Annotated in this window: 90 protein-coding genes and 4 pseudogenes; 10 read left to right on the top strand and 84 right to left on the bottom strand. The window is 54.5% G+C overall.

Going from position 1 to position 87,871, the window contains the following annotated elements; all coding sequences use genetic code 11:
* Positions 1–303 precede the first annotated feature (303 nt).
* The gene (locus U8U01_RS10040) at positions 304–654 is read left to right on the top strand and encodes a helix-turn-helix domain-containing protein (protein ID WP_322173852.1); all 351 of its coding nucleotides are present in this window, start codon (positions 304–306) and stop codon (positions 652–654) included.
* Between the two features lie 192 nt (positions 655–846).
* Here the strand turns inward: U8U01_RS10040 and U8U01_RS10045 are convergent, their stop codons facing one another.
* The 14 genes from U8U01_RS10045 to U8U01_RS10110 all read right to left on the bottom strand — a co-directional run bounded on the left by U8U01_RS10045 (position 847) and on the right by U8U01_RS10110 (position 10,419).
* The gene (locus U8U01_RS10045) at positions 847–2,292 is read right to left on the bottom strand and encodes an FGGY-family carbohydrate kinase (RefSeq protein ID WP_322173854.1); all 1,446 of its coding nucleotides are present in this window, start codon (positions 2,290–2,292) and stop codon (positions 847–849) included.
* Positions 2,289–3,071, bottom strand: a complete 783-nt coding sequence (locus tag U8U01_RS10050; protein WP_367575615.1) for a transketolase family protein — start codon at positions 3,069–3,071, stop codon at positions 2,289–2,291. Before U8U01_RS10050 ends, U8U01_RS10045 begins: the two co-directional genes overlap by 4 nt.
* A 2-nt stretch (positions 3,072–3,073) precedes the next feature.
* Complete coding sequence (locus tag U8U01_RS10055) at positions 3,074–4,033, bottom strand: type 2 periplasmic-binding domain-containing protein (protein ID WP_322173855.1); 960 nt, start codon at positions 4,031–4,033, stop codon at positions 3,074–3,076.
* Positions 4,018–4,251 (bottom strand): hypothetical protein, encoded by a 234-nt coding sequence (locus tag U8U01_RS10060; RefSeq protein WP_322173857.1) that lies wholly within the window; start codon positions 4,249–4,251, stop codon positions 4,018–4,020. Before U8U01_RS10060 ends, U8U01_RS10055 begins: the two co-directional genes overlap by 16 nt.
* Positions 4,235–5,596, bottom strand: a complete 1,362-nt coding sequence (locus U8U01_RS10065; RefSeq protein WP_322173858.1) for an MSCRAMM family protein — start codon at positions 5,594–5,596, stop codon at positions 4,235–4,237. The genes U8U01_RS10060 and U8U01_RS10065 overlap by 17 nt, the downstream gene beginning before the upstream one ends.
* 171 nt (positions 5,597–5,767) lie before the next feature.
* Positions 5,768–6,982, bottom strand: coding sequence for an S-layer homology domain-containing protein (locus U8U01_RS10070; protein ID WP_322173860.1), 1,215 nt, complete (start codon positions 6,980–6,982; stop codon positions 5,768–5,770).
* A gap of 1 nt (position 6,983) precedes the next feature.
* The gene (locus tag U8U01_RS10075; protein WP_322173862.1) at positions 6,984–7,640 is read right to left on the bottom strand and encodes a DUF4240 domain-containing protein; all 657 of its coding nucleotides are present in this window, start codon (positions 7,638–7,640) and stop codon (positions 6,984–6,986) included.
* A gap of 22 nt (positions 7,641–7,662) precedes the next feature.
* Positions 7,663–7,824 (bottom strand): hypothetical protein, encoded by a 162-nt coding sequence (locus U8U01_RS10080; protein WP_322173864.1) that lies wholly within the window; start codon positions 7,822–7,824, stop codon positions 7,663–7,665.
* A 345-nt stretch (positions 7,825–8,169) separates the two neighbouring features.
* Positions 8,170–8,541, bottom strand: a complete 372-nt coding sequence (locus U8U01_RS10085) for a PH domain-containing protein (RefSeq protein WP_322173866.1) — start codon at positions 8,539–8,541, stop codon at positions 8,170–8,172.
* Positions 8,534–8,806, bottom strand: coding sequence for a hypothetical protein (locus U8U01_RS10090; protein ID WP_322173868.1), 273 nt, complete (start codon positions 8,804–8,806; stop codon positions 8,534–8,536). Before U8U01_RS10090 ends, U8U01_RS10085 begins: the two co-directional genes overlap by 8 nt.
* Positions 8,790–9,020: a hypothetical protein gene (locus U8U01_RS10095; RefSeq protein WP_322173869.1), complete on the bottom strand. Its 231-nt coding sequence runs from the start codon at positions 9,018–9,020 to the stop codon at positions 8,790–8,792. The genes U8U01_RS10090 and U8U01_RS10095 overlap by 17 nt, the downstream gene beginning before the upstream one ends.
* A gap of 297 nt (positions 9,021–9,317) precedes the next feature.
* Positions 9,318–9,551: a hypothetical protein gene (locus U8U01_RS10100; RefSeq protein WP_322173871.1), complete on the bottom strand. Its 234-nt coding sequence runs from the start codon at positions 9,549–9,551 to the stop codon at positions 9,318–9,320.
* Between the two features lie 311 nt (positions 9,552–9,862).
* Positions 9,863–10,075: a hypothetical protein gene (locus tag U8U01_RS10105; RefSeq protein ID WP_322173873.1), complete on the bottom strand. Its 213-nt coding sequence runs from the start codon at positions 10,073–10,075 to the stop codon at positions 9,863–9,865.
* Positions 10,076–10,167: 92 nt separating this feature from the next.
* Positions 10,168–10,419, bottom strand: coding sequence for a cyclin family protein (locus U8U01_RS10110; protein WP_322173875.1), 252 nt, complete (start codon positions 10,417–10,419; stop codon positions 10,168–10,170).
* A 144-nt stretch (positions 10,420–10,563) separates the two neighbouring features.
* Between U8U01_RS10110 and U8U01_RS10115 the strand changes: the two genes are divergently transcribed.
* Positions 10,564–10,863, top strand: a complete 300-nt coding sequence (locus U8U01_RS10115) for a helix-turn-helix domain-containing protein (RefSeq protein ID WP_322173877.1) — start codon at positions 10,564–10,566, stop codon at positions 10,861–10,863.
* 47 nt (positions 10,864–10,910) lie between these two features.
* Here the strand turns inward: U8U01_RS10115 and U8U01_RS10120 are convergent, their stop codons facing one another.
* The 55 genes and pseudogenes from U8U01_RS10120 to U8U01_RS10390 form a co-directional block, all read right to left on the bottom strand.
* Entirely contained in the window at positions 10,911–12,464 is a 1,554-nt protein-coding gene (locus U8U01_RS10120; protein ID WP_322173879.1) for a recombinase family protein, read from the bottom strand.
* Positions 12,394–13,260 (bottom strand): hypothetical protein, encoded by an 867-nt coding sequence (locus tag U8U01_RS10125; protein WP_322173881.1) that lies wholly within the window; start codon positions 13,258–13,260, stop codon positions 12,394–12,396. Before U8U01_RS10125 ends, U8U01_RS10120 begins: the two co-directional genes overlap by 71 nt.
* A gap of 3 nt (positions 13,261–13,263) precedes the next feature.
* Positions 13,264–16,104: a phage tail tape measure protein gene (locus U8U01_RS10130; protein ID WP_322173883.1), complete on the bottom strand. Its 2,841-nt coding sequence runs from the start codon at positions 16,102–16,104 to the stop codon at positions 13,264–13,266.
* Positions 16,105–16,310: 206 nt separating this feature from the next.
* Positions 16,311–16,694 carry a hypothetical protein gene (locus U8U01_RS10135; RefSeq protein WP_322173884.1) on the bottom strand — a complete coding sequence of 128 codons (384 nt, stop codon included), beginning with the start codon at positions 16,692–16,694 and terminating at the stop codon, positions 16,311–16,313.
* A gap of 3 nt (positions 16,695–16,697) precedes the next feature.
* Positions 16,698–17,300, bottom strand: a complete 603-nt coding sequence (locus tag U8U01_RS10140; RefSeq protein WP_322173886.1) for a major tail protein — start codon at positions 17,298–17,300, stop codon at positions 16,698–16,700.
* An 11-nt stretch (positions 17,301–17,311) separates the two neighbouring features.
* Positions 17,312–17,647: a hypothetical protein gene (locus U8U01_RS10145; RefSeq protein ID WP_322173888.1), complete on the bottom strand. Its 336-nt coding sequence runs from the start codon at positions 17,645–17,647 to the stop codon at positions 17,312–17,314.
* Entirely contained in the window at positions 17,644–18,075 is a 432-nt protein-coding gene (locus tag U8U01_RS10150) for an HK97-gp10 family putative phage morphogenesis protein (protein WP_322173890.1), read from the bottom strand. The genes U8U01_RS10145 and U8U01_RS10150 overlap by 4 nt, the downstream gene beginning before the upstream one ends.
* Complete coding sequence (locus U8U01_RS10155) at positions 18,068–18,403, bottom strand: head-tail adaptor protein (protein ID WP_322173987.1); 336 nt, start codon at positions 18,401–18,403, stop codon at positions 18,068–18,070. The genes U8U01_RS10150 and U8U01_RS10155 overlap by 8 nt, the downstream gene beginning before the upstream one ends.
* Positions 18,400–18,711 (bottom strand): head-tail connector protein, encoded by a 312-nt coding sequence (locus U8U01_RS10160; RefSeq protein WP_322173892.1) that lies wholly within the window; start codon positions 18,709–18,711, stop codon positions 18,400–18,402. The genes U8U01_RS10155 and U8U01_RS10160 overlap by 4 nt, the downstream gene beginning before the upstream one ends.
* Positions 18,712–18,736: 25 nt before the next feature.
* A complete protein-coding gene (locus tag U8U01_RS10165; protein ID WP_322173893.1) occupies positions 18,737–19,942 on the bottom strand; it encodes a phage major capsid protein in 1,206 nt (401 codons plus the stop codon).
* 13 nt (positions 19,943–19,955) lie between these two features.
* The gene (locus U8U01_RS10170) at positions 19,956–20,675 is read right to left on the bottom strand and encodes a head maturation protease, ClpP-related (protein WP_322173894.1); all 720 of its coding nucleotides are present in this window, start codon (positions 20,673–20,675) and stop codon (positions 19,956–19,958) included.
* Positions 20,587–21,919: pseudogene (locus U8U01_RS10175) on the bottom strand (phage portal protein). Before U8U01_RS10175 ends, U8U01_RS10170 begins: the two are co-directional and overlap by 89 nt.
* Before the next feature lie 26 nt (positions 21,920–21,945).
* A pseudogene (locus tag U8U01_RS10180) lies at positions 21,946–23,124 on the bottom strand (terminase large subunit); the annotation flags it as partial.
* A 62-nt stretch (positions 23,125–23,186) separates the two neighbouring features.
* Positions 23,187–23,381 carry a hypothetical protein gene (locus U8U01_RS10185; protein ID WP_322173896.1) on the bottom strand — a complete coding sequence of 65 codons (195 nt, stop codon included), beginning with the start codon at positions 23,379–23,381 and terminating at the stop codon, positions 23,187–23,189.
* Positions 23,365–23,604, bottom strand: a complete 240-nt coding sequence (locus U8U01_RS10190; RefSeq protein WP_322173898.1) for a hypothetical protein — start codon at positions 23,602–23,604, stop codon at positions 23,365–23,367. The genes U8U01_RS10185 and U8U01_RS10190 overlap by 17 nt, the downstream gene beginning before the upstream one ends.
* A 19-nt stretch (positions 23,605–23,623) precedes the next feature.
* On the bottom strand, positions 23,624–24,367 hold the full coding sequence (locus tag U8U01_RS10195; RefSeq protein ID WP_322173900.1) for a hypothetical protein: 744 nt from the start codon (positions 24,365–24,367) through the stop codon (positions 23,624–23,626).
* 117 nt (positions 24,368–24,484) lie between these two features.
* A complete protein-coding gene (locus U8U01_RS10200) occupies positions 24,485–24,655 on the bottom strand; it encodes a hypothetical protein (protein ID WP_322173902.1) in 171 nt (56 codons plus the stop codon).
* Positions 24,656–24,674: 19 nt separating this feature from the next.
* Positions 24,675–25,265: a hypothetical protein gene (locus U8U01_RS10205; RefSeq protein WP_322173904.1), complete on the bottom strand. Its 591-nt coding sequence runs from the start codon at positions 25,263–25,265 to the stop codon at positions 24,675–24,677.
* Positions 25,266–25,282: 17 nt separating this feature from the next.
* The gene (locus tag U8U01_RS10210) at positions 25,283–25,480 is read right to left on the bottom strand and encodes a hypothetical protein (RefSeq protein ID WP_322173905.1); all 198 of its coding nucleotides are present in this window, start codon (positions 25,478–25,480) and stop codon (positions 25,283–25,285) included.
* The gene (locus U8U01_RS10215; RefSeq protein ID WP_322173907.1) at positions 25,470–25,943 is read right to left on the bottom strand and encodes a gamma-glutamylcyclotransferase family protein; all 474 of its coding nucleotides are present in this window, start codon (positions 25,941–25,943) and stop codon (positions 25,470–25,472) included. Before U8U01_RS10215 ends, U8U01_RS10210 begins: the two co-directional genes overlap by 11 nt.
* 97 nt (positions 25,944–26,040) lie before the next feature.
* On the bottom strand, positions 26,041–26,988 hold the full coding sequence (locus U8U01_RS10220; protein WP_322173909.1) for an amidoligase family protein: 948 nt from the start codon (positions 26,986–26,988) through the stop codon (positions 26,041–26,043).
* A gap of 125 nt (positions 26,989–27,113) precedes the next feature.
* On the bottom strand, positions 27,114–27,449 hold the full coding sequence (locus U8U01_RS10225; protein ID WP_322173911.1) for a DUF6809 family protein: 336 nt from the start codon (positions 27,447–27,449) through the stop codon (positions 27,114–27,116).
* Positions 27,421–27,645, bottom strand: coding sequence for a DUF4314 domain-containing protein (locus U8U01_RS10230; protein WP_322173912.1), 225 nt, complete (start codon positions 27,643–27,645; stop codon positions 27,421–27,423). Before U8U01_RS10230 ends, U8U01_RS10225 begins: the two co-directional genes overlap by 29 nt.
* Positions 27,642–28,469, bottom strand: coding sequence for a virulence protein (locus U8U01_RS10235; RefSeq protein ID WP_322173914.1), 828 nt, complete (start codon positions 28,467–28,469; stop codon positions 27,642–27,644). Before U8U01_RS10235 ends, U8U01_RS10230 begins: the two co-directional genes overlap by 4 nt.
* Before the next feature lie 165 nt (positions 28,470–28,634).
* Complete coding sequence (locus U8U01_RS10240; protein WP_322173915.1) at positions 28,635–30,356, bottom strand: DNA cytosine methyltransferase; 1,722 nt, start codon at positions 30,354–30,356, stop codon at positions 28,635–28,637.
* Entirely contained in the window at positions 30,316–31,581 is a 1,266-nt protein-coding gene (locus U8U01_RS10245) for a site-specific DNA-methyltransferase (RefSeq protein ID WP_322173917.1), read from the bottom strand. The genes U8U01_RS10240 and U8U01_RS10245 overlap by 41 nt, the downstream gene beginning before the upstream one ends.
* Positions 31,578–32,159 (bottom strand): P27 family phage terminase small subunit, encoded by a 582-nt coding sequence (locus U8U01_RS10250; protein ID WP_322173919.1) that lies wholly within the window; start codon positions 32,157–32,159, stop codon positions 31,578–31,580. Before U8U01_RS10250 ends, U8U01_RS10245 begins: the two co-directional genes overlap by 4 nt.
* Positions 32,160–32,291: 132 nt before the next feature.
* A complete protein-coding gene (locus U8U01_RS10255; protein ID WP_322173920.1) occupies positions 32,292–32,651 on the bottom strand; it encodes an HNH endonuclease in 360 nt (119 codons plus the stop codon).
* 151 nt (positions 32,652–32,802) lie between these two features.
* Positions 32,803–33,231 carry a DUF1492 domain-containing protein gene (locus tag U8U01_RS10260; protein ID WP_322173922.1) on the bottom strand — a complete coding sequence of 143 codons (429 nt, stop codon included), beginning with the start codon at positions 33,229–33,231 and terminating at the stop codon, positions 32,803–32,805.
* Positions 33,228–33,671 (bottom strand): hypothetical protein, encoded by a 444-nt coding sequence (locus U8U01_RS10265; RefSeq protein WP_322173924.1) that lies wholly within the window; start codon positions 33,669–33,671, stop codon positions 33,228–33,230. Before U8U01_RS10265 ends, U8U01_RS10260 begins: the two co-directional genes overlap by 4 nt.
* A 21-nt stretch (positions 33,672–33,692) precedes the next feature.
* Positions 33,693–35,053 (bottom strand): annotated as a pseudogene (locus tag U8U01_RS10270) (SNF2-related protein).
* Positions 35,050–35,556, bottom strand: a complete 507-nt coding sequence (locus tag U8U01_RS10275) for an HNH endonuclease signature motif containing protein (protein ID WP_322173926.1) — start codon at positions 35,554–35,556, stop codon at positions 35,050–35,052. The pseudogene U8U01_RS10270 and the gene U8U01_RS10275 overlap by 4 nt, the downstream one beginning before the upstream one ends.
* Entirely contained in the window at positions 35,534–35,818 is a 285-nt protein-coding gene (locus U8U01_RS10280; RefSeq protein WP_322173928.1) for a VRR-NUC domain-containing protein, read from the bottom strand. The genes U8U01_RS10275 and U8U01_RS10280 overlap by 23 nt, the downstream gene beginning before the upstream one ends.
* A 252-nt stretch (positions 35,819–36,070) precedes the next feature.
* Positions 36,071–38,422 (bottom strand): virulence-associated E family protein, encoded by a 2,352-nt coding sequence (locus U8U01_RS10285; protein WP_322173929.1) that lies wholly within the window; start codon positions 38,420–38,422, stop codon positions 36,071–36,073.
* Positions 38,419–38,841 (bottom strand): DUF7768 domain-containing protein, encoded by a 423-nt coding sequence (locus U8U01_RS10290; RefSeq protein WP_322173931.1) that lies wholly within the window; start codon positions 38,839–38,841, stop codon positions 38,419–38,421. The genes U8U01_RS10285 and U8U01_RS10290 overlap by 4 nt, the downstream gene beginning before the upstream one ends.
* 9 nt (positions 38,842–38,850) lie before the next feature.
* Positions 38,851–39,360, bottom strand: a pseudogene (locus tag U8U01_RS10295) (DNA polymerase); the annotation flags it as partial.
* A 298-nt stretch (positions 39,361–39,658) separates the two neighbouring features.
* Positions 39,659–40,207 (bottom strand): DUF2815 family protein, encoded by a 549-nt coding sequence (locus U8U01_RS10300; RefSeq protein WP_322173933.1) that lies wholly within the window; start codon positions 40,205–40,207, stop codon positions 39,659–39,661.
* Between the two features lie 4 nt (positions 40,208–40,211).
* Positions 40,212–41,354, bottom strand: coding sequence for a DUF2800 domain-containing protein (locus tag U8U01_RS10305; protein WP_322173934.1), 1,143 nt, complete (start codon positions 41,352–41,354; stop codon positions 40,212–40,214).
* Positions 41,344–41,688, bottom strand: coding sequence for an rRNA biogenesis protein rrp5 (locus U8U01_RS10310; RefSeq protein ID WP_322173936.1), 345 nt, complete (start codon positions 41,686–41,688; stop codon positions 41,344–41,346). Before U8U01_RS10310 ends, U8U01_RS10305 begins: the two co-directional genes overlap by 11 nt.
* A complete protein-coding gene (locus U8U01_RS10315; RefSeq protein WP_322173938.1) occupies positions 41,681–41,881 on the bottom strand; it encodes a hypothetical protein in 201 nt (66 codons plus the stop codon). Before U8U01_RS10315 ends, U8U01_RS10310 begins: the two co-directional genes overlap by 8 nt.
* 67 nt (positions 41,882–41,948) lie before the next feature.
* Positions 41,949–42,347, bottom strand: coding sequence for a sigma-70 family RNA polymerase sigma factor (locus U8U01_RS10320; protein ID WP_322173940.1), 399 nt, complete (start codon positions 42,345–42,347; stop codon positions 41,949–41,951).
* Positions 42,348–42,625: 278 nt separating this feature from the next.
* On the bottom strand, positions 42,626–42,880 hold the full coding sequence (locus U8U01_RS10325; RefSeq protein WP_322173941.1) for a hypothetical protein: 255 nt from the start codon (positions 42,878–42,880) through the stop codon (positions 42,626–42,628).
* 65 nt (positions 42,881–42,945) lie between these two features.
* Positions 42,946–43,758, bottom strand: coding sequence for a DUF3825 domain-containing protein (locus tag U8U01_RS10330; protein WP_322173943.1), 813 nt, complete (start codon positions 43,756–43,758; stop codon positions 42,946–42,948).
* On the bottom strand, positions 43,755–44,003 hold the full coding sequence (locus tag U8U01_RS10335; protein WP_322173945.1) for a helix-turn-helix domain-containing protein: 249 nt from the start codon (positions 44,001–44,003) through the stop codon (positions 43,755–43,757). The genes U8U01_RS10330 and U8U01_RS10335 overlap by 4 nt, the downstream gene beginning before the upstream one ends.
* Complete coding sequence (locus U8U01_RS10340; RefSeq protein WP_322173947.1) at positions 43,972–44,409, bottom strand: sigma-70 family RNA polymerase sigma factor; 438 nt, start codon at positions 44,407–44,409, stop codon at positions 43,972–43,974. The genes U8U01_RS10335 and U8U01_RS10340 overlap by 32 nt, the downstream gene beginning before the upstream one ends.
* 244 nt (positions 44,410–44,653) lie before the next feature.
* A complete protein-coding gene (locus tag U8U01_RS10345) occupies positions 44,654–49,510 on the bottom strand; it encodes an S-layer homology domain-containing protein (protein ID WP_322173949.1) in 4,857 nt (1,618 codons plus the stop codon).
* A gap of 21 nt (positions 49,511–49,531) precedes the next feature.
* Positions 49,532–51,847 (bottom strand): winged helix-turn-helix domain-containing protein, encoded by a 2,316-nt coding sequence (locus U8U01_RS10350; RefSeq protein ID WP_322173950.1) that lies wholly within the window; start codon positions 51,845–51,847, stop codon positions 49,532–49,534.
* A gap of 719 nt (positions 51,848–52,566) precedes the next feature.
* Positions 52,567–55,545, bottom strand: a complete 2,979-nt coding sequence (locus U8U01_RS10355; RefSeq protein WP_322173952.1) for an SIR2 family protein — start codon at positions 55,543–55,545, stop codon at positions 52,567–52,569.
* 725 nt (positions 55,546–56,270) lie between these two features.
* Positions 56,271–56,651, bottom strand: a complete 381-nt coding sequence (locus U8U01_RS10360) for a recombinase family protein (protein WP_304432778.1) — start codon at positions 56,649–56,651, stop codon at positions 56,271–56,273.
* A 327-nt stretch (positions 56,652–56,978) separates the two neighbouring features.
* Entirely contained in the window at positions 56,979–58,622 is a 1,644-nt protein-coding gene (locus U8U01_RS10365; protein ID WP_304432779.1) for a recombinase family protein, read from the bottom strand.
* Positions 58,564–59,478 (bottom strand): recombinase family protein, encoded by a 915-nt coding sequence (locus U8U01_RS10370; RefSeq protein WP_322173955.1) that lies wholly within the window; start codon positions 59,476–59,478, stop codon positions 58,564–58,566. The genes U8U01_RS10365 and U8U01_RS10370 overlap by 59 nt, the downstream gene beginning before the upstream one ends.
* Positions 59,475–61,028, bottom strand: a complete 1,554-nt coding sequence (locus tag U8U01_RS10375; protein ID WP_322173957.1) for a recombinase family protein — start codon at positions 61,026–61,028, stop codon at positions 59,475–59,477. The genes U8U01_RS10370 and U8U01_RS10375 overlap by 4 nt, the downstream gene beginning before the upstream one ends.
* Before the next feature lie 97 nt (positions 61,029–61,125).
* Complete coding sequence (locus U8U01_RS10380) at positions 61,126–61,269, bottom strand: SHOCT domain-containing protein (protein WP_322173959.1); 144 nt, start codon at positions 61,267–61,269, stop codon at positions 61,126–61,128.
* Positions 61,270–61,629, bottom strand: a complete 360-nt coding sequence (locus U8U01_RS10385) for a type II toxin-antitoxin system PemK/MazF family toxin (RefSeq protein ID WP_322173961.1) — start codon at positions 61,627–61,629, stop codon at positions 61,270–61,272. It lies immediately after the preceding gene.
* A gap of 480 nt (positions 61,630–62,109) precedes the next feature.
* Positions 62,110–62,610 (bottom strand): sigma-70 family RNA polymerase sigma factor, encoded by a 501-nt coding sequence (locus U8U01_RS10390; RefSeq protein WP_304432784.1) that lies wholly within the window; start codon positions 62,608–62,610, stop codon positions 62,110–62,112.
* A gap of 431 nt (positions 62,611–63,041) precedes the next feature.
* Here U8U01_RS10390 and U8U01_RS10395 point away from each other — a divergent pair, with 431 nt between their 5' ends.
* Positions 63,042–63,383, top strand: coding sequence for a helix-turn-helix domain-containing protein (locus U8U01_RS10395; protein WP_322173963.1), 342 nt, complete (start codon positions 63,042–63,044; stop codon positions 63,381–63,383).
* Between the two features lie 64 nt (positions 63,384–63,447).
* On the opposite strand, the gene U8U01_RS10400 is transcribed toward U8U01_RS10395, so the two are convergent.
* The 13 genes from U8U01_RS10400 to U8U01_RS10465 all read right to left on the bottom strand — a co-directional run bounded on the left by U8U01_RS10400 (position 63,448) and on the right by U8U01_RS10465 (position 76,392).
* Positions 63,448–63,636 carry a cysteine-rich KTR domain-containing protein gene (locus U8U01_RS10400; RefSeq protein ID WP_304432809.1) on the bottom strand — a complete coding sequence of 63 codons (189 nt, stop codon included), beginning with the start codon at positions 63,634–63,636 and terminating at the stop codon, positions 63,448–63,450.
* 33 nt (positions 63,637–63,669) lie between these two features.
* Positions 63,670–65,235, bottom strand: a complete 1,566-nt coding sequence (locus U8U01_RS17625; RefSeq protein ID WP_496196409.1) for a DUF362 domain-containing protein — start codon at positions 65,233–65,235, stop codon at positions 63,670–63,672.
* Positions 65,236–65,255: 20 nt separating this feature from the next.
* Positions 65,256–66,158: a permease gene (locus tag U8U01_RS10415; protein WP_304432786.1), complete on the bottom strand. Its 903-nt coding sequence runs from the start codon at positions 66,156–66,158 to the stop codon at positions 65,256–65,258.
* A 257-nt stretch (positions 66,159–66,415) separates the two neighbouring features.
* Positions 66,416–67,282, bottom strand: a complete 867-nt coding sequence (locus U8U01_RS10420) for a cyclophilin-like fold protein (protein ID WP_322173965.1) — start codon at positions 67,280–67,282, stop codon at positions 66,416–66,418.
* 142 nt (positions 67,283–67,424) lie between these two features.
* Positions 67,425–69,770: an ABC transporter permease gene (locus U8U01_RS10425; protein WP_322173967.1), complete on the bottom strand. Its 2,346-nt coding sequence runs from the start codon at positions 69,768–69,770 to the stop codon at positions 67,425–67,427.
* Between the two features lie 2 nt (positions 69,771–69,772).
* Positions 69,773–70,510: an ABC transporter ATP-binding protein gene (locus tag U8U01_RS10430; RefSeq protein ID WP_304432789.1), complete on the bottom strand. Its 738-nt coding sequence runs from the start codon at positions 70,508–70,510 to the stop codon at positions 69,773–69,775.
* Entirely contained in the window at positions 70,507–71,868 is a 1,362-nt protein-coding gene (locus U8U01_RS10435) for a phenylacetate--CoA ligase family protein (RefSeq protein WP_304432790.1), read from the bottom strand. The genes U8U01_RS10430 and U8U01_RS10435 overlap by 4 nt, the downstream gene beginning before the upstream one ends.
* 11 nt (positions 71,869–71,879) lie before the next feature.
* Positions 71,880–72,968, bottom strand: coding sequence for a carcinine hydrolase/isopenicillin-N N-acyltransferase family protein (locus tag U8U01_RS10440; protein ID WP_304432791.1), 1,089 nt, complete (start codon positions 72,966–72,968; stop codon positions 71,880–71,882).
* Entirely contained in the window at positions 72,941–73,600 is a 660-nt protein-coding gene (locus tag U8U01_RS10445; protein ID WP_305117414.1) for a class I SAM-dependent methyltransferase, read from the bottom strand. Before U8U01_RS10445 ends, U8U01_RS10440 begins: the two co-directional genes overlap by 28 nt.
* A gap of 17 nt (positions 73,601–73,617) precedes the next feature.
* Positions 73,618–74,655 (bottom strand): cyclophilin-like fold protein, encoded by a 1,038-nt coding sequence (locus tag U8U01_RS10450; RefSeq protein ID WP_304432793.1) that lies wholly within the window; start codon positions 74,653–74,655, stop codon positions 73,618–73,620.
* Positions 74,656–74,669: 14 nt separating this feature from the next.
* Positions 74,670–75,326: a LysE family translocator gene (locus U8U01_RS10455; RefSeq protein ID WP_322173972.1), complete on the bottom strand. Its 657-nt coding sequence runs from the start codon at positions 75,324–75,326 to the stop codon at positions 74,670–74,672.
* Positions 75,286–76,140, bottom strand: coding sequence for a DUF3737 family protein (locus U8U01_RS10460; RefSeq protein WP_304432794.1), 855 nt, complete (start codon positions 76,138–76,140; stop codon positions 75,286–75,288). Before U8U01_RS10460 ends, U8U01_RS10455 begins: the two co-directional genes overlap by 41 nt.
* A gap of 21 nt (positions 76,141–76,161) precedes the next feature.
* Positions 76,162–76,392 (bottom strand): hypothetical protein, encoded by a 231-nt coding sequence (locus U8U01_RS10465; RefSeq protein ID WP_304432795.1) that lies wholly within the window; start codon positions 76,390–76,392, stop codon positions 76,162–76,164.
* Positions 76,393–76,619: 227 nt separating this feature from the next.
* Between U8U01_RS10465 and U8U01_RS10470 the strand changes: the two genes are divergently transcribed.
* Both U8U01_RS10470 and U8U01_RS10475 read left to right on the top strand, forming a co-directional pair.
* Positions 76,620–77,498 (top strand): LysR family transcriptional regulator, encoded by an 879-nt coding sequence (locus U8U01_RS10470; RefSeq protein WP_322173975.1) that lies wholly within the window; start codon positions 76,620–76,622, stop codon positions 77,496–77,498.
* A gap of 179 nt (positions 77,499–77,677) precedes the next feature.
* A complete protein-coding gene (locus U8U01_RS10475) occupies positions 77,678–78,418 on the top strand; it encodes an alpha/beta hydrolase family protein (protein ID WP_322173976.1) in 741 nt (246 codons plus the stop codon).
* 45 nt (positions 78,419–78,463) lie between these two features.
* On the opposite strand, the gene U8U01_RS10480 is transcribed toward U8U01_RS10475, so the two are convergent.
* Entirely contained in the window at positions 78,464–81,190 is a 2,727-nt protein-coding gene (locus U8U01_RS10480) for a family 78 glycoside hydrolase catalytic domain (RefSeq protein WP_304432798.1), read from the bottom strand.
* A gap of 185 nt (positions 81,191–81,375) precedes the next feature.
* Between U8U01_RS10480 and U8U01_RS10485 the strand changes: the two genes are divergently transcribed.
* From U8U01_RS10485 to U8U01_RS10500, 4 genes are all read left to right on the top strand, one after another.
* On the top strand, positions 81,376–81,897 hold the full coding sequence (locus U8U01_RS10485) for a flavodoxin family protein (RefSeq protein ID WP_304432799.1): 522 nt from the start codon (positions 81,376–81,378) through the stop codon (positions 81,895–81,897).
* Between the two features lie 15 nt (positions 81,898–81,912).
* Complete coding sequence (locus tag U8U01_RS10490) at positions 81,913–83,007, top strand: aldo/keto reductase (RefSeq protein ID WP_322173978.1); 1,095 nt, start codon at positions 81,913–81,915, stop codon at positions 83,005–83,007.
* A 63-nt stretch (positions 83,008–83,070) separates the two neighbouring features.
* The gene (locus U8U01_RS10495; RefSeq protein WP_304432801.1) at positions 83,071–84,192 is read left to right on the top strand and encodes an aldo/keto reductase; all 1,122 of its coding nucleotides are present in this window, start codon (positions 83,071–83,073) and stop codon (positions 84,190–84,192) included.
* Positions 84,193–84,269: 77 nt separating this feature from the next.
* Positions 84,270–85,622, top strand: a complete 1,353-nt coding sequence (locus U8U01_RS10500) for an MATE family efflux transporter (protein ID WP_322173980.1) — start codon at positions 84,270–84,272, stop codon at positions 85,620–85,622.
* A gap of 66 nt (positions 85,623–85,688) precedes the next feature.
* Here U8U01_RS10500 and U8U01_RS10505 read toward each other — a convergent pair whose 3' ends face one another.
* Positions 85,689–86,870, bottom strand: a complete 1,182-nt coding sequence (locus tag U8U01_RS10505) for an MFS transporter (RefSeq protein WP_304432803.1) — start codon at positions 86,868–86,870, stop codon at positions 85,689–85,691.
* 193 nt (positions 86,871–87,063) lie between these two features.
* On the opposite strand from U8U01_RS10505, the gene U8U01_RS10510 reads away from it, so the two are divergent.
* Complete coding sequence (locus tag U8U01_RS10510) at positions 87,064–87,699, top strand: hypothetical protein (protein WP_322173983.1); 636 nt, start codon at positions 87,064–87,066, stop codon at positions 87,697–87,699.
* Positions 87,700–87,871: the final 172 nt, after the last annotated feature.

Genomic DNA, 87,871 nt, shown 5'->3' on the forward strand with positions numbered 1-87,871 from the left:
GACCACACTTGATCGCTTATGTCGTGTCTGTGATAGGAAGCATCCATCTTTTCCTCTCCTGTCTTTTTTGATGCTTCCATTCTATCACAATTCCTCTACCTTGTGTAGACACTATCTAAGTTGCCAGTAAAAAATTTCTTGATAATATTGATACATTACTATATCCAATGATCATTAAACGTCCTCGTTTTTATTTGGTTCTACCCACCTTCTGTATGCACGAAAATTTCGTAATAATAGGAAATTTGAAGTGCTATACATATCGCACTGCGAAATGTAAAATAATATCGTGGTGATAATGAAATGTATATCAATGTGGAAGACTTGGATTTTCGTCCTTTAGGACATGAAATAAAGCGAAAGCGAATAGAGGCTGGCTTGAGCCAAAAAGGGTTGGGGATACTGGTTGATCGCACCCAACGATCTGTTATGAATTTTGAAAACAAGGGCAAGATGCCTACTTTAGATGTGTTCTATAAAATAGTGACTATATTGGGAATCTCTGTGGATCAATTCTTTTATCCTAGCCTACTAAAAGGCACAGACACCAGAAGGTCGCTGGACTTCCTGCTGGATAAGCTGGATGAGAAAGAACTTTCTATTGTTATTGGAACTGCTCAGGCTATCATTAACGCAAAGGATATTGAAAAATAGGGAAACGCCCCACTGCTCATACAGCGGGGCGTTTCCCTATGGAGTCCCATATGACAAATTTCTAAACTTGTTTGTAATTCCTACTATAATTCTCCTATTTCCCCACTGCTCCAAACAAATTGATTTAGCTCTCTGGGTTTGTTCTCGCACCATAACCACAATTCTACAGAGAGTAGTCAGTTTTGAGTATTTTCATCTGGATATCATCTCAAGCGCACTTTTCCATCCCGCCAGGCACTTTTCACGCCAAAATGCTTCTTTCCCAGGACTATATGTGGTACTCTGATTCTGTGCAACGATATTTTCCGGGTATACCTCGGCCGCGATCCCCGCGCAGTACCCCGCGCCAATGCCGGAGAGCTCCTCCCGCTCCGGCACGACCACCGGGATGTTCAATATATCGCACTGGAACTGCATCAGGTATTTGTCCCGTGTAGGCCCGCCGTCGGCCCGCAGCTCTGAGAGCGCCACGCCCTCGCCGCGCATGATGTTCACGATGTCCGCGATCTGGTAGCCGATGGACTCCTCCGCGGCCTTGACGATCTCCGCCCGGCCGGTCCCCCGGCCCATGCCGCAGATGATGGCCTTCGCGTCAGACTTCCAGTATGGCGCGCCCAGCCCGGTGAAGGCCGGGACCAAGTAGGTGCCGTCCTCGGGGTCGGCCCGGGCGGCAATTCTGCCAGCTTCTTTGGACGATGGCAACAATCCCAGGTCGTCCACCAGCCACTTGATGACCGAACCGGTGTAGTTAATATTTCCCTCCAGCACATAGCTGACCTTGCCGCCCATGCCCCAGGCCAGTGACGTGACGATGCCCTTGTCGCTGAAAAGGGGCTTATCGCCGATGTTCACCATCACTGAGGAACCGGTGCCGTAGGTGGCCTTGCCCATGCCCGGTTCCACGCAGCCCTGGCCGAAGAGAGCGCCGTGGGAATCGCCCAGCACGCCATGCACAGGCACTGGGTGGGGCAGCAGGCCCTCGAAGTCTGTCTCGCCGAAGTTGCTGTCGCTCATGCAGACCTGGGGCAGCATGGCCGGGTCAATTCCGAAAAGCCCGCACAGCTCCTGGTCCCATTTCAAAGTGTTGATGTTAAAGAGCTGGGTGCGGCTGGCGTTGGAGTAGTCCGTCTTGAAGCTCCTGGTCAGCTTATAGACCAGCCAAGCGTCGATCGTGCCGCAGCACAGGGATCTGCCGTCAAGTCCAGGCGAATTCTCCAAGATCCAGGCCCATTTTGCCGCCGGGAAGTAGGGCGAAAGCCGCAGGCCGGTCTTGCCGCGGATGGTTTCGGCGTGGCTCTCCAGCCGGTCGCAGATGCCCTGCGCCCTGCCGCACTGCCAGACTACCGCGTCGGCCACAGGCTCGCCGGTTTCTCTGTCCCAGATCAGCGCGGTCTCCCGCTGGTTGCTGATGCCGATGGCGGCAATATCTGCCGGGTCGATCTTTGCGGCGGCGATGACTTGTCGGGCAGTTTCTATCATATTACTGTAAATCTCCACCGGGTCGTGGCTGACCCAGCCTTTTTCGCTTATCTTCTGCTCATGGGGCAGGTCGGAGCGGCCAATCAGCGCGCCTGTTTCATCCAAAAGCAGGGCCTTGGTGCCGGAGGTGCTCTGGTCGATGCTCAAAACGTATTTCATGCCAGCAGCTCCTTTACGGTTTTGGCGATGCCCTCGCCGGTCAGGCCGTAGTGGGCGAAGACCTCGCCGGTTTTCCCGGCAATGGCTGGCTCGTCGGGCAGGGCCAGGTTCTTTACCTTCACGCCGCCTAATTCCGCCGCAATCTGGCTGACCATGGCTCCCATGCCGCCGTATACACTGTGTTCCTCCACAGTGACAATAGCCTTGGTTTCCCGGGCGGCTTTCAACACCGCGTCCCGGTCGAGGGGCTTCACGCAGTACATATCCAGTACCCTGGCGGAAACGCCGTCCTTTTCCAGCAATGCCGCGGCTTCTGCCGCAGGGCGCACCATCTCCCCGCAGGCAATCAAGGATACGTCAGAGCCGTCCCGTAACAGGGTGGCCCGGTCCATTTCAAAGGGACAGTTGTCCTCCGTATAGATGTCCTCCACCGGGTTGCGCCCCACCCGGATGTAGGCCGGGTCGCTGTCGTTAAGGAGGGATTCTATCAAATGCTTCGTCTGATGCCGGTCGCTGGGCAGGTACACCCGCAGGCCGGGGACAGATGCCAGCGCGGCAATATCCTGGGCGCTGTGATGGGTCATCCCCAGGGCACCGTAACTGACGCCGCCGGAAATGCCGATCAGCTTTACATTGGTGTGGGAATAGGCCACGTCTACCTTGACCTGCTCCATGCTCCGGGTAGAGAGGAAACTGGCCGGGGAGGCGGCATATGGTTTCATGCCGCAGCGTGCCATGCCGGCGGCAGTGGAAACCAGGCTCTGCTCGGCAATTCCCATCTCTACAAACTGTTGGGGGAACGCTTCGGCAAAGGGAGCCAGGGATCTATGGGGCCGAACATATACTGATAGGCGGTAAGGCCGGTATTGATGTACTCCCAGTAGTTGGCGCCGCTGCCGGTAAGCTCGCCCATCTTGGTCTGGTCGATGTTGTTCCAGTAGTCGCGGGGCTGGCCAACAAGGTTCTCCATGACGTCGTCGGGCATGGCGGCTTTCATCTCCTGGTGAGGCATCAGGTCTACCATGGGATGCAGCACGTGGATGGGGGAGGCGTCCCAGCAGCCGCTGTTGCCAGGGCAGGCGAAGAAGTTTTCAAAATCGTTCTCCTCGCCGAACAGTTTCTCAGCATAGGCGTTCAGCACATGGATCATGGCCTCGGGGTACTCGAAGTTGGCGTTCACGCAGTACACGCCGTCGAAAGTGTTGGTGGCGTAGACCTTGGTCTCCTCCACGTCGCCGGTGGGCAGGCCCACAGCTACCCAGTTTGCCTCGGTATCCATGCTCTCCTCGGCAGTCTGCAGGCGGAAGCCGTACCAGTGGGGGCCGAAGAAGATGCCGCACTGATTGTTGGCAACATACTCAAAGGCTTTGGCAATATCCTGTGTGGAGAACTCCTGGTTCACCAGGCCCTCGCTGTACATATCCCGCAGCCAGCCCAGGCCGCCCTTCATCTCAGGTTGAACCTCGGAGAAAGCTACCGTGCCGTCATCCATCTTCTGCCAGTAGTTCCGGCCTGCAGTCGTGCCGCCATAAGCCCAGAAGATGCCCTTGCTCTCAGCCAGATAATCCTTACTGAGCATGAGCCCGATGTTGTCGGCCTTGTTTTCCACAAACGCCTTGGCAATATCGTGAACATCCTGCATGGTCTTGGGACGATCCAGCTTCAGTTCATCCAGCCAGTCCTGGCGTACCCAGCAGTGGTTGTAGCCATTGGTAGAGGGCATCTTTACCGGGATACCCATGAGCTTGCCATCAACAGTAACACCACGCCGGTGTACTCGGTGACGCTGTCCTTCTCGAAGATGCTCACTGTGTCGTGGTAGGTGATCTGCGGGTCGCTGAGCCGCCCGGACTGGAAGGCAAAGCTGGTCTTGAAATTATCCAGGACCCGGTCGATGTCAGCGGCCACCTCCAGTTTGTGTGACCTCCACATGGCTAAAATCTTATCGTAAGTTTCCACTTACCTCTTGCTCCTTTCGCGAAATGATTTGAAAAGTGAGAGCGGGAGCAGCCATCTCTGAGCTGCTCCCGCAGGCTATGTTGCCGTCCAGGTTCTCCAAAAGGTGCTTTCGGGCCGTGGCGAACTCATCGCCGATAAGCCCCATGCGCAGTACAGCGGTATTTCGGCTGATGGTGATGTTGGGCACCGTCACCAGCTCGTAGCCCTCATTACCAGAGCAACGAAGTTCTTCGAGGGTATACTGGTCAAAGGGCAGAGCGCACAGCTCGTCCTGGGTTTTCACGATCCAGCCCTCCGTGGTCAAGCCGTACCAGGAGCCAGTCAGGTCATCCCACTCGATTTCCGGCTTGTCATCATTGCCGTTGGTATTCTGAGTGTGGGGATTCCAGGAGGTTTCGGTTCTCACTTCTCCGTTTTCGTCTGTCAGGAGGATATGGCTCTCGCCAGTGGTCTGGCTGGTCAGCTTAAAGGCCACATTCGCGAAGCGGTGCATATTTTTCTCGCCCACCTTGACGAACTTCAGATCGCCGCGAATCACCTGATTATAGGCCGCCTCGCCCTCGCGGTACTCCTTGACAAAGCTGTCCTCGCGGACCTCAAAATCTCGGATCTTCTTGTCCGTCCAGAGGTAGCCCTTGCCGGGTTTGCTTTCCGCAAGGGTATAAGTCCCGTAAGGCAGGGCGCGCACGTCGGACTGGGCAACGCCATCCTTGACCTCAATGGTCAGGCAGACCTCGTCCGGCTCATAGAGCGCACCGTTCACATACACGGCATAGCCCATGCCATCGCCGGATTCTTTCTCATGCTCGATACAAAAAGCCGCCACATTGTTGGAGCCATAACGCATGGTTTCAATGGGCATGGGGCCGATATATTCTCCTAAAGTGGGCGGCGTACCGACCCCGCCGGGGAAACAATAATCACCCACATAAAGTGTACCGGAAGTGCCAAAGGCGGCGGCAGAGCGGGCCTTGCGCTGGAGGACCGGCCAAATCCTGTCCACATCCAGCTCCGTGCCGGGTGTAAGCTCCGGGTCGTCCGGGTCCTCCGGATCCTTGCTTGGTTCCGCAGAGGGGGCGGCGCTTGCTACAGGCTCGGCGGTTGCCTTTGCGTCCCCATCCGGGGCGGCGCTGTTCTCCGGGGCAGGGGAGGGGCTTGTTTCAGCTTCCGGGCTGCCGGTGGGTTCTGCTGTGGGGCCGGGCTGACTACTTTCGGCGGGAGCCTCGCTGGGCTGCGCTTCGGAGGATGATGTGTCTTCGGGAGCCATCTCCGCCGCGAAAGCAGAGAATGGCATGGCACTAAAGCAGAGCACCACGGCTAACAAAAGAGCTAACGATCTTTTCATGATTTTTTGCATAAATTAATATCCTTTCTCCAAATGGTTTTCACTGTGAACATGGGCTTTTGCCCCAAATCCCCCCTTTCAAGGGCGATGAACCCTAAAATTGGGCGCAAAAAAAGCCCTCCAGGTTTTGGAGGGCCTACGCGATTCATCGCCAGTTAGTTATAGTTATGTTTAATATAATAGATAAAACTCACCAGGCCGGGGTTCCGTGAGGTAGTATTGGGTGGCATATGGATGCATTTCCAGGAGATAGAACTCGATTTTTCGTGCGATCCCATCCGCGCCATTGTACGCGCCCCATTCCATCGGCCCGGCCCAGCCCGCGCCGGTGTAGGCCAGACTGCGGTCATACCGTTTAGATTCCGGCAGATGTAACGCCGCTCTGATAGCTTTCAGCTGTTGGCTGTCCGGCTGGTCTGCCGGGTGGTAGTAGAGTGCGAAGTAACCGTCTTCTTCCTCTGCCGTGATGCAGAACCGGTCAGCGGCGGTTCGGGTCAGCAGCTGCTGGATGACATTTGCGATGGCGGCGGAACTCCGCTTATCGCTCTCCACATTCTCCCAGCTGCCCACCGCCTGTCTGCCGCAATCTGTGGTGCTTATTAGCGAGGGGTCCCACTTTGCGGTAGTGCCATCGTATGAGAAGGTGGGGTCGTCATGCTTGCCGTTGAGCACATAGTCCAGCAGCTTTTCCGGGTCCTGGTTGGGTTTCAGCTTTGCCCGGACTTCATCTGTAATCTGAATCCTTGGCATATCAGGGTTGGGCGAGGGGCCAGGTGTTACATCCGGGCTGGGAGAGGGCACGGGCGGTTGGGCTTCCTCGCTGCCATTTGCCAGCAAGTTCCGGCTGTTGTAGAAAATCTGTGCCACCTGTGCCCTGGTCGCAGTGCCCTGGGGCATCAGCCTGCCATTACTGCCGCTCAAAATATTGTGGGATATGGCCCATTCCATAGCGCCTTTGGCATAGCTGGACACCCGGCTGCCGTCAGAGAATTTTTCAAGCTGGCCCTGCCGGGAAGTCAGGTCGCAGTCCGTGGTTTTTGCGTAGTTGTAGAGGATGACCGCCATCTGCTCGCGGGTCACGCTCTGGTCGGGGCTGAACCTCCCGCTGCCTGTGCCGTTGACGATCTCGTTTCCTGCGGCCCATTGGACATAGGGCGTATACCATCTGCCTTTGGGCACATCCAGGAAGTAGCTGCCGGGGTAATCATCCGGGTCGATGCCAGCTTTGTTTCCCAGCACTCGGACGAACATCCCGCGAGTCATGGGCGCGTTGGGGCTGAAGGTGGTGGCCGAAGTTCCACTGAACAGGCCCTCGCTGGCGGCGTAGTCCACAGCCTTATAGTACCAACTTCCCTGGCTCACATGGCTGTCGTTTCGGAAGATCATCTTACATCCCACCCATCTCCATAGTATTTTTTGACTCAGGCTTCGGCGGAGGCCCGGCCAGCCTCGCCTTGAGGATATCTGGGTCATCATAGTTCCAGCCGCCCTCATAGAAAAACTCCCTGCTGTCATGCTGATAGCGTTCGAACAGCCGTGGGAAGAGGTCCGCAACCTCATCGCTTTCGCATGGATAGTTGATACCCTCACCGTAATCAATGTCAGCTTTCAGCGCCTCTATCAACTTATCGTAGGCTGCTTTGTCAGTATGGTCATAGGCACTCTCGCCGGTCAGCTTCTCAAGTGCATAGTCCCCCGCATATGTGAAACTCTCGAACCAGTACCCATCGCCGGGGTCGAGGTCCGCCATAGAATCAGGGTCTTTGAGCGCTGCAAAGTACGCCTCTTTGCCCTGCGAAATGAGCCAGGCCCGGAAGTCGATGAAACTGTCATCTGTAGCGCGTCCCATGAGCTCGGAGGCGCTCCAGAGGCCGTACTTGTAGGCCAAGTCCTCGTAGGCGTGGACGATGTCGTGAAAGTCCTGGGCGTGGTCGGGACCAAGCTCCTTGAGTCGGGTCTTGAGCGTATCCAGGTACTTGTCTTGGTCCTGGCCGCAGGCGGCTTTGACCTCAGAGATTAGGCTCCAGAAGCCGTCTTTGCTCATGGCTTTACAACCGGGAATGATGTTACTTAAATTTGTTGCCATTGCGTTCCCTGTCCTTTCGCTGTTTTCTCTCCAGATCCCGCTGGATCTCCCTGGCCTCCGGCGGGTCGCGCTGAAAGCCGGGGACCTGTTTCATGAATGACTCATAGGCCCGATCCACTTTATTCTCTGTGAAATTTGGCATAAACTTTCTCATTCCTTTCGGTTAAAAATATTTTTGGGCAAAAGAAAAGGGCCATGAATATCTCCATAGCCCTTCCAAAATTATTTATTCAGTTTTTGTTTGCGGCGGCTCGTTTTCTCAACCACGCAGGTTCGAATCCTGTCAGTAGGGGGTGGCATCCCCCAAAACACGTCACGCCGTGACGGTCCTTTTTTCGCCCTTTGAACGCCAAAATTCCCCGGAATTCCGGGGAATTTTGGGGGTGGCATCTGTTAAGATGTGTAAACATGGCATAGCACACCAATTTTGATACAATAGCACCCCTATGGGCACAGGGGGTGTAAATTTACAAAAGGGGGTGCAACCTTACTCATACGAAAAGAAAATGTAGAAATTATCTTTGATTTTTTCACACAAATCCGTTAGGAGCATAACATATCTCAGCTTTTCAACATTCTCTGAGAGTACAAAAATATCTTTTGCATCTTGTACATCCTTGAAAGCATCTTTTAATTCTTTATGTCGCTCTGCTTCAAGAAGATTTAGTATTGCACGGCGATTGTCAAAGTTCAGTTCTATAGCATCAATTTCATATTTATCTTCTTCTATAATAATCTCATAAGAAGCGCTTTGAACTACGCGTCCCAAGCCCGCATGAGCTAACTGCTCATAATGAACTTCGGAAACGTCTAATATGGTTGGCTCACCGGTTTGCGGGTAAAAGGAAAAGCTAAGCATCGTTGTTTCGCCTCCTTTTAGGGACAGTCTTCATCTTTCGATTTTTCTCTTCCTTAACACGTTTTCTAATTCGATTTACCTCATCTGGTTTGACATTTTCATATAAGGTAATGCCTGCATCATCTAAAATACTTTTTGTCCTTTCACTTGTAGTAGTCTGTACTATTAATATGCCCACATCGCCTTTGTCGGCAATTTTTTTAGCTTCTCCTGGGTAAATGTTTTTCTTGCTTTTTATTTCTCCATATTTAACCGCATTCTTCATATTGCGATCTCCTATGCTTTCGATGTCCTAAAAATCGATCTAAAGCATCAATTAGCTGACGTTCCTGTTCTTCAGGATATAAAAAGTCACCATTGGGATCGTTATCCACTGTTGATGTAACCTCAATACCATAAAGTTCCCCTATTTCTTTGACCATCAGCTTCATATCCCTATGTTCTTCCAATTTTGCAATCATGCGATCTTCATCTTCCACTTGTTACGCCTCCTTTCTCAAGGCAATCGCCATCACTAAATTGCACACTCATTATAGCACAACGAGCACAAAATGTCCAGACAAAAGAGATCCCCAGTCAACTCGGTCAGCCAACCTAAATCGGTGGGGAAATGATGGTCAGCGGCAGTTCACCTTTCTATTTAGGGGTGAAGGTCATGATTGCTATAAAGGAGAAACACTTCTGTGGATTTGTAAAAGTCAATTAGGCCGAATGAAAACAAAAAAAGGGCACTGCATTTTGCAGCGCCCAAAGAAAGAATAAGACTTGACTGCTGGTTATTGAACTCCCCCGTATGTAGTATAGCCACGGTTGTCCTTATCTGTATGGACGTTCTCAATGTGCCCATCGGGATATTTGTCATAAGATAGGTGTCGGTTCTCAGATCGGGAGTACACTACGATATGCTCATAGCCGCTTTTCTGTTGGACAGTTTTGTCACCACCAGCAGCCAGAATGCTACGCTCGGCCTCCTCGACATCAACTTTTCCAGGGTTGTAATACAGACTCATATTATTTTCCTCCTTGCCAAAATATATATTAGCCGATTCCGAAACTCAAAAGCAGCGAAATCAACGCTTTCCAGTCACGGAATTTCGGGAGTTTCCTCCACTTACTGTGGTATCGCAGAGGAAGTCTGGCGTCGATTTGTTTCTAAATTTACGCATTTCATCACATTTATTAAACAAATTTTGTTTTCTGCTCTTGGGATTTTGCAATAGGCTAATTTTATAAATGAATTGTACCATACTATTCCCCAAAAATCAAATAGTAGATACCCCGCCAACCCATAAACGTCAGCAGGGGATACCCCTGCATTCGGTTACGCCTCTATCCTCGTCTCAATCTGAAAACTAAACGCCAGCTGCCTGTCATGGTATGTTGTGGCTTTTTGAACCATTACAATCCAGAGAGGCACATCAAAACCCGTCAGTTCACAGTTCTGTTTGGAGAGGGCAAGCATGAATCCTCCGATGGCATCTGCTTGGGCCAGTCGAGACTCTTTCTGATGTTGGAGCGCATCTGGCTTATCCATGGCTTTCTCATGCCTCGCCACATATTATTTAAGGTGGTACATTTTTTTAAGGGTGTGCAACGGCAAAACCGCACCCCTATATACTGTTGCTGTCAAAGATTCGGATACCAGCGCAGCAGATCGCCGCGCCCTTCTTCCTCCAACTGTTCCACCGCATATCGGAGCCATTCCTCCGGGGTCGGGATGTCCCCGGCGTGTGGTATTTCCTCCCATGATGCCCGTTTCACCGGGTCAGGGTCGTTCATCCCACGCTTTATGCGGGCTGAGATGATGGCCCGCATTTCTTCCACTGTGATGCCTCGTTCATGTGCCCAGTGTTCAAATAAAGTTTTCGGTTTTTCCATACTGACCTCCTTGAAATAATCAGCATTTCCCGGCAATGAGCCGGATAAACACTATGTCCCTTTAGGGTGTTGTTCTGTCTACCTATCGTGCCTATTATACCACCGTTTCGGGAATTATAATAGTTACAGATGGGTGGTGATATCTTGGACGCGCAAAAACAGATCAAAAAGCTGATGGAAGAACGGGGCTGGACGGACTACCGGCTGGCGAAGGAGTCCGGCCTGTCCCACTCCACCGTTACGAATATGTTCAACAGGAACAATGCCCCCACACTGCCGACCTTGGAGGCCGTGTGTAGAGCATTTGGCGTCACATTGGCACAGTTCTTTGCAGAGGGAAACCCATTGGAGCTTACCGAGGAACAGCAGGTTTTGTTTGCGAAGTGGAGTTCCCTGACCGAAAAGCAGCGAACCCTCCTGCTTGAACTTATGGACACGATGTAAAACCCCGTTGATCCTAATTTTGCGGAATCAACGGGGTTTTTATTATGTCAGCCCTCTATCTCGGCGCCATTCTGAAATCTGAATACCAGCCGCCCATCGTGGTAGGCCGTGGCCTTTTCCACCACCGCCAGCCAGAGCCGTTCATCAAATTCGGTGATGATATCGCTGCGCTCGTACAGCTCAAACATAAAGCCACCGATGGCATCAGCCTTGGCCTGCCGCTGTCTTTTCTGCTCCTGGAGGGCAGCAGCCCTGGCTTTGGCTTTCTCATACCTCGCCACATAGCCGTTGTAGCGTTCGGCGTATTCCTCCTGGCTCTGGACGTTTTGGGCATTTTCCTGGACGCACCGCTGGGTCAACTCCGTGACAACCTCGATCTCTTGGAGCAGCTCGTCCAATTCCGCGTCAATGGCGGAGCAGTCGGTAAGAGCAAACTGCATCAGGCGGCAATCTTCCAGCAGAGCGTTTTTGCCATCCAGCAGCTTATTGAACGCCGCCAGGAACCGGGCCTGTATGTCCTCCTCCCGCAGATGCGGGGTGGCGCACTTTTTCTCGCCATTGAACTTTTCATTACACTGCCAGATGACGCGGCGGTACTTGCCGTTGGAGTGCCAAACCTTTGGGCCGAAGAATGCGCCGCAGTCGCCACAGATGATGCGGGAGGCGAAAATGCTGCCGCCGCTGTAGTGGTGGCCCAGCCCTTTGCGCCGCGCAAACTCAGCCTGCACCTTATCGAACTCCGCTGGGTCAATGATGGGCTGGTGGCTTTCCTCAATGTAATATTGCGGCACTTCGCCCTCGTTGACTTTCATCTTTTTCTCCAAAAAGTCAACTGTGAACTTCTTTTGAAGGAGTGCCGACCCTTTGTATTTCTCATTTGTCAAAATGGAGGCTATCGTGGTGGTTCCCCATTTCGTTTTCCCAGCAGGGGTCGGGATGCCGTCCGCCGTGAGCGTCTTGGCGATTTGGTAGGGCGTTTTGCCCGCCATGAACAGGGCAAAAATGCGGCGGACAATTTTGGCCTCGTCCTCTACCACCACGGGAATGTCATCTTCCCCTTTTTCATAGCCGAGGAACTGCTTATAGGGAAGGCTGACCTTGCCGTCCGCAAACCGCTTGCGCTGGCCCCAGGTCACATTCTCCGAAATGGAACGGCTCTCCTCCTGAGCCAGTGAGGACATGATGGTGAGAAGCAATTCGCCCTTGCTGTCAAAAGTCCAGATATTCTCCTTCTCGAAGTAGACCTCCACACCCTTTTCCTTGAGGGTACGAATGGCGGTGAGGCTGTCCACCGTATTCCGGGCGAACCGGCTCACTGACTTGGTGACGATGAGGTCGATCTCCCCGGCAAGGGCATCCGCCACCATCTGATTGAATCCCTGGCGGTGGCGGATGTTTGTCGCTGAAATACCCTCATCCGTGTAGACCCTGACAAACTCCCACTCTGGGTTGTTCTGGATGTACTTGGTGTAGTAGTCGATTTGCGCCTCATAGCTGGTGAAAGCTGTATATAAGCCATCACGCCCTCCTTTAGCACTCCACCCGGCCCTCGGTCTGGTTCCAGGTGCCGCCGGTGAGGGCTGTCTTGTCCAAGGTGTCAAAATTCATAGAGAAGGAGCTTGCCGCGATACCCGCATTTTCTTCCAGCTTTTTGATGCGCTCCCGGTTCTCCGTTATCAGCTCCAAAAGGTGTGCGGCCTCACCCTGCCCCATGGTATGCACAAGCAAATTGAACCACTGGTAAAACGTCTCCCGGCACTCGTCCTCCAGCGTGGAGAGACGCACCTTCTGTCCCGCGAACCAACTCTCCATATCGGAGGCCATAAGGTTTAGCCTCTCGCCGGTCTCTGCCTGATATTGGGCCATCCACGCCTCCAGCTGGGCATTGAAGGCGGTGGTATCCAGCTGCTCCACAAGGCTTGCCACCAAGCCGCAAAGGTCGCTGTCAAGGCGTTTGTCGGTAATGTTAGCCTGTTCGATTTTGGTGACGCCAGCGGCCACATAGACCTCCGCAAGGCAAAGCTCGTAGATATCCGCATCCCGCTGCAAGTCCGCACCGACGGGTGTAGCCGCCGGTACTCCCTCCTTAACAGCCGCCTTTATCTCCCTGTTGACCCGATCCCAGCGCAGCACGACCCGGTCTATCCTATCCTGGGAGCCGTCCGCAGTCACCAGGGTCAGCGGAACCAGGCCCGTTGACATATAAAAATAGCCGTTGATCCAAGCCTTACCTGACAGTACTTTCACCCGCATTCCGGAATATTTCTCCACCTGGAGCCCTGTAGACGGTTCCGGGAACACGCCGTTGCCAATAATAGCGCCAAAATAAGCGGCCCAATCCTCTGCGCTGTATTTCCTGTCGCCCTTGACAGAATTGAAAAAACTGGATTTCTCCATACCCTATCTCCCTTTCGCAATCTGCTTGATTCGGTTCAGCAGCGTGGGCATACTCTCCCCAAAGGTCAACTCCAACTCCTCGCCGTTCTGCTGAAAGGTCTGTGTGGCCTCGGTGATGCGCACGTTTCGCTTTATTCCCCAGCGGCTATCCAGGCAGGTAACCCCGTCCCAGGCGGACTGCGCCGCATCACTGGCTTCATGGAAACGGCCGCCGAACCAGCCGCCTATGCCGTCAAACACACCGCAGATATCGTCCCATACGCCGGAAAAGAAGTCACCCGCCCCGGCAAAAATGTCTTGGATGCCCTGCCACGCGCCGCTGAAAAGATCTGACAGCATTTCGCCCAAGGGGCCAAGGCCCTCCAGTATAGCGAAGATGATTTCTGGCAAAGCAGCAAGGATGCCCGCAATAATGGCTGGCAGGTCACCCACCAGCGCCACAAAGAGCTGTATCCCCGCGGCAATTAGCTGTGGTATGGCCTTCATGAGCCCGCCAATAATGCCGCTAATGATTTCCGGCAATGCCTCCACGATTGCCATGATGATATCCGGCAGCGCGGCCACCAGCGATGTCAGAAGCTTGATACCAGCATCGACGATCTGGGGGATCGCTCCCACGATAAAGTCTACGATTCCCGTTATAATAGCGGGGAGAGCGTCAATCAGCGCGGGAATGGCGTCAATGATTCCCTGGGCCAGTCCCAAAATGAGCTGCAAAGCCGCGTCCAGCAGAAGGGGTAAATTATCCACCAACACTTGCACCATCTGTGCAACTACCTCAACAATAGCGGGAACCAGCTCCGGCAGGGATTCTGTAATCCCCTGGGCCAGCATGACGATGATTTGCAGACCGGCATCCAGTAGTTGAGGCAGCGCTGTCAGCAGCCCATCCACCAGCATCATGATGATTTCGGTAACAGCTTCCATGATGACCGGGAGATTGTCCATAAGCCCCTGGCCCAATGCGCCCAGCAGCTGCATACCGGCCTCGATGATCTGGGGTATGTAGTCGATGATCATGTTTAAGGCGTCGCTGAGAACCGTGCCCAGCTCGTCCATGAGGCCGTCCAGGCCGTTCTCCTTAAAGGCTTTTGTCATGGAACTTAGCGACTCCGCGCCAAATTGGGTGAAATCCCGCAGGGTGGGAGTCAGCTCGTCAGAAATAGCGATCTGCGCACCTTCCAACGCACTCTTGAACAGGGTTACGCTCCCGGCGAGATTGTCCAGCTGGGTACCGGCCATCTCCTCCGCTGAGTCCTTGGCATCGTCAATGCAGCCGCTCAGTTCGTCCCAGCGGGTTCCATTCTCGTTCAGAGCGGAATCCACAGCAGCGATGGCAGCAATAGCGTCCTCGGTATCCAAGCCGTATTCCCACTCCAGATATTCCTGCAGCTCATCCGCGCTGGTGCCCAGCTCCGCCATATTGTACACAAGGTCGGCCATCATGCCGTTGACCGCGCCGTCCGCAGCCCAGGCTTTGTCAGAGTATTTTTCCCAGTTGATGCCGGAGTTTTCCAGGGCCGCGCCCACATCGCCCACGCCCTCCACAGTGCTGGAGAGCAGGGCGTTGACGGACTTCAAGTCCACTTTATTGAAGATGGTATTTAGAACGCCGATGCGCTCCTCCTGGCTCATGGTTCCGAGAATGCCGTTCAGATCACCAAAGGTCTCGTTCAGTGGGCGCATATTGCCTTCCGCGTCAAACACCTCAAGGCCCAGCTCCTGCATAGCGGCAGCGGCCTTGTCGGTGGGCGCGGAAAGGGACAGAATGATATTGCGGAGAGCCGTACCACCCTCCGCGCCCTTCACGCCGTTGTCGGCAAGAATGCCCAAAGCTGTGCTTAACTCCGTGGTGCCACCAGCCAGATTCTTTGCGGTGCCGCCCACAGTCAGGATGGCATCGCCCAGCTGCTCCACGCTGGTATTGGACTTGGAGGACGCCATGGCCATCTTGTTCACCAGTTCCGTGGACTCGTCCATGGAGAGGCCCAAGGCCGACTGGGCATCCGTGACCATGTCCGATGCTCTGGCCAGGTCCATATTGCCAGCCGCGGCCAGATTAAGCACATTGGGCAGAGCTGCCATGGCCTCGTCAGCGTCGTAACCGGCCAGGGCCATGTAGTTCAGGGCATCGGCGGCTTCCGTGGCGGAAAAGGCAGTGGTGGACCCCATCTCCAGAGCGAAGTCCCGGAGCTCCCCAATCTCGTCCACAGTCTTGCCCATGGTGGCCGCAACCTGCGACATGGAGGAATCGAAATTCATGCCCACTTCCACAGAGGATTTTGCAAAGCCGATAACCGCTGTGACAGCAGCGCCCACGGCAACGGCGGCAGCTTCGGCAGCGGCCACAAGGCCGTTCCTCAGCGCATCCGCCAAGGTATGGGATTTCTTGGACGCATCCTCCATAGCCTCCCCAGCGTCCTTTGTGTCCTTTCCCAGACCGTCCATAGCGTCCCCGGCCTCATTCGAGCTGTCACCCAGGTCACTCATGGCCTTGCCGTTTTCCTCCACCTCCCGCACCATCTTATTGAGGGCGGCTTCAGCGTTATTGAGCTGTATTTGCCAATTCTGTGTCCGGCGGTCATTCTCGCCGAAAGACGCGGAGGCATTATCCAGAGCAGCGCGGAGGGTCTCGATTTTCTCCTTTTGAGCGTCAATCTCCTTATTGAGCACCTGATTCCGGGCGGTGAGGGCTTCCATGGAGGTGTCGTTCTTGTCGAACTCCGAGGCTACCAGCTTCATCTCAGAGCCCAGCACCTTAAAAGACTGGTTGATATCGTACAGCGCCTGCTTGAACGCCTTTTCGCCCTCCACGCCAATCTTTACGCCAAAGTTGTCAGCCACGAGCCTCACCTCCCGTCATCAGATGTCGATTGGAATAATGTCGTCAATGGACAGCTCCCGTTTGGGCTTGGCCTGCCCGGTGTACTGGCGGTGGCATTCACATAAATCCAAAATCAGCCCAAATGGCATAAGCCAGACCTCGTCCATTGACAGGTGTAGCCAAGCTGTGCCATAATAAAGCAGCCGGGTAAAGAATTCTTCATCCGTTACCCGACCGATAGGTTTTTTGGGCTTTCCTCACTCTGGATATTGCGCTGGGCGCCCTTGTACATGGCCTCGGTGATGGCTTCCTTATAGGTTGCCAGATTGAGGGGTGTAGTGAGCAGTTCCACCATTTCCTCGGTAAGCAATTCCTGCCGGTTGTCGGGGTCCTTGAAATTGTGGATGAGGATGGTCTGGTTGGCAAGCAGCGTAATGAGCCAGACGATCTCGCCAATGGCCATCTCGAAATTCTCGGACTTCATGAGCTTGGAGCCAAGATTCTCCAGACCGCCGTAGCGGGCGGCGATCTCCTTTGTGGCCTTGGTAGTGAGGATCAGCCGATGCTCCTCGCCGCCGATGTTCACGACCGCGCTTCTCTCAGTATCCATACATTAGCCCTCCCCTGACGGTTCCGTGGTGTATGCCGGTTCGTACACCTGCCTGTACCAGTCTGAAATGGTAGCGGCAGTAACGCCGCTGTCCCCCTCTGTGACCTCTGCCTTCCACGGGTGCTGGCCCCTCGCGTCCTCCTTGTTCCTGCGCAGGACCGTGCCCTCGATGGTGGGCGTGGAGAAGGTGATGCTGTCACCCTTGGTGGCGAGGTTTGTGGAGGGTATGCCGAATTTCACCCGATAGAGCCAGAAGTAGCGGTACTTGCCGTTGGCTTTACGGGCACGAAATCCGATAGCCACAGGCTTGCCGCCGTCCTCCGAGGTGGAGATGATCACGTCATTCTTGTCGATGGTCACGCCGGTCAGCGCGGCAGCGGCGGTGGGGCCGATGTCGTCCACGCCCAGGGAGAGCGTGCCATTCTTGAACTCCTTGACCACCTCCGCCGCGCCATCGTCCGCGTAGAGCGTGGCTTCTGCCAGGGCTACGGACAGCTCCGCCGACATGGCCTTTGCCAGCTTAACGGGCGTGCCGTAGGTCTCGTTGCCCTCCGCGTCCTCGGTGATCTCCGCGTAGTGGAGGGCGTCCAAACCGATCGTTGCCATGATAAAGCACCTCACATTTCGTAATATTTTGCGGCGTCCACATTGTAGTGGTGGTAGCCAGTATCTGTTTCAAAGCCGATGTAGCTCCGGCTGGTTATGGTGAAATCAGCGGCCAGCAGCTTCTTGGCGATTGCGTTTTTGAGCTTAGTGTAGTTGCCTTTTGAGTAGATAGCGATCCTGGCCTCCTGCACATCAACGCCGGGGCTGTTATCCGCATGAACATCGAAGGTGTCGTCCAGCGGAACAATGACCATGTATTCATCCGGGGCGGGGCCTTGGAACACGCCGGTCTCTATGGGGGCAGACAGCTTGCCCAGCGTTTTCTGCAAATCAGCTAAAATGCTCACAGCTTGGACACCTCCTCGTCAAATTTCTTCTGCATGGTGGACACACAGGCCGATTTTGCGGCGGTTTTTGCCGGTTTCAGGAAGGGCTTGGGGGGCTGTCCGTGCTTGCCGTACTCCAGAATGTTGGCGATTTTGGCGTTGCTGTCCCCTTCAGAGCGTGGCTCCGAAAAGCCCACCTTGATATTGGCGTTGCCATCCCGGTCAATCTTTACAGAGGTAAGACCAAGGGAGTTTTCCAGCTCCCCAGTAGAGCGGGAGGGGTGCTTGGTGTCTTTACCCACCACAGCGGACAGATGGGCCTTGACTTCTGCCAGCAGCACCTTGCCGCCTGCTTGCAAGACCTTCTCCGTAACAGCGTCCGTTTTATCGCCAAGCCGGGAAAGCCGCACCAAAAATTCATCCGGCATTTTGATCTCCATCCTAGCCACTGCTGGAATTCACCGCCTTTGCCATAACTTCCAGGTACATCCCCCGGCCTTTCGCAGCCTCTACTGACGTTATCTGAAATCGCTCCCCGCCGCACACCAGCGTCATTGCCGTGGTGATGGTCAGGCCAGGAATAACGCGAAACCGGAACAGGTCGGTGGCCTCGGAGAATGCAGCCATATTGGCCCACCTCTCTGAACCGTGCCGCCCCTCCCGATATGCACGGACAGACGCAACAGTCACATCCTCCATGGAGGAAAACCCATCATCGTCCAGCACCTTCCGCTGCTCCATGATATCAATGGTTGTATTCATCTTACCAAAGCTCAGACCTGCCACCTCCTGTCCAGCCGGAGTAAACTGTTTACGGTCGTCCATACCTGTCTAGCCGCCGCGGCGCTGTCCGCAAAAAAGCCGCCTGTGCTGCCGTCCCGGCTCTCATAGAAATGGGACGACAGCATGATGACGGCTTGCTCCGTGGTTGCGGGCATGGGATTTTTCCGATAGTACCCCTCCGGGATGTGCTGGTAACTTTCTGCATAGGCGATGGCGGCAGTGATGTAGCTCTCGATGAGTGTGTCATCTTCCGAGTGATTCAAAATCAGGTTATCTTTGACTCTATCCAAAAGAATTGACATAGCTGCCGCCTCCCGTTACAATGTTTTAACCGGCAGATGTAGTGCCTTTATTCTTCAGCACCTTCAGCGCCTCCGGCAGGATCAGCTTACCGTCCACGCGCTGGGACGCGAGGAAACCCACCTGCCCGGTGGTGGCGTACAGCTCATTCAGCCGCTTGAAGGTGCGGCCCTGGCGGTCGGCGATCCAATAATAGTTGAAGTCGCCAAAGAGGATGGACTTGGCCCCGGCGGCGATGGAGGGCATGAAGGCGGAGGTCTTGACGGGACGGCCCAGGATGGTGTCCGGAGCGTTGGCGATGAGACCGGGCTGCCAGAGGTACTGGCCGTTGTTGTCCTTCAGCTTGCGGATGGCCTTGATGGTGGAGTCGTTCACCACCCACACCGCCTTCTTGCGGTAGGGGGAGAACAGGCTGTAGTAGAGGTCCAACAGCTCATCGGCGGTGATGCCGGTGGCGGGGGCGGCGGTCACACCGACCTCCGCTCCACCCTTGTCCGCCAGTACCCCCAGGGGCTTGCCCGCGCCGTCCCCGGAGAAGAAGGCTTCCTCCTCCTTGCTGCCGATGCGCCGGGCGAATTCCCTGGCAATATAGCTCTCCAGATCGAACACGCTGTCGTTGAGCAGCTCTTCGGAAATCTTGATGGTGGTCCCCAGCTTATAGGCACCTATGGTCACCTGGCCGAAGGCGTCGTCGCTCTCGGGGAAAGCGCCGCCCTCCTCGATCCAGGAGGCAGTGCCCTTGGAGGACACCACGGGGATCTTTCGCTCCCCGCTGGCGGTACGGATGATGTGGGCGAGGCTGCGGAAGATGTTCTCCTCCTGCAAAGCCTGTACCAAGGTGTGCTCATACTCGTCCGGCACCAGGTAGCCGCCCTCCGTGTCCGCGCCGATGCGCAGAGCGTCCACCACCTGGGGCATGGGGGCCTTGGAGCGCATAATGTCCCAGAAGCTGGCGCGGTACTCGTCCGTGGCGCGGCCCGTCCGCCCGTCTGCCGCGTCAGGACGGTCGGTAATGGGCTTGCTGGTAGGCATGGCCAGTTCCCGGTCAAGGGCCTCCTGGCGCTCCAGGCGGGCGATTTCTTTGCCCAAATCGGTGATGTCCTGCTCCATCTTGGTGTAGGCGGCATCGTCCTCGGCGGACAGGACGCCCTTCTCGTTGCGGCGGCTGTCCAGAAAAGCCTTTGCGGCCTCCCACGCCTTGGCGCGTTTCTTGCGCAGTTCAAGAATAGTCATGGTCAGTACCTCCTTAAAATTTCATAAGATTAAGCCGCTCCATCAGTGTGTCGATGGAACGGCCTGTGGGTGTAGATTCGGAATTAGGCTTGCTGATATGGGTCTTGGCGGCGATTTTCCCCATGAGAGAATTGACCACCGCAGCCGGGGAATACAGCATGGAGCCAGCGGGCGGGGCCTCGTCCTCCGCCTGGGTGCGGGACAGGATGCCGTCCACAAATCTCAACTCCACCGCCTTGTTGGCATCCATCCAGGTCTCCGCGTCCATCATGTGGGAAAGCCGCGCCCTCGATAGCCCGGTCTTGATCTCGTAGGCGTTCATGATGCTCTCCTTGACCTCGGCCAGCATGGCGATGGCCTTTTCCATCTCCGCCTTGTCCCCGAAAGCGATGGTGGCGGGGTTGTGGATCATGAGCATGGACACCGGGGACATGAGGACCTTCGCGCCAGCCATAGCGATGACCGATGCGGCGCTGGCGGCAATGCCGTCAATTTTGACTGTCACCTTCCCCTTGTAATCCATGAGCATATTGTAGATTTGGGCCGCAGCCACGCAGTCGCCGCCGGGGGAGTTGATCCAGACGGTGATATCTCCGTCCCCGGCATTCAGCTCGTCCTTGAAAAGCTGGGGAGTGACGTCATCGTCAAACCAGCTTTCCTCCGCGATGGTGCCGCCCAGAAACAATGTCCGCTCCGGCGCCGCCCGGTTGGACCAGTTCCAGAATTTCTTCATCAGAATCCCTCCTGTTGTTCAGATGCAAATGCCCCCGCATTCTTTAGCGGGAGCATATTGCCGTTAATGAGATACAGATCGCCGCCCTCCTCGGCGGGGATGCGGTCCAGGTTCTCCAGCTCCCGGATATCGTTGGCGGACATCCAACCGTTCTGGCGGGCGGTGGCGTAGCCCTGCATCCGGGACTGGTAGTCGCCCCGCAGGAGGCCGTCCACGTTGAATTTTACGAAGTATTTTTTCTTCTCTTCCTCCGAGAACAGCCGTCTGGCGATGGACTGCTCCCATCGACTCACCCATGGGTCCAGCGTGTATTTCACGAATTCCAGGGACTGCTGCTCGATATTGGAGAAGCTGCTCTTGTCCAGGTCGCCCACCATGTGGGGCGGCACCCGGAAAATGCGGGCGATCTCATCGATCTGAAACTTCCTGGTCTCCAGAAACTGCGCCTCATTGGGGGAGATGGAGATGGGCGTGTATTTCATGCCCTCCTCCAAGACCGCCACCTTGTGCGCGTTGGAGCTGCCTCCGAATCCGGCGTTCCAGCTTTCACGCACCCTGTCCGGGTCCTTGACCGTGCCCGGATATTCCAGTATCCCGCTGGGTGTAGCGCCATTGGCGAAGAACTTGCTGCCGTACTCCTCCGCGGCGATAGAAAGCCCGATGGCGTTCTTTGCCATAGCGATGGGGGAGTAGCCCACCAGCCCGTCAAAGCCCAGGCCGGGGATGTGCAGCACATCGGGCGGTTGGAGCTTTACCGTGCCCTTCTTTGAGGTCATGGGGTCCTCGTCGCTGGCGCGGTATTCGTAGTAGAGCCGTCCTCTGCTGTCCCTGTCCACCGTCATGCGGTCGGGCATAAGCGGGTACAGGGCGATGACCTCGCCCTTGCCGTTGCGGATGACCTGGGCGTAGGCGTTGCCCCACAGGAGCAGGTGGGTCATGAGGGTTTCCCGGAACACAAAAGAAGTCATTTCCGGGTTTGGTTCATAGTGCAGGATGGAGTAGAGCGGATGCTCAGACGCCTTTTCCGAGCCCGTCCCCGTGTATCTGTACACATGGAGCGGCAGGCTTGCCACTGCCTCGGAGAGTATCCTGACGCAGGAATAGACCGCCGTCATCTGCATGGCGCTCCGCTCGTTGACGTACTTCCCGCTGGAACTTCCGCTCATGAGGAAGCTGTACGCGCTGCCCGCCGTGCGGTTGGCGGGACGGTCCCGTGAACGGAACAGACTGCTGAATATGCCCATTGCAAACCCTCCTATATAAACAAGATGCCCTCCGTGGTCTGGAGAAAGCCTTGCTTCTCCCATACATCGTAAGGCACATGGTCACGCCGGACCCGAAGGTCAAGGCTGTCCTCCGGAATCCAAAAATATGGGAGGACGCTGTACTTATCCTCCTCATCCCGCGGTGGGAACACCAGACAAAACGCCGTGATATCAGTGGTGCTGGAGAGGTCAAGCCCGCCATAGCACACCCGGCCATCCAGCTCCTCCTCGTCTGCCGGAAAAGCGCAGGCGTCCCACTTCTCCATGGGCATCCAACGGACGGACTGTTTTACCCACTGGTTCAGCCGCAGCTGGCGGAAGCTGTTCTCCTCACCGGGGTTCTGCCGCGCCGACTCACAGGCGGCTTTCACCTTGTCGATGCCCACGGTGATCCCCAGGGAGGGGTTGGCCTTCTTCCACACCTTGGGGTCCGTCCAGTCCTCGGACTCGTCCGCGCCGTAAATGACGGAGTAGAAGGTGGGGTCTATCTTCCGCCCCGCCTCAATATCCAGGGCCTTCTGGTGTATCTCGTAGCAGATGGAGTTGGTGTCGTTCCCGGCGGTGGTAATGAGAAAATACAGCGGCTGCATCCTGGCGTCGCCGGAGCCCTGGGTCATGACATCGTAGAGCTTTCGGTTGGGCTGGGTATGCAGTTCATCGAAGATAACGCCGTGGGTATTGAAGCCGTGCTTGTTTGCCACGTCCGCGGAAAGCACCTGGTAGATGCTGTTGGTGGGCTTGTAGACCAGCTTCTTCTGGGATTCCAGAATTTTCACGCGCTTCATCAGGGCCGGGCAGAAGCGCACCATGTCCACCGCCACATCGAAGACGATCTTGGCCTGGTTCCGGTCGGCCGCGCAGCCGTACACCTCGGCCCGTTCCTCGTTGTCCCCGCAGAGGAGCAGGAGCGCCACAGCCGCAGCCAGCTCCGATTTGCCCTGCTTCTTGGGTATCTCGATGTAGGCGGTATTGAACTGGCGGTAGCCGTTGGGCTTCAGGATGCCGAAGATGTCCCGAACGATCTGCTCCTGCCAGTCGATGAGTTCAAAGGGCTTTCCGGCCCAGGTGCCCTTGGTGTGGCGCAGGCTCTCAATAAAAGCGACGGCAAAATCTGCCGCCGCCTGGTCGTATCGGGAGTCCTTTGCCTTGAGCCTCGTGGGCTTGTAGCGTTTGAGTTTCCGCATGATCACACCTATAAAAAGACAAAGATTAAGCCTGCCGCGGGGTCGCCCCCAGGCAGGCTATGTCATATGATTTTGCCTTGAATCTTGCCGCTGCTCCGTTTCACCTTTGTGTAGGTGATCTGCGGCAGGGCGCCGGAGGAGGTGGCGACGAATCGTTCCGCTCCATCCTCCCGCGTGAGTATCTTTCCGCCGGGAACTGCCGCCTCCTTCACGATAGGACGGCGCTTGGCGGCGGACGCCTTATTTCTTCGCGCCATTATTCTTCCTCCTTGCGCCGGTGCGCCTCTTCGCGGGCTCATAGAGCCCCAAGGCCCCCAGGGACATCAGGCAGTTCGTGTCGTGGGTGACAAGCCCCAGGTCGAAATCCTCTTTCTCCGCCTTAGGCATCCCCTTGGTGTACTTGTCGTAGTTTTCCTTTGTCATGATACCCTTCCAAGGCTCGGTGACTCCGGCCAGTGCTTCTTTCGCTGTCTTTGCCATAACAGTGTACCTCCTTCCATTATCTGCCTTTCATGCTTTTTGTGGTGTAATAGTTCTTCGTGCTGGTGGTCAGGATGCTCCGGTCGAAGATGGTGTAATATTTTTCCCTGGCGCCAACATTGTTGCTCACTGCGTTATATCCCATCGCCATTGCCATTGCGGTTTTTGATGTGGACGCCCCCTGCACTCTGCCGTTTCTGACCGAGACGCCCAGCGCCCGTGCCGCAGTAGGATGGGATTGGACCCAGCTTATTCCGGCGGAGCCGTTCAAGGCGGATGAATCAATTACCCGCGCCTTGTCATTCAGCACGGCCCCAATAGTGGATGCCGAGCCATACCCATACCCTTGTGAGCCGCGGTGACTGTTGGAGAAATAAGCGCCTCCGCCGTATGCCTGCCCGCCATGGCCGCTTGCCTGAAATTGCGTGCCCGCGCGGAACTCGTCCGCGATCTGCTGAGAACTTTTCCCGGAATACCGATGGTCATCGTTGACCGTCCGGTACAGCGCGACCGCGCCTCGCTTCCGTGCCAATGCCTCTGCCTGGGCAGAAGATACGATCTGCGGCTGCTCGTTCCACCCGGCGGCAAGGATCAACCGCTGTGTGGGTTCATCACGGTACCCAGGCGGCAGGACCGCGCTGTTAGACTGCTGGATAAAAGAAGCAAGCCGTGCGTCCGACATGGTGTCCAGCCGGATGGGTCCCGCCGGCCTTCCTCCTCCGCCACCGCCGCTGCGCCCGCTTCCGCTGCCTCTGCCTCCCATATTAAATCATCACCTCCATGAAGTCAAGTCAATGTCCCCGCATAAACTGCACAAAAAAACCGCGCTCCCGGGGGAGTACGGTTTGTGTCATTTATGCTGTTTGCGGCTGTGGCCCTGCTATTTCCGCCTGCTTTTAGCGGCCCTGGCGCTTTTCACGGCTTTTGAGCCCTTCTGCTTCTGGGGCGGGTCATGCAGAGTGATCGCCGTCCCGTTTCCGTATCCGTGGTCCGAGAAAAAGCCAGGCTCCTTCACCGGCGCAGCCGATTTTGCTTTTTTCTTTTCTGCCATCGTCCTTACCTCTTTCCTTTTAATAAATTTCCACGTCAAGTTCGATCTGCTTGTAGTATTTCGCGCCGGAACGCCCCCGCTGGCCTGTCCAGCGAACGCCCGTGATGCGGTAGTTCTGGTTCGGCGCGAACACAAATTCTCCAAAATTGCCGCCCGGACCCGTACCGGGCATGAGCGCCTGCGCCGATGCCGGAGCCTTGATGTTCAGCTTGACCGCCTTGTCCGTGAAGCTGTTCCTTCCCGGCGCTTTGGAGAACTTATTGCAGGACGCGCTGAGGAAGGAGTGGTCGGTGTAGGTCTGCCCCACCAGCCGCCGCTGGAGCGTGGTGATTTTCATCCTGTCGAAATTCGCACAGCCCAGGTCCGCCATATAGTCGACCCGGCAGAACCGGGTCATTTCCAGGTTCTCGCCCAGGTTGTGCATACCGTTCATCAAGCCGTCCCGCATGGCCTGCTGGCTCCGCGTAAGCGGAAGGCCCTGCCGCATGGCGTAGTTCATGTTCTGCGATGGCGCGTAAAGGCTCCCCGGCGTGGCCTTTGGGTCCAGATAGGCCGCGATCGCCGCCTGCGTCTGGGGATCAAACTTTTGCAGGGAAAAATAGCTATACACGTCTGAAACTGTGTAACTTACACCTGCGTGTGGCGGTGGATGGTGTCGATGATTTTGTTCTGCTCGGCGATGTCCACACCGATGCTTTCCAGTGCCTCTCTGGTACCGCAGTCAGGGCAGATAGGACCGCTGCCGTCTCTGGCCGTGGCCGGAGGCGCAGTGTAAGGCTGGCCGCACCTGGGGCAGACTACCATACGTATCACGTTATCCTTCATAGCCGCACACCTCCCTGCATTTATCGTAAGCCGCAACCAGCACTTTCTTATCAAAATTGAAGGTATCATACCCTTCCAGACAGGTTCTCATGTATCGGCTCGTGGGAACATCAATTGGGCGCTCCTCGTGCATGATGTACACGAACGCTGTCACCGTTCTCCGCCGTCCCGTGCGGATGCCCTTGTACTGGATTTTGAGGTTCCTTTTATAATAGAAAGTGGGTGCGCCCTCATAAAGGTCCAGGGCCGCTTCGTCCGATTCCGTTACCTCCCAGACCACCACAGGGACCGTACCGCCCTTGCATTCCTCAATCGTGAGGTAGGAGCCAGTCTTGCTCCCTTTGAAAAGCAGTTCCCAGCCCTTGAGGTTTGCTGTGCCAAGAAACGTAGCGTGTGGGCAGCGCACCCGCATCTGGCGGACGTTGAGGTTGCTGCCGTAGGCGATGTAATATCTCTTTGCCATTTTATTTCCATCCTTTCCGAAGGAAATACCCTTCTACCACCTAAAGACCGCCGAAGCGGTCAGTAGAGGTGGCAGGAGGCTATCTCCTGCGGTTCCTTCAAGCGGCGCGTCCGTTGCGGAAGGCTGCGTCTCCGGCGAGGCGGCGGGTCAGCAGGTCGCGGGCGGTGGCGAACTCCTCGCCGATGAAGCCCAGGCGGAGGAGCCAAGTGCGCATGGCGTATTTTGGATTCTCGTTCTGCTGGGGCTTGGGGCTGGCAGTCTTGACCGTCTTGGCCATCTGGCTGAGCGCGAGGCAAAGCTGGATGTAACTCTTGAGCTGTCCGGCGTGGAGGCCGTTCTTTTTCCCATCCGCCGGGGCATCGAACTGGAAGAGCCTGAATTCAATTGTACCCTTGGTAAAGGTGGCATGGAGGTTGAGCATATGGTAGCGGCTGTCGTTGTAATGCTGGCTGCGCCCATAGCTGGCGTCGTTGCTGTTATACCAAATGTCGGCGAGGCCGCTCATGGTGCTGGGTTTGCGCTGGTTGACCGCTTGGATGAACCGGGGGTTCACCGTCCGGCAGTAGCGGCTCATGCGGTAGCGGTCCAGGTCCAGGGCATCAGCCAGGAGGCTCTCGTGGCTGGCCATGATGTTTGCCAGGTTGCGGAGGGTCTGCGGGGTGTGGCCTTTTGCGCCGATGTGAATGTGGACTCCACACCCTCTGGTGGCGTCGCTCTTGGCCCCAGCCTTGCGCAGCCGCCGCACCAGCTCCTGGAGGCTTTCAATATCCTCGTAGCGGAGGATGGGGGTCACCAGTTCGCACTTTTCGCTGTCCGGCCCTGCGATGCTCACATCTTTCTGGAACTTCCACTCGCGGCCCTGAGCATCCCAGGCCGACCAGGTGTAATAACCGTTGCGGTAGGCGGTATCTCCGTAACTCCCGGTTCCAAAGAACTCGGCGGCAAGCTTGGCGGCGTGCTGGCGGGTGATGTTATTCATCTCTATTTCGACCCCAATGGTCTGCTTTTTCATCTCGGCGATTTGGTTTGCTATCTTCTCGGTCATGGTAATGCCCTCCGTTTTTGGTGTATTTCCTTTTCGGTAGTGACATATTAGCGTGAAACGGAGGATATAGCAAGAGAATATGAAACTATAAAACTCACAATCATTTGAGAGAGGAATTGTGTAATTTATAGCTCAGTTTGCACCAGCGAAGCAAGGTTTTCGCTCTCGCCAGCCAAGATGTCCAACATGAACCTGGCCCCGGTGCGGAACCCATCCATATAGCGTTCTTGTGCCATGGTGGTGCTGGTAGTGAGCTGGGCATCCACTAGCCGCTCCAACTCAGCGAGGCATTCACCGTCCAGATGTTCCCGGAGGAAGGACTCGGCATCGGACATCGCCTCCACCGATTTTCTCAGCTCCGAGGTCTGCTTGATGGCGGTAGCGTCAGGGGAAATATTGCCGAGGTAAAACTCTTTGATGATGCTGCGCATTTTATTCGCCCACCTTTCTGCACTTGTCAACTCCGTACAGCACATGGAGGGAGCCGCCGCTGTCCCAGGCCACCATGATGGAGCCGATATCGTCCACGCCAATCACAGTGCCGCGGGTACCAATGGGCGGGGCCTGGGGATCGTCCATGCGGAGCAGCTCTACCCGCGCCCCCTGCGGGAACTGCTCTTGCAGGCTGGTTAGAATTTCCGGGGTCACGGCTCTCATGATGCCGCCTCCTCTCCGAAAGAGGCATTGACCTGCTGAACCAGCAGCTCGTCTGCCAGGGCCTCGGCCAGCTCCGGCTGGAGGGCCTCGGTGTGGCGCTGGCCGTACTTGAACGCGCTGTTGCCGGAGAGGTTGTGGAGCAGGATTTTCCGTTCGTCCTTGAACTCGGCTCCAATGAAGCCCAGCCGGAGGAGAAAGCACCGAAAAGCGTATTTTTCGTTGCCGACTTCCTTTTCCCTGGCAGTGATACGCTTCTGGTTAACGCTCATCTTGCAGAGGGCGGAAATAAGGTGGGTATAGGCTTTCGCCGCGTCCGGCCCCGGCAACTCGGAGAGCCAGGGGAAAGACAGGGTATTTTCGCCGACCTCAACCGGCAGGGCATCAATGCCCAGGGCCTTTTTGATAAGACTTCCTTTAGCCGCCAGGATGCGGTCGAGGTTATCGATCTGCACCTTGTCCAGCGGGATTGCCACCGTAAGGCCCATGTTTGGCCTCTGTGGGCCGTTTCCCGCCTCGGCGGGCCATTCCTTGTCCAGGTTCTCATCGGTGGCAGGAACGGCCTCCTGCTCGGCGGTGTTGGGCTTGACGATGGTGTCCTCGGTATGGAACCCCTGACCTTCCAGTTCAGTCATCAGGGTGTCGATGTCGCTGTTGTAACCCCGATCCTCGAAACTGACCGCGCCGTCCTTGCTGACGGTGAGGTAGCCGATCTGGTAGGCGAAGGTCGGCGCGCCAAGGTACTTTTTGTCCGAGCCCATGAATCCGGAAATGTAATCGGCCAGGCGCTTGCGCTCAGAACCGGTCACGTTGTAGTTGATGGTCATGATGTGGACCTCCTTGTTTTTTGGTAGTCACATATTCCCATAACCGGGCCTAAATAGCAAGACATTTTCCGGCTGTAAACTGCACGATGTTTACGGCAAATCGCGGTACATTATCAGGAAGATTTCCACATATGAATTGCTTTTTCCCCTTGGTTCTGCTATGATTTATTCAGCGTCAAGCCCAGCGGCCCATGCAATACCGGCCAGTACAAAGAACACATTGGGCAATGCGACTCCATTCCCCCACATTTTATATTCGGCGGCATCGGAGTGGGGATGCTGCAGCCATTTGACAATCTGGTTCCGGCTCTTAGCCTTGGCGGAGCTACCCATCACCCGGCGGTGGGTCTCCCAGACCTCCGTCCAGAAAGCTATGTCCTCCTCGGTAGGCTCCGGCGTTTCTAAATTGACACACCAAAAATCCGGGAAGCCCTGTAACCTGGCGCATTCTGTGGGGGTAAGCCTCCTCACGCTGTAGCCCCGGTTGACTGCGGCGGGGTCTTTGAAATCCCGTGCCATCAGGGTAGGGGCCTGTTCCTCGCTGACCTGGGTATAACTGCCCGTGGTCACCGCATAGGTCGGCCCCTCCACCACGGTGGTGCCGCCCTGGTTGCAGGAAGGGTTGCCGCCGCCCTGATCCAGCGTCCGGGAGGTGTTGGCCTCATAAAATCCAGCGTGTGGATTATCCGAGAGCATGGCGAAACTGGACTTGGAGCAAATGCCATAGCACTTTGGTACAAACAACGTCTGGTCGTTATTGCAGGAGAGGGTAGCGGACATATCCTCTTGAACCAGAGGCCCCTTGCCGCCGCCTTCACAGCCGGAACGGATTTTCAGCGTCTTTGGCGTGTTGGCCTCCACCACGAAGGGCTGGTTGTTGCCGCCTGTTCCGTAGGTGGAGCTGACCGTAGGGGACGTGTCCAGAGGCCCGGTGTATCTCGTATCCTGACTATGATTCTCATAGACAGCCGCAGGAACAACGCCAGCCCGGAGGGTGGGAGCGCGTTCCTCTTCATAGCCAATGCCCCGGCTTTGGGCTGAGGGCTCTTTGCAGAACCCGGCAGCCATCACGCAAGGAGGATGTCCGTCCATCTGGGCACGTAGCGTTCCGGACACACCGACCGAAACATCCATATAGCTCCCACCTTGGTCGTTCAGACAGATACCGCCTGCCGCTCCAAGGCCAGCCGCAGTATCTCTGGCAGCTCTTTGCCACGAGCGGAAGCCCTCCGCAGAATACCTAGACAAGCCTTCGGACTCAAATAGTACTTGTCCGGCACGCTGCCCTGCAAGATCGCCGACAAGGTAGATTCTACGGCGGCGCTGGGGGACTCCCCAGTATTGAGCGTCAAAAGTGCGGTACGCAACGCTCCATTGCTCTCCCATGTAAATGTCGGCGTAGGGCCAGCGGTCTTTCTCAGGCATAGGCACCTCGGCCCCCGGCTCGATGATGCCGATGACCGCTTCGAGGACCGCTTTGAAGTCGAGGCCCCGGTTCGAGCTGAAAGCCCCGACAACATTCTCCCAGCATATCCATCGCGGGTATCTTCCATTGGTGGCACACCTCATTTCCTTGATGATGCGGATGGCCTGATAAAACAGTGAGGACTGAGCGCCATCCAGCCCAGCCCTTTTCCCGGCGATGCTCATATCGGTACACGGGGAGCCGAAGGTGATGATGTCCACCGGCTCGATCTTCCCGCCATCCATCCGGGAGATGTCGCCGTAGTGTTTCATGTTGGGGAACCGCCTGGTGGTCACCCGGATAGGAAATGGCTCAATCTCCGAGGCCCAGACCGGGGTGACGCCAGCCAGCAGCCCGCCCAAAGGGAATCCCCCGGAGCCGTCAAACAGGCTGCCGAGGGTCAGTGTGTTTTTCTGTTCCATCGCAGACCTCCGAATACTGATAGGTCAGCCCATCCCGCTGGACGGAAACACCATCGGCGGAGCCGACCTGCTCGATGTACCTCTTGACGATCACATCACAGAACTTCTCGTCCAGCTCAATGGTGCAGCAGGAGCGGTCGGTCTGCTCACAGGCGATCAGCGTGGAGCCGGAGCCGCCGAAGGGGTCCAGCACCAGGGTGTTGCTCATGCTGGAGTTCATAATGGGGTAGGTCAGCAGCGGGATCGGCTTCATGGTGGGGTGGTCGCCGTTCTTCTTGGGCTTGTCAAACTCCCAGATGGTGGACTCCTTCCGCCCGGTGTACCACTGGTGCCTGCCCTTTTTCTTCCAGCCAAACAGGATCGGCTCGTGCTGCCACTGGTAGGGAGAGCGGCCCAGCACTAGGGACTGCTTTTTCCAGATACACGTCCCGGAGAGCCGGAACCCGGCATCCGCAAAGGCGCGGCGGAAGTTCAGCCCTTCGGTGTCGGCATGGAACACATAAATACTGGCGTCATCCGCCATCACCGTCTCGGTGTTCTGGAACGCTGCCAAGAGGAACTGGTAGAAGGCATCATCCGCCATATTATCGTTCTTGATCTTCCCGGCGCTGCCCTCGTAGTTCACATTGTAGGGCGGGTCCGTGATGACCAGATTGGCCTTGCGGTCGCCCATGAGCAGGGCGAAAGTTTCAGCCTTGGTGCTGTCGCCGCAGACCAGCCGATGCCGCCCCAGCGTCCACACATCTCCGGCCTTGGTGATGACCGGCTGTTTCAGCTCGGCATTCACATCAAAATTGTCCTCCTGCACATCGGTGCCATCACCGAACAGGGCAGCCAACTCCTTCTCATCAAAGCCAGTAAGCGCCAGGTCGAAGTCATCCGCCTGCAGGGCTTCAATTTCCACACGTAGCAGCGCCTCGTCCCATCCGGCGTCCATCGCCATGCGGTTGTCTGCGATAATGTACGCTTTCTTCTGAGCATCTGTCAAATGGTCGGCAAAGACACAGGGGACTTCCGCTATGCCCTCCTCCTTGGCGGCAAGAATACGACCGTGACCGGCGATGACACCAAAGTCACGGTCGATTATGACGGGATTGATAAAGCCGAACTCCCGGAGGGAGGAGCGCAGTTTGTTGATCTGCTCCGGGGAATGCGTCCGGGCGTTATTCACATAAGGCACTAGCTTACCAATGGGAACGAGCTGCATTTCATTTGTCGTTTTCAAGTGCCGCCCCTCCTTTTCCGCAGAAGCTGTTCCATCGTGTCGTTCGGGTTATCCGTGAACTCCTCGGTGCAATTCTGCTTGACAATATCGTAAATCTCATACCACATCATGTTCGCTGTCTTCTGAAACTGCTGGGACATCTGCACGAAGGGTGAAACCATAACGCCGCCCGTGGTGGGGTGCTTGCCAAGCAATCCATAATTGCTTATGGCGTCCTCGCACTGAATGTACCGTGCAAACGCCTGCGCGTAGGATTCGATCAACCGCTTATTGACCAAATTCTCACAGCTGCGCCGCTTCAGCCACAGCCAGGTCTCCTTATAAATTTCGTCAGCCCCGAGGGGCACCCCATTTTTCTGCCTTGCGGAAAGGTACTCGGCGGGCCGGGGCATATCAGCGCCCTCCAAAACCGCACCATCGGGCAGATCCACAGCCTCCAACTCCGCGGGCTCCAACTGGGGGATGTCGTTGCTCATGATTTTGACAGGCTGGCCGTTCTGGATTTTTTCAGCGGCAGGGGTAGGTTTGCCACCCGCGCGGACGCGCTTGCCGCCCCGGTTTGTACCGTCTTTCGCCATGACAACACCTCCCCGTTTCAGTAAATTTTATAGTCAAGGGTTAATCCCCTGTTTGAACCGCAATTTTTCTGCACGAAAGCCCCCGCCCGCTGCATTTCCTAAATGCGGTAGAGATTCAGACTCCCCCTGGGGTCAGCACGTGTGCCAGCGGTCGCCTCTCTCAGCGTGGATTCTTCCGTGACAAGAGTGGCAAAGAGCCATGAGGTTACTTTCCGTATTTGTGCCGCCCTCTCGTAGGGGTAAAATATGGTGGACCACCTGAGTGGGCGTGTATCTCCCAGCCCGCAAACATTCCTCACACAGAGGATGGGCCGAAACATACCGCTTACGGATTCTTCTCCACTCGGTGTTATAACGCTTGGCTGTTTCCGGGTCGCGGTCCCAGAGGTTATAGCGCTTGGCCTCCAGCTTGGAATGCTCCTCGCAGAACCGACCCTCACATAACCTGGGACAGCCGGGGTAGGAGCAGGGCCGCTTTGGCCTCTTGGGCATTGACATTCCACCTCCCAAGCGGGTATAATAAAAGCCACCCACGGGACTGCTCCCATGAATGGCTCTGTCTTTATCCTATTCTGCTGATTGTATCATATCACATGTCAACCCTGTGACACAATGCAAATGGTGTGCCAAAGTGTGCCAACTTTTAAGGCGGTAGGATTTTTTCGTCCGGGATAGCGAAATTGTCCAGCGCCGCGCCGTGGATGCGGTGCACCGTGCGGATGGACACGTTCATGATCCGGCAGATATCCTCCCAAGAAAATCCGTCCAGATACCGGCAGCGGAGGAGAATCTGTTCATCACTGTTATCCATCGCATCAATGACCCTGTTAACCGCCCTCCGCAAATCCACCAGTGTATCAACTTTGGCGTTGACATCCCGCTCTATCTCATCAATCTTCTCAAGGCACATTGTGAACGGAGCCTCTGTGGGAGGATTGGGATTGTGGTGCTCATCAAAACCGCAGCCAGACAAACGGCAGGATAACCCCCGCCAATATTCCAGTTCCCGGAGCCGGCAGTTGATAGCCTCATCCAGCCGTCTTGCCTGGGACAAATACTCTTTCGCTGTCATGTACTCGCCTCCTCGCTTGCAGCTTTTAGCTCCCTGATTTCCGCCATGATAGTCTCAAGCTGGATTCTCAAAGCATCCATAATACCCACAGCAAACCTGGGCGGGAAAATGTACGTTACGGATTTCGGCTTTTCTTTACCCTGCTCCTTCGGGAAGTGGGCGGACACGCGGAATGCGGTACTGCTATGGGCACCCAGTATGGTTTCATAGGTTTTTGCCGCTTTCTCCAGCTCACGGATTTTCACATTCCGTGCCAGCCACTCCCCATTGATAGCCCCGTTTGTCAGAGCCGCATACCAGTCGGAATGGAAAAATTTCTCACATTCCCACATCACAGCGCTTGGCCCTTTCCCGCCGACTTTATTCCCCATAAAAGCTGCCGCGTAATCCTCCACAGCCTGCTGCACGATTGCGTTTTTCAAATTGTCATATGCGTCCATATTGTACCTCCAAAATGTTTTTTACAAATTCGCCTTCACCGCATCAATCAATGCGGACTGTGTTTTCTCTTTCTTGCTCAAAGCGGACATGATCCGCTCGTCAATGGTGTGGTTGGCGATGATGTGGTGGATGACCACCGTGTTCGTCTGGCCCTGCCGCCACAGTCGGGCGTTGGCTTGCTGGTACAGCTCCAGCGACCAGGTCAGCCCGAACCAGACCAGGGTGGAGCCTCCGGCTTGGAGGTTCAGCCCATGTCCGGCAGAGGCGGGGTGGATGAGGGCCACCGGCAGCTCCCCACGATTCCACCGGGCGATGCTCTCCGAAGTGTCCAGCGGGGAGAACGGGATGTGGAGCTTTCGGAGCCGGGCGGCGATCCGCTCCCGGTCGTGCTGGAACCAGTAGGCCACCAGCACCGGCTTTCTGTTCGCCGCTTCGATGAGGTCCTCCAGCGCGTCCAGCTTGCGGTCGTGGATGGGGAACACACGCTTGTCCTCACCGTAGACGGCCCCGTTCGCCATCTGGGACAGCTTGTTTCCCAGAGCCGCCGCGTTCCCGGCATCCACTTCCTCGCCGCCCAAGGAAACCACCAGCTCAGAGCGCATGGTGTCGTAGGTCTGCCGCTCCCGCTCGGAGAGAACCACCCGCACCTCGTTCATAATGCACTCCGGCATCTGGAGGTGGTCGGCGGCTCTCATGGAGATCGTGATGTCGGAAATCTTCTGGTAGATGGCCTCCTCCGCTCCGGGGAGCGGCTTGTAGGAGAACACCACCTGGCCGTTCCGCTTATCCGGCTGGAAGTACCGAGCGCGGTAGTGGGTGATGTACCGACCCAGCCGTTTGCCCATGTCCAGAAGGCGGAACTCCGCCCAGAGGTCCATCAGGCCATTGCTGGAGGGTGTGCCAGTCAACCCCACGATCCGCTTGACGCCGGGGCGGACTTTCAGCAGGGAGCGGAACCGTTTTGCCTGGTAGGATTTGAAGGAGGACAGCTCATCGACCACCACCATGTCGTAGTCGAAGGGAAGGCCGCTGTCCTCGATGAGCCACTGGACGTTCTCCCGGTTGATGATGTACACAAATGCCCGCTGGTGCAGCGCCGCCTTTCGCTCGATCTCGCTCCCCACCGCCAGCGACCAGGACAGGCCCCGGAGGTGGTCCCACTTTTTGATCTCGGTGGGCCAGGTGTCTCTGGCGACCCGAAGTGGGGCGATGACCAGCACTTTCCGCACCAGAAAACTGTCCAGGCACAGGTCGAACAGGGCGGTGAGGGTGATGACGCTCTTGCTCAACCGAGGCCCATATCCAGCAGAACCGCCGCGACCGGATGCTCCAGGATAAAATTGGTCACATGGCTTTGGTACTCGTGTGGTATGAACTTCATTCGGCATCACCTCCCTCTATAGCGCCCATTTTCCGTAATTCATTTATGAACCAGTTGAACTCGACGTGGAATTTTGCGTGTTCTGCCTGTGAAGCAAATACACGCAGATTTTCCGGTCTATTGTTTCGCTTATCACCATCAATGTGATGAACAACTTCACCCGGACGTAACGGCCTGCCCAAAAGCTGTTCAGCAACAACTCTGTGTTCATGCCGCCCATAAAATTTGGTATAGGTTTTACCCTCGCCAGAATTCATTCTGGCTTCTCGGAGCTTTTCCCGGACTGCTGGAGTCATCCTGTTTTTATTCAACACAGGATTAAGCCTACTGAATGTGGCGCCGACATTGGTGTAGTCTTTCAAGGTGGCGTAACCGCCAGGATTTTTCTTCTTGCTGCTGAAATCAGCCAGACATTTTCGACAGCAGAAATTGTGAGGTGTGATCCTGCAGCGTTCTTTTTCAAAGGGCTTACCGCACCAGTCACATCGAATTTGCAATTTCATTGAGGACACCTCCGATCTGCTCCGGCCTGTCGATGCAGTACACCGAAAAGCCAAGTCCTTCCAACTGCGCCTTCCTCCGAACCTGCAAGGGCCGGAGTTTTTTGCCTGGTGCTTTCAGTTCCACAAAGGCCAGTATCCCGTTAGGAAGTAACACCAGGCGGTCGGGCATCCCGTCATATCCGGGGCTGATGAATTTTGGGGAGAGGCCACCCATCGCTTTGACAGCCGCGACCAGCTTGACCTCCACAGTTTTTTCACGCATAGAATTCACCTCCTGCGTTCCAAGAACGGAAAAATCCCTATACGCGCGTATATGCGGGTTATGCGGAATTGGTATCTTCTTTTCTTATACATTTAAATATATAAGAAAAGTTAGGAACACAGGAACAAGCCAGCCGACAAACCTTGCAACTAATGGGGGCGCGCCCGTTCCCATGAGATGTTCCCGTAGGTGTTCCAACGGCGGGACTTCCCCCTGGGAACTTGTTCCTGTGTTCAGTACAAAAGGACCTTTTTACTCGGAACACCCCTTGGGAACAAAAATGTACTGTGGCCCGTAGAGGGGGATGCGCACTTTACTCTCTGCCCGCTGCCAGCCGACCCGCTTGAGTATGCCGGTGATCTCGTTGCTGTCGGAGCGGTGCAGGTTGGAGCGATCCTTGCCAAAGCACTCACACCAAATCTCCATGCTGGAGACAGAAGTGCGTTTGACCGTCCCCTGGCGCTGGGCGGGGCCGAAGTCGCTGCCGTGGAGAAAATTGCGGCGCTCGAAAATGTCCATGCCGCTCCAGTCCTCCGGCAGAAGGGTATCCAGATACAGCCGTACCAGGCCCTCCCGCTCGTCAGACTCCATTGCCTCCCGCTGTTCCGCCTTGGCGAGAGTTTCCATGCTGGCATCCAGATAGAGCTTCTCGCCCCGCTCCACATACACCAGCACCTCCGCCCAAATCTGGCGGATATCCTCCTCGGTCAGTTCCCAGGAGTGCTTTCTACCGCCGCCGGGGGTCTTAACCGGCCAGAAGCGGCGATTGCCCGTGGTATCCCGGAGGTAGCCGGACTCAGCGTTGGTGGTGCCGAAGAACACGCACTGGCGCAGATGGGGCGTGGCCCGCTTTCCGAAGGCGGCGCGGTAGATGTCGTTCTGCCGGGAGAGGAAGGAGCGCAGTGTCTCCACCTCGGCTTTCCGCAGACCGGCCAGTTCGCCGATTTCCAGAATCCAATAGCCCTGCAACTTCTCGGCGGCGGTCTTGTCCTTGGTGTCGCTCAGATTGAGGCTGTCGGAGAACCACTCCCCGGCCAGCTTTGCGATGAGGGTGCTTTTGCCCACACCCTGGGGGCCGTTCAGCACCAGCATGGAGTCGAACTTGCTGCCGGGGGCCAGCACACGCTTGATGGCGGCACAGAGGGTTTTCCGGGTGACCGCCCGGACATAGGGCGTGTCCTCGGCGGCAAGGTAGTCGATGAGCAGGGTATCCACCCGCTCCACACCGTCCCATTCCGGCAACTGTTCAATAAAAGCCCGGATGGGATGGTAGGAGCGGTCATCCGATACCTTGGTCACGGCAATGTCATAGTTCCGGGCGGAGAAAGTGCCGTAGTGGGTGTCCACATAGCTGATAAGTTGGGCATCATCGGCATCCCGCCAGAACTTGGAGGGGTGTTTCCACGGCACATCGCCCTTGATTTCCATACCGTCCAAGAGCTGGTTGAACACCAGCGGCTTGAGGTTGGGGTCGTTCTCCAGAATGATGGTGAGATTGCGCAGGGTGTTTTTGATATTGCCCGCCTTGTCCAGCTCCAGCCGCGCCTGCCAGTTCTCATCATTGAACTCGGCGGCAGCTTGGGCGGCGCGCTCCTCGGCAAAAACAGCTTTTACCCGTTCGTCCTTTAGGGCAAGGTCGGTCATAGCCTTGAAGGAGGGCAGCTTGCCCACAGGTGTGTTCGGAGGACAGTTCTCGTCCATATCGCGGTATCGGTGGAGCCGCACCAGATCAAAGGCGTTCAGCAGCCTGCCGCACACAGGGTCGGTGGCGTGGTGGCTGTAGGAGAACTTCCCGTCATAGACCACCACGCCAGCGGAGGAATCTGCCGGGATATAGTCAAAGCGTCCGTTCATGGCAGAGGGGGCATACACATCGCCGAGGAAGGTTTCAATTGCGTCCTCAATGGAGTAGGCGCGGCAGAACGCGCCCACCGCTCCCGGCTTGGTCAGCGGGTCTGCCTGCTGGGCGATGGTGTGCCGGATCGCCTCAGACTGGCGGGAGGATACAGGCCAGGTGGAGGCGTCCCTCCAATCGGCGTACTGCGCGAGATAGGCGTCCGGGTCAAGCTCTGGGCCGTCCTTGGAGTCGAAGAAGAAATCGCCGTTGACCGAGGTGGAAGGCCAGTACATCAAGCGGCAGGCTTCATAGGTGGTGTCGTCAAACAGGTCAATGCCGATCTGTTTTGCCACCATGCGGGCCACGGCGGGGTATTCCTCCTCGGTGATGTCGCGGGAAAGGGGGATTATAAGCCGGAGCCTCGGGTTTTCCAGAGTATGCTTATGTGTAGAGTAGATGCAGCACTTGAAATCATGGAGCAGGGCGATCTCCTCCCAGATTCCCGGCTTGCCATAGTCCATGTCCAAGGTAAGCATGGAACGGCACAAGACCATACCGTTCTTGCGCCGTCCCTCCCGGAGCGTCCCACCAACAAAGCCACCCACATCCTTGATGGAGTCCTGGGAGCCTTTTCTCATTTTACGGTACTCCTCCACGGTTTCGGTGGTGCGCTGGGTAACGCTGACCTTCTGGCAGAAATCTTCCCAGGAGATGTCCCGGTTTTTCCATTTCTTATCCATGCGGCTGTTGCCGACAGCGATCTTCATGTCTTGACCTCCTTGCAGTTGGCATCAAACCAGCGGATGGGCTGGCCTTTGCGTCTGGCTTTTTCAATTTCAATGCTCATGCCCTTAGATACCCGATCGCCGAACACCCACAGCTGGTCGCATTTGGAGAGTAGCACAAGGTCCATAAACAGGGCGAGGTCCCTCTCGGACATGATTCCGTCATTCATGAACTGCGGGAAGTAGAGGTGCGGGGCCAGAGGGATACATCCGCTGTCCACAGCAAACCGGCAGTAGCGGCAGGCGTTTCTTTGATTGGCAGTGATATTCCCAGAAAGCGGAGAGCAGATGTACACCATGGGCCGGTAAGCGTGAGCCTTGGCCTCCCGCTCAATCTTGGTGAGGGCTTCGTATGCGGTGGGATCAAAGTAACCCTCGGAATTGCGTTTATTTACACTCATAGTAAAACCTCAGTCTTTCTTGTAAAAATCGCACTCATAGCCGTCCGCCCGGAGCAGCAGGCCCTTCGCCCAAGGCGGCGTCCGGCCCATCTGCTCACACACTGCGGAGAGAGAAACCCTGCGGTCGCACTCGATGATAAGTTCGTCATGGACATGGGCCACGATGGAGCAGCACCGCAGCGTCTGAATGGCGTACATGAGGATATCTCTGGCGGTGGCTTGTGTAAGATTTTCCACCAGCTTGCCACCAAATGTTTCCAGCCGCTCCCATTTCTTCGTGCCGCCCACACCCTCATAGGTGACGGACTCGCCGCCGAAGTGGTTTTCACCGATCTTCGGCTTCACATAGGCCAGCCGTCTGCCGGAGGGGAGGGTGATGAACAGAAATCCGCTCTGGTAGGCAAAGCGGAGGCCGTGTGTTTCTGTGGCGCACCGTTCCTTCACGCACTGCTTGACCTCCCGGTCTACATCCCACCAAAATTGGACGATGCGGGGGTTGGAGGTGCGCCAAGCATCCACGCTCGAATTGGGCGTTGAAAGCCCACTTGGTCACGGCGGAGTCGGTGAGGGCCGACAGCACCTCGGCGGGGAGCTGCTCCCCAGCGGTGAAATCCACCACTTGGACAGGCCCGCCGTCCGCCGAGTAACCGAACAGCAGGATTTCAAAGTCCGGCGAGGACGCATACTTATACACACCGCATTTGTTGAGCGGAGCAGAGGAAAACGACTCAATGTCGATGGACAAATGTTTCATACTGCTTCCTTCCTGCGCCAAGGGGCAGCGGAGCCGAAGCCCCGCCACCCGACGCGAGTGGTTTTAGGACAGGAAGTCATCGTCCAGGTCAGTGGCAAAATCATCAGCGGCGGAGGTGCGGCCACTGAGCGGCTCACCGTCCCGGACCTTCTGGATGTTGCCAAGGCCGCAGGCGATGCCCTTATTGCCGTTGGTGTTGAAGGCATAGAAATTGATGGACACGCGGGCGTAGCAGCCGGAGTAGACCTCGGCCCGGTCCAGGATGGGCTGGACAGCCCGGTCCACGATCTGGGGCGCGGTGGTGCTGTTGGCGTTGACGAAGTAGGCCCCCTTGTACGCATCGTCATCCCGCTCGGCATCGCCGTCCCGGAGGGGCAGCTTCAGAGCGCCCTTGGGCGGCACCTTCCCGCCGAACTTCGCCACACCCTCCTTGATGGCGGCATCCACGGCGGCGTTGATGGCGGCGATGGTCTTGGTGTCGCTCTTGGGGATGATGAGGGACACACTGTACTTGGGGTTGCTGCCGTTGATGGAGGCAGGCTCCCAGACGTGTTCATAGGACAGCCGGACGATGCCGGTGACCACCTTGGTATTGGATTTTTGAGTAGGCATAGAATTAGTCCTCCTTAAATTCAGTGAAGTCATCGCCCGCGCCAGTGTTGGTCAGGGCGGGACGTTTGTCGGTAACAGGAACGAGGGTGGGTCGGCCCTGGGGTTTCTCCACCAGAGCGCCGAGGATGGCGGTGAAGTTCTTCTTGCCCATGAGCTTCTCCATCTCGGTAATCGGGATGAGGGATTTCTTGAAGATGTCGTGGTATCCGGCCTCGTTTGCGGCCTTGACCACGGCCTCCTCGTCTGTGTACTTGCGGTTGGTGCGGCTGGCCACCAGCTTGAAGCCCTGCCAAACCTTCCCGTGGTTGATGGCGGCGTCCTGGGCATAGGCTTGAATCTCGCTGGCCCACTTGGTGAGGTCATCCAGCTTGGTGAGGATATCCTCGATCTCCTCATCCGAGAGGAGCGGCGGCGGGGCAAACTCGAACCGGGCAAGCTGGAGCTTTTCCTCGGCGCGGGCGCGGCACTTCACCGCCGCCTTGCAGAACTGGCACCAGGGGCCGGGGAGGTATTCCCCCTCGCCCTTGTGGGCCAGCTCCGCTTTGGGCTTGAGTGTGTTCTCCGCCCAGGCGTTCAGCTCATCCACCGAGATCGTCCAGGTGGACACATTCTCCCGGCGGGGCTGGTAGATGCTCATGCTCACCTCGGTGATGTCGTAGAGGGAGTCGAACAGCCGGAGCGCACCCAGGGCATACAGCATCATCTGGGGATTCTCCTCGGCATCCACCAGAACGCCCTGCCCGTACTTGAAGTCGATGATGTGGAGCAGCTTGTCCGCCACGATGAGGCAGTCCCCGGTGCCGAAGCCCTCCGGGACCCAGCGGGAGAAGTCCAGCCGCTGCTCGATGAGGACCAGCGGGTCGGCGCACTCCAGCTTGGCTTGGGTGAGCTGCTCCAGCACGAACTCCACATAGCCGTCTGCGTATGCGTCCATCTCGTCGCAGTCGTACTTGGACACCGGCTTACGGGAGCGCATCTTCAGAGCGCGGCGGAGCTTGTGTTCGCAGAGGGCGTGAGCGGCGGTGCCTTCCGCAGCAGCCTCGGTTTCCCTGTCGGTGAACTCCCGCTCCAGACGGGCGGAGGGAGTGCAGTGCATCCAGCGGTGGCTGGACGATGCCGAGAGAATGGCATGGTTGTTAGGTGGCATGGCCCAGCACCTCCGCATCCTTCAATAGCGCGACGTAGTGCTTGGGATCCACGCCGCTGAGTTTCTCGGCTCCATATTTCTGGAGCAATCCCCGCACCTGGTCGGTGTATCCATCGTGGCTGCGCTCCGCCAGCACCGCCCGGACCTCCTCCCGCGTGATGGCCTTGGGCGGCGGAGCGGCGGGAGCCGGGGCAGGGGGCGCTTCCGTGGCCGAGGCAGGAGCGAGGGGCTCCTCCGGGTCGCTCTGGCCCAGGGCATTGGCTACGGCCTGGAGGCTGTCCGCCAAGGAGCGCATATCCTCGATCACATCGAGGAGGAGCTTCATTCTACTCACAGGCCGCACCTCCCGACCGCACCTCGGTGATACACACCGACTCCACGCTGTTTCCGGGGACCAGGATCATCACCTTTTCCTTCCGGCCCAGCAGCCGGGTGAGCAGCTTTTCCCGCAGGGATATGTTCCGACACTGCACGATGCCGCCGCTCTGGGGTTCCTTGGACACGCTGATCTTCAAATTGTGTCGCATGACCGTTTCCTTTCTGAAAGGCAAGTATCGTTTGTGCCTTTCACAGGTAGGCCACGGGAGAGCAGATTCATAACCGCCCGGAGAAAAATTTCTTCAAAATTTTCAGAACAGCGGCCTTGCGCTTGGAAACTGCTGGCTGGGAAATACCCAGGCGCTTACCGTACTCGGTAAGGCTCACCCCATCAAAAAAGATGGCCTTCACTAGATCCAACTGGTCCGCGTCAAGCTGGTCTATGGCTTCGTATAAATGCTGCCGCTCCTCGGCGGCGAGGATGTCCCGCACTACATCCTCCTCCGAGGGGAGCAGGGCATCGTCCAAGTTGTACGCCTCCAGTGAACAGTGGCGGCGGGTTTCCTTGTGGTTGTTGTTGTACTCCTGCCGGTCAAGGTCGACCAAAATGGTTCCCCACGCATCGGGGACCTCTACTTCGACCGTGCCGGTGACAAATTTGTACTCAATCTTCATTTGCCGTTCTCCTTTCGGAGCCCGGCAAGCGGCACCTCCCTCTGCCGCAAACAAGAAAAGAGCCTGACAAGCAGCACAAAAGTGCCGCTTGTCAGGCTCAATGTCGTCTCCGCCATATTTTCAGGCGGTATCATGGAGGTTAGGCCACTCTATGGAATGAAACCACCCCTCCGTGCATCATGCGCAAACAAACGTGTGTTGATCCTTGTCCCGGTTTAGCCATCCGTTTCCCTGTCCCATATACATTCCTTTATGGGATTGCCGTATTACCGTGGCGGTCATCCCCGGTCAGCCCCCCGCCCGCAGGCTCGGAGCGGATCAGAATTATTCAGTTTTGTTACCCCGACCTCCGCACCGCAGTGCCCGCATTTTACATAGTAGTCAGGTTTCCGGCCCTTGACCGGGGTGAACAGCCGGGACCGTATGCCCAGCGAGGAATCCAATAGCCTCTGCCCACAGCCAGGGCAGAGCAGGACCTTCCGCTGGGCCTTCAAATCATAATTTTGCGCCTCCTTTTTCCTGCGCATCCGCATATCTGCTTCCTTCCGGCTGCCGCTGTCCGGCAGGGGAGGGGAATAGACCCGCTATGCGCGTGTATTTACGCGACCAGCTCTGTGAGCCAAGCCGCCGCTGGCCGTGCCAGCAGACGTGCGTTGAGGTATGCCATCTCCAGGGAGAGACAGGTGTTACCCAGGTAGTACCCGTCCATGACGGTCAGCGTCATAGCGAGGTCGGGATTTTCCATATCTGTCAGACAGACCGGCAGGAGATACTGCACCCGGCCCTGGTAGCCTTGGGGGACCACGATGCTCGGTTCCACCACCGCCCACCGGCGCGCCAGTTCAACTGCCGTTTCCAGTAGCAGGGGCAGGTTCTTCGCGTCTCGGACGGATTCAGGCAGACGGGAGAAGTTCTCCGGGTCGCCCAGGATGTGGTCTGTATTGACCCGTATCGGCCACTCCGGGGTGTAGTTGACGCCATACTGCGCCATATCATAGTGGGGCTTTTGCGGGAGCGGATTCACATATTTCAGGCAGGGGGCCATTTCGTCCGCAAAGCCCCGGAAGTACCAGTCCAACAGACTGTCCTTCCTTTTGTTTCGGTCAAAGCAGCCGTAGATAGCCTTATACCGGCGGGTGTAGAGACCGGTATGGAAACAGACGAACTCATTCTCCACATGGAGATAGTCCGGCGCTTTCTCCCGCTGCTTTTCTGTGTTGTAGTCAATGACTTGTTTTTTGAAAATGGCATGAATGTATCGCTCTAAAATTGGGTTGTCTGGATTTTTGGTAGAATAGGCCGGGTTCCGAAACCGCCAGGGTTCCGGGAGCGCCAGCGCCGCCAGTTCGTCCAGCTGTATGTACCAGTTCGGCACATAGGCGAAGGAGAACAGGTCGGGCAATAGAATCATATCAGTTCCCTCCATTTTTCTTGGATCATTTCTAAAAGGTGCGTCTGGATTTGAATTTTGATGTCCTCGTCCACTTCTTCGACAGTCTCCCCGGAGGGGAGCGCCTTTTTCACGGTAGAAACGGTGTTGATGTACGGGTCAAAGTGGCGGAGGATCATCTCCAGTGCGGCCTTGTCCCCGTGGACCGCCCCTTTAATAAGGGCATAGGTCAGTTCATGGGTCTCGTCCTTGCCCGTATAGCTCATAATATGTACGGATTTTCTTGAACGCACGCTGCCGAAGATTATACACCGTGCGCACCGTGACCTCCAGTTTTTCTGAGATTTCCTTCTCCTTACAGTCGTACCAGAAGTCATAGAGAACGACTTGGCGCTCCTGGTCGGACAGGGATTGCAGCGCATTGTATAAAAGCTCATTCTCCAATACGCAGGGGAGGCCGTCCACCGTCAGAACAAACTGCTCCGATGCGTACCTGTCTTCCGTAGAGAGTAAGCCTGCAAAATATTCCACCGGCTCCTTGCCGGCGCCGTCATGCTTTTGCCGGTTCTTCATAGCTCTTTTCAGATTTCTGCTGAAGTTGCGGATCACTGTGATACAGAACGATTCGAACATCGCGCAGAGGATGTCTTCTCTGTCCGAGGGAGGTATCATGTCCCATCCCTCCCTTTCAGCAGATGTGAGCCTGTGCTTTCGCCCCTCCTCACCTATCTATAACACATCTCGCATAGGCAAATCGGAAAGGTTTCAGAGAAAAATTTGAAAAAATTAAAAAAGGGTCGATCTGCGTAGGGCAGATTGACCCTTTTTGAGTGGAAAAGTTTCCCTGTTCCTTCAAATGATAGCGTTTAGCACTTGCCCTTTCCTGCCGCCGCGCATAAAAAGGGGAGATAGCTTTTCAGGATTTTTTCTCCTGATCTTCTATATAGTTTTTCAGCATTTGCGCCGCCTCGGCTCTGGTCGCTTTCCCTTTCGGATCAAGTACTCTATTTCCTTTGCCGTTGACGATGCCATTCTCATTGGCCCAGCAGAGAGCTTCCTGTGCGTACCCGCTGACCTTTCCTGCATCGCTGAAATCCAGCTCACTCTTCCTCGGCTCGGGATTCCCCGCATAGCGCCAGAGCATCACCGCCAAATCCTGACGAGTGATTGGCCGGTCCGGCGCAAACTTACCGCCGCCTACTCCGGCAACGATGCCCTCTGCCGCCGCCCAATTCACCGCGTCCGCGTACCAGCCGGTGGTCACGTCCGTGAATCTACCAACCTCAGCCTGTGGACGTCCCTCTTTATTGTAAATGATCTGCGCGAACTGCGCGCGAGTGAGAGTGTCATTTGGCCCAAATTTCCCGTTGGAGTACCCAGCCATCAGGCCGTTGGTATAGACGTATTCAATGGCTCTGATGTACCAGCCGGTATTGTTCACGTCCGGGAAGGGGTTCTTCCATGCGTCCGGCGAGGGGCTGGGCGTTGGCGAACTACTGGGCGAGGGGCTGGGCGAACCAGTAGGTTCCGGGCTGGGGGTGGCCGTCTGAATAGGTGCAAATTCAGCTTTTACCGTCACATTCCGGCTGGGCATTTTGAAGGTGTATTTGCCGGACTTCTCGGTGACTTCCACAGTTTTGCTCTGGCTGTCCGTGACAATGATCTTGTCTAGCTTATAGCCCTCCTCGGGCTTGACGGTCAGTGTCACTGTGCCGCCGGAATAAATGCTGGTTGGGCTGGCGGTGACGGCGCCATGCTCGGATTTGTCAACCTTTACGCTGTAATAGCTGACCGTGGGGTACCGGCCGCCTCCACCGCTGGAACCGCTGGATTTCTTCACCCACCCCAGCGAGATTGGCGACAGGCCGGTGACCGTAAATCGAATGCCTCCCGCCGTCTTAGCAACAACGGGCTTTTCCGTTTCACCGGGAGTTTTTCCGAAATCATCGGTGGTAAACATATGGGTCACAACAAAGTCATGGGTATTCTGACCAGTCCCCTCAGGGTAGGGCAGGAGAACGGTCAGTCCTCCTGCTGGAAAATTGTCTTTTGATGTGAGAGTCCATGTGGACCCGCCGTCTGTGCTGACCAGCAGGGATACGTCGTACACTGCAATATTCTCTGCGGGGATGGCGCTGTTTACCTGTGTGACCGCCAGTTTCATGGCTGTTTCCAGCTTTGCGGGGGTGTTCAGCTCCGGGTTTGCCAGCAATGCCGCCGGTACTGTAGAGATACCTGTTTCCATTTCCAACTTAAGCTGTTTTCCCTGCGTGGATTCCGGCGGGGCATCCAGATCCTTTACCGGGGTCACCCGGGCGTTCAGCGTGGGCAGATCGTTCTCGCCGGGAAGCTCATAGTTTTCCGGGATTTCCGGGTCAAAGGTCCAGGTACCCTGCACGGAAACATTGTAATTGCCAGGCTCCTTTGTTCCCGCCAGCCCCTCCGTTGCCAGGCCGCCGGAAACATTTAGCGTCACTTCGTCATCTACCACGCCGGACAAGCGGAGCTCGCCGTAAACCGTGGCCTCCTCCTGGCTGTTCTGGGGCTTTGAAGCGCTAAGCCCCGAAACGTCCCAGGTAAGCGGTCGCTTGGCGATGATGATGGGGATGGTTTTCTCGCCCATATGGGTTTCGCTCTCCGCACTGATTGTCAGAGAATAGCTACCGGCATTCTTTGGGGCCTCCATCAGGTTATTGCCGCTGTCGTCCTTCCACTGATAGGTGTAGGTCAGCCCATCTACTGGGACACCACTCTCATCGATAGCAGTTGGCGTGCCGCCGTATGCCGCAGGCTGGCCGTCATAGGTTTTGTCCTCCAGCACAATGCCGGAGAGGGAAACCGGCGCTTTGTCCACCACAGTAATGGCAAAGGTGCTCTCGTAGGGTGTATACTTCCCGGTCACCGCCGCTGTTGCCGCCTTTATGGTGATAACTGTCTCTTCCGCCGCATCCTCTGGTATGGGCAACGCGCCGTCAGTCAGCTGCTTTTCCTCGCCTTCGCCGACCTTATAGGTGACTGTGGGCACGGGAAGTCCATCTTCAAGATCCGGGTCATGAGGATTCTCTACACGGACGCTCACCGGTACGGTGCGGCCCGCCTGCTGGCGGCTGGGGGCGGTAATGGTTATCTTGGGCTGGGCAGGATTGACGCTGACCGCCACCTGGGCCTCTCCAACAGCATAGTTTGCCGCGTCCTTGGGAGTGAACTTCACCTCATAGCTCCCGCCTGCCAGAGGCCGGGTCTGGGGCTTTGCCCAGGACCAGGCCCCATCAACTGCCTGCCCGTCGTTTACGGCACTGCCCCCAGACAGCTGCGCATCCGCCAGCGTTTGGCCGTACTCAATGGCCGGGGCTGTGGGCGCTGTCAGGGTCAGATCGGCTTTTGTGATGCTGGCCGTGGTAGTGAAACTACCGTCTGCCAGCGTGTAGTTATTCGCGGCGCTGGTATTATTCAAAACGACGTTGCCAGTGACCGTCTTGCCTGTCCCAGCGCCGGGACTGTCAAACGCAGCCGTTACGGTATAATCGCTGGCAGCTAGGGTTTCGCCGTTCTGAAGTCCGGCAAACTCCACCGCAACCTGGGCGGAGGTATTTCCGTCGTAGGGCTTATCTGTCCCGGTGACGTCCGCGCGCAATGTGGCCGGGGTGATTTTGCCTGTGGTGCCGCTTGGGAGCGTAATGGTAGATGGGAACTTATAATTACCAGCCTTTTCCCCTGTCAAATGGATATTACTGATTGTGACGGTTTTTCCCTCGCCAACATCCTTGGTGTCAAAGGCAACATCAGCGGTTATCCCCACAGCTCCTTTGTCCCTGTCAGCAATATCCACATTTGCCAGGGAGAGGACATCTTTTGCCTGGATTGCTGTGGTTCCATCGTAAACCTTTTCTGGTGGATTGATTGTGATCTCTCTCGTGGAGAGACTTTTGGGGCTGATAGTATAATTCAGAGTCAACGTTCCCTCTACGTTGTTTTTGCCGGTCAGGGTTATGAGGGCGCTGTCTCCGACCTCAATATTGTTGCTGTAGGTTACGTCAAAGTTGCCGTTGATTATGATGCTTTTTCCGCTGTGCGTTACTTTCAAAAAAGTTTCCGGAAAAATAACAGGCGAACCGGTATAAGATGTGCTTAGGTTTATGGTCTTTTCAAGGGTGGTTTCATTGGTTATCGTAAGTTTCTTCACGATAAAGTAATGCCGGTACCTTAGCCGGTGAGATGGCCCCACATCATAATTATACTCAATATATCGGTTGCCGCCCTCTCCGGCAGGGCAGGCACTGCTGCCATACAAATACCCTATCGCCAGATTATCGCCACCCAAAGCAAATGTCTTGCCCAACACAGTCGTGTTTGAAGTTTTCTTTTTTGCCTGCTCCTCGACTTGCTGGCGCAGGTTGGTCCCGTCATAAGTCAAGTCCATCTCGATAGCGGGCGTAAGGCTATCCTCGCTATACTCAATGTAGTATTTATTGGCCGAACTGGTAACCGTCCCGCCCCCGGTCAGGTTCTCCGCGCCATGAATGGTGATCGCTCCGGCCACCTGTATGTTCGCGCCGCTGGGAACCGTCAGCTTGCCTCCCTTGGGAACATACATACTCTTGGGAGCATAGCCCCAGCTAGTGTCCCATGTGGCATTTCCATAGACGTAACAATACCCGGTTTCGTCGATGCTTCCTGTTGCACTACGGTTCAGCACAGCGTTTTCTGCATGACTGCTCACAGCCTGCCAATAGGAGGAGGTTAAGTCGATCAGCCCGCCGCCGGTAATCCTTCCTTCTCCCTCATAGCTGTTGTTCACGCTCACACGGCCGCGGTTATCCAGCGTCCCATTATTTTTGAGATGGTTTGTACGGACACGCACACCGGCGGGAACTTCCAGAGTTTTACCCGCTGGGATTTCCAGAGCATAGGCGTTTGTAGTTGAGAGCTGTCCCGTAGTAAAGTTCGCAGGCAAAGCCACCGTCCCAGGCGAACTTTCGTAGAATAGGTTGCCCCTCACCTCGTGATCCGCACGTATGTTGCCGCCGGTTATGGACAGCCCTTTAAACCAGGCGTCAGAGATGCTGCCATCCGTGACAATTGTGCCGCCGGAAATTGTGATGGATGGGGACACCACTTCACCCGTACCCCCTGCCAGTGTTGGCCCGCCATATATACCATAGCCCAAATTTGTCATGGTAAGGTTTATATTGCCGCCGCTGATTGTGATTGGACCCTTTTCCGATCGTATGCCGTACTCGGATTTGAACGTCATACTACCGCCAGTAATGGTTAGGTCCTTTTCGGTGTGGAACAGGTAGCCTGCCGAGCTACCTTCCGCTATAGTTATTTTGCCGCTCTCCATCGTAAGGGTATCGCAGTTGACCAGGGTACTGTTCTCATCCACCGAACGGAACTCCAACGAGCCCTCCCCACTGATCGTGACTTTTTTTCCGGCTGCTGCGAAAATGTCGCATTGCCATGTATCGGTCTTTTGGATTATGTTGCTGCCCTGTAGGACAATGCGAACATCGGTTATCCCGTTCGGGAAAGCGACCATATCCTTTACTTGCCCATTAACAAGAGAGGGCGCTTGCAGGTACAGATCGTTCAGGGTCAGCGTTCCCTTGCTCCCCTCCACTGTCCATGTCCAGCCCTCTGTGTTGCCATCAGTAGTTTGGCTGGACAGGTCAAGGTAAGTGGTCCGCGTGGGTGCCTCCGCCGCGCTGGCGCCTATGGCAAGCCCGAAAACGGTCAGGGCCAGGATCAGAATTGCAGTGAATATTTTCTTCATGGTAATACCTCCATTTTAGTTCTATATCAACCCCAAGCCCCGGGCGGCTGCAATGGCTTCAGCCCTTCCGCCGACCTCCAGCTTGCGGTAATTTTCCTTGATGTGATAACGCACCGTGTCCGGCTTCATACCCAGCCGCCCGGCAATCTGAGTGGCCGTGAAGCCCTCGCTCTGCAAGCGCAGGATTTCCAGCGCCGTGGAGGAGAAGTCCTCCCTCGCCACCCCCGGCAGAAGGTAGCGTGGGTAGCGCCGGGCCATCTGCCTGGTTTCGTCCAGCACCTGCCGAAACCAGGGGCCATCCCGGCTCTGGGCTTTCAAAAGTGGCAGGACGGCCGGGCCCAGCTCGCTGATGAACCGCACGAACCGATAGCTCCCGGCCTCGTCCAGGGCGGCGGTGAGCATGGGCTCCCACTCCGTCCCAAGCCGCTGGCGCACGATGGCCCCCAGCACTCCGGCCTCCATGCGGATGTACGTCCGATAGCAGCGCTCCGCATACTCGCCCAGCTTTTCCAGCAGGGCCAGGGCTTTGAGATTTTCGCCCAGCGCCAGGTAGCAGCGCACTTTGGTAAGGTAGCGGTAGCGCTCCATGGTGATGAACTCTTTGTCCTCGTCCGGGGCCTGTTCCAGCCACTCACGAACCGCGTCCATATCCCCACGATATAGTGCAATTCTACACCGCACGGCCCGTATATTGGGCAAGAGCTGCATCACCCGCTGTTCCTCCACCGCCGACTGGAAGGAGTCCAGGATAGCCCCGGCGTTGGTCAGGTCCCCTTGCAGGATCATCATCCGTACCCGCTGGCCTACTGCCGAAAAGGCTACCTCCAAAGTGCCGCCGCACTCGGTTTCCACCTGACCTCGGGAGAGCAGGGTCAGCACCTCGAAGGTGTTCTCGCCTTTCTCAAACAGGCTCTCTCCCAGGGCGATCTTTGTAAGGCCCTTGCCGTACCGGCCCAGCACACGTTCCACAATCGGGCCGACTGTCCTTGCCAGCGCCCGGTCAGAGCGGCTCCACTTGCAGAAGTCCTTGCCGCCGCTCATGGTGCTTGGCACGTTGCTGGTTACGGAAAGCTCCGGCAGGCGCACCCCCTGGTCCAGAAGCATGGCCGGGGCTTTCAGCATGATTTTCAGCACGTCCCGGCTCCCCCGGTGGGGCAGGCCGATGTCCAGATAGCACAGGCGGCTCTGAGCCTCGCGCTTTGCGCCGCCGGTGGCGGTCTTGGCGAATTCAGCCAGCCTATCGTACCAGTATTCGCTCTTTTCCGGGGCCATGAGCATGGAGTGGAGCATGGAGAGCCCCGCCATCAGCACCGGGCTTTTGGCGGCTTCTTCCTCGTCCATACCAAGATAGTACCGACGCAGCTCATAGTAATGGCCAGCGCCGGGGTTCACCCGGACGTTGCGGATGAGCAGCTCTCTGATCTGAGCCTGATCGCCGCTGCGCCCGTACATTTCCAGGGCTTCGGTCACCTGGCCGTTCATCTCGTACCAGACCCCGGCGTTCTTCTGGCAGGTCTTGATTTGTTCCTCGCCCAATGCCTGCACAGCCTTCTCACGCAGAGCGTGAAGAAGCACAGAACGCAGGCGGTAAGTTTCGCCACTCTGGATAAGGAAGTTCCCGGTTTCAGCGGCCTTTTGCAGGTAAGCCGAAGCCTGGCGGCTGGCGGTGATGAGCTCAGACAGGGGCAGAGTGAATTCCTCCACCACGCTTATTTTCATGAGGAATTCCAGCAGGTCGCTGTCCCATTCCGCCATCACATGGTCGGTGAGATAGCGGGTGAAGGCGTCGTAAATCTCCTTCTGCATCTGGGGACCGGGGGCCATACCCTCGGCCATTTTCAGGGTGGCGTGGCGCACGATGTAGGCGTTGCCGTCAGAATGCTCTGCCAGAAATTGCAGCTCATCCCCGGTGTAAGCCAGCCCCAGGCTGTCCAGGAACCCGGCGATCTCCCTCCTGCCCAGCTTCAGGTCGGCCTCGCTGAGGATCATGAAGCCCATGTTCACATACTCCGGCATGAGCCAGGCTGGAACCGGGCTTCTGCTCACCAGAATCAGCCATATATCTGGGCTGGCTACTAAACTCTTGACCAGTTCCCGCCTGGATTCGTCCAGCAGATGCAGGTCGTCCAGCGCCACGGTTCCCTGGGCGGGCAGAGCGCTCTCGTCCCAACGGCGGTCGCTGCACGAGAGGTAAACATGGCGGCGCTTTGCCAGGAACTTCTGCAAAAATGAGGTCTTGCCGTAGCCGGTGGCCCCGTAGATGTAGGCGGTCTGGCCGAAGCTTTTTGCGGCTTTCAGCTTGCGGTATGCGCTCAGCGGCATAATGTACTGTTCCAAGGCTTACACCTCCACTCTGAAGATTCGCGCCAAAAAGCCACAGGCAACACTGATGTGTTCCTGCGGCTCCGTATTCGGTATGGGGTAAAAATGGGCGCAGTTATCCCTTGCTTGCTTGCTAAACAATTATTGGCGCTCATCTCGAAATTTCAACCCTTTTTCTGTAAATTTTTTGTGAAATCTAGGCTTTTATCGGGCATCACAAGCCGATGATATCACATTATACAGCTTGGGGGCCGGGAAGTACACTCCCTAAGTTGGGTAGTTTGGGAATACTTTTTGCAAAGGTGGTATCGCCACCCATGATGACCATTTCTTTTTGTACGTTGATTCTATCAAGAACAAAATATGCAAGCATCATCTAATTCCTATAATTATCTACTGGGAAGGAGAGCCTGCGGTCAAGAAACAGTGATGGTTTAACGATAGCCCTAATAAAATAACGATACCAAATAAATCAACGATAGCCTCATCACCAAAATCTCAGAAATGCAAAAAGGCCCGCCGCTGGTTTGGAAATTTATCCGGCCAGCGGCGGGCTTTTGATTAACAATGCTGGAAAAACGGCCATTTTAGGCGGGTTTGGGCGAAAATAAAGGACATTTATCCTGATACTCTTTGTATCAAAATAAATGTCCTTAGATGTGAACGCACGACCAAAAAGATATTTTTGGCAAATTGGTGGGTGTATCTGAACTCTCAAACTACACACAATCCGCTTAACAAAAGTAATGTGTCAAGATATTTTGTAGCTGCTCTCTATCACGTACTTCTACCTGAACCTCATTCAATGTTTCTGCAATTGATAAACGAATTTTTTCTTTTACAGTTGCATCTTTTGAAATTTCATCTAATACATGTCGGCGAAGACCCAACAACCAGGCTGGTTGGAACTTATGAAAGTCAAACTCTCGGTAGAGGTAATAAAAATCAAAGGAATCCGCATACCCCAGAAATTCCGAAAAATTTTTGGGGAGAACCTTTATGAAACACCAATATCCAACTTGGTTCAGTTCTTCAAAAGGATCTCTTTGGGGATACATCACGAAGCCTGAATCTTCCGATTTTTTAAGATTCTTTTCTAAAGTTGCAGCCAGATACTCTTTTAACAACTGAATAGTATTTGAAGTTATCTTTGCCTCACTCATAATCAACATCTTGAACAAGTCGAATCGAAACTTTTCAGTCAGCTTTCGTTGAATCCATGAGATGACTCGCTTTTGTTGATATGCAGAAATATATGTCCAGTAGTATTCTACTATGTGGGGCATCAATTCAGGTAAATCAAGTTTAATGATTTGGGTAATACGTCTAGACAGTTTTTTAGACGGACATGCGGAATCCGAAACCGTGCTATAATAGGCCAAATTATAATAACTGATTGAACTAGAACCAGAAAAAAAGTTAAAGTTCTTTTTCTCTTTTAAGGCAGCAATGTGTGAATCAATGTAGTAAAGTAGTTTATCTTCGATAACTTTAGCTGTAATACCGCTATGTTTTTTCCTTTTACTGACCTGAGAATCTAAAAAACGCACCTTATCATCAATTAAAATCTCGCGGAACTCATGTTTTAGAATAAAAACGCAAAGCCTGTTTACTAAGGGCTGGGATATCTCCATATATCGCAACAAAGTAAGACAGGTTTTGATTTGACCTTGCAAAAACAAGACATCAAGATTGTTTAAGGATTTTTCAATGGCTATTTCATAGTATTCGAGAAGGTTAAATACGGCATTTTCAATAGCTTCCACATTCCGAAATTCTATTGTCTGTATATGATATTTTTGAAACGCTTCTACGAGTTCTTTACCCTTGAAGAATTCAAGGAAACAGTAAAAGTCTATATCATCAAAAGCAATGCGTCCCTGTCCAATTGGAGGAAACAGCTGATTATGCAATAGAGTTTCAGTTTGAGTAGAATACTTATATAAAAGGAAGGTCATCAACTGCTTAATGGTATTTTTATATTCCTCAAATTCATCCACAATTAGATGGTTTCCTAGGAAGAAATGTAGAGATTCGTTTATTCTGCAAGTAACTTTTTCACCGCTTGTTAACCCAAATTCCAGCGAATGTGAATCTATTGCTTTTCTCAGTTTTTCAGCATCAAGAGATGCTTGATATGATTCTTTATAGAAAAGATTGACGGAATGCAAATCTTTCAAAAAATCATACTGTTTTTGAAATGTAATAGGCAACTTCTCAAAGATGTGCTCTGTATCATTATTAGGAGCATAGGCATTAATCTGCTCCATATCGTAACATCCATAAATTGAATTGAGATGATTGATAATTCTATATAGACGCAATCGGTTCACTTCAGCAAAATAATGAAGTAGATAGTTTTTTGATTTAAATGCTTCATTGCCTATTTGAGAAAGCAGAAAAAAGGCATCATCATATTTTTTGAGACGGGAGAGGTAAAATGCTTTTAGATAATTCCTATATTGATCCTTATATCTTTTCCTTGTGAAAGAATACATCTGTTTGTAGTCTAAAGCAAGGCAAAGAGGATCTGCAAAAACAAAAGAAGATTTTTCTTCTACAAAATTAATCATTTGGTGCTTGTTCAAAATCACATTAATATTTGCTTTTGAAAAAACTTCTAAAATAAGCTGGAATTTTTCTTTAATGGGATCTGCTAAAGAGTCGAATTCATCTTGGGCAAGAGAGCATAAAGTAAAGAAGTATTTAATGGCTGGAGTTTCATTTGGTGGAGAAGCTATTACCCCATTTTCATGTATCAGGACATTGTTGGAAAGTGCAGTTACTATATCCCTGATGCGAAGTGCAGGCAACAGATTAAGAGGTTTAAGCAATTCATAAGTCACTTCAAATGATTCTTCTTCCGTTTTTCCTTCATATGTCAAGTCCGCTGACTTGTTTATAGCCTCAATAACAGATAAATATCTGGGGAGGTAATCATCAAAACGCTTTCCCAATTTCTCATATTCAATGACGCACAGCCCTCTTGACTGCTGATACAGCAGATCTTCATGGCCTAAAGACTTCGTGTCCGTATAAATAAAAATTGGTTTATTGAAATTATCCTTCAAAAGCGTTTTGGCCCAATTCAAAATCAATTTGATATTGTAATCATTTAGCCCATATCCGATAAAAACCACCGTATTTGTTGAGAAAATAGATTTAAGAAGCGTTTCAATTAGTTTGAAGTTTTCACTATAGTTTAAATAGTCCTCTTCTTTAAATACAATATTTCTATGCTTAATATCACCGTGGACTTTAAGGATGAATCTATCTCCATTAATACCAGACACCTCACTGTCACAGGCAATTGATTTGAAACTTTGGCAGTACTGTATTGCCGCATCTTCCAGCAGTTCGTCAAAGTTAGTTGTTACAAATGAACTTGGGTTCAATTTAAGCAGCTCTCTATGTACCACATTTGGGAGAAGAGAGGAAGTAATGAGATGCTTTTCCAAAAAGTTGTAATAGGTCGTTTCGCTTTTATTGATATAGTAATAAAACATCTGAGGAATTCGCAGATAATCATCTGATGAATCTGGTTTCTGAATCTTCTGCCCCATTTTTTTGCATATAGATTCTATCAGTGTATTCCATGTTGGAGCGTTTGATAAAGCTGAGACACCAGCTCCCACAAAGAAAGTTAGAGAATTATTCCTAGATGCATCAATTATTTGCTTAAATTCGCTTTCATACACGAGTAAACCCTCCATTTGAAATCTTTATTGCTTTCTATCAGAGTGTACAATGAGACAGTATAGTTTCAACGCGTTGTTTTTTTCTGCCGTTCATCAAAAAGCGTCACAGTATAAATGACAGCGTTATTGATATAAATATAGAAATCACTTTTTATTCTGCTTTTTGCTAATTTGGCTGTAAAAGGCACTTTTGAATTTGATATACAATTAAAAATTATTAACGCAATTTACCTATTAGTGCATAGCGAAATTTGATATCATTCCACATCTCAAAATCACAAGCAATGAAGGGGTGAGCTGCAGTGCCACCAGCCTTTCCCCGCTTAGAGATAATCCCAACAGCATTTACCCTTTCAATCCATCTGGCAGGAGTCAAGGTATATGAAGGAGAGCGAACATCTACAAGTAATTGCTGAAACGCCTGTTCATCAAAGTTGCAATTGTTCTCTCTTTCCCACTGGCCTAAGAATGCAATCGTATTCCTACTGCGAAGCCAGCTTTAAATCACATAGCTTGGGGTCTCTGGATTAAAGCGCTTTGCGATATCTGTCAGTGAAATATAATCATCTGTGGGATACAATACTTTTCTACAACCGCTTGAAGTTGTTGCTTCTCTTTCGGATCGTGAATGTTGGCCTCTCCACGGTTAATAAGTTCAAAGATTCGATCCCGTATAAACTCCAAATCCTTCGCTTTGAGCAGTGATTTTTCACTTAGCCTCTTGGCATACTCATCCCTCGTTATCGCGTAGGCCCGTAATAGTTCAGATTGACTTGCTCGTTCCATTCTTTATCGTCCTCAATATTCCGATTGGGATTTCTGCACCGGCTAGATTTCATTTCTTCTGCAGCAAAGTAAGTGGCGTGGTCAATAATGCCAAACGTGTACTTATAGTTGTTCAGTAGCTTATTCAATACATCCCGGCTCCACACCGCTCTCCCAGACGGAGAAGGAATACCTTGCGTGCGCAAATGTTCTTGAATTTTCTCCAAACTGTTTCCTGACAGGCATAGGCTAAATATCTCCCGCACGATTTCGGCCTCCTGCTCAACTATTTCTATCCGCTTGTTCTTGTCACGCCGAAAGCCATAACATACCTTGCCAAAAATCTTTGATTCCAACGGGGACAACTTCACGAGTATCTTCCTTTCTTACATTATAGTGGGTCGCTCGAGTGTTTTCAAGTAGAACCTACATATTAGTGGTATTAATTTTTCTTTCTATCTCTACTGAACATGATTATTAGTGACTTATCAGGCGCTTCCTATAGATTAAAGAACACAAAAAGCGCGGATTATGATATTATCCCACGCTTTTTGTTTCATCTTATAGCATTTTGGAGCATAAAAAAGGAGGCAAAAGCCTCTAAAATGCCTTTGTCTCCTTTTGTGAACCCACGACCAAAAAGATATTTTCGCCCAATCGGTGTGCGTATCCGAACCCTCACATCAAACTGGTATCGTTTGCTCAACCTCCAACCCTCCCGCAAAAATCACCTTAATCTTCTCCTTGGATTCCACCACCACGCACTCCAACACCTGCCGCACCAGCCGGTCATCGTACTCCATGGGGTGGTTCTCCAGCCCATCCAGGATAGTAAAAATTTCATCCAGCCTGGACTCTGCATTCTCTTTTTCCTGCTGTGCATTGTCAAGTCGAGCCAACTGTTGCTCCAAGCTGTTTTTCTCAGCCATGAGCGCTGTGGCCTGCTGCTCATCGAATTCCTCAACTGTGTCGGTAGCTATAGCCTGGAGCATAGCCTTGAACTCGGCATCGATTTCTGCTATCCTTATCTGGATATCCAAGCTGTTATCTTCGCCATCATCATTCTTTAGCCCCATGCCGATATGCAGTTTCAAGGTGCCCAGCACATCGGAACTCTGCTTTGCCGTGCACATGATCGCTGCCATGACAGCCTCCTGCAACACTGTTTCTTCCATGGTAGGCGAGTGGTGGCAATATTTCTTGCCGAAGTCCAGCCTATTGATGCACCGCCAGACCGGTTTCTTTTCTCCCTTAACCGTCCAGGTGCATCGGCGATAGGGGGTACCACACTCGCCACAGACCAGGAGTTCCGTCAAAGCATATTTACTTGAATACCGGCCCTGCTCGGTCTTGGTGCCTTTTTGCTTGACCTTCCGCTTGCCTGTGCGCTTGGCCAGTTCTTCCTGCACTCTGGCGAAAGTGGCAGGGTCGATAATGGCGGGGTGATTGTTTTCTACATAATACTTGGGCCGGGCCTGCCCATCATTGCGCTTGACCTTCTTGCTCAGACAGTCTACAACGTAAGTTTTATTGAGAATGGCATCGCCTTTGTATCGTTCATTTTGCAAGATCGAGCATACCGTAGAGCGGTGCCATTTTCCTTGACCGCCGGGGGTAGGAGCGCCTATATTGTCCAACATTTCTACAATCCCCCTCATACTGTCCCCGGCCAAAAACCGCGCATAAATCATTTTGACGATTTCAGCTTCTTCAGGGTCGATTTCAGGTTTTCCATCTTCACCGCGCCGATAGCCGAGGAAGTTTTTATAGTGGAACGGCACTTTGCCCTCTTTGGCACTCTGGTTTTTACCCCAGATAACATTGGCACTGATATTTTCGGATTCGCTTTGAGCGATGCTGCCGTAAATCGTGATATAAAACTCCGCCCCAGGCTGGGTGCTGTGAATGTTCTGTTCCTCAAAGAAAATGTCCACGCCGATATCTTTGAGCATACGCACATACTTTAACACGTCAGCCGTATTCCGGGCAAACCGGCTGATTGATTTCGTAATAATCATGTCGATTTTGCCGCGCCTGCACTGCTTGATCATCTTGTTAAACTCATCGCGCTTTTTAGTGCTGGTGCCGGAGAGTCCCCGATCCGCAAAGATGCCCACAAAGGCCCATTTTGGCTCGCTTCTAATTTTTTCGGTGTAGTACCTTACTTGCACGTCATAACTGTTTAATTGCTCCTCCTGGGCCGTAGAAACGCGGCAGTAGGCGGCTACCCGGAGCTGCCGGTGTGCCTGCTTGATTTCTTCAGCGATGTCAATCTTGGCAGGAATTTTCCGCACCACTTTTTTCGGCATTTCCATGGTCTGTTGCATTTTCATCATCCTTCCTGACTGTCTGTCCATTTAATAAATTGATACTTACTGTGCTGTCTTTAGTAAGCTGGATTTCTTGTACCACTCTCTTAAAAAGCGTCAGTGAAAAAGTTGAAAGCGGTTCCGCATCTGCGAGAACCGCTTTCAATCTATGTGCTGTATATGGAGCGGAATCGATGTCCGCATATTTTAGGGAGACACTTTCCAGCATCTTTTTTCTCAGAGCATTTTTATCATAATCTACCGTATCCAGTGTCCGAGCGATTTCGTTCTCAGCTTTGCGGACCTGTACACTCTGCTCATATTCTGAATCGGCGGGAATTAACACTAACTCAGGGTTGACAATCGCCCGGTTTAGCAGTACAGTTATATCATCCAGCAGGGCGCTGTCGGCCTTGTGAATCGCTGTGCGACAGGTGGAACATATCCATCGCTGCTGGCATCTCTTGAATCGGCTATCATGCCGTCTAACCATCTCTTTGCCACACTCTGGACAGATTACCGGTACATCTATATGGAAAATTTCAGAAGTGCGGTCAGTGCTATGCTGGGTATTTTTTAGAGATTTCATTTCAATCATGGTCTGGTGAGTGCCCTCGTCAATGATAGCCGGAAAGCCGCCCTTGCCGATGTACCGCTCATCTTCTATCAATCGCATGATGCGGGATTTGTTCCAGCCGGTGACGCCAGTCTGATACGCGATATTTTCATCGTTCAGGCGGTTGGCAATTTCCAGCAGGGAAAGGCCGTTTTGATACTCGCTGAAAATGCGATTCAACACAACAGCCTCTTGCGGCTGGATAGTTATCGCGCCGTTCCGATACTGATACCCAAACGGAATATTCCTCTTTTTCATGCCGTGCGACACCTCGCATTCTCAGGGATTTGCTCCGTAAAGGCCAGCCCGGCGACGAGATGAAAGGTCAGCCGGGAGTTATCCACGACCGTGATACTCTGGACAATTTCCTCGAATAACGCTTGGCTAAATGGTGTACCCGGCACATATCCGGCCAGGGTATCGTCCAGTGATTTCAGCGTATATATCAGCTCATCGTCCTCATCCTCTGCCAGTGCCTTTTTGCGGTCAAGCCGCAAGGCATTGATCTTGTTGCTGATTACCGAGGACTGAGCGGCAAAGTCGGTGGCGTTCAGTACGCCGTTGGTATGGAGCCGGGCAACTACCAGATTTTGTGCACTCAAATCAGCTATCTGTTTATCTATCTGCCGTATCTTATCCTGGCTATCGCCGCTACGATTCTGCATTATCTCCAACTGTTGAATAAGCGTACTCAGCAGGTCTTGCCGATGGGAGGCCAGCTTATCTGCCATCAAGCAGAAGGTGTCAAACACAGCATTTTCTCTGATACGCCTACTTTTGCAATCTGTGGCACCAGCGGCCTTGCCGCTACATAGCCAGTAGGCGGTACCATTTAAGAGCAGTCTGCGGAATGTCCGGCCGCACTCGGGACAGCGAAGAACGCCAGTTAGGAGATGCACACCTTCACGCTTGTGGCTAACATTCCGGGATTTTTGCAGTTCTTGTGCCGCCAGATACACTTCCTTACTGACAATGGGCGGGTTACTGTTCTCCACATAATACTGCGGCATTTCTCCGCGATTCTTTTTCTTTCTGAATGGCAGGGTGTCCGTAGTAAACTTCTTTTGCAGGAGCGCATCGCCCATATACCGTTCGTTGTTTATCAGGTAATTGATGGTGTTATGATACCATTTCTTCTGCGCATACCGGCGGGGGACACCCTCCGCATTGAGGATATTGGCGATGTTCTGTTTGCCGATGCCTTGCAAGTACAAATCGAAAATGCGGCGAATAACAACCGCCTCATCCTCTTTGACCACAAGTTGGCCATCGACCAAATCGTACCCATACGCTGGGGCACAGCAGTTGAACTCGCCGGACTCCATACGCATTTGATAGCTCCTTCGAAGGTGGTCGGAGATGTTCACGCTTTCCTGCTGGGCAGCCATGCCGGGGAAAGTCACCAGCATTTCCATGTTCATTTTGTCGCTGTCGATACCCTGTTCCTCGAAGAAGATGCTCACGCCTAACTCTTTCAAGGTGCGCAGGGCTACCAGCAGTTCCTGGGTATTTCGTGCAAACCGCGATACCGACTTTGTGATTACCCGGTCGATTTTACCCAGTTTACAGTCACGGATGAGCCGATTCTGCTCATCACGCTTTTTCATGTCCGTGCCGCTCAAGCCCTCGTCTGCATATACGTCCACCAGCTTGTACTGCGGATTCTTGCGCTCATAATCCTTGTAGTAGCGAATTTGAGCGGCAAAGGAGTGTAGCTGATCAGCGGATTTGCTGGACACCCGGCAGTAGGCGGCAAGCCGGATAACTTCGGGTTTTTGCGGTTCCCGGCTGATGTCGGTTACAGTCATTTGCACCATTCCTTTCTTTGACTTTTCGCCTTTTGGCACCACCAACAATACCACAAGAGTTCACATACATCCAGCACAAACGGCCAGAGTTTTCACTTCAGACATATATTTTTTCTGCGCCGTAGTGTGCGGCGCTTATCTGCAAAATGCGCTCATATTCCTCCTGGGTGATGAGCTGCATTTTCAGCAGTAGGCGGAGCATATTCACGCTATAAATGAAAGCTGAATTATTGATATCCATTCACAACAATCCTTCCATATATTTGATTCCAAAGCTGACGATGATGGCATGATCCACCCGGCCCATAGCGGATTTATCCAACTTGCCACTATACCGAATCAACCTGCATTTATCAATGGTTCGTATCTGCTCCAACAGGACAACTGACTCCACATCCAGCCCTTCTGCGTGAACAATGACGTGAGTGGGCAGTTTGGCTTTATCTGACTTGCTGGTGATAGCCGCCACGATGGTGGTGGGGCTGAACTTGTTGCCGGTGTCATTCTGAATGACGAGGACAGGGCGTGTGCCGTCCTGTTCGCTGCCCACAACGGGCGATAGGTCAGCGTAATAAATTTCGCCGCGCTTGACTTGTTTCATATTTCCCTCCGTAAGTAGAAGAGGGCAGGCAAAGAGCGCACTGCCCCCTTGTATCAATCGTTTTGCGTGTCCATATTTGTTCTCAACATCCCTGGACAGGGAGCGCACCTTCCGGCCTATGCCTACGAGATGCTTTGCATCTCGGCCTCATTGGAATCTCACCACCCCCAGGATCTCTGCGGGGCGCCCTCCTTTGCTGCGACGGGTCACGCTCGGCTTTAGGACTGGACGCAAGTATCATTATCCCTTCTGCCGGTCATCGCCGTCGGTAGGTGTGCATCCTGCCGTCTGAGCCTGGATGCGTATAGTTAACGCTATTACGTTAATTATTGGCGTCCGCTCATGTAGCTGCCGCTCCTCACGGCGGCAGAAGGAAAGTAAAAGGTGCGCTGGGTATTCGATTTTCAAAGAGCAGGGAGGGTATAAGAATGACCCCTCACTTTCCAAGCCGAAAAGATGAGGGGTCTATGCGCAAAAATTTTAAATTTTAATGAGAAATTTCAATTTCTCAACTATTTTGCTGATTTTGCGGCACACATTGGACTGGTTGATGCCTAGGATCTTGGCAAGATCAACTTGGGAAAACCCTTGTTGGAAATGCAGCCTTATCAGTTCCTGTTCATCTACTGGCAGTTGTAGGGCGGCCTTGCGGAGCTTGTCCAGCAAGACGTTCTTTTCCGCCTGTCCTGCCGTGTCTGCTACCGTGTCTACCAGGATATCCTCGCCGTTGAACTCGTCCGTAGTGAGCATATCGTAGGAGAAGTCGCCGTTGTCCCTGGAACGTTCGTTCAAATATTTCTGACGGCGCTTGTCCTTGTAAAATGCTTTGTACTCGTCCTCTGGCACCTCCATCAACATACCGTGCAGGGATATGAACCGTCTGCTTTGATATGTATCTCTCTGCTGGCAAAACTCAGCATAACTGAGCTCCAGGTAAGTTTTGCCGTCTAAGACGAACACTTTCTTTGGTGTATATTCCACCGTGATTCCTCCAATCAATCTGTTTTGGGTTGACAAAACGATTGATTGGGGGCGGGCCACGGCAACCTGTCGAAACAAGCAAGCCCACATTGCAGAAAGTACCCATCTGAAAAGACAGACCGATACCCTCCGCAATGTGGGCAGAAGAACAGAAACCTAAAAACCACTTGCTAAAAGTGAGTTTTAGAACACATAAACTGAGCCACAGCTCACTTACGTGGGTGCGGCTCATGAGTATCTACCTATTTAGGCGCTGTGGAAACAGTGCCTTTTTATATTTTGCGGACGTTTTTCTAAAAGCAATTTCTGGATTTGGACAAGCATTTGACGTTTCACACCTTTCTAACTGAGTTATAACTCAGTTGAAGTAAGCTATTAGGGTATTTATACGAAGGCTTGCATATACTAAAATAAAGCTGAGGTGAGACAAAGTGCAGAGTCCTGTTGATTCTTTTGGAGAGGCCGTGCGGGTAGAGCGGGCACGGCGAAGACTGACGCAAAGGCAGCTTGGGGAATTGCTGCACTTAAGCGAGCGGACAGTTATGTCTGTTGAGCTGGCGCGGACGAATTCCAGGCTTGAAACAGTTGCGATTCTTGCGCAAGGTTTGGATATAAGCCTGGACGCCATCGTGTTCCCGGATAAAAAGCGGGAATATTTACCCCAAAGTGTGGAAGACTTTTTTTCGGGGAAATCCGAAAGCGAAATTCAGAAGTACATTTCATTGTGCCAGTATGTTGAATCGATGATGGCGGAAGAAAAGGGTAAAAAATAGACAGAGCCAGTCAACTTGATCCGAAAATCAAGGCACTGGCTCTGCGCATAGGTAGAGATACGCTCTACTGCGTCTGGCTCTCGCTTTTATCTTCTTTTATTGTCCGCACGTTAAACCTCTTTGCATTAATAAGGCTTTCGCGTCTACACTTAGGGCAGTAAAGTGGAAAATTGTTCAGTACAGTATTCTCTCTAAGTTTTGTGTGAGTTTTCTTGCCACACTTCGGACATATCACCCAGTTGGATGTCTGCATTGTGCCATCTAACACCTCCAAATAATTTTTTGCTTATTCATCGATTTTCACCAACTGATACTCCCGGCTGCCCAGCCCAATCCCAGCGGCGTGTTCCAGAGTATGCAGCCCATTGCGGCTCTCTATGCGCCGGACAAGAGAAGCACCTTCGCTGTCTTTTTCGGCGTACACCAAGTCAACGCAAGCTTGGTCGAGAGCTACCGGATCAGTTGAAGCTAAGATGCCGACATCGTGCATATCCGGCTCGGCAGGGTTGCCGTCGCAGTCGCAGTCAACAGACAGGCGGTTCATCACGTTGATATAGACGATTTTTTCGCCATTATCCAGGTAATCAGAGACGGACTTCCCAGCCTCTGCCATGCTCTCCAGGAACGCATCCTGTTCGCTGCCCCACATACTGCCGCCTGTACCACCGCTGTGGATATGTGCCTTGCCCTGAGACGATGCCAATCCAATAGAGATGTTTTTTATAGCACCACCAAAACCTGCCATGGAGTGGCCCTTGAAGTGAGACAGTACCAGGTAGCTGTCATAATCATCAAAAGCCGCGCCCACATAGTTTTCGGTGAGCCTTGTGCCGCCAGTGACAGGCAGGGTCATGGAGCCGTTTTCATCCTGGATCTGGAAGTCTGCTATTGCCGTAAAGCCGTGGTCTTCCGCCACCTGGTAGTGCATAGCGGTCTGGGCGCGGGAACCGACATAGGCTGTGTTACATTCTACTATCGTGCCGTCAACCTCTTTGACCACATCGGCAATCAACTCGGGCCGCAGATAGTTGCTGGCAGGAGGTTCGCCGGTGGAGAGTTTCACGGCAACCTTGCCAGTGGGCATCCAGCCCAGTGCTTCATAGACTGCCATCATGCCTTCCGGACTGATATCTGTGGTCATGTAAACCAGCGGTTCTCCCGAGGGGCCGGGCGTTTCGGAGGGGGCCGGTGAGGGGGATTCGGATGGCACAGGGAAAGGAGACTGGGAGGGGCCAGGTGCTCCCGTGGTCAGATAATTGTGGAGGATGACCGCCACCTGGGCGCGGGTTGCCGTACCCTTGGGGTTGAAACGATTGTTTCCGACACCGCTGACGATGCTGTTAGCCCTGGCCCAATCAACGGCACTGCCCGCATATGTACTGATGCTGGATTCATCGGCAAAATCGGGCGCGGCAGCCGCAGGGCTGCCCTCACACCGCCAGAGTATGGTAACGATCTGCTCCCGTGTTACCGGGTCATTGGAACCAAACACTCGGTTGCCATAGCCGCTTATGTAGCCGTGGTCACTGGCCCATTTTGCGGCGTTGTTGTAATAGGCATCGGCGGGGACGTCGGAGAAATCTGCCAGGCCGGCCACTTCCGGACTGCCTGCCGAGCGGTACAAAACTGTTGCCAGCATAGCGCGGCTCATGGTCATGTTCGGCGAAAATGCGGTTGACGATGTGCCTGCCATGATATTGTTTTCCCTGCACCAGTTGACCTCTTCGGTGTACCATGTATTTGAAGGCACATCCGTAAACTCGGCGGATCCTGCCGCTAGGGTGGGTATCATCAGGCCGATAACCAGAGCGCACAGCAGCACTCCTGCTATGATTTTCTTTATCCTTTTCACACTTTCACTTCCTTTCAATTTCATACAATCAGGTTCACCGCCAAACCTGTCACCAGTGAAAACGCCATGACAAAAGCAATGTACAGCGCGAACTGCTTCACTCCCAGCACGATTTTTACCGCGCCCAGGTTCGTGATTTTCGTGGACGGCCCGGTAAGCATGAACGCGGCCGCGCTTCCCATAGACATTCCATCTGATAGCCAGGCTTTCAGTAAAGGAATTGTCCCACCCCCGCAGGCATAGAGCGGCACACCGATCGTTGCCGCTGTCAGCACCCCGAAGGCTTCGTTGCCGCCGAAAAGGGTAGTCATGGCTTCGCCGGGGACGTAGCGTTGGAACACCGCAGAGAGGACGATGCCAATCAGAAAGTACAGCCCGGTGGTCTTGACGTTGCGGCCCAAGTTCTTGAGAAAGCGTACGAACAGGTTAGGGTCGGTGTGGTGGCTTTTGGGGTTGGCAAAACCGGTAAAGTTAAAGAATTCCTTGTCTTTGTAGAAGGACCGTACCAGCAGCCCGGCAACTATCCCACACAAAAAGCAGGACACAATACGGACAACCAGAGCTGTTGGCCCCAGAGCCATGCTATAAATAATTAACTGTGGGTTGAGTAGGATAGAACTCATCATAAACGCTGCCAGCCAGTCATCGGATATGCCGTAGCGGGAAAAGCTGGCCGCAAGAGGTATCGTCCCATACATACACAGTGGCGAGGCGATGCCCAAAATGCTGGCGGGTACTACGCCGAACGCACCCAGCTTTTTATCTGTCAGGCCGCGCACGGCGTCGTGGATCTTCTCTTTGGCAAACACAGAGATCGCTGACCCCAGCACCATGCCCAGCACCCAGTACCAGAAAATCTGCCGGAGTTGCAGGTCAAAATAGTACCAAAGGTATATCAGTTCTCTTTGCAGGATCTCAATCAAACTTTACTCACCTCCATGGTATCATTGGGTCGATTTCTCTTGTAAAACAAAACAGAAATCATACTTTTCTTCCGGCGAAAATATCTCAAAATAAGTCTCTTCCAGCGGAATCCACATGGACTTAAAAGCCACCAATATCTCAGTGCCGCTCCGGGCCTCAATACGTCTAAGCTGTTCCTCCGGCTTCATATCCAGGAAAACGCGCACATCATAATAGTCCCAAAGCGCCGGGTGGCAGCTATAATTCTGTTCTACATTTACACCGAAAATGTAATTTCCACATCCCCCTCCCCCAGAATATCCTTAAGCTGCTGCTGGGTAACACCCTGCACCTTCCCCAGCCGGGTAAAATTCCAGGTATTCACATCATAGTAAACAGTGATGGAGTTGCCCTGATACAAAATGATATCCCCCGGCTCGGTGGTGATCTGCTGATTGTTCTCCGGCAGGCTGGTGGGCAGCGGACCGACCTTTTCAAAATTGCCATAATCGCTCATCTGCACGGTGACCGGCCCCTCTTGAAGCAACTCCGCAAAAGCCTGGGCGGAAGTATTGTCCGCCAGCTTCGCCGTCAAATTCTGTTCCCCAATCTGCAAGTTTATCATGTCGTTTTCCTCCTGTTCTTCTGTTGTAATCACGGATGTTTGCGATTTCTCCGGCTCATCGGAACCGGGCGCGATCTGCACGATCTTATTCCCCCAGCCCTCCAGCACCGGGTTTTCCTCCACCGCCCGGACAAAATCCTCCGTGGCGTCAAAATAGCCTACCGGGGTATATTCGCCGCTCACCTGGGCGTTGCCGTAAAACAGCACGATGCGGTTCGGCTCGGAGTAGTAGACCTCCCCGGCCTTTTCGCTGGCGATTTTCTCCGGATTTGAGGGGATCTCATAGCGGCTGGGGATATCGTAATACTGCATGACCTCGCTGTTTTCAAAGTCATCGTAGTGGTAGATGGGCAGCCGCCAGTCGGCAGTACCCACGTGCCGGGCGATGGCCGCGGCGGTGTCGTTGTCGTAGAGGTGCATGGTAAAGGGAGCGCCCTGGTCGCCAAAGCGGACGGTAAGCGTGGTGGCGCTTGCGGTTTCCGGGGCAGATTCTGGGGCGCTCTCTGGCTGGCTCTCCATGACGGAAGAATCCGGAACCGCTGTTGAAACCGGAGCAGAGCTTGTGTCCCCTGTTTGTGAACACCCTGCCGCAATTAAAGCACAGAGGGTCAGGCAAATAAAGACAAGAACTTTTTTCATGTTGATTTTCCTTTCCAATAAATTATTCGTTTATCAGGCTTGTTATGGCCACACGCTTGATTTTCCCCGCCGCCAGCCATGCAAACCCGGCGAACAGCAGGGTCACGGCCAGAACCGGCAGCAGGGTGCCGCCAAAGCTTACGCCGGAGGCAAAATTATTGATGCCCGCCAACTTCATCACTGCGGAGACAAGACGGTCGCTCAGCGCCGCCGAGAGTACCGTCCCTGCCAATGAGCCGATCAGCGCCGTCACCCCGAAACGTAGGGCAAAGGCCAGCCGCTGGACAGAATCGGCAAAGCCTATGGCTTTATAGATGGCAATGTCCCTCTGTTCTGCCGACAGGACGCGCCCGCCGGTCAGCACCGTGACCACAAGAATAAACACCGCTGTGGTAATGTACATCGCCGCCACCAGCGCCCGCATAGCCGCGATAATGCCGAACAGCCCCGGCCAGGTATTTTCGTGAACATGGACATCCCCGCCGAACCTTTCTTCCAGCGCTTGGGTGATGGCGGCTTTCTGGCTGGGGTCGCTGAGAAAATAGTGCCAGCACCAGATGCGCGGGTCGTCCCGGCCTATTTTCAGGTAGCCCGCTTGGCTCAGTCCCACATTCGCCCCCATATCGTTGGCACAGGAATAGATGCCGCTGACAGTGTACTCGCCGCCTGCCAGGTCGCCCCGGACAGTGACCATATCGCCGATATCCACGCCCAAATCGCTTGCCACAAACTCGGTCAGAACGATTTCGTTACCGCCCGTGCAGGCGCGGCCCTCCAAAATATGAAAGCGCTCCGGCTCCGAAATGGCGTTGGCAGTGTAGTCCACGCCATTTACGCTGACACTGGGCATGGCCAGCAGGTAAGTGTCGGTGATACCGCTGTACTGCTGCACAATATCTTCGACGCTGTCTATGGTGGATTCGCCGAACATCTGCACTCCCAGGTCATGGTCGGCAGGGTTGAAAGCGTCCATCATGCCCTTGCCATCCGGGCCGAGCCAGGCGTCCATGCGGCCAATCATGGCGGCGAAAAAGGAGAGCAGGGCCGCCACAGCCAGCGCACCCAGATACATTTTGCGTCCGGTCAAAAGCTGCCGGAGGGCCAGCCTCAAGGGGAGGGTTTTTTCAGTAATTTGCACGGCTGGCTTTCCGCTTGAGTCTGATGTTTCCATTTCCCCACGAATCGCCCTCATAGGGCTGACTTTTCCGATTTTCCCGGCCCGCCAGTAAATAAACCCGCCCAGCAGGAGCAGTATCCCGCCAAAGCTGACCGCCAGCCAGCTTACAGGGAGAACAGCAGGTATCTTCAAGCCGGTGGTAGTCACAGTGGCACTGCTGACCGCAGAGCTGATGGGGGCAGTCAGAATCAAACCCAGCGCTGATCCTGCCAAGACTGCCGCGCCGTATTGCGCCAGCAGTACTAGGCGTAGGTCTGTGGTGGTAAGTCCAACCGTTTTGAGGATGCCCATATTCTTGTACTCGGCGCGTATGTTGGCGGAAATGCTGTGCCCCGCCACCGCCAAAACCGCCATAAGCAGCACGGCGGCAAAGGCCAGGAACAGCGCGGAAAAGGCGTTTTGCAGCACCAGCATGAAACCGGAGATTGCTTCCCGGCTGTGAGTGAACTCCACAAAATTCGCAAGGCCGGTGTGCTCATTCAAAATGGCGTTCAGCTGGGCGGTGGGCAGATCATCCCAGGGGAAAATGTGGAGCATGGAGCCCTGGCGGGCCAGCGCATCAATGCCCGAACTTGCGATGGTATCCAGCGCAGCCTGATAGTCGCTCTCACAGACGAGAAAGCCCTTCATGCCGATCATGCTGCTTCCCATCACCGGGGCTTCAAAAAAGCCTGCTACCTTCAGAACCATATCCCGCCCGGAGCGGGCGATGGGGAAAGTGATCTCGTCTCCGATACCCAGCCCGAACATGGACACCAGCGAGGGGGAAACGTATACTTCTCCAGGCCGGATACTCTCGGGCGCGGGCTGATAGCCGGATAGATCGTCGGTGAAAAAACGGTAGCGTTCACGCTCCGGCTCATATAGGATGAGCTGCCCTTCGCTGTCTGATTCCTGCTCCAGGGCGGTGTAATTCGTGAATACTAACCGCTGGGTTTCCACTCTGTCTATCTCGTCCAGAGCGGTTATCTCTGCCGCCAGGCTTTCCGTATCTGCCCCGCCGGATATCCAGGCGGTCAACTCACCAAAGCCCGCCTGGGTCAATCCGGCTTCCTCATGGGCAGCGGCATTGGCCCACAGGGTCAGCACCGTGCCGGTGACGGCGGCAATCAATGCTATCAGCAGGAATATACCACAAAGTGTACCCTGGTGGCGTTTCAGCCCGGCACGTATCAGAATCTGTTTCTCCATGCTTACCACCCCAACTTCGAAAGCCAACTGCTGACTTGGTTTTCGCGTCCTTTTTCTTCTGTGCGGTAGCGGGGAAGCACTAATTCGTCCAAGATTTTCCCATCCTCCAAATAGAGCAGCCGGTTCCCGCGCAGCGCCGCCCGCAGGCCGTGGGTGACCATGAGGACGCTCTGTCCCTGGGCGTTCAATTCGGTCAGCAGGTTCATGACCTCCTGGCTGTTCGCTTTGTTCAGCGCCCCGGTGGGCTCGTCGGCAAAGAGCAGGGTGGGGCTGTTTATCATAGCCCGGGCTATGGCGGCCCGCTGGGCTTCGCCGCCGGAGACCTGGCTGGGCAGGCGGCTTTCCGCGTCCCCAACGTGCATCTGCTCCAGCAGGGCATGGGTGCGGGTGTTTACATCAGCAGATTTTCCTGCGTACCCGGCAACCGCCACATTCTCAAAGAGGGTCAGATTGCTTACCAGGTGGGTCTGCTGGAACACGAAGCCGAACTCCTTGGCCCGCAGCTCCGCCATCTTCTTCTCGCTCAGACCGGTAATGGGCTGATTCCTGAAGAACACTTCGCCGCCGGTCAGACTGTCCATACCGCTTAAGCAGTACAGCAGGGTAGATTTTCCAGCGCCGGAACTGCCCATGATTACGGTGAAATCTCCGGCGTAAATATCCACGTCGATTCCTTGCAAAACCGAAGTGCCGCCAAAATTTTTTGTCAGGCTCTTGCCCCTGAGAATCGTATCCTTCATCCTGCGACCCGCCACCTTTCTGCGTCTTTTTTCACGATAAGCTGTTTCTTGCCGGTGCGCGGGTCAGGGAGAATTTCCTCCACAAATGTCACCTGGAACCGAACATATTCCAGCCCCTTTTCTTCCAGAATCCCCCGCATCTGCGCGGTTAGTTCCGTTTGAATCACGCTTTCCGTCCCCTGAGAGGTTTTCTCCGCTATCATGACAAAGCTGTCCCTACTGGTCTGCAAGAACTGATAATCCCGCAGGCCTTCCACGCAGAAGCCCTCGATGGCGAGGGGATGGAGGAAATCCCGGTGGCCGAAGCCATCTTCAAACCAGAGCATATCCTCACAGCGGCCCAATAGCCCAACGGCGTGGGTGAAGGGGCTGCCTTTCACCCGTTCAGCCAATGTCAAAGAATCGGAAATCCTATAGCGAATAAGTGGCTGGGCAAAGTTATAGAGGCTGGTCAGATACATTTCGCCGTCTATTACCTCCACCACGTTCAGGTCGTCAAACAGGAGCATCCCGTTGCCATCGTCCACCCCCAGGGCCAGGGATTCGCTGGCGCCGTACACATTGATGACCGCCCCGCCCAGCACTTTCTCCAGATATCGGCGCAGGCCCGCGCCCAGAGGCTCTCCGCAGGAGATCACCCGCATGGCGGACAGTTTCACCCGGCCCTGCTCCACCAGTTCGCCTAAAATCTTGATTGCTGATGGGTAGCCGATGATGATGTCGGGCTTGAACTTGTTCAGCTCCGCCACCCACTGCTCCAAAGGCTGCTTGATGTCCAGGTGTATCTGAGCGGCCCCTACTCCATCGATGCCATCTCCAACCGCCATAGCCCCGCCGTAGCGCCCATCTGTGGCGGCAATATAGGCGATGCGCGGCCCTGCTCCCAGCAGTTTTATGATCTCTTTCATGGACATCCCCCACAGCGCTGCCCGGATGATGCCCAACAGCATAGTTCGCCATGCCGCCTCGCCATACACAAAATAGCCGGGCTTTCCGGTGCTGCCGGAGGAGTGAACCACATGGTACTTGCCTTTGTAAGCTCTCCTGTCGGCGGCGGTTTCGGCGTCAAAACGGCGCAGTTCGTCTTGGGTCAGGTCTGGGACGGTGATGAGCTGGTCAAAATTTTGCAGCAGCATTTGTTTGTCCATGACAGGGAACGCTGACAGTGGCGCAGTGCGGATATTACTCTCGTCAATTCCAGCCCTTACGAAAGCCCGGTGATAATAGCTTGAGTGCCGGAAAGCGTAGACCAGCATTTTCCGCAGCTTTTTGGCCTGGTACTTTTTCATCCGAGCCGGGGTCATGCGCTTGTGACGCTTTAATTTTGCCAATTCAATCAACAATTTCAATCTGCTCAATATACGCCCCCCTAATCTAGCTGAAAGGTATAATTTTCCGCATAATTTTCCCGATGATAGTACCGGGCGGTCAAATTCCCCAAATCAAAAACCACGCTCCACTCGGTGGACTCGAACTCGCCGAAATTATCTTTGCTGACACTGTTCAGCGCGTCACGAACTCCATCGGTGGTCATGGTATCGTAGGCGGCAAGTGTTTCCATCAAAATGTCGTACCGTTCGCGTGACTGGCTTGTACCGATACCATTCTTTTCCCCTTCTGCCAGGTAGAAATTGGTGACAACCGGGGTCTCTACGACCACCATCTCATTGTTGATGTATTCCACCACCACGCTGCGGCCCGTATTGTCGGCAATCGCAAGGTGCATCATGTAGCCCATGGAGGCGTGCATATCGTACTGGCCCAGCAAGTCGATCGTCTCGTCCACTGTGGCAGCTTTGTCCAGCAGCAGACGGATAGCGGTGGTGGTAGTCAGGCCCGGTTTGCCGGTATTTTGGCCGATAGTGTCGCTGTCCTGGATCATGTTGACGGACACCGCCAAGCCCTTTTCGTTCATGCCGTCCAGGGGCGCATATAAGCAGATAAGCGCTTGATACTTATACGGGAGTTGGGACAAGTCCACGCCGCTCATGGTGATGAAATCCGTGTTGACGGTGGAGATGGATTTGTACCCGATTTCCGGGGCGGAATGGACGATCATGGCGTTGCAGGGTTCCCAATCGAAGTTGCGGCCAAAGAGATAGCCGCCCTCAGTATTCTGAACAGAAATCGTACTGCACCCAAAGAGCAGGTCGCCCAAAGAGATATTCTCTTTCACCAGGGAGGTGAGGTATCCGGCAACCTCGCCGTCAGAGGCCGCGCCGCCTTGGGACAGAAACTCGTCAAAGCCGGAATCGCCCTCAAAGCGGATGGTGGAGAGGCCGTCCTCCAGCTGTGTGACTTCCGAGGCGGGGACAGTGATGGGTTCCGCTGCCGCAGAATCGCCGGAATCAGTTGGGACTAAACTGTTTTCAGATTGCGACGGTCTGCTTGCATTTGCGGAACAGGCGGCAAGCCCGAGAAGCAATGGTATCAAGAGAAATAATCGTAAAACTCGCATTCTGATTCTCCCTTCTCCGAAAGTTTGTAGATTCTGGCAACGGTATCCCGCGTGTGATCGTGGATCTCTTTTTCCAGGGTAAACCCAGCTTGCTGGAAAAGCTCCCCAAAAACCGGGTGATAGTACACGGCCCAAATATCCCGGTCACGTTTATTCTGACTTTCGATAAGCCGTTGTATCACCTTCTCGAATACTGGCTTTCCAAACGGATTGTAAAAGTAAAATACGTCGTAAGCGGCATAGCCGTCAAAGTCTGCGGCGTTTGCTTGGATACAGCCTACATTTAGCTGCAATTTGCGCATATTCTTACGGGCTATGTTCAATAGTCGTTCGTCCAAATCCAGGCCATCCATTTTTGCATACCCGAATTCTGCGGCTACCTTCATGCACATCCCCTTGCCGCAGCCCACATCCAGGAAAGCGGATTTGCTGGGTATTACCGGCACGGCTCCTAGTATGCGTTTCATATCATCCGCGTCGGTCATGCTGTAGCCGTGATATTCGGCTGTGTTCTTTTGCAAATCGCCCACATATACCATGCTGAAATCCAGACCACGCAGACGTTCACCGCAATAATTGATAAAAAATTTTGCCCATCTCTTTCCTCGAACAAAGAAATTGTAATTTCCCATAGATTCCTTTCCCTTTGTTATGTAAGTGAAAATGTAATCAGCACGCTTCCGTCGCCCAGTGCCTGCGCTAACCCTGTTGGATTTTCCAACCTACCCAATGGTGTGTAGCTATAAGAGGTCGTAAAATCTTTATAGAACAGCACCAGGCAGTTATTGCCATAGAGCATTAAATCTCCAGTATGAATACCCTCTGGGCGGGAGGCATTTGTCGGCAAAGCACGATCAAAATAGTGATATTTCTCATTGCCATTCAATTCCTGCATATTGAGCGACATAGGCAGCATGGCCACAAATGCCCTGGCAGTTTCGTTGTCATAAATCTCTCCATAGAAATTCTGGCCATTGACGGTGACTTGCAGTCGGTGTTCCTCTGGTACTGGGGTGGGTGCCGATGTAGGCGTAGGAGTTACCGGTGGGGTAGGCTGGCTGCCCGCTGTGTGCTGCGCAAACCGCATGAGCATAACCGCCACCTGCGCCCGGCTGGCGTCGCCTGTGGGCATGAGCCTGCCGGAATCCCCCTGCATAATGCTTGCGCCTACTGCCCACTGCATGGCTTGCCGGGCGTATCCCGCCACCCGGCTGCTGTCTGAAAAACCTGCCAAGTTGTCAGCAGCGGAGATGTCATAACCCTTGAAATTACTGTAGCGGTAGAGCATCACAGTCAAATCCTGCCGAGTGATATGGTTTTCCGAGCCGAACCGTCCGCAGCCTATGCCGCTGACTATCCCGTTCTCCGCCGCCCAAGCCACGGCCCGCTCATAGTAAGAGCCGCCCGGTACATCTGAAAAACCGTGGGCTTTAGCCGGGATGGGAGAGCCGTCCATCCGGTATAAAACCGTTGCCAGCATGGCGCGGGTCATGGGTGTGCCAGGAGAGAATTTACCGCCGCCGGTGCCGGACATCAAGCCGTTTTCAGAAACATACTCCACTGCCTGGGCGTACCAGGAGGATGGGCTGACATCTGCAAATGCCGCGGCAAAGGCAGTTGGCCCTAAGCCACATATTATGGTTAAAATCAGGATAAAGCTGACCAGCTTTTGAATGTGTCTTTTCATGCCGTTTCCTTTCCTTATTGAGATAAAATCGCACGGACAAATACCACCAAGCTGAACCCCAGCAGCACCACACCAAAGCACTTTTCTATCGTCCGCAGGCTGTATCTTTTCATTCGCTTTTTTATTGCGACAACCCCGGCAGATAGCGCTGTCCACCAGATATACGTCCCGGTAAACACCCCGGTTACCAACAGGAACCCATCTAGCGGAGCCATCCCACCGCCCAGCCCGAACCATGAGAACGTAAACAGGAACGTCAGTATCGCCGCCGGGTTGGTGATGCCCACCGCGAAGGAGGACAGGAACAGCTTTATCCTCTGTCCATTTGGGGTTTCAGGCGTGTCAGCGCGGTTCTTCTTCAACAACAGCCCCAGGCCCATCGTAAGGATGAGCGCCCCGCCCAGCAGGTTGATAATAGTCTGATGTGCCAGCAGAAAGTCGGAAATAAGCGAAAGCCCGAATGCTCCAACACAGGCGTATATGCAGTCTGCCACCGAAGAGCCCAGCCCGGTAAGCAGCCCGGCCCGCAGCCCGGAGCTGTACGCCTGTTGGGCGGTCATGGCACCCACAGCCCCGGCTGGTACGCCGAATAACAGGCCGATCAAAATACCGCGAAACAGGTAACCCATATCAGGCACAATGGCATTGGCACTGTACGATGATCTCCCCATGGGAGTCCTTATCGTCCCGAATGATCTTATCCACACAGGGCACATAGATGTGTCCTGACAGCGGGTTCTTGATGCTGACGATGGGTGCGGTCAGCGTGGCCTCCACCTCAGACTTCTCAAAGCTCAGGTCTGTGTCGATCATCTCGCAGTCAATGAGTTTCAGGCCCTTACAGTAGCAAAGGGGTTGGGTGCCGATAATTTTGCAGTTGATAAATGTGATATTTTCACTGTACCAAGCCAGGTACTCGCCCTTGACGGTGCTGTTGCGGACAGTGACGTTTTTCGCGTGCCAGAAAGCGTCTTTGGTGTCAAAATTGCAGTTGTCGAACTCGGAATTTTCGATGTACTGGAAGGAATATTTGCCCTTCAGCGTCACATTGTCAAACCGCAGATTGTCTGAGCGCATCATGAAATATTCGCCCTGCACGGTGGTGTCCAGCATTTCCATGCCGTGGACAGACCATCCGAACTCCGGGGATACCACATCACAGCCCCGCATTTTGATATTGGCACACTCCCGCAGGGCCTTGATGCCATAGAGCTTCGAGTGGGCAATTTCCATGTTCCGGGAGTACCAGATGGCGGCGCGGCACATCTCGGTCATTTCGGCATCGGTGATCTTCACACCGTCATCGTGCCAGAAGGGGTAGCGCAGGTTGAAGAAGCAGTTCTCCAACTCCACATTGCGGCTCTCTTTCAGGGCGCTTTCCCCATCGGCGGGACCGTCGAAACGGCAGCTTTTCAGCAGCAAGCCGTCGGAATTATAGAGGGCGCGTTCCATATCAAAGGTCTTGCTTTCAATGATTTCTTTCATGTCAGTATCTTCCTTTCTGAGTCAAATATTGTTTTTTCTGATTTGATAGAGTAGATAGTCCAGGCAGTCAATTCGTTTCTGCTCTCGGTGCATGGCGTCCAACAGTGACCGGCGGTGCTGGTTCAAAAGCCGCAGCCCGGCCTGCATCCTGTCCTGCTCCAAGTCGTGCATAAATTCCCGGATGCAGCCTTCCTCACAGCCAGCGTCCCGTAAGTTCTGTTCAATGGCCTCTTTCGTCTGATAGGCTCCCATTTTGCCCCCCCCTCGCTTTATGGGCCTTATTATAACCCCAAGAAATCGAAAAAGCTAATACTTTGATGCTATACTATGGTATGCTTGACAGCTATACCACTTTCTGCTATGATAAAATGCACACGGGGTATGCATTCCGCGTTTCTCCCCGAACCGTGAAACGGTTCGTTTTTCTCCGAAAAGTTCGGGAAAAACTCTTACAAATTAAACTAAAGGAGGAAACCTCAATGGAATTACGGGTTTTGCAATACTTTTTAGCCGTCACCCGGGAGCAGAACATCCTACGGGCGGCAGAGTCCCTGAACCTATCCCAGCCCACCCTTTCCCGGCAGATCCGGGACATGGAGGCAGAGCTGGGCAAGCAGCTTTTCATCCGGGGCAGCCGGAGCATCACCCTCACGGAAGAGGGCATGATTTTGCGCAAGCGGGCCGAGGAGATCATGGAGCTGGTGAAGAAGGCCGAGGACGAGATCGCCCTGGCAGAGGAACCTGTTTCGGGGAATATCACCGTAGGAGCCGGGGAGACCGACGGCCTGCGTGTGCTGGTGCGGGCAGTGCAGGCTTTGCGGGAGGAATGGCCTGATGTACATCTCCATGTGGTAAGCGGGGACAAGTGCGCCGTCATTGAGCAGCTGGACGGCGGGCTTATTGACTTCGGGGTTGTGTTCGGCGACTTTGATACGTCGAAATATGAATCTATCCAGATACCCTGTCCGGAGCATTACGGCGTACTCATGCGCCGGGACGACCCCTTGGCGGAGAAAAAGAGCATCGATCCCAAAGAGCTTTGGAATAAGCCCCTCATCCTCTCCCGGCAGGCCATGTGCGACCAGGATACGAAAGAGTGGCTGGGCCGCGACCAGAAGAAGCTGAACGTGGTGGGCACATTCAACCTGCTCTATAACGGTTCCCTGATGGTGGAGGAGGGCATGGGCTACGCGCTGTCCTTTGACAAGATCGTCAACACCAGCGGGGACAGCAAGCTGTGTTTCCGGCCGCTCTCTAAGCAGAACGAGTCGCCCATGTTTGTGCTGTGGAAGAAATATCAGGTGTTCACGAAAGCGGCGGAGAAGTTTTTGGTGAAGCTGCGGGAGTTGGAGGAATGAGACGGATTTTTACAGCGCTGACGGCACTCTGTCTGTTCAGTCTGGGCGGCTGCAGGGAGCCAAAAGCCCCGCCTGAACCTCTGCCGGAGTCCAGCCCAGCGCCTGTTTCTTCCACACAAATACCCGCTGTGATAGAGTCATCCGAGCCAGAAAAACCACAAATTGAAGGAGAATGCAAAATGGAAGTGTTGACATTTGAACGGGACGGCGAGAAAATCTATGGTGAACTGTACCTGCCAGCAGGCGAGGGGCCGTTTCCTGCCGTGATCATGGCCCACGGCTTCGGCGGGCATTGCGCCCACAACCGGCCCTATGCGGAGGTCTTTGCCCAAAACGGCATCGCCGCCTACATTTTTGATTTCATCGGCGGGGGCAATGAAATACAGAGCGACGGCGAGACCACAGAGATGTCTGTGCTCACTGAGGCGGCAGACATGGCGGTGGTGCTGGACGGTCTTGCGGCTCTTGACAAGGTAGACAGCGAAAACATCTTTCTCGCCGGGCAAAGCCAAGGCGGCTTTGTGGCGTCCTATGTGGCGGGCACCCAGCCGGAACGGGTGCGGGGGCTGGTGGCTATTTTCCCGGCCTATGTTTTGCAGGACGATGCGAGAAAGCGCATGGAGGGCCGGGAGCTGCCGGAGACCGAGGAATTTATGGGCTTGCTGCTGGGGCGTATCTATGCCGAGGACGCCATGTCCTTTGATATCTACGATGTAATAAAGAATTACCCCGGCCCAACGCTGCTCATCCACGGCACCGCCGACCAGCTGGTGCCCATCGACTATTCCCGCCGGGCGGTGGAGGTGTTCCCCTCGGCAGAGCTGGTGGAGATCGAGGGTGCGGGGCATGGATTTGGCCCACAGGATGAGGAAAAATCTGTCGGATTGGCGTTGGAATTTGTGAAAGACAATTTGAAATGAGCATAAAACAACCCGCCTGAGAAGTTCCTCAAGCGGGTTGGCTTTTTACTGGTTAAATTTGATGATCCAGCTGTACCGGCCGCTGCCAACTATCAGCGGCTCTATCCCCGGCAGGCATATCTCCGCACAGGTGTTCACAGGCACCTCCACGTTGACAAGGGCTTCCGCACCCACGATCTCCCACCGCACAGCCGCCTTTCCGTAGGGCGTTTCCTGGGCGGTTTCCGCCCAAGCCAGCCCGCAGTCCAGGGCCGGGGTCACGCGGAATTTCTTATAGCCCGACTCCACCATCTGCAAGCCGCCGATATGCCGGTACATCCAGTCCCCCACACAGCCGAAAGCATAGTGGTTGTAACTATACGTGCTGACTGTGCCGTCCTCGGCGATGGCTCCCCAGCTTTCCCACATAGTGGTGGCCCCCTTTTCCACCTCGTAGAGCCAGCTGGGGCAGGCTGTCTGGAACAGGAGCTTGTACGCCAAATCACGCATACCGTTGTCGCACAGCACGTCCATCAAAAACAGCACGCTGAGAAAGCCTGTGTCCAGGCAGTCATTATTTTTGTGGATGAGTTCCGCCAGGTGGGCGGCCATTTTGGGGCGGAGTTCCTCCGTCACCAGCCCCATGTGCAGGGCGATAACGTAGATGCCCTGGAAGTCCGCGTCCATCGTGCCGTCCTCATGGACGTATTCCTCAATGAACGCCCTCCGCACCTTTTCGCAGACCTCCCCATAGTGGGCGGCATCATCCTCTTTGCCGAGAATACGGGCAATCTCCGCCATGTTCCTGGCGCTGAACGCATAGTAGGCCGGGGCCACCACGCCCATAGTTGCCAGGGCCGTGTTGCCCATTGCCATGCCGTCCGGGTTGCCCAGCACCATGCTGGGGATGAGCCAGTCGCCAAAGTGGTAATCTGTATTCCACAGCCAGCGGCTCCGGGCCTTGCGGGTCTCGTCCCAGGTATCATACCCTTCCGGGTGGCTGTTTTTTGCACGGTTGTCGATGTAGGTAAGCCACTTGCCCATGGCCTCATAGTTTTCCTCCAGGATGCGCTTGTCGCCATAGGCTTTATAGGCGGCATAGGGCACCATCAGCACTGCGTCGCCCCAGCCACAGCTGGTGTCGGCCCCCAACTCGTCCCGGAGGAAGGTGGCGTAGGCTTTCAGATAGGGGACGATCATGGGCACTGCGCCGCTGTCCATCTGTTCGGCGCGGACATTGGCCATCCAGCCAGTGAGGAACGGCCCTGCCGCCCGGTTAAAGCACAGGGTGGGCGCATAGGCCATAACGTCCCCGGTCCAACCGGCCTTTTCCCGCTGGGGGCAGTCGGTGGGGATGGAGACCGTATTGCTGACTTGGCTCCACCAGATGTTGCTTTGCAGTTGGTTGAGGCGGGGGTCGGAGGTCTCAAAGGTACCCACATCCGGCATATCGCTTGCCAGCACTACGATCTGGAAATCCTCGGTGGTTGGCATACCCGGCCAGCCCTTCACCCGCACATAGCGGAAGCCATGATAGGTAAACGCCGGGCGATAGGTCTGCGTTCCCGCTCTGGTAATATAGGTGTCGGTCTGTTCCTTATTGGTGTTGAGGATGCTCTGGAAATAGTTGCCGTCCTTGCCCAGTACCTCGAAATGCTCCAGGGTGATTTTCAGCCCCGCCGGGGCGGTAACGGTCAGTTCGGTAACGCCTGCCAATGTCTGGCCCGCGTCTACGATGATATCGCCGTTGGGGGCGGCAAACACACGCTCCGGGTGGAATATTCTGACTGGGCGTACCGGAGGCATGGGCTGGCCCATGAGATGGCTTTTGTCGTAAGCTTTTTTGATAACAGGAGTCCAGCCGCTGTCGTCAAAGCCAGGGCAGTCCCAGCCTGCCTGCTCCAAATTGGCGTCGTACTTTTCGCCCACAAACAGGTCGGAGAACACGATAGGCCCGGTGGAGGACAAGCCGCTCTCGCCTGTGACGGTTTCCCTTGTCCCGTCCATGTACTCCATGTCCATATCCAGCAGCAGGGCGGTGGTGTCGCCGTACTGGCAGCAGTCGCCGGTGGTGCCCACCCGGCCTGCCCACCAGCCGTCCGCCAGCACCACGCCAAGGGCGTTTTCACCGCTCCGAAGCAAAGCTGTCACGTCATAGGTCTGGTAGTAGAGCAGCTTATGGTAAGCCGTGTTTTCCGGGGCCAGTTCCCGGTCGTCCGGGCGCTGGCCGTTGACAGTCAGCCTGTAGAGACCATGGGCCGTGGCGTAGACACGCGCCCGCTTGACAGCCTTGCCGATCGTGAAGGGGACGCGCACATACTGGGCGGGGCGGAATTCTTCAAAGGTACGGCTGCCGTCGGCGTTCCGGGCTGCCACGTCCTCTGCCTCCGCACCCTCCCGATTTGTGGCCATGCTGGATGGAGTAGGCTCCTGCACCGGCTCTACCCAGGAGGAGGCGAAGGGCACACCTATGCGCCCGGTCTCATAATGGCTCTCGATTTGAGCCATGCGGCCATAATTATCGGTAACTTCAACTCTCACCTGATAGCGGGTCATGGGCCGGGCCGTAAATCCGGGCACGGTGACTTCAACACTCTGGGCGCTTTCCACCTTGCCGGTGTCGGCAGTTTCGCCATCTGACGTAATACTCAGACGATAAGCAGCCTGCACCGTGTTGCGTCTGTCACTGTGAAGTTTCCAGCCAAACCGGGGCTGGGGCACGTCCATGCCTAAAGGCTCGGGCTGATGTTCTACCACCAGGTCAGTAAGCCACAGGCGGTCTGCTTTGTACATACGTGGGCCTCCTTTGTTGAAAAATCCTTGTATTTGCTAAAAGTATAGCATGGGAGGGAACCCATGTCAAATGCCAAATAAGTAGAGAAATGTATGCTTTTCAGGTATATCATGCTATGCCTACAAAGTCTTTGATTTCTCCTTCGCCACCTGCTACAATAGAGAAAACCGAAGGAGGAAAGCCTATGGAAATTTTGATTCTGAACGGCAGCCCGCGGCCCAAGGGCAACACCGCGGCTATGGTTGCCGCCTACGCCGAGGGAGCCCGGGAGGCAGGCCACAAGGTCACCGTTATCGACGTATGCAAAAAGAAAATCGCCGGGTGCCTGGCCTGCGAATACTGCCACACCAAAGGGGACGGCAAGTGCGTCCAGCAGGATGATATGCAGGAGGTTTACCCTCCGCTGGAGGAGGCTGAGATGATCGTGCTGGCCTCGCCCATCTATTACCATAGCTTTACTGGGCAGCTCCAGTGTGCCATTAACCGCATTTACGCACTGGATAAACCCAAGAACCTCAAAAAAGCGGCGTTGATCCTCAGCTCCGGCAGCAACCATGTGTACTGCGGCGCGTTCTATGAGTACCAGCAGTCTTTCCTCAACGATCTGCACCTGGAGGATATGGGTATCTTCACTGCCTACGGGAAAGAGAACAAGTCCGATGAAAAACTGGCAGAGTTGCGGGAAGCCGGACGGAAACTGCAATAAACAGGAGGTTTTTAAGTGGATTACAGAAAATTGCCTCACGGCAACGAACAAATTAGCGTCATCGGCCTGGGCAGCGGCAGCCTGCCCGAGGACATCGACAAGGCGGCAGAAATCGTCAGCGCCGCCATCGACAGCGGCATCAATTTCTTTGATTTGGCCCCGTCTTACCAGCCGCCGTTCTACGCTTTCGCCAAAGCCTTTGCCGGGCGGCGTGACAAGGTGCTGACCCAGATGCACTTTGGCGCGGTATACAAGGACGGCAAGTATGGCTGGACGCAGGACTTGGACAAGATTAAGGAGCAGATTGCCTGGAACTTTGAAACCATTGGCACGGACTACACCGACTTCGGGTTCCTGCACTGCATTGACACCCATGAGGACCTGGACAAGGCCCTGCCCCCCGGCGGGGTGTGGGAGTACATGAAGTCCCTGAAAGCGGAGGGCAAAATTCGCCATTTGGGATTTTCCTCCCATGAGCCGGGAATCGCCCGCCGTCTGCTGGAAACAGGTCTCGTTGACTTGTTCATGTTCAGCATCAACCCGGCCTATGACTACCAGAAAGGCGAGTATGCCAAGGGCGAAGTCGCCGAGCGCCTGGAGCTCTACCGGGACTGCGAGAAGGCTAGCGTGGGTATCTCTGTGATGAAGCCTTTTGCAGGCGGGCAGCTGTTGGACGAAAAAACTTCTCTCTTTGGCCGGACGCTCACCCATACCCAGTGCATCCAGTATGCCCTGGACCGCCCCGCTGTGCTGACAGTGCTGCCCGGCGTGCGCAGCGTGGAGGATTTGCAGGTGGCGCTGAAGTATGTTGATTCTACCTCCGAAGAGCGGGATTACTCCGTCATCGGTGAGTTCACGCCCAAGAGTGCCGAGGGTATCTGCGTCTACTGCAACCACTGCCAGCCCTGTCCCAAGGGCTTGAATGTGGGGCTTATCAACAAATATTACGACCTGGCTCTGGCTGGTGACGAGCTGGCAAAGGGCCACTATGAGAAGCTGCCCCTCCATGCCAGCGACTGCGTAAAGTGCGGACACTGTGAGAGCCGGTGCCCCTTCCATGTGAAGCAGGAGGCGAGGATGGAGGGAATTGCCGGATATTTTGGGAAATAAGCCTTGACATGGAGTAGGCTCTAATTTGTATAATTGAGAAAATTTGGAAAGGAAGTACACACTATGAAAAATTTTGGCTTCGGCCTGATGCGCCTGCCCACCACCGACCCGGCCAATGCCGCTGCTATTGACGTGGAGCAGGTCAAGAAGATGGTAGACCTTTTCATCGAAAAAGGCTTCACCTACTTCGACACCGCCTGGATGTACTGCGGCTTCCAGAGCGAGCCCACGGTAAAGGAGGTCCTCACCAGCCGCCACCCCAGAAACAAGTTCACTCTGGCGACAAAGCTGAACGCCGCCTTTTTTGATTCCCTGGAGGGCAGGGACGAGGTTTTCAACCAGCAGCTGGAAAAGACCGGTGCGGGCTATTTCGACTATTACCTGCTCCACGGCATCGACGGAAATTCCTATCCCAAATTCGAGAAGTTCGACTGCTTTCACTGGATGATGGAGAAAAAGGCCCAGGGCCTGATAAAAAGCCCCGGCTTCTCCTTCCATGGCGACGCCCCGCTGCTGGACGAGATTCTGACCAAGCACCCGGAGATGGAGTTTGTACAGCTGCAGATCAACTACCTGGACTGGGACAGCCAGTGGATTCAGTCCAGGGCCTGCTATGAGGTGGCGGTCAAGCACAATAAGCCTGTCATCGTTATGGAGCCGGTCAAGGGCGGCACGCTGGCAAGGGTTCCGGAGGACGTAGAGAGGCTCTTTAAGGAGTACGCGCCTGACGCGTCGCCCGCGTCCTGGGCCGTGCGGTTTGCCGCCAGCCTGCCCGGTGTGATGATGGTGCTTTCCGGCATGAGCAATCTCCAGCAGATGGAGGATAATCTCAGCTTTATGGAGAACTTCCAGCCGCTGACCGGGGAGGAGAAGGCCATGGTGTTCAAGGCGGCAGACATCATAAACAGCCAGATTGCCGTGCCCTGCACCGGATGCTCCTACTGCACAGAGGGCTGTCCCCAGAAGATCGCCATCCCCCAGTATTTCTCCTTGTACAACGAGGATATGCGGGAGCACCTGGAGGAGAAGGGCTGGACGGTAAATTTCAGCAACTATGCCAACCTGACGGAGAAATTCGGCAAGGCGGCAGACTGCGTAGCCTGCGGTCAGTGCGAGGAGATGTGCCCCCAGCACCTGCCAATCATCGAAAAGTTGAAAGAAGTTTCGGCGCATTTTGACCACTGAAAGCCATGTATTCAACGGGGCGGAACAGGCGGACCATACCTGTCCCGCTCTATTTTTCAAGATAAGGAGGTTCAGCTATGAACCAGCCCTCTGCGGCAAAAGAAAACCCCATGGGATACGCCCCCATGGCCAAACTTATCCTGACCACGGGCATCCCACTAATGCTCAGCCTGCTCATCAATTCCCTCTACAATTTCGTGGATTCTGTTTTCGTTTCCCGGGTGTCCGAGGATGCGTTGACCGCCCTCTCTCTGGCGGCGCCCATCCAAACGCTGGTGTCAGCCCTGGGGCTGGGGAACGCGGTAGGATTAAACGCCGTTATCTCCAAAGCCCTGGGCGAACGCCGTCCGGAAAAGGTACGCAGGGCCGCAGACGCCGCTATTTTCATTGCGCTGTGTTCCTGGGGCGTGATCGTGGTGATGTGTCTGGCGCTGGTGGGGCCTTACTTCGAATGGCAGTCCGGCGGCAACGAGGCCATTGCGAAATATGGGAGGGACTACCTGACCATCTGTATGCTGTTCTCCTTCGGGCAGATGGGCCAGTGGGTATTTGACCGGTACGTCATTGCCAGCGGGCGTTCCAGCCTGTTCCTGTTCACCCTTTCGGCGGCGTCCGTCACCAACCTGATTCTGGACCCCATCTTTATCTTTGGTTATTTCGGCCTGCCGCGGATGGAGACCATGGGGGCGGCCATCGCCACCGTGATAGGCCAGTGCATGGGGATGCTGGCGGGGATTTTCATCAACCGCCGGTGGAACCCGGAAATACCCTTTGGTTTCACTTTGCGCCCGGATTTTGGCAGCGTGAAAGCCATCTTGAAGGTGGGGGTACCATCTACCTTGGTGCAGGTACTGACCTCCTTCGTCAGCATGGTGATGAACACGATCTTGCTGGGGTTTTCCTCCACGGCAGTGGCGGTATACGGCGTGTGCATACGCATTTTCGGCATATCGACTGTGGGGGTGCATGGCATCGACAACGGCCTGATCCCCATCGTGGCCTACAATTATGGCGCGGGCAAAAAAGAGCGCATCTCCCAGGCGGTAAAGTGGGCGATGATCTACTCCGCGTTATTCTTTCTGTTGTTCTTTGCGGTGCTGGAAATTGCCCCCGCGCTGGTACTGCAAATTTTTGAAACCTCTGAGCATATGCGCCAGATTGCCGTGCCTGCCCTGCGCATTCTGACCGTGTCCTGGCTGGTATCGATCCCAAGCCTGGTGCTGGCGGCGTCCTTCCAGGGATTCTCCCTGGGTACTTACAGTATGGTGCTGACCATGACCCGGCAGGCCATACTGCCAGTAGCCTTCGCGCTGATTTTACAGCTTTTCGGCAGCTTGAATCTGATCTGGCTCGGGTTCATCCTGGCGGAATTAGCGGGGATTCCCTTGGCGCTGGTTTTGTGGAAAAAAGCCTGGCGTGGAGTATTTTAGGTGAGAACAGAAAGAAGCTGGCGGTTAAAAGATTTCATAACCGCCAGCTTCTTTCTTTTTGCCTCTTTATCCCCGTTTCTTCCAGTACACCCCATGGAACAAGCACCCCATCAAAGTAGACGCCCCCGCCAGCGCGTAGGTCAGCACATACCCCGCCCCGGCGGAGACCGCGCCCCAAATGGCCGCGCCTGCGCCGTTGCCGATGTCGCCCATGAGCATAAAGGCAGTGCTGGCCAGGCCCCGGCGCTCGTTGGGCACGGCAAGCATGACTTCCACCTGCAAGAGCTGGGTGACCGCCGTGATGCCCACACCCACCAGCACGGCGGAAATCATCATCATCGCCAGATTATAGGCAAAAGCGATAAGTCCGGTGCCAAGCCCGCACAGGATAATACCTGTCAGTATGCAGGTGCGCTTGGGCACATTGGCAATCACCCGGCCCACGGTCAGGCGGGCAGCGATGACCGCCAGGTTGTTCACCAGAAAATAGAGACTGATTTGTTCAATGCCTCTCTCCAGGCCGCAGGGGGTGAGGAAGCTCATGATGGAGGAATTGCCTATGTAAATGAACAGGCTTATCATGGAGGGCAGCAGCACCAAGGTCAGGAAAACCTTATCCAAGCGCAGGCCAATTTTGGGCTTGGATTCGCCCTTCTCGGGCTGAACGGGGCGCTGGTAGTGTTCTTTGATGGGCAGGGTCAGAGCGAAGGAGAGAACCCCCATCACCACCGCCGACCAGAACATGGCCTCCGGGCCGAGGTTGTTATAAATCGCAAGGCCGATTGTAGGCGTCACCGCAAACACCAGGGAGCTGCTGATGCCGAAGAATCCCATGGCGTCCACCAGCAGATCCTCCGGGGAGATGTCGGCTATCATGGTGGGCGGCACCGGGAAGAAGATGCCCTGGGTAAAGCCGTGGATTACCCGCAGGGCGAACAGGACGTTCAAATCTTTAGTGAAGCAGAAGGCCAGGGCGTTCAGCGCGTAAAGCCCGCTGCCAAGGACCAGCAGCTTCTTGCGGCCAATCTTGTCGATAAGCGGCGCGACAATCACACGAGTCACCATGCCCAGCAGGGTCAGTCCGGTCATCATCATGCCGGTCAGGGCGTTGGTGCCGCCCAGGTCCAGCACATAGACCGGCAGAAGCGAAATGAAGACGCTGTTGGTGTAGGATGCAATGGAGCAGACCAGCAGCACCAGAATAAAATCTCGGTTCCACAAGCGCCGGGAAAACATTTTTGCGAACATAATTATGTATCCATCCTTTCCAATCCGCTGTTTTCCTCATTATAACAACAGAATTGGGGGGAATTCAAATACTTAGTTTCTATAGCATGGTATGCCTCAAGAGTATAGGAAGATTTTGAAAAAAACCTTGACATGGAGCGGGCTTCATGTGTTATGATGCAGGCGGAACTCATCTACTCAAAAGGAGCCGCTTATGAAAGTGTTATTTATTGGCAACAGCCACACCTTTGTCCACTATGTGCCCGCCAGGGTCAAGACGTTCTGTGAAAGCCACGACCATCCCATCGAACCGGTGATGCTCACCCACCCCGGCATAGGCCTGGACTGGCACTTGGGACAGTCCCAGACCTACTTTAACCTCAAGTGCGGCGGTTATGACGCTGTTATTTTACAACACAACGCCCATCCGTTTCCCGGAAAAGATTCCCTGTTGGAAACCGGTGAGAAAATGGCTGCGTTGGTGCCGGAAGGTACAAAAATTTACCTGTACATGACCTGGAGTGAGAAGAATAACCCCCAGGGCCAGGCAGTTATGCGCAAGGCTTACGAGGCCCTGGCAGAGAAAATTGGCGCGGCTGTCTGTCCTGTGGGGAGCATCTGGTGGCAGGTGGTAAGCGCCCATCCGGAAGAAGAACTTTACTTTGCCGATGGTGAACACAGCTCTGTATTGGGAGCTTCCCTCTCAGCGGCGGTGATTGGGCGCACTCTGCTGGGGATGGAGGTCACGCCTGAAACTTGCTATGCGGACGCGAAGGAGCTTGAAAGATTGGAGTTGGATTCCCGGATGATCGACCTGGTCGTACGGAATGGAAAGTTGGAGATGGCATGAGCAGAGTCATCTTGTGAGCTTTCCTATTCTTTCTGCTGTATTTCATTCTTCAATTGGATAGTTCCCTACACCCGCCATGATGACAGGAGCCACCTGCCACCGAGAGAGCGCAAAGGTTCCCTGGCGGCAGGTGTTTTCTGTCATATTTTCTTTAGACGAAAAAGCAAACTGC

The organism is Acutalibacter caecimuris (assembly GCF_034335085.1).
Lineage (GTDB): Bacteria > Bacillota > Clostridia > Oscillospirales > Acutalibacteraceae > Acutalibacter > Acutalibacter caecimuris.

Excerpts from the sequence above, each read along its gene's own strand:
- U8U01_RS10040 (WP_322173852.1), top strand. The coding sequence starts at position 304 with ATGTATATCAATGTGGAAGACTTGGATTTTCGTCCTTTAGGACATGAA.
- U8U01_RS10045 (WP_322173854.1), bottom strand. The coding sequence starts at position 2,292 with ATGAAATACGTTTTGAGCATCGACCAGAGCACCTCCGGCACCAAGGCC.
- U8U01_RS10050 (WP_367575615.1), bottom strand. The coding sequence starts at position 3,071 with ATGGGAATTGCCGAGCAGAGCCTGGTTTCCACTGCCGCCGGCATGGCA.
- U8U01_RS10055 (WP_322173855.1), bottom strand. The coding sequence starts at position 4,033 with ATGGGTATCCCGGTAAAGATGCCCTCTACCAATGGCTACAACCACTGC.
- U8U01_RS10065 (WP_322173858.1), bottom strand. The coding sequence starts at position 5,596 with ATGAAAAGATCGTTAGCTCTTTTGTTAGCCGTGGTGCTCTGCTTTAGT.
- U8U01_RS10070 (WP_322173860.1), bottom strand. The coding sequence starts at position 6,982 with ATGATCTTCCGAAACGACAGCCATGTGAGCCAGGGAAGTTGGTACTAT.
- U8U01_RS10075 (WP_322173862.1), bottom strand. The coding sequence starts at position 7,640 with ATGAGCAAAGACGGCTTCTGGAGCCTAATCTCTGAGGTCAAAGCCGCC.
- U8U01_RS10080 (WP_322173864.1), bottom strand. The coding sequence starts at position 7,824 with ATGCCAAATTTCACAGAGAATAAAGTGGATCGGGCCTATGAGTCATTC.
- U8U01_RS10085 (WP_322173866.1), bottom strand. The coding sequence starts at position 8,541 with ATGCTTAGCTTTTCCTTTTACCCGCAAACCGGTGAGCCAACCATATTA.
- U8U01_RS10090 (WP_322173868.1), bottom strand. The coding sequence starts at position 8,806 with ATGAAGAATGCGGTTAAATATGGAGAAATAAAAAGCAAGAAAAACATT.
- U8U01_RS10100 (WP_322173871.1), bottom strand. The coding sequence starts at position 9,551 with ATGAGTCTGTATTACAACCCTGGAAAAGTTGATGTCGAGGAGGCCGAG.
- U8U01_RS10105 (WP_322173873.1), bottom strand. The coding sequence starts at position 10,075 with ATGGATAAGCCAGATGCGCTCCAACATCAGAAAGAGTCTCGACTGGCC.
- U8U01_RS10110 (WP_322173875.1), bottom strand. The coding sequence starts at position 10,419 with ATGGAAAAACCGAAAACTTTATTTGAACACTGGGCACATGAACGAGGC.
- U8U01_RS10125 (WP_322173881.1), bottom strand. The coding sequence starts at position 13,260 with ATGGAGAAATCCAGTTTTTTCAATTCTGTCAAGGGCGACAGGAAATAC.
- U8U01_RS10135 (WP_322173884.1), bottom strand. The coding sequence starts at position 16,694 with ATGGATACTGAGAGAAGCGCGGTCGTGAACATCGGCGGCGAGGAGCAT.
- U8U01_RS10140 (WP_322173886.1), bottom strand. The coding sequence starts at position 17,300 with ATGGCAACGATCGGTTTGGACGCCCTCCACTACGCGGAGATCACCGAG.
- U8U01_RS10160 (WP_322173892.1), bottom strand. The coding sequence starts at position 18,711 with ATGTCAATTCTTTTGGATAGAGTCAAAGATAACCTGATTTTGAATCAC.
- U8U01_RS10165 (WP_322173893.1), bottom strand. The coding sequence starts at position 19,942 with ATGACTATTCTTGAACTGCGCAAGAAACGCGCCAAGGCGTGGGAGGCC.
- U8U01_RS10170 (WP_322173894.1), bottom strand. The coding sequence starts at position 20,675 with ATGAAGAAATTCTGGAACTGGTCCAACCGGGCGGCGCCGGAGCGGACA.
- U8U01_RS10185 (WP_322173896.1), bottom strand. The coding sequence starts at position 23,381 with ATGGCGCGAAGAAATAAGGCGTCCGCCGCCAAGCGCCGTCCTATCGTG.
- U8U01_RS10190 (WP_322173898.1), bottom strand. The coding sequence starts at position 23,604 with ATGGCAAAGACAGCGAAAGAAGCACTGGCCGGAGTCACCGAGCCTTGG.
- U8U01_RS10195 (WP_322173900.1), bottom strand. The coding sequence starts at position 24,367 with ATGGGAGGCAGAGGCAGCGGAAGCGGGCGCAGCGGCGGTGGCGGAGGA.
- U8U01_RS10200 (WP_322173902.1), bottom strand. The coding sequence starts at position 24,655 with ATGGCAGAAAAGAAAAAAGCAAAATCGGCTGCGCCGGTGAAGGAGCCT.
- U8U01_RS10210 (WP_322173905.1), bottom strand. The coding sequence starts at position 25,480 with ATGAAGGATAACGTGATACGTATGGTAGTCTGCCCCAGGTGCGGCCAG.
- U8U01_RS10215 (WP_322173907.1), bottom strand. The coding sequence starts at position 25,943 with ATGGCAAAGAGATATTACATCGCCTACGGCAGCAACCTCAACGTCCGC.
- U8U01_RS10220 (WP_322173909.1), bottom strand. The coding sequence starts at position 26,988 with ATGACCGAGAAGATAGCAAACCAAATCGCCGAGATGAAAAAGCAGACC.
- U8U01_RS10230 (WP_322173912.1), bottom strand. The coding sequence starts at position 27,645 with ATGAGAGCCGTGACCCCGGAAATTCTAACCAGCCTGCAAGAGCAGTTC.
- U8U01_RS10235 (WP_322173914.1), bottom strand. The coding sequence starts at position 28,469 with ATGACCATCAACTACAACGTGACCGGTTCTGAGCGCAAGCGCCTGGCC.
- U8U01_RS10240 (WP_322173915.1), bottom strand. The coding sequence starts at position 30,356 with ATGGAACAGAAAAACACACTGACCCTCGGCAGCCTGTTTGACGGCTCC.
- U8U01_RS10250 (WP_322173919.1), bottom strand. The coding sequence starts at position 32,159 with ATGGCGAAAGACGGTACAAACCGGGGCGGCAAGCGCGTCCGCGCGGGT.
- U8U01_RS10255 (WP_322173920.1), bottom strand. The coding sequence starts at position 32,651 with ATGCCCAAGAGGCCAAAGCGGCCCTGCTCCTACCCCGGCTGTCCCAGG.
- U8U01_RS10260 (WP_322173922.1), bottom strand. The coding sequence starts at position 33,231 with ATGACAGCGAAAGAGTATTTGTCCCAGGCAAGACGGCTGGATGAGGCT.
- U8U01_RS10265 (WP_322173924.1), bottom strand. The coding sequence starts at position 33,671 with ATGGACGCATATGACAATTTGAAAAACGCAATCGTGCAGCAGGCTGTG.
- U8U01_RS10275 (WP_322173926.1), bottom strand. The coding sequence starts at position 35,556 with ATGAAATTGCAAATTCGATGTGACTGGTGCGGTAAGCCCTTTGAAAAA.
- U8U01_RS10280 (WP_322173928.1), bottom strand. The coding sequence starts at position 35,818 with ATGCGTGAAAAAACTGTGGAGGTCAAGCTGGTCGCGGCTGTCAAAGCG.
- U8U01_RS10285 (WP_322173929.1), bottom strand. The coding sequence starts at position 38,422 with ATGAAGATCGCTGTCGGCAACAGCCGCATGGATAAGAAATGGAAAAAC.
- U8U01_RS10290 (WP_322173931.1), bottom strand. The coding sequence starts at position 38,841 with ATGAGTGTAAATAAACGCAATTCCGAGGGTTACTTTGATCCCACCGCA.
- U8U01_RS10300 (WP_322173933.1), bottom strand. The coding sequence starts at position 40,207 with ATGCCTACTCAAAAATCCAATACCAAGGTGGTCACCGGCATCGTCCGG.
- U8U01_RS10305 (WP_322173934.1), bottom strand. The coding sequence starts at position 41,354 with ATGCCACCTAACAACCATGCCATTCTCTCGGCATCGTCCAGCCACCGC.
- U8U01_RS10315 (WP_322173938.1), bottom strand. The coding sequence starts at position 41,881 with ATGCGACACAATTTGAAGATCAGCGTGTCCAAGGAACCCCAGAGCGGC.
- U8U01_RS10320 (WP_322173940.1), bottom strand. The coding sequence starts at position 42,347 with ATGAAGATTGAGTACAAATTTGTCACCGGCACGGTCGAAGTAGAGGTC.
- U8U01_RS10325 (WP_322173941.1), bottom strand. The coding sequence starts at position 42,880 with ATGCGGATGCGCAGGAAAAAGGAGGCGCAAAATTATGATTTGAAGGCC.
- U8U01_RS10330 (WP_322173943.1), bottom strand. The coding sequence starts at position 43,758 with ATGATTCTATTGCCCGACCTGTTCTCCTTCGCCTATGTGCCGAACTGG.
- U8U01_RS10335 (WP_322173945.1), bottom strand. The coding sequence starts at position 44,003 with ATGAGCTATACGGGCAAGGACGAGACCCATGAACTGACCTATGCCCTT.
- U8U01_RS10340 (WP_322173947.1), bottom strand. The coding sequence starts at position 44,409 with ATGATACCTCCCTCGGACAGAGAAGACATCCTCTGCGCGATGTTCGAA.
- U8U01_RS10345 (WP_322173949.1), bottom strand. The coding sequence starts at position 49,510 with ATGAAGAAAATATTCACTGCAATTCTGATCCTGGCCCTGACCGTTTTC.
- U8U01_RS10355 (WP_322173952.1), bottom strand. The coding sequence starts at position 55,545 with ATGGAGGGTTTACTCGTGTATGAAAGCGAATTTAAGCAAATAATTGAT.
- U8U01_RS10365 (WP_304432779.1), bottom strand. The coding sequence starts at position 58,622 with ATGCAACAGACCATGGAAATGCCGAAAAAAGTGGTGCGGAAAATTCCT.
- U8U01_RS10370 (WP_322173955.1), bottom strand. The coding sequence starts at position 59,478 with ATGAAAAAGAGGAATATTCCGTTTGGGTATCAGTATCGGAACGGCGCG.
- U8U01_RS10375 (WP_322173957.1), bottom strand. The coding sequence starts at position 61,028 with ATGACTGTAACCGACATCAGCCGGGAACCGCAAAAACCCGAAGTTATC.
- U8U01_RS10380 (WP_322173959.1), bottom strand. The coding sequence starts at position 61,269 with ATGGATATCAATAATTCAGCTTTCATTTATAGCGTGAATATGCTCCGC.
- U8U01_RS10385 (WP_322173961.1), bottom strand. The coding sequence starts at position 61,629 with ATGAAACAAGTCAAGCGCGGCGAAATTTATTACGCTGACCTATCGCCC.
- U8U01_RS10400 (WP_304432809.1), bottom strand. The coding sequence starts at position 63,636 with ATGCAGACATCCAACTGGGTGATATGTCCGAAGTGTGGCAAGAAAACT.
- U8U01_RS10420 (WP_322173965.1), bottom strand. The coding sequence starts at position 67,282 with ATGGAGAGCCAGCCAGAGAGCGCCCCAGAATCTGCCCCGGAAACCGCA.
- U8U01_RS10425 (WP_322173967.1), bottom strand. The coding sequence starts at position 69,770 with ATGGAGAAACAGATTCTGATACGTGCCGGGCTGAAACGCCACCAGGGT.
- U8U01_RS10430 (WP_304432789.1), bottom strand. The coding sequence starts at position 70,510 with ATGAAGGATACGATTCTCAGGGGCAAGAGCCTGACAAAAAATTTTGGC.
- U8U01_RS10440 (WP_304432791.1), bottom strand. The coding sequence starts at position 72,968 with ATGCGAGTTTTACGATTATTTCTCTTGATACCATTGCTTCTCGGGCTT.
- U8U01_RS10445 (WP_305117414.1), bottom strand. The coding sequence starts at position 73,600 with ATGGGAAATTACAATTTCTTTGTTCGAGGAAAGAGATGGGCAAAATTT.
- U8U01_RS10450 (WP_304432793.1), bottom strand. The coding sequence starts at position 74,655 with ATGAAAAGACACATTCAAAAGCTGGTCAGCTTTATCCTGATTTTAACC.
- U8U01_RS10455 (WP_322173972.1), bottom strand. The coding sequence starts at position 75,326 with ATGGGGAGATCATCGTACAGTGCCAATGCCATTGTGCCTGATATGGGT.
- U8U01_RS10460 (WP_304432794.1), bottom strand. The coding sequence starts at position 76,140 with ATGAAAGAAATCATTGAAAGCAAGACCTTTGATATGGAACGCGCCCTC.
- U8U01_RS10465 (WP_304432795.1), bottom strand. The coding sequence starts at position 76,392 with ATGGGAGCCTATCAGACGAAAGAGGCCATTGAACAGAACTTACGGGAC.
- U8U01_RS10470 (WP_322173975.1), top strand. The coding sequence starts at position 76,620 with ATGGAATTACGGGTTTTGCAATACTTTTTAGCCGTCACCCGGGAGCAG.
- U8U01_RS10475 (WP_322173976.1), top strand. The coding sequence starts at position 77,678 with ATGGAAGTGTTGACATTTGAACGGGACGGCGAGAAAATCTATGGTGAA.
- U8U01_RS10480 (WP_304432798.1), bottom strand. The coding sequence starts at position 81,190 with ATGTACAAAGCAGACCGCCTGTGGCTTACTGACCTGGTGGTAGAACAT.
- U8U01_RS10485 (WP_304432799.1), top strand. The coding sequence starts at position 81,376 with ATGGAAATTTTGATTCTGAACGGCAGCCCGCGGCCCAAGGGCAACACC.
- U8U01_RS10495 (WP_304432801.1), top strand. The coding sequence starts at position 83,071 with ATGAAAAATTTTGGCTTCGGCCTGATGCGCCTGCCCACCACCGACCCG.
- U8U01_RS10500 (WP_322173980.1), top strand. The coding sequence starts at position 84,270 with ATGAACCAGCCCTCTGCGGCAAAAGAAAACCCCATGGGATACGCCCCC.
- U8U01_RS10505 (WP_304432803.1), bottom strand. The coding sequence starts at position 86,870 with ATGTTCGCAAAAATGTTTTCCCGGCGCTTGTGGAACCGAGATTTTATT.
- U8U01_RS10510 (WP_322173983.1), top strand. The coding sequence starts at position 87,064 with ATGAAAGTGTTATTTATTGGCAACAGCCACACCTTTGTCCACTATGTG.